73 protein-coding genes and 4 pseudogenes (1 of these 77 cut by a window edge) are annotated in these 86,635 nt (G+C 70.7%); 30 read left to right on the forward strand and 47 right to left on the reverse strand.

Going from position 1 to position 86,635, the window contains the following annotated elements:
• The 4 genes from J5X86_RS35560 to J5X86_RS35575 form a co-directional block, all read right to left on the reverse strand.
• Positions 1–377 carry the 5' end (the start) of an SDR family NAD(P)-dependent oxidoreductase gene (locus tag J5X86_RS35560; protein WP_208520792.1) on the reverse strand. 394 nt of this gene lie to the left of the window's left edge, so the window shows 377 of its 771 coding nt (coding positions 1–377); its start codon is at positions 375–377; the stop codon falls past the left edge of the window.
• Positions 378–606: 229 nt separating this feature from the next.
• Positions 607–744, reverse strand: coding sequence for an SDR family oxidoreductase (locus J5X86_RS35565; RefSeq protein WP_208520793.1), 138 nt, complete (start codon positions 742–744; stop codon positions 607–609).
• Entirely contained in the window at positions 731–1,642 is a 912-nt protein-coding gene (locus J5X86_RS35570; RefSeq protein ID WP_208520794.1) for an SDR family oxidoreductase, read from the reverse strand. Before J5X86_RS35570 ends, J5X86_RS35565 begins: the two co-directional genes overlap by 14 nt.
• Positions 1,643–1,644: 2 nt before the next feature.
• On the reverse strand, positions 1,645–2,430 hold the full coding sequence (locus tag J5X86_RS35575; RefSeq protein ID WP_243982305.1) for an SDR family oxidoreductase: 786 nt from the start codon (positions 2,428–2,430) through the stop codon (positions 1,645–1,647).
• 73 nt (positions 2,431–2,503) lie between these two features.
• On the opposite strand from J5X86_RS35575, the gene J5X86_RS35580 reads away from it, so the two are divergent.
• The 4 genes from J5X86_RS35580 to J5X86_RS35595 are packed head-to-tail and all read left to right on the forward strand — an operon-like array spanning position 2,504 to position 5,959.
• The gene (locus J5X86_RS35580) at positions 2,504–3,271 is read left to right on the forward strand and encodes an enoyl-CoA hydratase family protein (RefSeq protein WP_208520795.1); all 768 of its coding nucleotides are present in this window, start codon (positions 2,504–2,506) and stop codon (positions 3,269–3,271) included.
• A complete protein-coding gene (locus J5X86_RS35585) occupies positions 3,268–4,134 on the forward strand; it encodes a CoA transferase subunit A (protein ID WP_208520796.1) in 867 nt (288 codons plus the stop codon). The genes J5X86_RS35580 and J5X86_RS35585 overlap by 4 nt, the downstream gene beginning before the upstream one ends.
• Positions 4,131–4,898 (forward strand): CoA-transferase subunit beta, encoded by a 768-nt coding sequence (locus J5X86_RS35590; RefSeq protein WP_208520797.1) that lies wholly within the window; start codon positions 4,131–4,133, stop codon positions 4,896–4,898. The genes J5X86_RS35585 and J5X86_RS35590 overlap by 4 nt, the downstream gene beginning before the upstream one ends.
• Positions 4,895–5,959, forward strand: a complete 1,065-nt coding sequence (locus tag J5X86_RS35595; protein ID WP_208520798.1) for a nitronate monooxygenase family protein — start codon at positions 4,895–4,897, stop codon at positions 5,957–5,959. Before J5X86_RS35590 ends, J5X86_RS35595 begins: the two co-directional genes overlap by 4 nt.
• A 79-nt stretch (positions 5,960–6,038) precedes the next feature.
• Here the strand turns inward: J5X86_RS35595 and J5X86_RS35600 are convergent, their stop codons facing one another.
• The 3 genes from J5X86_RS35600 to J5X86_RS35610 form a co-directional block, all read right to left on the reverse strand.
• Complete coding sequence (locus J5X86_RS35600) at positions 6,039–7,196, reverse strand: acetyl-CoA C-acetyltransferase (RefSeq protein WP_208520799.1); 1,158 nt, start codon at positions 7,194–7,196, stop codon at positions 6,039–6,041.
• A gap of 24 nt (positions 7,197–7,220) precedes the next feature.
• Positions 7,221–7,808 (reverse strand): TetR/AcrR family transcriptional regulator, encoded by a 588-nt coding sequence (locus J5X86_RS35605; RefSeq protein WP_078647886.1) that lies wholly within the window; start codon positions 7,806–7,808, stop codon positions 7,221–7,223.
• 69 nt (positions 7,809–7,877) lie between these two features.
• Complete coding sequence (locus tag J5X86_RS35610) at positions 7,878–8,669, reverse strand: SDR family oxidoreductase (RefSeq protein ID WP_208520800.1); 792 nt, start codon at positions 8,667–8,669, stop codon at positions 7,878–7,880.
• A gap of 70 nt (positions 8,670–8,739) precedes the next feature.
• On the opposite strand from J5X86_RS35610, the pseudogene J5X86_RS35615 reads away from it, so the two are divergent.
• The 3 genes and pseudogenes from J5X86_RS35615 to J5X86_RS35625 form a co-directional block, all read left to right on the forward strand.
• Positions 8,740–8,949, forward strand: a pseudogene (locus J5X86_RS35615) (enoyl-CoA hydratase); the annotation flags it as partial.
• Entirely contained in the window at positions 8,949–10,118 is a 1,170-nt protein-coding gene (locus tag J5X86_RS35620; protein ID WP_208520801.1) for an acyl-CoA dehydrogenase family protein, read from the forward strand. The pseudogene J5X86_RS35615 and the gene J5X86_RS35620, both read left to right, overlap by 1 nt.
• On the forward strand, positions 10,118–11,107 hold the full coding sequence (locus J5X86_RS35625) for an acyl-CoA dehydrogenase family protein (RefSeq protein WP_208520802.1): 990 nt from the start codon (positions 10,118–10,120) through the stop codon (positions 11,105–11,107). Before J5X86_RS35620 ends, J5X86_RS35625 begins: the two co-directional genes overlap by 1 nt.
• 97 nt (positions 11,108–11,204) lie before the next feature.
• On the opposite strand, the gene J5X86_RS35630 is transcribed toward J5X86_RS35625, so the two are convergent.
• From J5X86_RS35630 to J5X86_RS35655, 6 genes are all read right to left on the reverse strand, one after another.
• Positions 11,205–13,688 carry a CoA transferase gene (locus J5X86_RS35630; protein WP_308124817.1) on the reverse strand — a complete coding sequence of 828 codons (2,484 nt, stop codon included), beginning with the start codon at positions 13,686–13,688 and terminating at the stop codon, positions 11,205–11,207.
• Complete coding sequence (locus J5X86_RS35635; RefSeq protein ID WP_208520804.1) at positions 13,612–14,445, reverse strand: enoyl-CoA hydratase/isomerase family protein; 834 nt, start codon at positions 14,443–14,445, stop codon at positions 13,612–13,614. Before J5X86_RS35635 ends, J5X86_RS35630 begins: the two co-directional genes overlap by 77 nt.
• Positions 14,442–15,899 carry a sodium:solute symporter family protein gene (locus J5X86_RS35640; RefSeq protein ID WP_208520805.1) on the reverse strand — a complete coding sequence of 486 codons (1,458 nt, stop codon included), beginning with the start codon at positions 15,897–15,899 and terminating at the stop codon, positions 14,442–14,444. Before J5X86_RS35640 ends, J5X86_RS35635 begins: the two co-directional genes overlap by 4 nt.
• A gap of 15 nt (positions 15,900–15,914) precedes the next feature.
• Positions 15,915–17,042: an acyl-CoA dehydrogenase family protein gene (locus J5X86_RS35645; protein WP_208520806.1), complete on the reverse strand. Its 1,128-nt coding sequence runs from the start codon at positions 17,040–17,042 to the stop codon at positions 15,915–15,917.
• A 25-nt stretch (positions 17,043–17,067) separates the two neighbouring features.
• Positions 17,068–18,498, reverse strand: coding sequence for an aldehyde dehydrogenase family protein (locus tag J5X86_RS35650; protein ID WP_208520807.1), 1,431 nt, complete (start codon positions 18,496–18,498; stop codon positions 17,068–17,070).
• A 354-nt stretch (positions 18,499–18,852) separates the two neighbouring features.
• Positions 18,853–19,473, reverse strand: a complete 621-nt coding sequence (locus tag J5X86_RS35655; RefSeq protein ID WP_208520808.1) for a TetR family transcriptional regulator — start codon at positions 19,471–19,473, stop codon at positions 18,853–18,855.
• 69 nt (positions 19,474–19,542) lie between these two features.
• Between J5X86_RS35655 and J5X86_RS35660 the strand changes: the two genes are divergently transcribed.
• Positions 19,543–19,947, forward strand: coding sequence for an AbgT family transporter (locus J5X86_RS35660; RefSeq protein WP_208520809.1), 405 nt, complete (start codon positions 19,543–19,545; stop codon positions 19,945–19,947).
• A gap of 294 nt (positions 19,948–20,241) precedes the next feature.
• Here the strand turns inward: J5X86_RS35660 and J5X86_RS35665 are convergent, their stop codons facing one another.
• Positions 20,242–20,667 (reverse strand): MarR family winged helix-turn-helix transcriptional regulator, encoded by a 426-nt coding sequence (locus J5X86_RS35665; RefSeq protein WP_208520810.1) that lies wholly within the window; start codon positions 20,665–20,667, stop codon positions 20,242–20,244.
• 246 nt (positions 20,668–20,913) lie between these two features.
• On the opposite strand from J5X86_RS35665, the gene J5X86_RS35670 reads away from it, so the two are divergent.
• The 4 genes from J5X86_RS35670 to J5X86_RS35685 are packed head-to-tail and all read left to right on the forward strand — an operon-like array spanning position 20,914 to position 24,704.
• A complete protein-coding gene (locus tag J5X86_RS35670; protein ID WP_208520811.1) occupies positions 20,914–21,831 on the forward strand; it encodes an SDR family NAD(P)-dependent oxidoreductase in 918 nt (305 codons plus the stop codon).
• Positions 21,831–22,706 (forward strand): amidohydrolase family protein, encoded by an 876-nt coding sequence (locus J5X86_RS35675; protein ID WP_208520812.1) that lies wholly within the window; start codon positions 21,831–21,833, stop codon positions 22,704–22,706. Before J5X86_RS35670 ends, J5X86_RS35675 begins: the two co-directional genes overlap by 1 nt.
• A gap of 10 nt (positions 22,707–22,716) precedes the next feature.
• Positions 22,717–24,252, forward strand: coding sequence for an o-succinylbenzoate--CoA ligase (gene menE / locus J5X86_RS35680; RefSeq protein ID WP_208520813.1), 1,536 nt, complete (start codon positions 22,717–22,719; stop codon positions 24,250–24,252).
• Positions 24,249–24,704 carry a MaoC family dehydratase gene (locus J5X86_RS35685; RefSeq protein WP_208520814.1) on the forward strand — a complete coding sequence of 152 codons (456 nt, stop codon included), beginning with the start codon at positions 24,249–24,251 and terminating at the stop codon, positions 24,702–24,704. The genes menE and J5X86_RS35685 overlap by 4 nt, the downstream gene beginning before the upstream one ends.
• A gap of 113 nt (positions 24,705–24,817) precedes the next feature.
• Here the strand turns inward: J5X86_RS35685 and J5X86_RS35690 are convergent, their stop codons facing one another.
• On the reverse strand, positions 24,818–25,471 hold the full coding sequence (locus J5X86_RS35690) for a response regulator transcription factor (RefSeq protein ID WP_208520815.1): 654 nt from the start codon (positions 25,469–25,471) through the stop codon (positions 24,818–24,820).
• A 4-nt stretch (positions 25,472–25,475) separates the two neighbouring features.
• Positions 25,476–26,684 (reverse strand): sensor histidine kinase, encoded by a 1,209-nt coding sequence (locus J5X86_RS35695; RefSeq protein WP_208520816.1) that lies wholly within the window; start codon positions 26,682–26,684, stop codon positions 25,476–25,478.
• 256 nt (positions 26,685–26,940) lie between these two features.
• On the opposite strand from J5X86_RS35695, the gene J5X86_RS35700 reads away from it, so the two are divergent.
• Positions 26,941–28,158 carry an abortive phage infection protein gene (locus J5X86_RS35700; protein ID WP_243982340.1) on the forward strand — a complete coding sequence of 406 codons (1,218 nt, stop codon included), beginning with the start codon at positions 26,941–26,943 and terminating at the stop codon, positions 28,156–28,158.
• Positions 28,159–28,200: 42 nt separating this feature from the next.
• Entirely contained in the window at positions 28,201–29,169 is a 969-nt protein-coding gene (locus J5X86_RS35705; protein ID WP_208520817.1) for a zinc-binding dehydrogenase, read from the forward strand.
• A gap of 57 nt (positions 29,170–29,226) precedes the next feature.
• Here J5X86_RS35705 and J5X86_RS35710 read toward each other — a convergent pair whose 3' ends face one another.
• The 4 genes from J5X86_RS35710 to J5X86_RS35725 all read right to left on the reverse strand — a co-directional run bounded on the left by J5X86_RS35710 (position 29,227) and on the right by J5X86_RS35725 (position 33,792).
• The gene (locus J5X86_RS35710; protein WP_208520818.1) at positions 29,227–29,823 is read right to left on the reverse strand and encodes a hypothetical protein; all 597 of its coding nucleotides are present in this window, start codon (positions 29,821–29,823) and stop codon (positions 29,227–29,229) included.
• A 204-nt stretch (positions 29,824–30,027) separates the two neighbouring features.
• The gene (locus tag J5X86_RS35715) at positions 30,028–31,911 is read right to left on the reverse strand and encodes an ATP-binding cassette domain-containing protein (protein ID WP_208520868.1); all 1,884 of its coding nucleotides are present in this window, start codon (positions 31,909–31,911) and stop codon (positions 30,028–30,030) included.
• Positions 31,912–32,214: 303 nt separating this feature from the next.
• Entirely contained in the window at positions 32,215–33,243 is a 1,029-nt protein-coding gene (locus J5X86_RS35720) for a phosphotransferase family protein (RefSeq protein ID WP_208520819.1), read from the reverse strand.
• 246 nt (positions 33,244–33,489) lie between these two features.
• Positions 33,490–33,792, reverse strand: coding sequence for a hypothetical protein (locus J5X86_RS35725; protein WP_208520820.1), 303 nt, complete (start codon positions 33,790–33,792; stop codon positions 33,490–33,492).
• Positions 33,793–33,832: 40 nt separating this feature from the next.
• Between J5X86_RS35725 and J5X86_RS35730 the strand changes: the two are divergent.
• A pseudogene (locus tag J5X86_RS35730) lies at positions 33,833–34,129 on the forward strand (zinc-binding dehydrogenase); the annotation flags it as partial.
• A 12-nt stretch (positions 34,130–34,141) separates the two neighbouring features.
• Here J5X86_RS35730 and J5X86_RS35735 read toward each other — a convergent pair.
• The 4 genes from J5X86_RS35735 to J5X86_RS35750 are packed head-to-tail and all read right to left on the reverse strand — an operon-like array spanning position 34,142 to position 40,674.
• Positions 34,142–35,410: an alpha-L-fucosidase gene (locus J5X86_RS35735; RefSeq protein ID WP_208520821.1), complete on the reverse strand. Its 1,269-nt coding sequence runs from the start codon at positions 35,408–35,410 to the stop codon at positions 34,142–34,144.
• A 4-nt stretch (positions 35,411–35,414) separates the two neighbouring features.
• On the reverse strand, positions 35,415–38,543 hold the full coding sequence (locus J5X86_RS35740; protein ID WP_208520822.1) for a glycoside hydrolase family 38 C-terminal domain-containing protein: 3,129 nt from the start codon (positions 38,541–38,543) through the stop codon (positions 35,415–35,417).
• 11 nt (positions 38,544–38,554) lie between these two features.
• Complete coding sequence (locus J5X86_RS35745) at positions 38,555–39,928, reverse strand: 6-phospho-beta-glucosidase (protein WP_078646378.1); 1,374 nt, start codon at positions 39,926–39,928, stop codon at positions 38,555–38,557.
• Entirely contained in the window at positions 39,925–40,674 is a 750-nt protein-coding gene (locus tag J5X86_RS35750) for a DeoR/GlpR family DNA-binding transcription regulator (RefSeq protein ID WP_208520823.1), read from the reverse strand. Before J5X86_RS35750 ends, J5X86_RS35745 begins: the two co-directional genes overlap by 4 nt.
• Positions 40,675–40,809: 135 nt before the next feature.
• Between J5X86_RS35750 and J5X86_RS35755 the strand changes: the two genes are divergently transcribed.
• Genes J5X86_RS35755 through J5X86_RS35765 form a run of 3 tightly spaced genes read left to right on the forward strand, consistent with a single transcriptional unit; the run spans position 40,810 to position 44,149 of the window.
• Positions 40,810–41,862 (forward strand): PfkB family carbohydrate kinase, encoded by a 1,053-nt coding sequence (locus tag J5X86_RS35755; protein ID WP_208520824.1) that lies wholly within the window; start codon positions 40,810–40,812, stop codon positions 41,860–41,862.
• Between the two features lie 35 nt (positions 41,863–41,897).
• The gene (locus tag J5X86_RS35760; protein WP_208520869.1) at positions 41,898–43,181 is read left to right on the forward strand and encodes an extracellular solute-binding protein; all 1,284 of its coding nucleotides are present in this window, start codon (positions 41,898–41,900) and stop codon (positions 43,179–43,181) included.
• Positions 43,178–44,149, forward strand: a complete 972-nt coding sequence (locus tag J5X86_RS35765) for a carbohydrate ABC transporter permease (protein ID WP_208520825.1) — start codon at positions 43,178–43,180, stop codon at positions 44,147–44,149. The genes J5X86_RS35760 and J5X86_RS35765 overlap by 4 nt, the downstream gene beginning before the upstream one ends.
• Before the next feature lie 38 nt (positions 44,150–44,187).
• On the opposite strand, the pseudogene J5X86_RS35770 reads toward J5X86_RS35765, so the two are convergent.
• Positions 44,188–45,402, reverse strand: a pseudogene (locus J5X86_RS35770) (RNA-guided endonuclease InsQ/TnpB family protein).
• Between the two features lie 146 nt (positions 45,403–45,548).
• On the opposite strand from J5X86_RS35770, the gene J5X86_RS35775 reads away from it, so the two are divergent.
• Complete coding sequence (locus J5X86_RS35775; protein ID WP_078646375.1) at positions 45,549–46,376, forward strand: carbohydrate ABC transporter permease; 828 nt, start codon at positions 45,549–45,551, stop codon at positions 46,374–46,376.
• A gap of 74 nt (positions 46,377–46,450) precedes the next feature.
• Positions 46,451–49,420 (forward strand): glycoside hydrolase family 2 TIM barrel-domain containing protein, encoded by a 2,970-nt coding sequence (locus J5X86_RS35780; RefSeq protein ID WP_243982307.1) that lies wholly within the window; start codon positions 46,451–46,453, stop codon positions 49,418–49,420.
• 35 nt (positions 49,421–49,455) lie between these two features.
• On the opposite strand, the gene J5X86_RS35785 is transcribed toward J5X86_RS35780, so the two are convergent.
• The 5 genes from J5X86_RS35785 to J5X86_RS35805 form a co-directional block, all read right to left on the reverse strand.
• Positions 49,456–50,475 (reverse strand): LLM class flavin-dependent oxidoreductase, encoded by a 1,020-nt coding sequence (locus J5X86_RS35785; protein ID WP_208520827.1) that lies wholly within the window; start codon positions 50,473–50,475, stop codon positions 49,456–49,458.
• Positions 50,476–50,489: 14 nt separating this feature from the next.
• Positions 50,490–51,029, reverse strand: coding sequence for a flavin reductase family protein (locus J5X86_RS35790; protein ID WP_208520828.1), 540 nt, complete (start codon positions 51,027–51,029; stop codon positions 50,490–50,492).
• Positions 51,030–51,063: 34 nt separating this feature from the next.
• Complete coding sequence (locus J5X86_RS35795) at positions 51,064–51,867, reverse strand: alpha/beta hydrolase (RefSeq protein ID WP_243982308.1); 804 nt, start codon at positions 51,865–51,867, stop codon at positions 51,064–51,066.
• A 74-nt stretch (positions 51,868–51,941) separates the two neighbouring features.
• Complete coding sequence (locus J5X86_RS35800) at positions 51,942–53,177, reverse strand: acyl-CoA dehydrogenase family protein (protein ID WP_208520829.1); 1,236 nt, start codon at positions 53,175–53,177, stop codon at positions 51,942–51,944.
• Positions 53,178–53,604: 427 nt separating this feature from the next.
• Entirely contained in the window at positions 53,605–53,901 is a 297-nt protein-coding gene (locus J5X86_RS35805) for a hypothetical protein (protein ID WP_208520830.1), read from the reverse strand.
• 207 nt (positions 53,902–54,108) lie between these two features.
• On the opposite strand from J5X86_RS35805, the gene J5X86_RS35810 reads away from it, so the two are divergent.
• Both J5X86_RS35810 and J5X86_RS35815 read left to right on the forward strand, forming a co-directional pair.
• Positions 54,109–55,110 (forward strand): helix-turn-helix domain-containing protein, encoded by a 1,002-nt coding sequence (locus tag J5X86_RS35810; RefSeq protein WP_208520831.1) that lies wholly within the window; start codon positions 54,109–54,111, stop codon positions 55,108–55,110.
• A gap of 313 nt (positions 55,111–55,423) precedes the next feature.
• Positions 55,424–55,726 carry a peptidase inhibitor family I36 protein gene (locus J5X86_RS35815; protein WP_208520832.1) on the forward strand — a complete coding sequence of 101 codons (303 nt, stop codon included), beginning with the start codon at positions 55,424–55,426 and terminating at the stop codon, positions 55,724–55,726.
• Between the two features lie 67 nt (positions 55,727–55,793).
• On the opposite strand, the gene J5X86_RS35820 is transcribed toward J5X86_RS35815, so the two are convergent.
• The 3 genes from J5X86_RS35820 to J5X86_RS35830 all read right to left on the reverse strand — a co-directional run bounded on the left by J5X86_RS35820 (position 55,794) and on the right by J5X86_RS35830 (position 58,481).
• The gene (locus J5X86_RS35820) at positions 55,794–56,018 is read right to left on the reverse strand and encodes a hypothetical protein (protein ID WP_208520833.1); all 225 of its coding nucleotides are present in this window, start codon (positions 56,016–56,018) and stop codon (positions 55,794–55,796) included.
• Between the two features lie 132 nt (positions 56,019–56,150).
• Positions 56,151–57,260 (reverse strand): hypothetical protein, encoded by a 1,110-nt coding sequence (locus tag J5X86_RS35825; RefSeq protein WP_308124818.1) that lies wholly within the window; start codon positions 57,258–57,260, stop codon positions 56,151–56,153.
• A gap of 648 nt (positions 57,261–57,908) precedes the next feature.
• Positions 57,909–58,481, reverse strand: coding sequence for a TetR-like C-terminal domain-containing protein (locus J5X86_RS35830; RefSeq protein ID WP_208520835.1), 573 nt, complete (start codon positions 58,479–58,481; stop codon positions 57,909–57,911).
• A gap of 98 nt (positions 58,482–58,579) precedes the next feature.
• Between J5X86_RS35830 and J5X86_RS35835 the strand changes: the two genes are divergently transcribed.
• Together J5X86_RS35835 and J5X86_RS35840 are read left to right on the forward strand one after the other, a co-directional pair.
• A complete protein-coding gene (locus J5X86_RS35835) occupies positions 58,580–59,881 on the forward strand; it encodes an MFS transporter (RefSeq protein WP_208520836.1) in 1,302 nt (433 codons plus the stop codon).
• A 43-nt stretch (positions 59,882–59,924) separates the two neighbouring features.
• Positions 59,925–60,725: an alpha/beta fold hydrolase gene (locus tag J5X86_RS35840; protein ID WP_208520837.1), complete on the forward strand. Its 801-nt coding sequence runs from the start codon at positions 59,925–59,927 to the stop codon at positions 60,723–60,725.
• A gap of 334 nt (positions 60,726–61,059) precedes the next feature.
• Here J5X86_RS35840 and J5X86_RS35845 read toward each other — a convergent pair whose 3' ends face one another.
• A complete protein-coding gene (locus tag J5X86_RS35845; protein ID WP_208520838.1) occupies positions 61,060–61,659 on the reverse strand; it encodes a TetR/AcrR family transcriptional regulator in 600 nt (199 codons plus the stop codon).
• A gap of 116 nt (positions 61,660–61,775) precedes the next feature.
• On the opposite strand from J5X86_RS35845, the gene J5X86_RS35850 reads away from it, so the two are divergent.
• Both J5X86_RS35850 and J5X86_RS35855 read left to right on the forward strand, forming a co-directional pair.
• Positions 61,776–62,597 (forward strand): SDR family NAD(P)-dependent oxidoreductase, encoded by an 822-nt coding sequence (locus tag J5X86_RS35850; protein WP_208520839.1) that lies wholly within the window; start codon positions 61,776–61,778, stop codon positions 62,595–62,597.
• 209 nt (positions 62,598–62,806) lie between these two features.
• Positions 62,807–62,983 carry a hypothetical protein gene (locus J5X86_RS35855; RefSeq protein WP_208520874.1) on the forward strand — a complete coding sequence of 59 codons (177 nt, stop codon included), beginning with the start codon at positions 62,807–62,809 and terminating at the stop codon, positions 62,981–62,983.
• On the opposite strand, the gene J5X86_RS35860 is transcribed toward J5X86_RS35855, so the two are convergent.
• From J5X86_RS35860 to J5X86_RS35905, 10 genes are all read right to left on the reverse strand, one after another.
• Positions 62,954–66,085 (reverse strand): discoidin domain-containing protein, encoded by a 3,132-nt coding sequence (locus J5X86_RS35860; protein WP_208520840.1) that lies wholly within the window; start codon positions 66,083–66,085, stop codon positions 62,954–62,956. The two genes, J5X86_RS35855 and J5X86_RS35860, sit on opposite strands and share 30 nt — an antisense overlap.
• A 226-nt stretch (positions 66,086–66,311) precedes the next feature.
• A complete protein-coding gene (locus J5X86_RS35865) occupies positions 66,312–67,280 on the reverse strand; it encodes an acetylxylan esterase (RefSeq protein ID WP_208520841.1) in 969 nt (322 codons plus the stop codon).
• A 68-nt stretch (positions 67,281–67,348) separates the two neighbouring features.
• The gene (locus tag J5X86_RS35870; RefSeq protein WP_208520842.1) at positions 67,349–68,353 is read right to left on the reverse strand and encodes a hypothetical protein; all 1,005 of its coding nucleotides are present in this window, start codon (positions 68,351–68,353) and stop codon (positions 67,349–67,351) included.
• Between the two features lie 108 nt (positions 68,354–68,461).
• Positions 68,462–69,748 carry a TRAP transporter large permease subunit gene (locus tag J5X86_RS35875; protein WP_208520843.1) on the reverse strand — a complete coding sequence of 429 codons (1,287 nt, stop codon included), beginning with the start codon at positions 69,746–69,748 and terminating at the stop codon, positions 68,462–68,464.
• Between the two features lie 3 nt (positions 69,749–69,751).
• A complete protein-coding gene (locus tag J5X86_RS35880; RefSeq protein ID WP_208520844.1) occupies positions 69,752–70,303 on the reverse strand; it encodes a hypothetical protein in 552 nt (183 codons plus the stop codon).
• Complete coding sequence (locus J5X86_RS35885; protein WP_208520845.1) at positions 70,300–72,432, reverse strand: hydantoinase/oxoprolinase family protein; 2,133 nt, start codon at positions 72,430–72,432, stop codon at positions 70,300–70,302. Before J5X86_RS35885 ends, J5X86_RS35880 begins: the two co-directional genes overlap by 4 nt.
• A 75-nt stretch (positions 72,433–72,507) precedes the next feature.
• Complete coding sequence (locus J5X86_RS35890; RefSeq protein ID WP_208520846.1) at positions 72,508–74,106, reverse strand: FAD-dependent oxidoreductase; 1,599 nt, start codon at positions 74,104–74,106, stop codon at positions 72,508–72,510.
• 61 nt (positions 74,107–74,167) lie between these two features.
• The gene (locus tag J5X86_RS35895) at positions 74,168–75,259 is read right to left on the reverse strand and encodes a LacI family DNA-binding transcriptional regulator (RefSeq protein ID WP_208520847.1); all 1,092 of its coding nucleotides are present in this window, start codon (positions 75,257–75,259) and stop codon (positions 74,168–74,170) included.
• 148 nt (positions 75,260–75,407) lie between these two features.
• Entirely contained in the window at positions 75,408–76,415 is a 1,008-nt protein-coding gene (locus J5X86_RS35900) for a TDT family transporter (RefSeq protein WP_208520848.1), read from the reverse strand.
• A 402-nt stretch (positions 76,416–76,817) separates the two neighbouring features.
• Positions 76,818–77,885: a GlxA family transcriptional regulator gene (locus tag J5X86_RS35905; RefSeq protein ID WP_208520849.1), complete on the reverse strand. Its 1,068-nt coding sequence runs from the start codon at positions 77,883–77,885 to the stop codon at positions 76,818–76,820.
• Between the two features lie 75 nt (positions 77,886–77,960).
• On the opposite strand from J5X86_RS35905, the gene J5X86_RS35910 reads away from it, so the two are divergent.
• The 3 genes from J5X86_RS35910 to J5X86_RS35920 all read left to right on the forward strand — a co-directional run bounded on the left by J5X86_RS35910 (position 77,961) and on the right by J5X86_RS35920 (position 79,565).
• A complete protein-coding gene (locus tag J5X86_RS35910; protein WP_208520850.1) occupies positions 77,961–78,434 on the forward strand; it encodes a helix-turn-helix domain-containing protein in 474 nt (157 codons plus the stop codon).
• Between the two features lie 133 nt (positions 78,435–78,567).
• Entirely contained in the window at positions 78,568–79,191 is a 624-nt protein-coding gene (locus J5X86_RS35915; RefSeq protein WP_208520851.1) for a hypothetical protein, read from the forward strand.
• 221 nt (positions 79,192–79,412) lie between these two features.
• Positions 79,413–79,565 carry a hypothetical protein gene (locus J5X86_RS35920; RefSeq protein WP_014057504.1) on the forward strand — a complete coding sequence of 51 codons (153 nt, stop codon included), beginning with the start codon at positions 79,413–79,415 and terminating at the stop codon, positions 79,563–79,565.
• A gap of 137 nt (positions 79,566–79,702) precedes the next feature.
• On the opposite strand, the gene J5X86_RS35925 is transcribed toward J5X86_RS35920, so the two are convergent.
• Entirely contained in the window at positions 79,703–81,997 is a 2,295-nt protein-coding gene (locus tag J5X86_RS35925; RefSeq protein ID WP_374229322.1) for a glycoside hydrolase family 95-like protein, read from the reverse strand.
• 345 nt (positions 81,998–82,342) lie between these two features.
• Between J5X86_RS35925 and J5X86_RS35930 the strand changes: the two genes are divergently transcribed.
• The gene (locus tag J5X86_RS35930; RefSeq protein WP_208520853.1) at positions 82,343–83,500 is read left to right on the forward strand and encodes an alkaline phosphatase PhoX; all 1,158 of its coding nucleotides are present in this window, start codon (positions 82,343–82,345) and stop codon (positions 83,498–83,500) included.
• Positions 83,501–83,542: 42 nt separating this feature from the next.
• Here J5X86_RS35930 and J5X86_RS35935 read toward each other — a convergent pair whose 3' ends face one another.
• Both J5X86_RS35935 and J5X86_RS35940 read right to left on the reverse strand, forming a co-directional pair.
• Positions 83,543–84,988 carry a tannase/feruloyl esterase family alpha/beta hydrolase gene (locus tag J5X86_RS35935; RefSeq protein ID WP_208520854.1) on the reverse strand — a complete coding sequence of 482 codons (1,446 nt, stop codon included), beginning with the start codon at positions 84,986–84,988 and terminating at the stop codon, positions 83,543–83,545.
• Between the two features lie 196 nt (positions 84,989–85,184).
• Positions 85,185–86,201 (reverse strand): annotated as a pseudogene (locus J5X86_RS35940) (PHB depolymerase family esterase); the annotation flags it as partial.
• Positions 86,202–86,635: the final 434 nt, after the last annotated feature.

The following is an 86,635-nucleotide window of genomic DNA, read 5'->3' on the forward strand; positions in this document are numbered from 1 at the left end:
ACCAGGTTGAAGAAGGCGATCGCGTCCGCCTCGATCTGCTGCCGGAACCGGTCCGGCGTCACCCGGCTCAGATGCACCATGGGCACATGCGGACCAGCCGCGTAGACGAGCGTGTGGATGCCGTCGAAGCGGTCCGCGACCTCGTCCAGAAAGCGCGCCGTCGCGTCGGCGTCCGACAGGTCCAGCGGCCGGGCGGCCGCTCGGACGCCCGTCGCCTCGGCCTCCGCGGCCAGGGCAGCCCCGGCCTCGGCGTTCTTCCGGTACGTCAGTGCCACATGGCTGCCGCGCCCGGCCAGCATGCGGGTGATGGCGGCTCCGATGCCCCCAGTGGCACCAGCGATCACGGCCGCACCCGGTCGGCCGTCGAAGTCCCGCATCCGAATCTCCTGTCTCTTGTCGCCCTGCACGGCCTGCACGGCCTGCTCGACAGCGACACGGAAAGCGCACCCGCAAAGCCGAAGCGCGCCACCGCGAAGCGCACGGGCACGGCCAAGGCCAAGGAGACGACGGCCAAGGCGAAGAAGACGACGGCCACGCCCCGGACTCGCACATCGCGCACATCCAGGGCAGACGGCTGACCCGTGCGCGTGCGGCCGGAGGTCTCAGTCACCCACCCTGGCCCGCGACGGTCCATCCGTCCACGACGAACTCGCCTCCGTTGATGTACGAGGAACGGTCGGAGGCCAGAAAGAGCACCAGCTCCGCCACTTCCCGCGGTTCCCCGGACCGGTCATCGCGTGCCATAGACCGGCTGTGATATTTCCGAGGCGGCGAGCAGTCCCAGCGCCGCCTCGCCCGCCTCCGCCGGACTCCACCGGTCCCCTTTGTCGGCGGTCGGTCCGGGCCGCCAGCCCTCCATGACGGTGATCCGGCCGCCCTCCACCTCGAAGACGCGTCCGGTGACCCCTGTGGAGGCGGCTGAGCCCAGCCAGACGACCAGCGGGGAGACGTTCTCCGGGGCCATCGCGTCGAATCCGCCCTCGCCCGGCGCCGCCATCGTCTCGGCGAAGGTGTGCTCGGTCATGCGGGTGCGCGCGGCCGGGGCGATGGCGTTGATCTGGACGCCGTACCGGCCCATCTCGGCGGCGGCGACGAGCGTGAGGCCGATGATTCCGGCCTTCGCGGCGGAGTAGTTGCCCTGACCGACACTGCCGAGCAGCCCGGCGCCCGAGCTGGTGTTGACGACCCGCGCCTGGGGCGTCCGGTTGCCCTTCGCCTCGGCGCGCCAGTGTGCGGCGGCGTGTTTGAGCGGCAGGAAGTGGCCCTTGAGGTGGACCCGCATGACGGCATCCCAGTCGTCCTCGTCCAGATTGACGAGCATCCGGTCGCGGAGGAACCCGGCGTTGTTGACCAGGGTGTCGAACCGCCCGAATGCCTCCAGGGCTGTCGTGATCAACGAGGCGGCGCCGTCGGTGGTCGCGATGTCGCCGCCATGCGCGACCGCCTCGCCGCCCAGGGCCCTGATCTCGTCCACGACCCGCTGGGCCGGACCGTCCGTTTCCGCGGCCCCGTCCAGTCCCACCCCGAGATCGTTGACCACCACCTTCGCTCCCTCGGCGGCGAGGGCGAGCGCGTGCGCCCGGCCCAGTCCGCGGCCGGCCCCGGTGACGACGGCGACGCGTCCGGAGCAGATTCCGGTCATCTTCAAGTCTCCTTGTTGGCAGTGGCGGCGTCGAGGAAGGCGGGGCGTTCCCCGCCGCCGTGGACGAGCAGGCTCGCGCCGGAGATGTACGCGGCGCGGTCCGAGGCGAGGAAGACGCAGGCGTCACCGACCTCGGAGGGCTCCGCGAGCCGCCCGAGCGGCACGGTGCGGCCGACGGCGGCCACTCCCGCCTCGTCTCCGTAGTGCAGAGGGGAGAGTTCGGTGCGGACCATGCCGAGGACGAGCGTGTTGATCCGTATCGTCGGTGCCCACTCCACGGCCATGGAGCGGGCGAGGCTCTCCAGTCCCGCTTTGGCGGCGCCGTAGGCGGCGGTGCCCGGGGAGGGGCGGGTGCCGCTGACGCTGCCGATCATGGTGATCGAACCGCCTGCCGCCTGGCGGCTCATCACCTCGTACGCGGCGAGGGAAGCGGTCAGCGGGGCGAGCAGGTTCAGCTCGATCACCCGAGCGTGCCGCTTCGGCCCGCCGTTGCCCAGTGTCCGGAACGGCGTGCCCCCGGCGTTGTTGACGAGGCTGTCCAGCCGTCCGTGATCGGCGGCCACCCGGGCGAGGAGTTCTCTCACGGCTTCCGGATCGCGCAGGTCGACGGGGAGGAATCGGGCCGTGCGGCCATCCGCCTCCACCGTCGTCTCCGGGGTTCTGCGCGCGCAGACCACGACCTCGGCGCCCGCTTCGAGGAAGGCCCGCGCGATCCCCGCACCCACACCCCGGGTGCCGCCGGTCACCACGGCGACCCGGCCCGACAGGTCGCAAGCCACGCTCACCATGAACCTCCCGCTGGATGCGATCCACTGCTACCGTACCTAACAAATGCTTGGTAGAAAGGTAGCTGATGCGCTCATGGGTGTCTCCACCTCCGAGACGGAAAAGGGCGTCGCCGTTATCACCGTCGACTTTCCGCCCGTCAACGCGCTGCCCGTGCGGGGCTGGTACGACCTGGCCGACGCGATACGCGTGACGGGCCAGGACCCTGACGTGCGGTGCGTCGTCCTCACCGCCGCCGGACGCGGTTTCAACGCGGGCGTCGACATCAAGGAAATGCAGCGCGACGACGGCCACGGTGCCCTGATCGGAGCGAACCGCGGCTGCTTCGAGGCGTTCGCCGCGGTGTACGAATGCGAAGTCCCGGTCGTCGCGGCCGTACAGGGCTTCTGCCTCGGTGGCGGCATCGGACTGGCGGGCAACTCCGACGCGATCGTGGCGAGCGAGGACGCGGTCTTCGGGTTGCCGGAACTGGACCGGGGCGCGCTGGGGGCCGCGACCCATCTGGCCCGGCTGGTCCCCCAGCATCTGATGCGCGCCCTCTACTACACCTCGCGCACCGCCACCGCCGAGGAGCTTCATCGGCACGGCTCGGTGTGGAAGGTCGTCCCGCGCGCGGAATTGCAGGGCGCGGCCATGGGGCTGGCCCGCGAGATCGCCGCCAAGGACGGATCTCTGCTGCGGCTGGCCAAAGCCGCCATCAACGGCATCGACCCCGTGGACGTCCGGCGCAGCTACCGCTTCGAGCAGGGGTTCACCTTCGAGGCGAACCTCAGCGGGGTCGCCGACCGGGTCCGCGCCGCCTTCGGCACGGACAAGGACAGAGGCGAGGAGGGGCAGCCATGAGCAGGAACAAGACCATGACCGCCGATGAGGTCGTCGCCCGTTTGGAGAGCGGCATGACGATCGGCATCGGCGGCTGGGGATCGCGGCGCAAACCCATGGCCCTCATACGGGCCCTCCTGCGCTCGGACATCACCGATCTGACCGTCGTCTCCTACGGCGGCCCGGACGTCGGCCTCTTGGCCGCGGCCGGGAAAATCCGCAAGCTGGTCGCGGCGTTCGTCACCCTCGACTCCATACCCCTCGAACCGCACTTCCGCGCCGCCCGGGAGCGCGGCGCGTTCGAGATGACGGAGCTGGACGAGGCGATGTTCATGTGGGGGCTGACCGCGGCCGGGCACCGTCTGCCGTTCATGCCGATCCGGGCGGGCCTCGGCTCGGACGTGATGAAGGTCAACCCGCAGTTGCGCACGGTGCGCTCCCCATACGACGACGGCGAGGAACTCGTCGCCGTCCCGGCACTGCGCCTGGATGCCGCGCTCGTGCACCTCAACCGGGCCGACGCACACGGCAACGGCCAGTACCTCGGGCCCGATCCCTACTTCGACGACCTGTTCTGCGAGGCCGCGGACCAGGCGTACCTCTCCTGCGAACGCATCGTGGACAGCGCGGAGTTGCGAGCGGAACACGGCCCGCAGACCCTGCTGGTAAGCCGGGCGTTCGTCAACGGAGTGGTCGAGGCCCCGGGCGGTGCGCACTTCACCTCATGCGTCCCCGACTACGACCGCGACGAGGTCTTCCAGCGCGCGTACGCGCAGGCCGCCGCCGATCCCGAGGCGTGGCGACGGTTCACCGAGCAGTTCCTCTCGGGAGACGAAAACGCCTATCAGGCCGCCGTCGCGGCGTTCGCCAGGGAGACCACATGAGCGAGAGCGCGACTCGGGCCGAATGCTGTGTGGTGGCCTGTGCCGAGGCGTGGCGCGGCGATGGGGAGATCCTGGCGAGCCCGATGGGCACCGTGCCCACGATCGGCGCGCGGCTGGCGAAGCTCACCTTCTCCCCCGACCTGCTGCTGACCGATGGTGAGGCGCTGCTGATCGGCGACGTCCCGGCGGTGGGGAGCGGTTCCCAGGTGACCGAGGGCTGGCTGCCGTACCGCCGGCACCTGGCGATGGTCGCCGGTGGGCGGCGCCACGTCATGATGGGCGCCAGCCAGCTCGACGCCTACGGCAACCAGAACATCTCGTGCGTCGGCGACTGGGCAAAGCCACGACGGCAGCTCCTCGGCGTACGCGGGGCCCCCGTCAACACGCTCAACAACCCGACGAGTTACTGGGTTCCCCGGCACTCGCCACGCGTCTTCGTCGAGCGAGTGGACATGGTCTCGGGGGTCGGCTACGACCGGGCGGCGGCCGCCGAGCCCGTGACGACGCGCTTCCACGAGATCCGCCGTGTCATCACCGATCTGGCGGTCCTGGACTTCGCCACGCCCGACCGCTCCCTGCGGCTGTGCTCCGTGCATCCCGGAGTCACGGTGGACCAGGTGCGGGAGGCCACCGGTTTCCCGCTGACCGTCCCGGGGGAGCCGGAGGAGGTGCCGCACACCCGTATGCCGTCGGCGGAGGAACTGCGCCTGATCCGGGAGGTCCTCGACCCGAAGGGGCTGCGCGACCGCGAGGTGAGGGCATGAACGGTGTCACGATCGCGACGCCGCTGACGAAGCTGGTCGGGGTCCGCCATCCCATCGTCCAGACGGGCATGGGCTGGGTGGCCGGGCCCCGACTCGTCTCGGCCACGGCGAACGCCGGAGCGCTGGGCATCCTCGCCTCGGCGACGATGACACCGGATCAGCTGCGGGCGGCGGTCCGCGAGGTCAGATCTCGCACGAACGCGCCTTTCGGGGTCAATCTGCGGGCGGACGCGGGGGACGCGGCCGAGCGGGTACGGATCATCGTGGAGGAGGGCGTGCGGGTCGCCTCGTTCGCCCTCGCCCCCTCCCGCGAGCTGATCGCCCGGCTCAAGGACGCCGGAGTCATCGTGATCCCATCCATCGGCGCGCGCCGGCACGCGGAGAAGGTCGCCGCCTGGGGCGCGGACGCGGTGGTCGTCCAGGGCGGCGAGGGCGGCGGCCACACCGGCAACGTCGCCACCACCGTGCTGCTGCCCCAGGTCGTGGACGCCGTGGACATCCCCGTCATCGCCGCGGGAGGCTTCTTCGACGGCCGTGGCCTGGTCGCGGCGCTCGCCTACGGGGCGGCGGGGGTGGCGATGGGCACCCGATTCCTGCTGACGTCGGACAGCACCGTCCCGCGCGTGGTGCAGGCCCGCTATCTCCAAGCCTCGGTCCAGGACGTCACGGTCACCACGAAAGTGGACGGGCTCCCCCACCGGATGCTGCGCAGCGAACTGGTCGACACCCTGGAACGTTCCGGCCGGACGGCCGCGCTGCTGCGCGCCGTACGCCACGCCGCGTCCTTCAGGAAGCTGTCCGGCCTGAGCTGGGCACGGATGGTCCGTGACGGTCTGGCCATGAAGCATGGCAAGGAGCTCACCTGGAGTCAGGTCCTGCTGGCCGCCAACACTCCGATGCTGCTGCGGGCCTCCATGGTCGACGGCCGCACGGACCTCGGAGTGATGGCGTCGGGACAGGTCGCGGGCCTCATCGAGGACCTGCCGTCGTGCGCCGAGTTGGTCGAGGGGATCATGGCTGAGGCGCGTACCGCCCTCGAGCGTCTGCCCCAGGTCACCTGAGCGCCCTCCGTACCAGCCGATCCGCGCGCCGCCGCCGACCCGGGTGATCGGGTCCGCGGCGGCAGGTGGGTGGTGTGCGTCAGAGCCGTTCGATGATGGTGACGTTGGCCTGGCCACCGCCCTCGCACATGGTCTGCAGACCGAACCGGCCTCCGGTGCGCTCCAGTTCGTGCAGCAGCGTCGTCGTCAGCTTGGTGCCGGTCGCGCCGAGCGGGTGGCCGAGGGCGATGGCGCCGCCGTTGGCGTTGACCTTCTCCGGGTCCGCGCCGGTTTCCTTCAGCCACGCCAGCACGACGGGTGCGAACGCCTCGTTGATCTCCACCAGGTCGATGTCGTCGAGTGACATCCCGGACTTCTTCAGGGCGTAGGCCGTGGCCGGGATGGGGGCGGACAGCATCCGGATCGGGTCCTCGCCGCGCACCGACAGATGGTGGACGCGGGCGCGCGGTGTCAGGCCGTGCTCGGCGACCGCCCGCTCGGAGGCGACGAGCAGCGCGGAGGCGCCGTCGGAGACCTGCGAGGAGACAGCGGCGGTCAGCCGGCCGCCCTCGACGACCGGTGCCAGAGAAGCCATCTTCTCCAGTGAGGTGCCCCGGCGCGGCCCCTCATCGGTCGTCACCTCCCCGTACGGGACGAGCTCGCGGTCGAAGCGGCCCTCGTCGATGGCCCGTATCGCGCGCTGGTGGGAGCGCAGCGCGAACTCCTCCATCGCCTCCCGGCTGATGCCCCACTTCTCGGCGATCAGTTCCGCTCCGTAGAACTGGTTGACGGGCCGGTCGCCGTAGCGGGCCCGCCACCCCTCGGAGCCCGCGTACGGGCCGTCGTCGAGGCCGAGCGGTTCGGTGGCCCGGCGGCTGGCGAAGGCGATGGGGATCATCGACATGTTCTGCACCCCGCCCGCGACCACCAGGTCCTGAGTACCGGAGAGCACGCCCTGCGCGGCGAAGTGCAGGGCCTGCTGGGAGGAGCCGCACTGGCGGTCCACCGTGGTCCCGGGTACTTCTTCCGGCAGCCCGGCGGCCAGCCAGCAGGTGCGCGCGATGTCCCCGGCCTGCGGGCCCACGGTGTCCAGGCAGCCGAAGACGACGTCCTCGACGGCGGCGGGATCGGCGCCGGAGCGCTCCATCAGCGCCTTCAGCACATGGGCGCCGAGGTCGGCGGGGTGCACGGCGGACAGAGCGCCGTCGCGTTTGCCGACCGGGGTGCGTACTGCTTCGACGATGAATGCCTCGGGCATGGCTGCTGCTCCTTCGCGAGGTCTCTATGTCTGTACGGCGATCCCGTCCAGCACCATCGACAGGTACTGGCGGGCGATTTCCTCGGGGCTGTGCTGTCCGCCGGGCCGGTACCAGGACGCGGCGACCCAGACGGTGTCCCTTACGAAGCGGTAGGTGAGCCGGGCGTCCAGGTCGGCACGGAAGGCGTGGGCCGCGACGCCGCGTTCCAACGTCCCCAGCCACGCCTTCTCGAATTTCTCCTGCGCTGCGGCGAGGTAGGTGAAGCGGGGTTGCGCGGACAGTTGTCGGGATTCCTTCTGGTAGATCGCCACGGCGGCGCGATGCCGGTCGATCTCCCGGAAGGACTCGGTGACCAGGGCCTCGATGGTCGCCCGGGGGGCGAGATCCGCTTCAAGCACGGCGTCGTATCCGGCCCACAGCTCGTCCAGGAAGCCGGACAGGATCTCGTCGAGCATCGACTCCTTGGAGTCGAAGTGGTAGTAGAGGCTGCCCGCGAGCATTCCCGCGGCGTCCGCGATCTGCCGCACGGTTGTCGCGCTGTAGCCCTGCTCGGCGAAGACCTCCGCCGCGACCGCGAGCAGCTCGGCACGCCGCGCGGGCGACGGGCTCATCGCGGGCTTCTTCTTGCCGGTCCCCGGCACGCTGGTTTTCCTTGTGTTCGGCACCCTGCCATTGTCGTCTCACGCCCGCTGGCTGCTGACCGAGACGATCTCGCCGGTCATGTACGAGGAGTAGTCGCCGGCCAGGAAAACGATCACGTTGGCGACCTCCCAGGGCTCGGCATAGCGGCCGAACGCCTCGCGCTCGGTGAGCTCCGCCAGCAATTCGGCCGTGGTCACCTTCACCAGATGCGGGTGCATCGCCAGGCTCGGGGCGACCGCGTTGACCCGCACGCCGTAGTCGGCCGCCTCCACGGCGGCGCAGCGGGTCAGCGCCATGACTCCGGCTTTGGCGGCGGCGTAGTGGGCCTGCCCGGCCTGCGCGCGCCAGCCGACCACCGAGGCGTTGTTGACGATCACACCCCCGGCGCCCGCCGCCTTCATGCGGCGCAGTGCGGCGCGGGTGCAGCGGAAGGTGCCGTTCAGGGTGACGTCGAGGACCGTGTCCCACTGCTCGTCGGTCATCTCGGTGAGCTGGGCAGTGCCGCCGAGCCCGGCGTTGTTGACCACGATGTCGAGGCGCCCGTGCCGCTCCTCGGCGAGGTCGAGCAGGTCCGTGATCTGCCGCTCGTCGGTGACATCGCAGGGCAGGCCCGCGACCCGGTCGACGCCGAACTCCTCGGACAACGCGTCGCACGTCTCCTTCAGCCGGCGCGCGTGGGCGTCACCGATGACGATGCGGGCGCCCTCGTCGAGAAATCTCCGTGCGGTGGCCCCACCGATCCCGGCGCCCGCGGCCGCGGTGATCACGGCGGTACGGCCGTCGAGGAGGGCATGGCCGGGGACATACGGGGGCGGGCCGACTGCAGTCATACATGGGCCTCCTCGAACCTCGACGGCGCTTATGGCCGTACGGTAATCTACCAAACACTTGTTAGAAATGGAGTGGGCGACGCGCATCGCCGGCATGCCACGCCTGGGGCCGGCGCTGACCAAACGCGCCGTCAACCAGGCCGAGGACCTTCAGGGCCTGCACACCGGGCTGGACCCGGTCTTCGGACTGCACCATCTCGCCCACGCGCACAACGCGCAGACCGCCCCCGACGCGCCGGGCGGCATGGACATCCGCGCGATGAAGGAGGCCGGCACCTGATGGATCTCGACTTCAGCGCCGCCGAGAACGCCTTCCGGGCCGAGGCCCGCGCCTGGCTCACCGCACATGTGCCCACCTCTCGCCCGCCCTCCCTGGAGACCGCGGAGGGGTTCGCCGCCCACCGGGAGTGGGAGCGCGCCCTCTTCGCGGACCGGTGGTCGGTCGTCTCCTGGCCCGAGGAATACGGCGGCCGGGGTGCCTCACTCCTCCAATGGCTGATCTTCGAGGAGGAGTACTACGCGGCGGACGCACCCGGCCGGGTCAGCCAGAACGGCATCAACCTCCTCGCCCCCACCCTCTTCGAGCACGGCACACCGGAGCAGCGCGCCCGTGTCCTGCCGCCCATGGCGAGTGGCGAGGTCATCTGGGCTCAGGCCTGGTCCGAGCCGGAGGCGGGCTCCGACCTCGCTCGCCTGCGCTCCACGGCACAGCGCACCGAGGGCGGCTGGCGCCTGAGCGGTCAGAAGACCTGGTCATCCCGGGCCGCCTTCGCCGACCGCGCCTTTGGCCTCTTCCGCAGTGATCCGGCGGCGGACAAGCCGCACCGGGGGCTGACGTATCTGATGTTCCCCCTGGACGCGCCGGGCGTGACGGTGCGGCCCATAGGACGCCTCGACGGCAAGCCCGCCTTCGCCGAACTCTTCCTGGACGATGTCTTCGTGCCCGACGAGGACGTCATCGGAGCGCCGGGTGAGGGCTGGCGCGTGGCGATGAGCACCGCGGGCAGCGAGCGCGGGCTGACCCTGCGCAGCCCCGGCCGCTTCACGGCCGCCGCGGACCGGTTGGTGCGGCTGTGGCGCGATGAGGCCGATCCGGCGGACACGGCCCTGCGCGACCGGGTGGCCGACGCGATGATCGGTGCCCGCGCGTATGAACTCTTCGCCTACGCGAGCGTCTCGCGGATCGCGGCCGGAGAGTCGATCGGCGCGGAGTCCAGTCTCAACAAGATCTTCTGGTCGGAGCTGGACATCGCGCTCCACGAGACCGCCCTCGACCTGCTCGGCCCCTACGGGGAACTCGCCGATGACGCCGCGGACGCGCCGGCACACGGTGGCTGGGCAGAGGGCTATACCTTCTCCCTCGCGGGCCCCATCTACGCCGGCACCAACGAGATCCAGCGCGACATCATCGCCGAGCGGCTGCTCGGCCTGCCGAAAGGACGCCGGTAATGCGGTTCCTCCTCGACACCGAGCAGCGTGCGTTCGCGAAGACCCTGGACGGCATGCTCGGCTCGTCGGACACACCGAGCACGATACGGTCCTGGGCGGCCGGGGACCCGGGCCCCGGCCGCACCCTGTGGAGCCGGCTCGCCGAGGCGGGAGTCTTCGGCCTCGCCGTACCGGAGCGGCACGAGGGCCTGGGCCTGCTGCCTGTCGAACTGAGCGTCGCCTTCACCGAACTGGGCCGCCACGCCGTACCGGGCCCGCTGGTCGAAACCGTCGCGGCGGCGGCCCTCCTCGACCGGCTCGGCGACCGCGCCCCTGCCGAGACGTGGCTGCCGCGGATCGCCGCCGGCGCGGCGCTCGTATCCCTGTGCGCGCCCGATGCCGGGAGCCCTTACGCCCTCGACGCGGACACGGCCGACGCCGTGTTCGTCGTCGAGGACGACACCGTATGGCTGGCAGCGGGGTGCGGCCCGCTACAGCGTTCCTCCGATCCGGCCCGCCGATTGTTCCGCCCGACGGGCGCAACGGTCCTCGTCGAGGGGCCCACGGTGCGGGCAGCGACCTCGTACGCCACGGATGTGGCGGCCCTGACAACGGCCGCCCAGGCCCTGGGGCTCGGCCGCGCGCTGCTGGACCATACCGTCGCGTACGCCGCACAGCGCACTCAGTTCGGAGTCGCCATCGGCTCGTTCCAGGCCGTGAAGCACCGTCTGGCGGACGTTCTCCTCGCGCTGGAGTTCGCCCAGCCTCTGGTCCACTCCGCCGCCCTGGCCCTGGGCTCGGACGCCCCGTCCGCCCGCCGGGAGTGCGCGGCGGCGAAAGTGACCGCGGGCGAGGCGGCCTACGCCGCCTCGCGCACAGCCCTTCAGGTGCACGGCGCGCTCGGCTACACCGAGGAGCTGGATCTGTCCCTGTGGATCCGCAAAGCCCGCGCCCTCCGTGATGCCTGGGGGACTCCGGCGGCGTGCCGATCCCTCGTCCTGGCTCCATGAGCCCCGATGGATCGATGACGTCCGGCTCGATCCCCTCGGACGCGAGAATCCCGGCCGTCTCGAGGGCGCGGGATGGGCCCGTCTTCCGGGCTCCGGGTCATGCCGAATGTACGGACCCCAGGACGTCGGCCGTGTGCTGGCCCAGCAGTGGCGCGGCGGCCGACGGCTGGAGGAGGCGTCCTGCCGCTTCCAGGGGCAGGCCCGCGTACTCGTGTGTCCCTGCCTCCGGATGTGTCAGGGCGGCGAACCACCCGCGATGCCTGAGCTGTGGGTCCTCGAACAGGTCCCGGCCGTTTTGCACGGGCGCGGCGGGGACACCGGCCCGCTGGAGACGCGTGGCCAGGCGCGTCTTGTCGTGTTCGCGCGTCGCCTCCGACAGGCGCCGCTCTATCTCCTCCGCCTTGGCCTTCCGCGCCGTCGTTTCCGCCAGCGACGGGTCGCGGGCCCAGTCGGTCCAGCCCAGTTCCGAGCACAGCGCGGACCACTGGTCCGCCGTGTGCACAGCGATAGCGATCCACTGGTCCTCGCCCTCGCAACGGAACGCGTCGTGAGGGAAGGCGGTGGGGATCGCGTTGCCCCGCAGCACCGGGTCAGCCCCCGTGGAGAGGGAATCCAGGATGATGTCGCCGATCCAGGACATGGCCGCTTCGCGCTGAGCGACCTCGACGTACTGCGCTTGCTGTGTGCGGTCCCGGTGCGCCAACGCGGTGACGGCGGCCGCCGCGCCCGCCAACCCGCCCATGGGATCGAGATACGCGGAGCCTGACCCCAGCGGTCCGGATTCCTCGTCGTATCCGATCAGTGCGGTGATACCGGCCATCGCCTCCATCGTCTGTCCGTAGGCACGGTGGTGCCGGAGCGGCCCTGTGGTGCCGAAGCCCGACATCTCGACCATGACGACGGAGGGGTTGATCTCGCGGAGTGTGTCGAAGCCGAGCCCCAGGCGTCTCATGGTGTCCGGGGTGAAGTTGGTGACCACCAGATCACTCTCCCGGCACAGGTCATGGGCCTGTCGGCGGCCGATGTCCGTCTTCAGGTCCAGCAGCACCGACTTCTTGTCCAGGTTCTGGGCGTTGAACCACGCGTTGCGGTTGTACGGGCGGTCACCGGGCTCGCCGTTCGGGTAGAACTCGGTGGCGGTGGGGGCGTCGGCGGGGCCTCGCCAGGCGTCCATCCTGGAGGCGCTTTCCACCTTGAGAACCTCCGCGCCCAGCAGGGCGAGAATACGGGTGGCGAGTGGCCCCGACCAGGCCGTGGTGAAGTCCACTACGCGCGTACCCCGCAAAGGCCGCTCGTCGGGTTCCGCCGTCCCGCCCGGATGCCGGTCGAGCGTGGGGAGGGCGGCCGGTACGCCGCCGCTGGTGCCGTGTGCGGTTCCCGGCTCATAGCTCGCGGGCCGCCACAGCGGGCCCAGCACGAGGTGCTTTCGGCCCTGGAATTCGGCGTGCCGCCAGAAGTCCCTGCTCAACAGCTGCGGGTCGGTTCTGAGCTCGGTCGGGGTGCGGACCGGGGACATGACCAGCCGGTGGTCCAGTGCTGCTTGGAGGAGGGCTTCTCGGCTACGGCCTCGTGCCCGCTCCTGGATCCGCGCGAAAGCTGACGGGATGTCTCGCATGAAGTCGGGCCATGAGGAGAACAGCGGTGAATCCACCAGATCGTCGGCGCCCACGGCGGTGAGCAACTCGCTCAGCCGACCCTCCATGGCGAAGGCGGTCATCCAACCGTCCGCACAGCGGATGCGGCCCTTGGGCCGGTTCAGCTCGCCTCGCTGTGCGATCGTCGCGCTGTAAGCCCATTGGATGGCGAAGTTCTGCTCCATCGCCGCCGCCGCCTCATGCACCGCGACCCGCACGATCTCCCCCGCGGCTCCGACGGCCGGACGAGCGAGCAGCCTCGCCGCGAGTGACACATAGAGGAAGAGACCGGCCGCGATGTACGCGCGGTTGCCCGTGCCGTAGAGCGGTGGGCGCCCGGCCAGGCCCGTGTAGTGCATGGATCCGGACAATGCCTGGTGGATGAGTTCCGATCCGTGCCAGTCGCGGTAGGGACCCTGGTCGGCGAAGTCGGTGGCGACCGCGACCAGTGCGTGCGGGGCCAGGCCGGCGGCGATCGCGGCTTCGCCGTGGTCGGACACCACCACGACGTCGACGTCCCGCGCGCACTGTCCCAGGGCGCTCTCCCAGCCGTCCGTGGGACAGGGCTGGACCGACTTGGTGTGGTTGAGATGCACATCCATGGCCGAGGACGCGCCGACGAGTGTCGACGGGCGGCGCAGCAGGGTGACGGCTGCCCCGTGGTCGGCGAGCAGTCGGGCGGCGAATTGACCTGCGATGGTGTCCGACACGTCCATGACGCGCACTCCCCGGAAGGGAAGGCGGTCTGCCGGCCCGCGCCGGCCTGCGTCGGCTGGACCATCCGTGGGAAAGTCGACCTTCACGGTCGGTGTCTCCGTTCTGGTGGGCGGCGGGTGGGGGCACCGTGCCGCCGGCTTGGCGCCTGTCGTCCTACTTGCCGACGAACACAGCGGGCCGCTTCTCCAGGAATGCCCGTGCGGCTTCGGCGGCGTCCTGGGTCTCGGCACAGCGGGAGTGCCTGACCGCCTCGTTGTCCAACGCCTGCGCAAAGCCGACGTACTCGCTCTCAACGAGGTTCTGCTTCATCAGGCGCAGGGCCACCGGTGCGGAGGCCGCCAGTTCCTCGGCTACGGCGCGGACGCGTTCCAGGAGCTGTTCAGCCGGCCAGACCTTCGAGACCAGCCCGATACGAAGCGCCTCCTGGGCGTCGAACGGCTCGGACAGCAGGTACTTCTCCCGCGCCCGTCCGATCCCGATGATCCGCGGCAGGGTCCAGGTCCCGCCGAAGTCGCCGGACAGCCCGGCGCCCCGGAAGGCGGCGTTGAAGCGGGCTCGGTCCGCGGCGAACCGCAGGTCGGTCGCGCAGGCCCAGGACAGTCCGGCCCCCGCGCAGGCACCGTTGATCGCGGAGATGGTCACCGCCGGCATCGAGTGCAGGAGCGCGGCCGTCTCCATGTAGCCGCGCAGTTGGGCGGCGGCGGAGGCGCCACGAAGGGATCCGGTGACCGCGCCCCCCGGGCCCTCGGCGAGGTCTCCGCCCGCGCAGAAACCCCGGCCCGCTCCGGTGAGGATCACGACCTTGACTGCCGGGTTCTCCGCGAGTGCGGAGAACACCTTGTGGGCCTGTTCCAGCAGGTCACCCGTCATCGTGTTCAGCTTCTCGGGACGGTTGAGCGTCACCAGGGCGACCCCGGTGCTGTCGATGTCGCTGGTCACCAAAGTGGGCACCATCATCTCCTCGTCGGTCTTCGTCAGGGTTCTCACCGTGTCCGTGCGCGCCCTTCCCGGAACGAGCCGGCGGCCGATACGGAGGCCGCCGCCGCGGGGGTGTGGGCGATGGGTGTGCTCGCTTTGGTGCCTCGTCCGCTGAGCTGGGCGATCGTCATGACCAACAGAGGGGTCAGGATGGCGATGTAGGCGTTGTCGATGCCGAAGGGGTCGCCCGCCAGATACCAGCCGACGACGGCGGGCAAGGACAGGCAGAGGGAGACCAGGGCACCCTGCCGGGAGCCGTACGACGGTCGGAAGAACATCAGGACGACGAAGACGGCCAGGGAGGCCCGGAGTGCCTTGGCGAGGAACGTCACGCCGAGCACATCCGACGCGAACAGCGCCGCCGCCACCGGGATCAGCCCGCAGCCGAGGGTGGCGAGCCGGGCGAATCGCACGGCCTTCTTCTCGTCGCCCGAGGTATTGAAGTACGGCTGGTAGAAGTCCTTCAGCAGCAGCGTGGAGGAGCCGATCGTCAGGGCGGATATGAGGCCGAACACTGACGCGATCAGTCCGGTGACCGCAACGCCCTGAAGAAACGGGCTGAGGTCGACGACCATGGACGGAAGTGCCTGGAGGCTGTCGATGTCGGGGTGCACCACGGCCGCGCAGACACCGATGAACGCCGCGAGGACGCCGTAAGGGATCAGGACGAGGCTGGTGTACAGGCCGGCGTTCCTCGCCTTGCCCTCGTCGTCGACCGCGGTCATCGCCTGCACCACGTATTGGGTCGCGAACATGGCGCCGCCGCCGGCGACGAGCCAGGCGCCCATCTGATTCCAGCCGACTCCGTCCCAGTCGAGCATCCGCGACGGCAAAGAGACCTGGATGCCTTCGTAGCCCCCCGCGGCGAAGTACGCGGACACCGCGACGACAACGATCCCTACCACTTTGACGATGACGTTGATCAGGTTGGTGTAGATGACGGAGCGCATACCGCCGATCACCACGTAGACGCTCGACAGCACACCAACGATCACGACGGCCCAGCCGGCGTCGATCCCGAGCAGCGTCGAGATCATCGCTCCGCCGCTCACATAGGCCGCGGTGGCCACCAGCAGGAGTGACGCGATCATGGTCACCGAAGCCGCTCGCCGCACGCCCGCTCCGTATGCCCGTTCCAGGGCGCCGGAGATGGTCACCTCGTCGAGTTGCTTGAATCGCTTCGCGAACAGCACGGCGAAGACGATGAACCCGATTCCCAGAGCGCCGAGGTTCCAGGCAGCGGAGATACCGTCAGCGTAGGCTCCCTGGGCCGTCCCGATACTGGCCGAGGTGCCCACGACTTCGGAGGCCATGAACAGACCGATCACCGCTGCGGGGAAGACCCGGCCACCGCGGACGAAGCCTTCCGACGTCGCGCCGGCCTTACGGGCGATGACGCTCACCGCTGCGATGACGATGATGTAGGCCACCACCATCAGGGCGACTATCTGGAAAGACGACACTGTTTCTCCTTCTGTTCAGCGGGACCCGGCGAGGTGGTCCTTGACATGAGCCCCCCACAGGACGCTGTTGACCAGTCCGGTTCCGTCGGCGGTGGCGAGCATCTCCGCGTCGTCGCGGAAGGCGGCGACTCCGGTGCTGGTGTCCAGTCCATGTCCGGCGCACATGGACAGCAGTTCCGTACACGCCCGCACAGCGGTGGTGCAGGCATGTGCCTTGGCTCCACTGGCCAGTGCGGCGGCAGAGGGGTGCCCGGTCTCGAGGGCGGTGGCGGCGTGGTAGGCGAGCAACCGCGCGCCCAGCAGCTCAGCCGCGATACCCCCCACTCGATGGGTGGTCAGGTCCAGGTCGGCGACCCGTGAGCCGCGAGCGGTGCGGGTCGTCAGATGCTGTGTCGTCCTGGCCAGTGCCTCGAAGGCCACTGCCACGGCTTGGACGGCGACCAATACGCGCGCCACCCCGAAGCCCGCTTTCGCTCCTGCCGCGCCGTCTTCGGCGAGAATCCGCCAGCGCTCCACCTCCACCCCGTGGAACTCGAGCGAGCCGAAGGTGAGATGGCACAAGCCGTGGGTCCGGAGAGGACGCCGCTCCACACCCGGGGCCGCCAGGTCGACGAGCACCCGTACGGAACGGCCCTGCTCGTCCGCCGCCAGGACGACGGCGGTGTCCGCCGTCATCGCATGGGTGACCCAGTCCTTGCGCCCGGTGAGGACGAGCCCCCCTCGGCCCGGAGCCACCGTGGTGGCGGGGTTCTTGATGCTGCTGCCACCGCGCGGCTCGGTAACCGCCACAGCCCCGATGCTGGTCCCCTCGAGCAGGCCGGGCAGCACTCGTTGTTTCGCCTCAGGGCTGCCGGCGGCGGTGATGAACCGCTGGACGCTGTGGTTGGAGAGGAAAGGCACGGCACTCGCGATTCCCTCGGTCAGCGACGCGAACTGACCGAGGGCGAGGCCGGCTCCATTCGCTTCCTTCGGGATCGTCGACCCCAGGTACCCCGTCGACCTCAGCTTGCCGAAGATCTCCAGCAACTGATCGCGCGACCATGGTGTGGTGTCCGGATACGTCCTGCGGATCGTGGTGGCGACGGCCCGTCCCGTATCCACCCACTGGCTGTCCCGGCCCGGGACGTCAGGCTCAAGCTCCATTGCGCGGCTCCGTTCTTCCGGCTTCTCAGAACTGCAGGGACTGCCGGTGGAGGAACTCCTCAATGCCCGCGGGACCCAGTTCGCGCCCGTACCCGGAGTTCTTCACTCCGCCGAAGGGTGCGGCGGGGTTGAAGGCGCCACCGTTGATGTCGACTTGTCCGGTGTGGATACGGCGCGCGACGGCGCGGGCACGTTCGGCGTCGGCCGACCACACCGCGCCGCCGAGCCCGAAACGGGAATTGTTGGCGATGGCGACCGCCTCTTCCTCCTCGCCGTAGCCGATGATGGCGAGCACGGGGCCGAAGATCTCCTCCTGGGCGAGGAAGGAGTCGGGGTCCACGTCGGTGAAGATCGTGGGCCGCACGTAGTAACCCGACGTCAGCGCGTCGCCGGCCGGCCGCTCGGGTCCCCCGGCGATGAGCTTCGCGCCGTCGGCCAGGCCGGTCTCGATCGCGCGGATCACACTGTCGCGCTGTCGCGCACTGGCCAGCGGGCCGATCCTGGTCCGCTCATCCGCCGGGTCGCCCGGGGCATAACGCGTGGCCGCGGCAGTGGCGATCTCCTCTGCCGAGGAGAGCAGCTCGTGGGGCACCAGCATGCGGGTCAGGGCGTTGCAGCTCTGCCCCGAGTTGAGGAAGCAGTTGGCGACGCCGACCTTGACGGCCGTAGCGAGGTCGGCGTCGTCGAGGATGACGTTGGCCGATTTGCCACCGAGCTCCAGTGTGACGCGCTTCAGGGTCAGCGCGGCCTGCTGGGCGACAGCGCGCCCGGTCGCCTCTGAACCGGTGAACGACACCGCATCGATCCCAGGGTGCTCCACGATGGCCTGGCCCACCTCGGGTCCGGCTCCGTTGACGACGTTGAGTACCCCGTCGGGAAGACCTGCCTCTTGCATGATCCGCGCCAGGAGCAATGCGCTCAGGGGAGCGACCTCGCTCGGCTTGAGGACCACCGTGCATCCGGCGGCGATCGCCGGAACGATTTTGCTGACCACCTGGTGGACGGGATAGTTCCAGGGCGTGATGGCCCCCACGACACCAACCGGCACCGCGTAGACACGAGAGTTGCCGAGCTCGGTCTCGAATTCCATCGACCGCAGCGCACGAGCGGTCTCCCGGACGTCGTGCACCGGCAGTGTCGCGTGCAGTTGGCGGGCCAGCTTGATGGGGGCACCCAGTTCCTCGGCCACCGTCCGCGCGATCAGCTCCCGCCGGTCCTCCAGGAGATCGGCCAGGTCGTCCAGCACCTGGGCGCGCTCCTCGATGGTCCGGGTCGACCACGAGGAGAACGCGCCGCGGGCAGCGACGGCGGCCCGGTGGACGTGCGCCGCGTCTCCCGCGGGAACCGAGGCGATCACCTGCTCGGTGGCCGGGTTCTCCACGAGGATCGGCGGTCGTTCACCCTCCTCGTGCTCCCACTCCCCGGCGATGAAGTGTGCGGTCCACTGATGATCCATGCATCCCTCCGGTTGCCACATGACGCGTCGCTTTGAACGCCCGCCGCACAGTAGGGCCTATACGAGCGTTTAGGCAATAGCTTCTCGCCAAAAGCCCTAAACGATCGTTCAGGAGGTAGGTGCGCAACCGCTTCGAGAGTGGCAGGGGATGCCCCGCATCGCCCCCTCCCCCGGGCAAACCACGAGGGATCAGGAGCCCGCACTGCCGGGGGGAGGCCCGGCAATGCGTCTGCTACTGTGTCGGCACGCCTGAGTGCCCCGTCCGGTGGACCGGGAAAATCACCGGTCGCAGGGGTACGGGTCGGCTATCACGCGGAAAGGCGGACGCCCCTCGGCGTCAGCGGGAAAAGTCTTTCAGGAGGAGACCGAATCAGCCTGGCCGCCCGCCAGCGACAAGGCCAGGAATCCATAACGGTCTGCGATCTCTTCCGGCGAAAGTTCCCCGGCGCTCTTGTACCAGTTGGCAACAGCAGTACACATCGTGACCACGGCTCGACTGGCTTCCCTGGGCCACGGGGTCAGAAAGGCACCGGCTGCGACGCCTTGGGCCACCACGGAGTCGAACATGCGCTGCAGCTTGTCACGCTGAGCGATGTTGAGGCGTCGGTTGTCCGGTTCGAGGCTGCGAATCTCGCTGTTCACGAGGAAGCTCGACATCACGTCTGACGCATTCCACAGCACATGGGAGCGCGCAGCCGCGAACAGCTGCGCGGCAGGATCGTCTCCGGCCGCCTCGATGGCCGCCCGGGTAACCTCGATCGACTGCTCCATGAAGCGGCCGATGATGTCCATCAGCAGCTCTTGCTTGGAAGCGTAGTAGTGATACATGGCCGCAGGCGTAGTGCCGGACGCCTTGGCGATGTCACGCACAGAGGTGCCATCGTATCCGTGACGATAAAAACAGGTCAAAGCCGCTTGAAATATAACTTCCTGACCAACGCTGTAACGCGGTGCGGAACTCTGACCTTGGGGCACTAATTTTACTCCTCAAATATCCTGGGCAGGTCAGCCATATAAATCTCCGGACAATTCCACTGCGAGAATATGACGGCATTCTACCGTGCCGGAGTCTCGTTCCCTCCAGAGGCCAGGGTGTGGTGGCTGACGTTCTCCATCGCGTTCGGCTCCATGATCGCGCACATCATGAGCGACTCGGCCTGCATCGTGATGATCCCGCTGGGCGCGCGGGCCTGCCGGGCCGTGGGCCGCAGCCCGGTGCTCGGCCTGATGGTCGCCTACGCGTCGACGGCCATCAGCTGGACACCCGAGGACGACGCGGCCGCCGACCGGCTCTTCGACACCACCGCCCAGGGCGAGGCGTCCCAGCACAGCGGGCCGACCGGCGAGGCCCCCTCCTCATTCACCTTGAGCACCGTCGAGAAACGCGCCATGAGGCTGTCCGGCGCGATGCTCGCGCTCTACATCAACGCAATGCACCATTTCGTTTGAGAGCCGCGCCGTGGTGTGACCCACATGAAAGCGGCTACGCCGGAACCGTTTCGACGAGCCGGCGCGCCGCGTCCCGGGCGGGCGCCTCCAACAGGGCGTGACCCGCGCGGAATGTCTCCTCCGCCCGGGCCGCGGGCCAGTCCGTCGGCAGGTGCCGTACGGGCAACCGATGCGCCGCTCGCCGTCACGGAGGATCGCCTCCGAGCGCTCGGTGAGTCCGACCTAGGTCCGCCGGCCCTCACGTCGTCGGCGGGCCGGGCGGCGGTCGTGGCCCGACGCCCGGCGGGCGAAGCATCAGGCGAGCCTGTTCCCGGCGACGCGCAGCAGGAGCGTGTGCAGCGTCTCCCGCTCGGCGGGGGCGAGCGGGGCGAGCAGTTCGTCGGTCACATCCTGACCCGCCTGATCCGTGTCCTGGAGGAACGCGCGGCCGTCCTCGGTGAGGACGACGATGCGACTGCGGCGGTCGTCGGGGGCGGGGCGGCGCTCGGCGAAGCCGAGCTTCTCCAGGTCGTCCACCAGGCCGACGATCGCGCTCGGGTCATAGCCGAGCCGGGTGCTGAGCTCTCGCTGCAAGGCGCCTTCGCAGGTGGCGAGGAAGCGCAGCACGGCGTAGTGCCGCAGCCGCAGCCCCGACTCCTGGAGGAAGGTGTTGAAGAGCTGACCGGAGCGCAGACCCAGGCGGTAGAGCAGATAGCCCGTGTCCGCGTGGAGTGCCCGCATCCATGGTTCGTCCGCGTCGATGGGGTGCGGGTCGTCGGTGTGCCGGCGGGTGATGGCGGGCTCCCTGGTCTCGGCCCCGGGGCGCCGGTCTCGGCTCCCCGGAAGGGTTGGTCTCGTGTGCAGAGTCCAGCATGACGCACCCGAGGCAAACAACAACTGTTGACGTCAACAATTATTGTGCTTAGCTTCGATCTCGATGCCGCACCCCGCGCCGGACCGGCGCACCCCATGCGAAGGGACTCGCTCGTGCCCACCATCGATCTGACCGGCAAGGTCGCCGTCGTCACCGGTAGCGGCCGGGGCCTCGGCCTCGCCTACGCACAGGCCCTCGCCGCCCACGGCGCGTCCGTGGTCGTGAACGACGTCGACGAGGACGCGGCCGGACAGGCAGTCAAGTCCATCACCGAGGCCGGCGGTACCGCCGTGGCCGAGGTGGTCCCCGTCGGTACCGCCGAGGCCGCCGACCGGCTGGTGGGCCGTGCCGTCGAGGAGTTCGGCCGACTCGACGTCCTGGTCACCAACGCGGGCATCCTGCGCGACAAGGTGCTGTGGAAGATGACCGACGAGGACTTCGACGCGGTCATCACCACCCACCTGAGGGCCACCTTCACCTGCGCCCGCGCCGCCGCCGTACGCCTGCGCGAACAGGGCGAAGGCGGCACGGTCGTCCTCGTCGGCTCCCCGGCCGGGCAGCGGGGCAACTTCGGCCAGACCAACTACTCCGCCGCCAAGGCCGGAATCGCCGCCATGGCCCGCACCTGGTCCATGGAACTGTCCCGCGCGAGCATCACCGTCAACGCGATCGTGCCGGTCGCCGCCACCGCGATGACCGAGACCATCCCTGCCCTCGCCCCGTATGCGGAGGCCCTCAGGAACGGCCAACCACTGCCGGACTTCCTGCGCAAGGGAGAGGGATTCGGCACACCGGAGGACTGCGCCGCCCTCGTCCCCTTCCTGGCCTCCGACGCCGCCCGCGGCATCACCGGCCAGTGCATCGGCATCGGCGGCGACAAAGTGGCGCTCTGGTCGCATCTGCAGGAGATCCGGGTCGCCTACGCCGACGGTGGCTGGACCTCCGACGCCCTGGCCGATGCCTGGCCCACGTCGGTCGGCGCCGAACCGCAGACGGTGGGTATCCCCGCGCCGAAGATTCCGGAGGCGTGATGCACCTTCAGGATCTGGTCGCCATCGACGTCCACACCCACGCGGAGGTGTCCGCCAAGGGCCACTCCTCCCTGGACGACGACCTGCACGACGCCTCCTCCGCCTACTTCAAGGTCGAGGGCAACCGGAAGCCCACACTCGAGGAGACGGCCGCCTACTACCGGGAGCGGCGGATGGCCGCCGTCATCTTCACGGTGGACGCGGAGTCCGCGACCGGCACCGAGCCCGTCCCGAACGAGGAGGTCGCCGAGGCCGCCGCCGCCAACGCGGACGCCCTCATTCCGTTCGCCTCCATCGACCCCTTCCGGGGCAAGGCCGGCGTGCGGCAGGCCCGGCGGCTGGTCGAGGAGTACGGCGTGAAGGGCTTCAAGTTCCATCCCAGCGTCCAGGGCTTCTTTCCCAACGACCGCTCGGTGGCGTACGGCCTGTACGAGGTGATCGAGGAGACCGGCACCATCGCGCTCTTCCACACCGGCCAGACCGGCATCGGCGCCGGTGTTCCCGGCGGGGGCGGCATCCGCCTCAAATACTCCAACCCGCTCCATGTGGACGATGTGGCCGCCGACTTCCCGCAACTGAAGATCATCCTGGCGCACCCGTCGTTCCCCTGGCAGGACGAGGCCCTGGCGGTGGCGACCCACAAGCCCGGCGTGCACATCGACCTGTCGGGCTGGTCCCCGAAGTACTTCCCGCCGCAGCTCGTGCAGTACGCCAACACGCTGCTGCAGGACAAGGTCCTCTTCGGTTCGGACTTCCCGGTGCTCACCCCTGACCGATGGCTGGCCGACTTCGAGAGGCTCTCCATCAAGGACGCGGTCAAGCCGAAAATCCTCAAGGAGAACGCGGCCCGCCTGCTCGGGCTGACGCAACCATGAGAGGTGCCAGATGCGCAACGAGGGACTGGGGTCGTGGCCCGCACGCCGGGCCCGCAAAACCCCGCACCGCACGGCCCTGATCCACGGCGAGCGGTCGACCGACTACCGCACCCTGCACACACGCACCACCCGCCTCGCCCACGCCCTGCGCGCCCGAGGCATCGGACGCGGCGACCGCATCGCCCACCTCGGCCCCAACCACCCCGCCTATCTGGAGACCTTGTTCGCCGCCGGCCTCCTCGGCGCCGTCTTCGTCCCCCTCAACACCCGCCTCGCCGCCCCCGAGATCGCCTACCAGCTCGCCGACTCCGGCGCCAAGGCCCTCATCCACGGCCCCGCACACGCCGGGCTCGTCGCCGCACTGCCCACCGGCACCGAGATACGGACCTACCTCGAGATCGGCGACGCATACGAACAGGCCCTGGCAGCCGCGTCGGCCGAGCCGATCGACGAACCGGTCACCCCCGACGACGCCTGCGTCATCATGTACACCTCGGGGACGACCGGCCGCCCCAAAGGCGCGATGCTCACCCACGCCAACGTCACCTGGAACGCCGTCAATGTCCTGGTCGACCACGACCTGTTCGCCGACGAACGCGCCCTGGTATCCGCCCCGTTGTTCCACACCGCCGGCCTGAACATGATCACCTTGCCGGTACTGCTCAAGGGCGGCACCTGCGTCCTGGTGGAGGCCTTCGACCCGGAGACGACCCTCGACCTGATCGGACGGCACCGCATCACCTTCATGTTCGGAGTGCCGACGATGTTCGACCAGATGGCCCGGCATCCCCGCTGGGCCGACGCCGACCTGTCCTCGCTCCGCATCCTCACCTGCGGCGGATCACCGGTGCCGACCCCGCTCATCGCCGCCTACCAGAAGCGCGGGCTCACCTTCCTCCAGGGCTACGGCATGACCGAGGCCGCGCCCGGCGCACTCTTCCTGGACGCCGAGCACGCCGCCGGCAAGGCGGGCTCGGCGGGCGTACCGCACTTCTTCAGCGACGTACGGGTCGTACGGCCCGACCTCACCCCGGTCGACACCGGCGAGACCGGCGAGACCGGCGAAGTGGTGGTGCGCGGACCACATGTGATGTCCGGCTACTGGGAACTGCCCGAGGAGACGGAGGCCGCCTTCGCGGACGGCTGGTTCCGCAGCGGGGACGCGGCCCGGGTCGACGAAGACGGATACGTGTACATCGTCGACCGGATCAAGGACATGATCATCTCTGGTGGGGAGAACATCTATCCCGCCGAGATCGAGGACCTTCTCCTCACCCACCCGGGCATCGCCGAGTGTGCGGTGATCGGTGTACCGGACGACACATGGGGCGAGGTGCCCCGCGCGGTCGTCGTCCCGGCAGCGGGCACCGAACTCGATCCGGGCGAGGTGCTGGCATCACTGTCCGGGCGGCTCGCCAAGTACAAGATCCCCAAGTCCGTGGTCATCGCGGACGAACTACCGCGCACCGCCTCCGGGAAACTCCTCAAGTCCCGGGTCCGCCACCACTACGGCACCCCAAGCCCTCAACAGAAAGCCGACTCATGAGCATCACCGTCAACGGCCTGGACGAACTGAAGAAGCTCGCCGGCAGCGACCTCGGCACCAGCGAGTGGATCGAGGTCGCACAGGACCGCATCGACACCTTCGCCGAGGCCACCGGCGATCACCAGTGGATCCACACCGACCCGGAGCGAGCGGCTCAGGGCCCTTTCGGCGCGCCGATCGCGCACGGCTACCTCACCTTGTCCCTGTTCATCCCCCTCTTCACCCAACTGCTGGACGTGCGGGGCGTGACCACCAAGGTCAACTACGGCCTGAACAAGGTGCGTTTCCCCGCGCCGGTGCGGGCCGGATCCCGCCTGCGGCTCGCCGCCCGGCTCACCTCGGTCGAGGACGTACCCGGCGGCGTCCAGATCACCGTCGACGGCACGATCGAGGTGGACGGCGGCACGAAGCCCGCGGCCGTGGTGCAGAGCCTGTCCCGCTTCTACGTCTGACCCGCCGCAATCTGCAGATGACGCGGTCCGGGCGTGCGGGCAACAGGTCCTTGGCGTGCGTGATGTCGAGGCAGTGCGCGGCGAGCGCCGCGCCCACGATCCGCTCGCCCCGGTCAGGGCCGCGGATGAGCGTCGTGGGTGAGGAGCGCGAGCTGGACGCGGTTGTCCAGGTCCAGTTTGGCCAGGGCGCTCGAGAGGTGGGCCTTGACCGTGCCGAGGGACAGGTGCAGGCGGGTGCCGATGTCGGTGTTGGACAATCCCTCGGCAACCGCCTCGGCAACCTCGCGCTCCCGTGCGGTGAGCAACGCCAACCGCTGCCGGGCGTGTTCGGCCCGGTCGTCCGGTCCGGCCGCCGCATGCTCGATCAGAGCGCGCGCGGCGGACGGCGACAGTGCGGGCTCACCGCGAGCGGCCCGGCGTACCGCGGCGACGATCTCCTCGGGCGCGGTGTGTTTGGCGAGGAACCCGGCGGCGCCCGCGCGCATCGCCTCCAGGACCAGGCGGTGTTCGTCGAAGGTGGTCAGCACGATCACCTGCGGGGCCTTCGTGCCGTCGCGGGTGAGTGCGCGAGTGGCCTCGAGGCCGTCCATGACGGGCATCCGGATGTCCATGAGGATCACATCGGGCTCGTGTTCGCCGACGGCGGCGGCTGCCTGGGCACCGTCGGCCGCCTCCGCCACGACCTCGATGCCGTCCGCCCCGCGCAGCATCATCTTCAGCCCGGTCCGTACCAGGGGGTCGTCGTCGGCCAGCAGCACTCGGATCATGGCGTCACCTCGCGGACCACGGTAGCCGGGCGCACAGGGTGAAGGTGCCGTCGGCAGCCGTGTGGTCGAGGGTGCCGCCGTCGAGACGGACGCGTTCGGCGAGCCCGGTCAGACCGGCGCCGGTGCCCGGGATCACCTCGTCGGCGCCGGGAGAGGCGGGCAGCTCATTGCGGACCTCCACGGTGAGGCCGCGGCCCGGACCACCGGCCAGGCACACGCTGACCGGTGCGCCGGGCGCGTGCTTGCGGGCGTTGGTCAGGCCCTCCTGGGCCACGCGGTAGACGGTGCGGTGCAGTTGCCACCGCAGCTCGTGGACGGCGTCGGCGGTCAGCTCGGGGCGGAAGTCCACCGGCTGCCCCGTGGCGCGGGCATCCGCGACGAGAGAGCCGATGTCCTCGATCCGTGGCAGCAGCGACACCGGCTCGCCACCGCCCTCCGCCCGCAGCAGGTGCAGCACCTCCTGCAGTTCCTCCACGGCCTCGTGCGCGTTCCCCCGGATCACCTCGACGCTCTCGGCGACCTCGACGCTGTTGAGCGCGGGTCCGGCACCGACTTGCGCCTGCCGGGTGCGGTAGGCCAGCGCGCCCGCGTGCACGGAGAGCAGGGAGATGCGGTGCGCCAGCACATCGTGCATCTCACGTGCGATGGCCTGGCGTTCGCCGCGGCGGACGTCGGCGAGCCGGCGCTCGTGTTCGGCCCGGGCCCGCTCGGCGTCCACCCGCAGCCGCTGGAGGAGCAGCCGCCGGGAACGCAGGGCATGGCCCCAGGCGAAGGTGGCCAGGAGGTAGGCCAGGCAGAACACGGCATCGACGAACAGGTCCGCCCCCCGCCCGTACAGCAGCAGGCCGGAGGGCACCATGCACACCACGTACGCACCGAGCGTCAGCAGTGCCTGCCGCCAGCGGAGGCGAAGCGTGAAGTTGGTGACGATCACCGCGCCCGCGGGCAGCGCGCTGGTCGACAGCGCCACCGCGGGCAGCCCGATCAGGGCCACGGCGAGCGGGAAACGGCGCCGCCACCACAGCGCGAGGCAGGCCACAAGCCCCAGCAGCGGGTCCAGTTCCGCCGCCCGGCCCGACAGCTCGCCCTGTTCCTTCACCACGCCGAGGACGACCATGCCGAGGAAGACGGCCGCGCAGAAGAGCACCGCGTCCACCGCCCAGTCGCGCCAGGTGCGCCCGGCCGGGAGGACGGGGTCGAGGCCGTTGGTCATAGGGGTGAGGGTATGCGGACCACGGAGGGCGGCAGTATCGGCCCATCGGCCGGATTGGCCTTGGCCATGTGGCAGAGGCGGGTGGCGCCGCCTGTCACTTCGGCGCCCGGGTCCTGGCCCGGAAGGGCAGGTCAGGCTCGTTCCTTCGGCGATGGCGGCCGGTCTTTCGTTCTGTCTCCTGGTAGACCATCGGCGCATGGTGCCCGCTCCGGTGGTCCTGCAGGCTGCTTCCATCCGGAAGACGGGAGAGAACGAGATGGGTGCAACCCAGGTCAGCAGGGCGAGGTTTCTGCGGTTGGCGGGGGCCGTCGCAGTCGGCGCGGCACTGCCCGCCGGGCAGGCGGCCGCGACGGGGTGGCGAGACAGGCCGCATGCCACGGCCGATCGGGGGCGGGCTGGGGACTCAAGGGTGGGCGGCGTGCGCTATCGCGGAGTCGTCTACGAAGTGGGGCAGGGCGAGACACCGGCGACGGGATGGAGCGCGGCTCGTACCCGGGCCGATCTGCGGTCCATCCGCCGCGAGCTGCATGCCGACACGGTGAAAGTCACCGGCGATGGCGTCGAACGCCTCACGCGCACCGCGGCCGAGGCGGCCGAGAACGGTCTGCACGTCTGGCTGGAGCCGACGCTGGGGGACGTGCCTGCCCACGACATCCTCGACCACCTCGCGGAGACCGGACGGTTCGCAGAACGGCTGCGCAGGCAGGGCGTGCGGGTGCACCTGAACGTCGGCTGTGAGTTCATGCTGTTCGTTCCCGGAATCGTGCCCGGCGCCACCGCGGTCGAACGGATCGACAACTTGGTCAAGGGCAACTACGACCCGGTGAAAACGGCCCAGCGACTGCGCCGCTTCACCGCACGGGCCGCCGCCGTCGGCCGCTCGGTCTTCCACGGCCCCCTGTCCTATGGCGCCGCGCAGGACGAGGACGTGGACTGGGACTTGTTCGACCTGGTGTGCATCGATTACTACGGCTGGTATCCGAACCGCTCCGGGCACGTCCGCGAGCTGCGCACGTACCAGCGTCACGGCAAGCCGCTCGCGATCACCGAGTTCGGCTCCTGCACCTTCGAGGGTGCACCGCGCCTGGGCGGCATGGCCTGGGACGTCGTCGATTACGCCACGACGCCACCGCAGGTGAAGAAGGGACTGGTGCGCAGCGAGCACACCCAGGCCGCATACCTCACCGACGTGCTCGGCGTGTTCGAGTCGATGAACCTCTACGCGGCCATGGCCTATACCTTCCTCACGCCCGACGCCCCACACCGCCGCGAGCAGCAACTCGACCTGGACATGGCCGGCTACAGCCTGGTGAAAGTGATCCGGGACCGCCCGGCGGATCCGAATTCTCCCTGGCACTGGGAACCCAAGGAATCATTCGGAGCCCTGGCCGACGCGTATGCCCGCAACCAATGGCATCTCCGCCCAGGCCAAGGCCAACCGCCCGCCCATCAGAGGGAACTGACACAGCGGTAGGCTGCGGCGGCGGTTCGTCCCAGCTGAACTTTGGAGTAGTCGATGAAGGCCTTCCGGTACGTGGCGAAGGGCGCCCCGCTGCAGGGTGCCGAACTGGCGGACCCGGTAGCCGGCCCGGGCTGGGTCGTGGTGGACGTCGAGGCCGCCGGACTGTGCCACTCCGACGTCCATGTGATCGACGGCATGATCGAGCCCATCGTCCGACCGCCCTTCACGCTCGGCCACGAGGTCGCGGGCACCGTCTCCGCCCTCGGCGAGGGGGTGGAGGGCTATGCGACAGGCGACCGCGTGGCCGTCGCGATCATCGCGCACCCGGAGGTCAAGGCGTCCTACGCGCCGGGCATCGGCGTCGACGGCGGCTACGCCGAACGCCTGGTGGCCCATGCCTCCACCCTCGTCCCCCTGCCCGACAACGTCTCCACGGTCGATGCGGCCGTCGCCACGGACTCGGTCGTCACCGCCTACCATGCGGTCCGCACCGAGGCTCGGGCCAAACCGGGGGATGTGATCGCTGTCGTCGGCCTGGGCGGCCTCGGCCTCAATGGCGTCCGTACGGGAGTGATCGCGGGGGCCACGGTCTACGGCGTGGACATCAACCCCGACACCTTCGAGGCAGCCCGCGCGGCGGGCGCCCGCGAGTGCTTCACCGACGTCACCGCGCTGGCGGACCTGCGACCCGACGCCATCGTCGACTTCGCGGGCGTCGGCTCCACCACGTCCGACGCGATCGATGCCGTACGCCGCCTCGGCCGCGTGGTCGTCGTCGGGCTCGGCACGAGGACCACGACCTTCTCCAACGGCAGCCTCGTCCGCAAAAGCGTGGAACTCCGCGGCTCCTACGGCGCCAGCAAGGACGAATACCGCCAGGTCCTCGGCTTCATCGCGGAGGGCCGGATCACCCCGATCGTGGAAGAGATCCCCTTCGCCGACCTCAACGAGGGCCTGGACCGACTCCGCCACGGCAAGGTCCGGGGCCGCCTGGTCACCCGCCCGGGGGCTGACCCGGCCTGACAGTGTGCGGTTGCGGGGGGGAGCTGTCCCGCCTGCTCAGTCCCGACGACGAGGGCGTCAGGTGGCCAGGTCCGATTCCCTCCGCGCCCTGGCGTGGCCGAAGGACCATGCGCCCAGGCCCGCCAGCACGGCCGCCCCGAGTCCGTACAGCGGCAGCCACCGGGTCGTGGTGGATGCCAGGCAGTCGGCGATGGCCTCATGGCTTTGGCTGTCCCGCGCGTAAGCCAGGGCGGCACGGTCGCGACCGGCGAGGTTCGCCAGCGAGGCCTCCGTCCGCAGGCTCGCGTACTGGCCCAGCCGCTGACACCCGCTGCGGGTGCCTGACATCGGAAAGAGCCATGCCGAGCGCTGCAGCACCGGGGCCAGCGCGATCGCGGCGCACAGGCCCACCACCAGGGAGTATGCGACCAGATTCGATACGTACGTGGAGCGAAGGCCGGGCGTCCACGGTGGCAGGCGATGGAAGGTGAGGATCACCGCGAGAAGCGTCACTCCGATGTATGCCGCGAACCACTCCCAGGAGCCCTCCGCGAGTGCGAACGTCAGCACGGCGGCGAGCCCGATGCCAATGACCCCTGACTGGGCGGGGGCGCCATGGACGCCTTTGCCGACCGATGTGGCCTTCCGGGCCTCCTGAGCGTGGAGGTCGTCCACGGTCTCTCCTCCTCGTCCGAGGTTCACCAGTGTTCGCGCAGATCGCACCTTCGTGCCTGACGCCATGCCGGACCGGACCGGGAGCCCGCCCGGTTGGCGGGTCTGCTTGAGGAGGCCCACCAGCTCTGCCGGGGATCTCGCCAGCCCTGCCTCCGATGGGCCCCCGGCGCGCCGTACACGCCGGCGCGCCGGGGGTTCCTCACCTCATCGGTCCTTGGCCAGGGCGACGAGCTCGGCGAACAGGCCCCCCGCGCCGGACAGCTCCTCGTATCCGCCCTGCTCGATCACGCGCCCCTCGCGCATGACCAGGATGCGGTCGGCCAGGCGGGTGTTCTCGAGCTGGTGCGTGACGACGATGGTCATGCGCTCGGCGGCAATGCGCTTGATCTCCAGGAAGATCTGGTGCTCGCCTCGCGGGTCCATCTGCGAGGTGGGTTCATCAAGGATGAGCAGCGGTGTCCGCCGGTACAGGGCGCGGCCGCACACGAGCCGTTGCCACTGGCCGCCGGACAACTCGGCCCCGCCGAAGAGTTCACGTGCCAGGAGCGTGTCGAGCTGCCGGGGAAGTTTCTCGACCGCCTCCCGCATGCCGACGGCGTCGACGGCTTGCCACACCGGTTCGTCGTCGAAGGTCTTCGGCTGTCCCAGGGTGATGTTCTCGCGGGCGCGCAGGGGCCAGCAGGCGAAGTTCTGCGGGACCAGCGCGGTGCGCTTCCACACCGCGTCGGGGTCCGCCTGGGCCAGGTCGGTGCCGTCCCACAGGACGCGGCCCTTGTCGGCGAGCAGGATGCCGGTGATGAGTTTGGCCAGGGTGGACTTCCCCGAGCCGTTCTCCCCCACGATGGCCAGGATCTCGCCGCGGCGCAGGGTGAGCGAGACGCCGTCGACGGCGGGTTCCTCCTTGCCGGGGTACTGGTAGACCACCTCGTCGAGCCTGATCTCGTCGACGCGCTCCGGAATCGTCAACTCGCCTCGTTTCGGGGCACGTTCGTCGGCCATGTCGAGGAAGGACCGCATATCGGCGAGGTACAGGGAGGTGTGAAACATCGCCGCGCCGTGGATCACGAACTGCGAGAGGGCGGCCAGCGTGGTCTGGACGGCGACCACCGCGGTGGCCGCGACCGGGAGCGCGACCCGGCCGGTGGTGGCCAGCCACGCGAGGGTGGCCCAGGTGCACAGCAGGAAGAATCCGCCCAGGGTGCTGGTCGCCAGGGTGATGCGCAGCATGCGGGGTGCGGCGGTGAGGACGCGCTGGTCGATGCGGTCGGACAGGGCGCGGTACCAATAGATGAGGTAGCCGGTCATCCCGTTGGCGCGGACCTCGTCGCCGTAGCGGGAGTAGGTGGCCCACCAGCGCATCATGGAGCGCACATTGCGGTCGCCGACGTTGAGGTAGTGGGTCTCGTAGTCGACGCGCGCGGACAGCACGGCGCCGACGCCGGCCGGGAGCACGGCGAGCAGGAGCAGCGGGAGCATCAGCCAGTGGAGCGCGGTGATGACGCCGCTCGCGGCGATCATGCGGACCAGGGCGGCCATCAACCGCTGTGCGTCCTGGACCATCATCCGGGTGCGGGTGACGCCGACCTCGGCGGCCTCGTGCCGGTCGGCGAATCCGTCCTCGCCGTACGCGGAGGCTTCGACGCGGCATACGGCGGAGACGAGCGCGACGTCCGCCTCGGTCATCAGCAGGGGGGTGATGCGCCCGTCGGCGTAGGAGGACAGTGCGCCGCTGATTCGGCCAAGGCCCGCGGCGGCGGTCACGACGATCAGGGCGGGCAGGGCGGCGTGCAGGCGTTCGGACACGGTGCCGGTGCCGAGGATGTGGGTCATGGCCTGCGCGGTGAAGGTGAGGACGATGGCGGCCGCGGCGCCGGTGAGGAACTGGCAGACGAGCAGGAGCACGACGCCGGGTTTGTCGACGGCCCAGGCCATCCGCGCGGTGTGCCCGAGCACGGCGGGCAGGCGCCGGCACATCGCCCTGAAATTGGCCTCGGCCAGCGGATTCTTGCCGTGCTGGCCTTCGAAGGTGATGGTGGCCGGGGGTGGAGGAGGTGGCGTCTTCGCGTGTGCGGTCGAGGTGTCGGTCATCGTCACCTGCATCCCTCCTGGGGGTTGGTGCCGCGCCTGGATGGCTCGGCAGTGCACGGCATAACGACGCGGAGAGGGAATCGAACGCGCTCGATTCCGGACGTGCTGGAGCCCTTGAGCCGCAAGGGGGCGAGTGTGCGGTCGCCGTGGCAGCGCCGCCGTGCGGTACCGATGGTTGGCCGAAACGCCGATCTCCGAGACGCATGGGACGTACGAGGTTTCGGCGCTTCCACCGGGCCCGGTCCGGGAAGTCCCGGCCCCGACCTCGCCGACCGGGGCGCCGACCGGGGCGCCGACCGGGCTCTACGGTCGCTTTGTCGGGACCGGCTGAAGTGCCGGCCAGCGAGTGAGCATGTGTTGGCGCATGCCGGTGGTGAGGCGGCCCACGCCGCTCAGAGAGGTGTGATCGGCGGTCAACTTGCTGACGACACCGAGCCGGTGGACGAGCCGTTGCCGGGCTGTCGCCGTGCCCCACTTCCAGTCCCGTTGCGGAATCCGGGCCAGATGGTCATCGCTTTCGCGGCGTGCCCGCTCGACCAGCGCGTCGCCGCGGAGCAGCCAACCGGCGCACGCGTCGGCAAGACCGTCCTGGGTCTCGGTACCGGTCGCGGTGCGCCACGCCGTGCGGTAGGCGCGCTCGGCCCGCTCCAGCAGCGACTCGGACGCCGAAGTGACACACCAGCAGGTCGGGAAGCCGATACGCAGATAGGCCAGCTCCATCAGACCGCTGCCCAGTGACGCCTGCTCGAAGTCGATGAATCTGATCCCCGTGGCGGTGTGGAGGTCATTCCCGGGACAGGGATCCCCGTGGAGCAGGGCATGGCCGGGTGCCTGGTCGAGTCGGTTCACGAGGTCATCGAGTTCATCGGAAACACCGGGGGTAACAGGAACCTGGAGCGCCACGGCCAGCCCGAGGAAGGAGTCGATGTCGGCCCGGTTCGGGCCTTGCCATCGCGGAAGTTTCCCGGAATCCTCCGGACGGGCGGTGGCGTGCAGCCGCGCCAGAGCGGCCGCGTAGCCGACGATCCAGTCGCCGGCCGGGCGTCGGTGATCCAGATGCTCCAGCACCAGCACCCGCTCGCCGGAATCGGTGGCAAGCAGCGCGGGCACGATGGGCGTTTCGGCTCGGGCGGCGAGCCGCAGGGCGGCCACCTCGCGGGCGTATCGCTCGTCGGCATCGGGGCCGTCGACGATCTGCTTCACCACCGCCGATGTCCCCGGCAACTCAACGCGCCACACCCGCGAGCGCGGGCTGCTGCCCAGCCTGCGAGAGCTCCTGGGTGATCCCAGCTCGGCCCGTAACTCGTCCCCGAACGCCAGTCGTGACCGCATGGGCTGATCCTTCCACGCGGCCGAAACAAGCGTGTGGCTACGGCGGGCAACGGGCCGTCCTGCGTCAAGCGCCGTGTGGAGCAGGCGCCCCGAGACGAGGAACGCGACGACCTCGGCCACTTCCTCGGAAGCGAGGGCCGGCCCAGCGGAATGACTCCCGGGAACTACCGGCGACAGCGCGGAAGCGCGCGTGGCGACCTCGCCGTGGGGCCTTCGAGCGCCACGTAGGAGCCGCCTCCGGTCGGGTCAGGCCGCCCCGACGAGGAACCGCGCATGATCCACCGCGATGCGCTGCGCGGCCCGGACGAAGGCGGTGATCTCCGGCCGGGCTGTGTGCTCCAGCCAGCCCAGGGCCAGCGTCGTAACGGGCAGGTCCGTCACGGGGACAGCGCACACCTCTCGCGTCAGGCGCTCGCCGGCCGCGGATCCCACGACGGTGATGAGACGCCCCACCGTCACCCGGTCGAGAATCTCGTCAAGCCCCATCGGCGGGCACTGCTCCTGGTAGGCAGGGTTCTGACGGCGCACGCTCGGGGCCGAACCGGTCACCTACGGCCACGGTGCCGCCGAACACGTCCGCGAACTCGCACCCGATGGCGTGGACGCGGTCCTGGACACCGTCGGCGGCGGCCTGCTCACGGCGACAGCACACGCCGCGGCACCCGGCGCACGCGTGGCGTCCATCGCCGACATCGGTGCACCGGGCGTCACTCCGGTCTTCTGCCGCATGGACCGCGCGGACCTCACGGCGCTGGTGGAGCTCGCCGAGGCCGGAAAGCTCCACATCCGGATCGGCGCCACCTACCCGCTGGAACACGCGGCTGAGGCGCAGCGTGCCCTGGCCGCCGGTGGAACCCCGGGCAAGATCGTCATCACCGTCGGCTGACGTACCTCCCCTTCAGGACCTGCCGTGCCCCCGGTACAGCTCCAGCTCGGAGTCGAGCTCGACGGCGAGGACCGTGGCGTGGTCGTCGAGGTCGGCGGCCTCGGGCGGGTCGATCCACAGCACGCCGGGGACTTCGTGAAGGCCTCCGATCACCTGGTGGCCGAGCTCGGTGCCGGTGCCGAGGACGGTCACCCGGCGTACGGGGGTCTTAAGGCCCCGTACGCCGATGGGCGAGCGCGGGATGTCGAAGACCGTCAGATAGAGGGTGCGGCGGTCGGCCGCGAGGGTGCTGGGGCCGTAGTGGTGCCCGGCGGGCAGGCCCGCGGCGGTGCCGTACACCGCGTCCGCGTGGCGGCCGATCCAGGCGCCCATTCCTTCGAGGCGCTCGACCTGCTCGTCCGGGATCGTACCGTCCTCCTTCGGGCCCACGGAGAGCAGCAGATTGCCGCCCGCGCCGATGGTCTCGGTGAAGTAGCGGATCAGCTGGGTCGTCGTCTTGTAGTTGTGGTCGTGGTGCTGGAAGCCCCATGAGTCGTTGAAGGTCAGGCACAGCTCCCAGGGCCCGGGGGGCGGCTCGATCGGCACGCCCTGCTCGGGGGTGGCGTAGTCGCCCTCGCTCAGCATGCGCGCGTTCAGCACGCAATCCGGGACCTCGGCGCGGATGAGCCGGGCCAGCTCGCGGATCCCCCACTGCTCCTCGGTGCGCTCCCACTCGCCGTCGAACCACAGGAGGTCGGGGCGGAAACGGGTGGTGAGCTCGTTCACCTGGCCGTCGCGGTAGGCGAGGTAGCGCGCCCAGGCGTCGAGGTCCTCCTCTTCCTTCGGGACCTCGGCGTACGGGTTGTTCTCCTGCTCGGGCGGCCGTCCCTCGTAGCGGGTGGAGGCGTAGTCGGGGTGGTTCCAGTCGCTGTGCGAGTAGTAGAGGCCGACCTTCAGGCCCTGTTCGCGCAGGGCTTTGGCATACGGGGCGATGAGGTCGCGGCCGGCCGGGGTGTGCCGGACCACGTTCAGATCGCCGAGGGCGGTGTCCCACAGGGCGACGCCGTCGTGATGGCGGCTGGTCAGCACGGCGTAGCGGGCTCCGGCGCGGGCGAAGAGGGCGGCCCATGCGCGGGGGTCGTACCGCGCCGCGGTGAACCCGTCGAGCTGCGCCATGTACGTCTCGTGCGGGACGTCGCCCTCGAAGAAGGACCAGGATTCCTGCACGCCGTCCACGGCGTAGATGCCCCAGTGGATGAAGATCCCGAACTTCGCGTCGGGGAACCACGGTCGCATGGCCATGGCGTCAGCTCCGCTTCAGCCGCAGGGTCAGGATCTGGAACGGGCGCAGACTCACCGTGACGTTGCCGTCCGCATCGGTCCTCGGCGCGTCCTGGACCTCGGTGAGCGGGCGTTCCAGCAGGTCGGTGACGGTGGCGCCGGTGTGGGAGAAGCCGGGGCGGAGGGTGGTGCGGGTACGGCCGCCGAGCGATTCGTAGAGCCGCACCACGACATCGCCCGAACGGTCGTCGGCGAGCTTGACCGCCTCGACGACGGCGGCCGGGCCGTCCGTGGTGACCAGCGGCGCCACGGCCGCGCCGGAGTCGGCGACGCGCAGCGGAAGGTTGAGCGCGTAGCCCTCGGCGATCGCGTCCTCGATGGTCGCGCCGGGCAGGAGGGCGTAGGTGAAGCGGTGGATGCCCTGGTCGGCCTCGGGGTCGGGCACCCGCGGGGCGCGCACCAGGCTGAGCCGGACGGTGGTCGTCGTACCGCCGGTGCCCTCGCCCCTCTCGTGGGTGGTGCGGGCCACGTCGTGCCCGTAGGTCGAGTCGTTGAGGACCGCCACGCCGTAGCCCGGCTCGGCGACATGCACCCAGCGGTGGCCGTACACCTCGAAGCGGGCCGCCTCCCAGCTGGTGTTGGTGTGGGTCGGGCGGTGGACATGGCCGAACTGGATCTCGGCGGTCGACCGGTCCGCGTGGATGTCGATGGGGAAGGCGGCCTTGAGGATCTTCTCGGCCTCGTGCCAGTCGATCTCGGTCGCGAAGTCGATACGGCGGCTGCCCGCGCGGACGGTGATGGTCTGGACGATGCGCGAGCGGCGGTCCTTGCCGAAGGCGCGCTCCACGCGCAGGGCGCCGAGCAGCGGGCCCTCCTCGGCGACGGTGACCGCGTCGGCGTCGAGCAGATCGGTCCAGCGCTGCCGGTAGTGCTTGTCGATGTCCCAGGCGTCCCAGTAGTTGGGCAGGTCGCTGTGGAGTCGCAGGAGGTTGCCCGCGGCGCCCGGGGCCAGGACCTCGCGGCCGGCCACCAGGTCCCGTACGGAGGCGAGCGTGCCGTCCTCGGCGAACTCGACCCTGACCAGGCCGTTGTCCAGGACGCGGCCGCCGGTGACGGTGACGGGCTCCGGGGTCTGGGCCGCGGTCAGCGGGGCGGCGCCGGACGCCGGCACCCGCGTGTAGACGGCGACGGTGCCGTCCGCCAGCGGCTGGCCTTCGGCCGTGCCCGCGGGGACGGCGACGACCTCGGCGCGCGGGCGGGGGCTCGTGTTGAACACCCGCGCACCGGATCCGGGCGCGGCGGCACCGCCCAGTGCCGCCACCGCCTGGGCCGTGAGTTCGGTCAGCTCCGCCGCCACCCGCGCGTACTCCGCCTCCGCCTCGCGGTGCACCCAGGCGATCGACGAGCCCGGCAGGATGTCGTGGAACTGGTGGAGCAGCACCGTCTTCCACAGCCGGTCGAGACGCTCGTACGGGTAGGGGCGGTCGGCGTGCAGCGCGGCGGCCGTCGACCACAGCTCCGCCTCGCGCAGCAGGTGCTCGCTGCGCCGGTTGCCCTGCTTGGTGCGGGCCTGCGAGGTGTAGGTGGCGCGGTGCAGCTCCAGATAGAGCTCGCCGGTCCACACCGGGGCGTCGGGGTATTCGGCCCGGGCGGCGGCGAAGAAGTCGTCGGGGTGCTCGATGACGACCTTCGCGGAGCCCTCCAGGTTGGCCAGCCGGCGCGCCCGCTCCATCATCTCGCGGGTGGGCCCGCCGCCCCCGTCGCCGTGCCCGAAGGGTGCCAGGGAGCGGGTGCCGCGCCCCTTGTCCTGGTAGTTGCGTACGGCGTGGGCCATCTCCTGGCCGGAGAACTCGGCGTTGTAGGTGTCCACCGGCGGGAAGTGGGTGAAGACCCGGGAGCCGTCGATGCCTTCCCACCAGAAGGTGTGGTGGGGCAGCTTGTTGGTCTGGTTCCAGGAGAGCTTCTGGGTCAGGAACCACTCGTTCCCCGCCAGCCTGGCCAGTTGCGGGAAGCACGCGTTGTAGCCGAAGGAGTCGGGCAGCCACACGCCCTTGGTCTCGATGCCGAACTCGTCCAGGAAGAAGCGCTTGCCGTGGATGAGCTGGCGGGCCAGGGCCTCGCCGCCGGGCAGGTTGCCGTCGGCCTCCACCCACATGCCGCCGACCGGCGCCCACTGCCCGTTGCGCACGGCCTCGTGGATGCGGTCCCAGACCTGGGGGTAGTGCTCCTTGACCCAGGCGTACTGCTGCGCCTGCGAGCAGGCGAAGATGAACTCCGGGTACTCCTTGGCGAGCGCCGTGACGTTGGAGAAGGTGCGCGACGTCTTGCGCTTGGTCTCGCGTATGGGCCACAGCCAGGCGGAGTCGATATGCGCGTGGCCGACGGCCGAGAGGGTGTGGGCGCTGGCGTTCGCGGGGCGCTCCAGGACACCGCGCAGGGCGTCGCGTACGTCGGTGGCGGTGCCGGAGATGTCGTCCAGGTCCAGCCGGTCCAGGGCGCGGTCGAGGGCGTGGGCGATCTCGTGGCGGCGGGGGTCGTGCTCGCTCAGCTCCAGCATCAGCTCGCGCAGCACGGTGAGGTCCAGGCCCAGGTGCCATACCTGTTCGTCCAGTACGGCCAGGTCGGCGCGGCCGAAGGTGTAGAGGGGGGCGCGGCCCGCGGTGAGCTTGTCGCCGAGCGGGGTGGGGCGGCTGAAGTCGTTCGCGAGGATGTCGGGGTTGGAGGCGGCCTCGATGAGGTACGAGATGTGCTCGCCGCCCTCGGCGGGGTGCGCCACCGGCACGTACTGGTTCTGCGGGTTGACCGCCTTGAGCGGGGCGCCGTCGGGGGTGTGGACCAGTGCCTCGGCCTGGTTGCCCGGCCAGTCGCCGACGAAGCCGAGGTCGAAGACGGCCTCGACGCGCTTGCCCGCCCACGCGGCGGGGACCTCGCCGTGCACCCTGAACCAGGTGGTGCCCCAGGGCGGGCCCCATGGGGTCCCGGTGGTGAAGGGCTCGTACGGCGCGCCTGCCGCCTCGGCGAAGGGCACCGGTTCGTCGGGCGCCTGCCATGCCTCGATCGTGAAGGGCACGGAGGCCGAGTGGGCGGCGGGCTGGATGCGCTGGGTGAGGACGCGCTGGACGCGGTCCTCGATGCGGCGGCGTTCGTCATGCATGGCGAGGGCTCCTACGGGCGGTTCAGGTAGGCGAGGCCGGGGTGTGCCGTGGTGTAGCCGTCGACGAGGCGGTGGGCGACGGCGACCGAGTCGACGAGGGGGTGGAGGGCGAACGCCTTGGCTGCGGTGGCGCGCGAGCCGCTGTCGGCGGCGTTCATGACCTCGCGCTCGACGGCCTTGACGGCGCACACCAGGCCGGTGGCGTGGCCGGGCAGCGGGTCGACGGAGACGGGGTGCGCGCCGCTCGCGTCCACCAGGCAGGGGACCTCGATGACGGCGTCCTCGTCGAGCGCGCCCAGCGTGGTGCGGTTGCGGACGTTGAGGATGAGGGTGGTGCGCTCGTCGCGGGCGATGGCGCGCATGAGGGCGAGGGCGACCTGTTCGTAGCCGCCGGACTCCAGGTCCGACTCGTCGCGCTCGCCGGCGCCCGCCGCCTCGCGGTTGGCCGCCATGTAGGTGGCCTCGCGCTCGGCGCGGGTGCGGTCCCAGGTCGCGAGCGCGGGGGCGTGGCCCTGCTCCATCACCTCGTAGAACCGCGCCTGCTGGTCGCGGAGGAAGGCGCCGCGGGTCTGCTCGGCCTCGCGGTAGGCGCGTACCGCTTCCCGGTTGAAGTAGTAGTAGTGCAGGTACTCGTTGGGGATCGCGCCGAGGGAGGCGAGCCACTCGGGGCCGAAGAGCTTGCCCTCCTCGAACGAGCCGAGAGCCTCGGGGTCGGCGAGCAGACGCGGGAGTTCGTCGCGCCCGGCGACGCGCAGGCCGCGCAGCCAGCCGAGGTGGTTCAAGCCGACGTAGTCGATCCAGGCGCGGTCCGGGTCGGCGCCGAGCGCGCGGGCGACGCGGCGGCCGAGGCCCACCGGCGAGTCGCAGATGCCGATGACCCGGTCGCCGAGGTGGCGGGACATGGCCTCGGTGACCAGGCCCGCGGGGTTGGTGAAGTTGATGACCCAGGCGTCGGGGGCCAGCCGGGCGACCCGCCGGGCGATGTCGACGGCGACGGGGACGGTGCGCAGCCCGTAGGCGATGCCGCCCGCGCCCACCGTCTCCTGGCCGAGGACACCGTGGTCCAGGGCGACGCGCTCGTCGGCGGCGCGGCCTTCGAGGCCGCCGACGCGGATCGCGGAGAAGACGAAGTCGGCGCCGCGCAGCGCCTCGTCGAGGTCGGTGGTGTGGGAGACCGTGGGCGCTCCCCCGGCCTCCGGCCGGGCGGTGCCTCCCGGGCCGGCCGCGGCCTGTTCGGCCAGGACCCGGGCGACGGCGCCCAGCCGGGCGGCGTCCAGGTCGTGGAGGGTGACATGGGTGACGCGGCCCGGGGAGCGGTCGGCGAGCAGCGCTCCGTACACGAGCGGCACCCGGAACCCGCCGCCGCCGAGAATGGTCAGCTTCACACCCGCACCACCTTTACTCCTGCCTGCTCGAACACCGAGCACGTGGCCGAGTCCGAGGGGGCGTTGGTCACTACTGCGTCGAGATCCTCGGGGCCGCAGACCTTGGTCATGCCGGTGCCGGGGAACTTGCCCGCGTCGGCGAGGAGCACCACCTGGTCACTGGCCGCTATCATCGCCCGTTTCACCGGGACCTCGATGACCGTGGTGTCCATGATCTGCCCGCTGGGACGGACGCCGCTGGTCCCCAGGAAGAGCCAGTCGGCGTGGAGCTGGCGGAGGTTGTCCTCGGTGAGGAATCCGACCAGGGAGCGGTATTCGCGCCGGAGCACTCCGCCGAGCAGCACCAGCTCCACGGCGGTGTCGTCGGCCAGCTCCTCGAACACCACCAGATTGCTGGTGATCACGGTCAGCCGTCGGCCGTGCAGTTGCCGGGCGAGCCGGTAGGCGGTGGTGCCGATGTCCAGCAGCACGGACTGTCCGTCCTCGATCATGTCCGCGGCCGCCACCGCCAGGGCGTCCTTCTCGGCCACGCGCACCCCGGCGACCTCCGCGAAGGGCTGGTCGCCCTCCTCTGCGACCGCGCCGCCGTGGACGCGGGTGAGCAGTCCCTCCTCCTCCAGCTTCAGCAGGTCGCGCCGGACGGTCGCGGCGGAGACGCCGAGCTGTTCGGATAGGTCGGTCACGGCCGCCGGGCCCCCGGACCGCAGGGCGCGGAGGATCATCTGATGTCGTCGTTCAGCCAGCACGGCGAGCAGCCTACTCGTCAATCTCAATCATTTCTATGCATCTGCGTGCACCCCTCTTGCCATTTTTGCGCAGAGCCCGCACGATCCTCTGCAATGCGCTGCACTTCTGCACACTTTTGACGAGAGGAGGAGCTCGTGGCCGAACCTCCCCCGCCCGGGGAACGGGCTCCCGACGCTGCGGGACCCGATGTCCTGGTGACCGGTCTGCTCTTCTACGACCTCGTGATGACCGGTCTCGGCCGCCCGCCGGCACCAGGTGAGGAGATCTGGACCAAGGGCATGGGCTGCGGCCCCGGCGGCATCGCCAACCTCGCGGTGGCCGCTGCCCGCTTCGGCCTCGCCACCTCGCTGGCCACCGTCTTCGGGGACGACTTCTACGGGGCGTACTGCCGCGACATCCTCGCCCGGCAGGAGGGCGTCGACCTCGCGCTCTCGCGCACGGCACCCGGCTGGAACACGCCCGTGACCGTCTCGCTCGCGCAGGGAGACGACCGCGCACTGATCACGCACGGCGAGGAACCCCCGTATCCGCAGGACGAGTTGATGGCGAGCGCCCCGGGGGCACGGGCGGCCATCGCGCACCTCGGCACCGAGCCCCAGACGTGGATCGCGAAGGCCGCCGCCGCGGGCACCAAGATCTTCGCGGATGTCGGCTGGGACCCCACGGGGGCCTGGTCCGGCGAGCTGCTCGACCAGCTCTCCCGCTGCCACGCCTTCCTGCCCAACGAGGGCGAGGCGATGGGCTACACACGCACCGACAGCGCGCGGGCCGCACTCGGCAAGCTCGCCGATATCGTGCCGGTCGCCGTCGTCACGCGCGGCCCGCACGGCGCCCTCGCCGTCGACCAGACGACGGGCGAGGCCGCCGAGGTCGCCGCGCTCGACATCGATGTCGTGGACGCGACGGGAGCCGGGGACGTCTTCGGCGCGAGCTTCACCGCCGCGACCCTCGCCGGCTGGCCGCTCGCCGACCGGCTGCGCTTCGCGGGACTGGCCGCGGGCCTGTCCGTCACGCGGCACGGCGGCGCGCTCGCCGCACCGGGCTGGCACGGCGTCGACCAGTGGTGGCGGACCACCGGCAGCCGCGACCCCGCGCTGCGGCGCACCTACGGATTCCTGGCGGACCGCATCCCCGAGGACCCCGGCCCCGCCCCGCACACCACACCCGTCACCCCCCACACCCTGTAATCGCAGTGCGTACTACCCGAAAGGCGGTGGGAGCGGTGCACCTCTCGCGAAGAGCACTGCTGTACGCGGGCCTCGCCACCACGGCGACCGCGGCGCTCGGCGGCACCACGGCAGGCTGCTCGGTACCGAACGGATCGACCGGCCGGAACATGACCCTCTGGTACTGGACCGGCGGGCTGAGCGACAAGGTCGTGGCGGACGCCAAAAAGCGCTTCACCGATGTCTCGCTCAAACCCGCCCAGATCGGCGGCTACTTCAAATCCAAGCTGCTGACCACGATGACCGGGCGTGCCTACATACCCGACATCACCGGTCTCAAGGGCGAGGACATGGCCTCGTACCTTCCCAACGCGGAGCAGTTCATCGATCTGCGCACGCTCGGCGCGGAGAAGCTGAAGGACCAGTACCTGCCCTGGAAGTGGGCCGAGGGCATCGCTCCCGACGGGAGCATGATCGGCTTTCCCATCGACACCGGCCCGGTCGCCCACTACTTCATGCCCGAGGTGTTCGACCGGGCGGGGCTGCCGACCGATCCGGCGGACGTCGGCAAGGAGATGGACACCTGGGAGAAGTACCTGGCGGCCGGTGAGCGGCTGAAGAAGAAGGTCCGCGGCGCGCATATGGTCATCGACGCGCTCACGATCTACCAGTACATGATCGCGCAGGGCACCCTGCGGTACGTCGACAAGGAACGGCGCTTCATCGGCGACCACGAGCATGTGCGGCGGGCCTGGAACATGGCGATCGACGCGTACGAGCGCGGCCTGTGCTCCCGGTACCAGTCCGGCACCCCGGACGCCAACGCGGCCATCGAGAACGGCCTGCTGCCCAGCCAGATCGGCGCCTCCTGGGTGGCCGGCGACCTCAAGCTGAACGTGCCCAAGACCAAGGGGAAGTGGCGGGTGGCCGCCCTGCCCGGCGGCCCGGCCAACAACGGCGGCTCCTTCCTGGCGATCACCAAGTCCTGCCGGAAGCCCGAGCTGGCCTTCGAGATCGTCACCTGGCTGCTGAACGCGGACAACCAGACCCGCGGTTTCACCGACGCCACGCTCTTCCCGTCCACCCCCGCCTCGTACCAGCACAAGGCGATGCGCGCCCCGGACCCGTTCTTCGGCGGCCAGGCCACCATCGATGTCTTCGGCCCCACGGCCGAGAAGATTCCGATCGCCTACCACAGCCCGTACGACTACCCCCTGGACCAAGCGGTCTCCGACGAACTGCGCAATGTGAACGCCCTGGGCAAGGATCCCCGCCGGGCGTGGAAGGACGCCATGGCCAAGTGCCGGCGCATAGCGGACCACCTGGGAGTGCTGACATGACCGGAGTAGGTGCCGCCCCCACGCTCGGCGCGCCCGCCGACGACGGTGTCAGATCCGCCGCCGCGCGCCCGAAGCCCCGCTCCGTGCTCGGGTACTGGCGGCTGTATCTGGCGATCTCGCCCTTCTATCTGCTCTTCCTGTGCTTCGGCCTGATCCCGGTGGGCTTCTCGCTCTATCTGTCCTTCCACCGGTGGGACGGCCTCGGCTCGATGGAGTACGCGGGCCTGTCGCAGTACCGCTATCTCCTCAGCGATTCACAGTTCTGGAACTCCCTCACCAATACTCTGATCATCTGGGCGATCGCCACCTTGCCGATGCTGTTCATCGCGCTGGTGACCGCGGTGATGCTCAACTCCGCGGTGCGGTTCAAGAACTTCTACCGCTTCGCGTACTTCCTTCCGAACGTCACCTCGGTCGTCGCCGTGGCGATCATCTTCACCTCGATCTTCTCCACCAACTTCGGCCTCGCGAACGCCGTGTTGCAGGGACTCGGACTCGATCAAGTGGCCTGGCTGAACACGGACTGGGGCATCAAGATCTCCATTGCCGTGCTGATGACCTGGCAGTGGACCGGCTACAACGCGCTGATCTTCCTCGCCGGGCTCCAGACCATTCCGAGCGAGCTCTACGAGGCCGCCCGCGTCGACGGCGCCGGGCCCGTGCAGACCTTCTTCCGGATCACCGTCCCTATGATGCGGCCGATCATCCTCTTCGCGCTGGTCGTCTCGACCGTCACCGGACTCCAGAGCTTCACCGAGCCGCAGGTGCTGCTGGCCAACACCAACAACACCTCCACCTTCGCGGGCGGCCCCGGCAACTCCGGCCAGACGATGGTCCTCTATTTCTTCCAGCAGAGCTTCGACAACAACGACTTCGGCTACGGCGCGGCCATCGCCTGGGGCATCTTCCTGGTCGTCGCCATCTTCTCGATCGTCAACTGGCGCCTGGTACAGCGCGGGAAAAAGTAGAGGGAGAGACCATCGTGAAAGGCTTGACGCTCTCCCGCCTAGAGGCGGGAGATTCCACCGGTCGCCCCATGGATTTCCTGCTTCGTCGCCGACCGCCCGCCCGGAGTTCTCCGTTGAGGACTTACACCGGCTCCACAGGCCGACACTGCCCGTCCGGCAGCCAGAAGGTTCTTCGCGGCGTTCACGTCACGGTCATGGGTGGCGCCGCAGCCACACGTCCAGGTGCGGACGTGCAACGGCATCGCCTCGGCGAGGGCGCCGCAGACGGAGCACCGCCTGGAGGAGGGGAAGAAGCGGTCGACCACGATCACTTCCCGCCCGTACCAGGCGCCTTTGTACTCCAGCATGCTCCGGAAGTCCGACCATGCCGCATCGCTGATGGCGCGGGCCAGACTCCAATTCTTGACCATGTTCCGCACGGTCAGGTCCTCGATCACGAGCGTTTGGTTTTCACGCACGAGACGAGTGGTCAGCTTGTGCAGCCCGTCACGCCGACGGTCGGCGATCCGGGCGTGGACCCTGGCGACCTTGCTCCGGGCCTTCGCCCGGTTCGCGGACCCCTTGGCCTTCTTCGCAAGGCGCCGCTGGGCCAGGGCAAGCCGGGCACGGTCACGGCGCTCGTGCCGGGGGTTGGCGATCTTCTCCCCGGTGGACAGGGTCAGCAAGTGGTCCAGGCCGACGTCGATACCGACCGCCGCACTCGTGGCGGCCAGTTGCTGGACGCCAGGGCCCTCGCACAGCACCGAGACGAACCAGCGGCCCGCCGCGTCCTGGGACACGGTCACCGTGGACGGCTTCGCTCCCTCGGGCAGGGGGCGGGACCACACGATGTCCAGTGGTTCGGCCATCTTCGCCAGCGTCAGCTTCCCGGCACGGAAGCGGAAGCCGCTGGTGGTGTACTCGGCGGACTTCCGGGACGTCTTCCGCGACTTGAAGCGCGGGTACTTCGCCCGCTTGGCGAAGAAGTTGGTGAACGCCGTCTGAAGGTGCCGCAGCGTCTGCTGGAGCGGGACCGAGGAGACCTCGTTGAGATAGGCCAGTTCCTCGGTCCTCTTCCACGCCGTCAGCATCGCCGACGTGGCGCTGTAGTTGACGCGCTCCTACCGGGCCCACACCTCGGTCCGGGCAGCGAGCGCCAGGTTGTAGACCTTCCGGACACACCCGAACGTGCGCGACAGCTCGGCTGCCTGCGCATCGGTCGGATAGAAGCGGTACCGATACGCCCGCTTCACACATGCCGTGGTCACACTCACAAGCTAGCGGGACTGCAAGTGAAGATCAAAGCTGCGGGTCAGGGCACGGTCTTTCGCCCTGGCGGCGAAATCCCGCTCCTCACCCTGCTCCGCAGGAGTCCGTTTCCTTACCGCCGTGAACGGCGGAGTATCCACGGAGGAACCTGATGAAGGGTACCCGCGCCAGAGGGCTGACCCTGCACATCTCGCTGATCGCCGGTGTGCTCGTCTCGCTCTTCCCGTTCTACTGGACCATCGTGATGTCGACCCATTCGTCGACGGAGATCTTCCAGTACCCGCCGAAGCTGCTGCCTGGGTCGCACTTCGACGAGAACGTCCACCATCTCTTCCAGAAGATCGACTTCTTCGGGTCGATGTTCAACACCCTGGTCGTCGCCGTCTCGGTGACCTTCCTCGTGCTGTTCTTCGACTCGCTCGCGGCCTTCGTCTTCGCGAAGTTCCACTTCCCGGGCCGCCGGGCGCTGTTCGTCATCATGATGGGCATCTTCATGGTGCCCGCCCAGCTCCAGGCCATCCCGCAGTTCGTGATCATGGCGAAGCTCGGCTGGATCGGCTCCCTCACCTCGCTCGTCATCCCGGCGGCCGCCAACGCCTTCGGGATCTTCTGGATGCGGCAGTACATGAAGGGCTCCATCCACGACGAACTCATGGACTCCTCCCGGCTGGACGGCTGCGGTTTCCTCCGCCAGTACTGGCACGTGGCGCTGCCCGTGGTCCGGCCCGGCCTCGCCTTCCTCGGCATCTTCACCTTCATGGCCCAGTGGAACGACTACGCCTGGCCGCTGATCGCCCTGATCAACCCGGACCATGTGACGCTCCAGGTCGCCCTCTCGCAGCTCAACAGCGTGAACGGCACCACCGACTACGGCATGGTGATGGCCGGCGCGCTGCTCGCCCTGATCCCGCTGCTCGTCGTGTTCTTCATCGGCGCCCGCCAGATCATGGCGGACCTCGCCAAGGGGGCCATCCGCTGATGGATCCGCGTCCGCCGAACACGCCTCCGATGGACCCGCCTCCGTTGGACCCGCCTCCTTCGTATCCGCGCCCGATGGGCCTGCGTCCCTGGGAGTCGCCCGAACTCACCTCCTGGCGACGGCTGCCGATGCATGCCGTGGACCGCGGGGCGGGCGCCATCTCGCTGGACGACGACCACTGGCGCTTCCAGCTACTGCCCGCGCCGGAGGTGCCCCCGTCCGAGGACTGGCGGCATCTGAAGGTGCCCGGCGCCTGGACCACTCAGGACACCGGCGACCTGCCGCAGTACACCAACTGGCGGATGCCCTGGCCCGACATCCCGCCGCACTCCCCCGCCGCCAACCCCACCGGCGTACACGAGCGCGACGTCGACATCCCGGCCGACTGGGCCGGGCGCCGCGTCATCCTGCACGTCGGCGCCGCGACCAGCGTGCTGATCGCCGAGGTGAACGGCCGGGCCGTGGGCATCGGCAAGGACTCGCATCTCGCGTCCGAGTTCGACATCACCGACGCGGTACGGACCGGGGCGGCCAACACCGTACGGCTGACCGTGGTCAAGTGGTCCGACGCCTCGCATATCGAGGACCAGGACCACTGGTGGCACGGCGGCATCACCCGCCCCGTCCTCCTCTACGCCACCGATCCGCTGCATCTGGCCGACGTGAAGATCAGCGCCCCCGCCGACGGACGGCTGCGCGTGGAGGTCCAGGTGCGCCACGCGGACGGGCCACTGCCCGCGGGCTGGCGCGTGTCCGGACACCTCGACGGGGTCGGCGAACTCACCCCCGACGAGGAGTACGCCGCCTGGTGCGTCCGGGAGGACCGGGTCTCGGACTTCCTCGGCGAGGCGCGCCTCCTCGCGACCGTGCCCGACGTCCGCCGCTGGTCCGCCGAGACGCCCGAGCTGTACGGGCTCGACATCCGGCTGCACCGCCCCGACGGATCCATCGCCGACACCTCCCGCCACCGCGTGGGCTTCCGCACCGTCGAGATCGTGGGCAACGACCTGCTGGTCAACGGCGAACGCGTCTTCATCCGTGGCGTCAACCGGCACGACTTCCACCCGCTCACCGGCCGCACCGTCACCCCGGGCGACATGCGCGCCGACCTGGAGACCATCAAGCGCTTCGGCTTCAACGCCGTCCGCACCGCGCACTACCCGAACGACCCCGCGCTGCTGGACCTCGCCGACGAGCTGGGCCTCTACCTTGTCGACGAGGCCGACATCGAAAGCCACGACCACGCCCACGAGATCGCCGACGACCCCCGCTATCTGGGCGCGTTCGTGGACCGGGTCTCGCGCATGGTGCTGCGGGACAAGAACCACGCGTGCATCATCGTGTGGTCGCTGGGCAACGAGAGCGACTACGGCGCGAACCACGACGCGGCGGCGGGCTGGCTGCGCCGCTACGACCCGACCCGTCCGCTGCAGTACGAGGGGGCGGCCAAGACCGACTGGTCCGGGGCGGACATCGCCTCCGACATCCTGTGCCCGATGTACGCGTCACTGGACGAGATCACCGCGCACGCCGCCTCCGGCGAGCAGACCAAGCCGCTCATCCTGTGCGAGTACTCGCACGCCATGGGCAACAGCAACGGCACCCTCGCCGACCACTGGGCGGCCATCGAGACCACCCCGGGTCTCCAGGGCGGCTTCATCTGGGAGTTCTGGGACCACGGCATCCTCCAGCGCCGGGCCACGGGCCGCCCCGCCGGCCCTGCCGCGTCCGGCGCCTACGCCCACGGGGTGGCCGCCGACGGCTACCGCTGGGCGTACGGCGGGGACTTCGGCGATCTGCCGAACGACGGCGCGTTCTGCGCGGACGGTCTGGTCTTCCCCGACCGCACCCCGAAACCCGCCATGTACGAGCATCGCGAGATCGCCGCCCCGCTGCGGCTGGCACGGAGCGATCCTGGCCGCCCGCCGCGCGTCACCAACGCCCAGCACTTCCGCGATGTGTCCTGGCTGACGGCCGAGTGGCGGCTGTCCGTCGAGGACGGCGGCACCCGCACCGCCCCGGCCGCACTGCCCGACCTCCCGCCCGGGGCCTCGGCGGACCTGCCCCTGCCCCACGGGCTGCTGGCCGAACTGCCCGCCGCGGGCGCCGCCGGCGGCGGCGAGGCATGGCTGACGCTGCAGGTGACCACGCGCCACGACGAGCCCTGGGCGCCGCGCGGCACCGAGGTGTGCGCACCCCAGATCCAGGTGCGCGAACGCCCCGCCCCGGCGCCACTGGCGGGGGTGTCCGTGGCGACGTCCGTGGCGGTGTCCGCCCACTCCCCCGACGTCGACGCGGAAGGGCTGTTGCGCCATCCGCTGCTGACCTGCCCGCCCGCCTTGAGCCTGTGGCGGGCGCCCACCGACAATGATCTGCTGGGCGGCGCCGCGGACCACTGGCGCGCGCTGGGCCTCGACCGGCTCGTCCGCGAACCCGTCTCGGTCGACCGGACGGACGGCCGCGTCCGCGTGCGCTCCGTCTACCCGACCGGCGCCGGGCCCGTCGAGCACCAGCAGGTCTTCGGCCTCCTCAATGACGACGGCCTGCTGATCGAGGAGACCGCCGTCCTCCCCGAGGGGCTGACCGACGTCGCGCGCGTGGGCACGGTCTTCGAGACGGTGGCCGGGCTGAACCACCTTCAGTGGTACGGCCAGGGCCCCTGGGAGACCTACCCGGACCGGCGGACGGGCGGCCCAGTGGGCCACCACCGGGCCCGCGTGGACAGCCTGTTCACCCCTTATCTGCGCCCCCAGGAGAGCGGCGGCCGGTCCGGCGTACGCCGCTTCGCACTGCTGTCGGACACCGGCACCGGTCTCGGCGTACGGCTGGACGCGCCCCGTCAGGTCTCGGTCACCCGGTACCGCGCGGCCGACCTCGCGGCCGCCTCCCACCACGACGAGCTGGTCCCCAGGCCGCGGTGCGTGGTCCAGCTCGACGCCGCCCACCGCGGCCTGGGCACCGCGTCCTGCGGCCCGGACACCCTCCCGCGCTACCGGCTGGCCCCCGGCACATACCACTGGTCATGGGTGCTGCGCCCGCTGTGACGCGCCCGCGTCGGGCGGCGTGGAGGTGATGCGCGCTACGGGGCCGCCTGCCAGCCCAGTGCCGGTCCGAGCCGGGTGGCGATGTCCGTGAGGATCTGGACGTAGTCCTCGTGGTCGAAGGTGAAGGGCAGGGCGAACGCCACCTCGTCGACCTCCCGGAAAGCGGCGTGCGAGGCGAGCCGTTCGGCGATCTCCTCGGAGGTGCCGACGAGATCGGGCGCGAACATCATGCGCGCCGGTCCCTGGGGCGTGGCGGTGCGCGGCATGCGTCGCAGGGCGTACTGCTCATACTTCGCGCGCTGGTCCGGCGAGGCGGTGTCGGTGGGGATGACGACAAGCCCTTGGGAGACACGGGCACAGTCGCCGTCGGGGTGGTGGGCGCGGAAGGTCTGTATGTGCGAGAGCTGGATCTCGGCGAAGTCCTCGGACTCCTCCGCCTTCACGACACTGCTGGTGAGCAGGTTCATTCCGTGTTCACCGGCCCACTGGGCCGACCGCAGGCTGCCACCGCCGTACCACATGCGGCGACCGAGCCCCGGGGAGTGCGGCTGCACGCGGTCGGAGAAGACCTCGAAGCCCTCGACACCGCTGAAGTCGGTGACCGGTTCGCCGCGTACGAAGTCCAGCAGCCGTCGCACCCGCTCGTGGCCGAAGTCCTCGAGGTCGGCGGTGTCGGGGTAGAGCGCGCCCTTGACCTGGTCGTAGTGGTTCGGCGGACCGACACTGACCCCCGGGTTGAGGCGGCCCCGGGACAGGATGTCGACTGTCGCCAGGTCTTCGGCCAGCCGCAGCGGGTTCTCCCATCCCACGGGTATGACCGCGGTGCCCAGCTCGATGCGGCTGGTGCGCTGCGAAGCCGCCGCCAGCACGGCCATCGGGGAGGAGATGCCGTATTGCAGATGCCGGTGGCGCACCCAGGCGCTGTCGAAGCCCAGCCGTTCGCCCATCTCGATGATCTGCAGTGTCGACTCATGGCCCCGGTGAGGGTCGGCCTCGTCGAACAGCCCTATGGTCAGGAAGCCCAGCTTCCGTAGGGGCTTCGAGGTCAACGGCATGGTGCGGCTCCCTGTCACATGGCGGTCAACGACGTGAGGCTGACGGCGGTGGCGAACGCGCCGTCGTGGTGGACGAGGGCGGGCCCCTCGGCAGGACCGCCTCCGGACTGCACCTCGCCGATCACGAGAAGATGGTCGCCGACTTGTTCACACCGGGTCACGCGGGCGGCGAGCCATGCCGGTACTCCGTCCAGCACGGGGAGACCGTCGCCCGCGTCCTGCCAGGAGACACCCGAGAAGCGGTCGGTGCCACTGCGGGCGAACTGCCCCGCGAGCGCGGCGTTGTGGGCGCCCAGCACATGGACGGCGAAGCGGTCCGCGCGCTGGACGGCGCCGGCGGTCGAGGCGGCGGCGCCGAGGTAGAACGAGACCAGGGGCGGGTCGAGTGAGACCGAGGTGAACGAGGTCGCGGTGAACCCGGCGGGCCCCGGCACGGTGATGACCGTGACGCCGGCCGCGTGCCTGCGCAGGGTGCGGCGCAGTATGTCGCCGTTGTCGGCTCCGGTGGGGGCGGTCGCCGGTTCGGTGGCGGGGCGGCCAGTGGACACGGTCATGCTGATTACCTTCCCAGGGGGCGGTGCCGGACGGTCAGGAATGTGCGGGGTGGGCGCCGGTTTCGAGGGTGAGGAGCGGGCTCATCTCCCGGTCGGCGCGCAGGCGTTCCAGCCACAGCACGATGGTGGCCGCCGTGGTGCGGTGAGTGGCGTCGTTCAGCACGTCGTGCACGCCCTCGTGCAGTACGCCGAGGGTCGCGTGGGGCAGTCGTTCGGCCAGGCCGCGGGCCTGCTCCAGCGGAGAGATCGGGTCCGCCTCGCCGTGCAGGACCAGGACGGGGAGGTCGGGCCGGGTGTCGGGGAGCAGATGCGCCGGTACGGGGCCGAAGAGGCGCCCTCGGACGAACTCCCGGTCGTCGGTGATCTTCTCGCGGTGGGTCGGGCAAGCGGTGCGCGCCGCCAACTCGGCTTCCCAGTCGACGATTTGGTCGTCGCCGGTGGCGCCGGTGGCGCCGGTGGCCGGTGCGGGTCCATCCGTCGTCGGCGCGGTTCCGGCGAGGATCAGGCCCGCCGGCGCGAGCGGCGCATCGGTGTCGGCGGCCGCGTGGAGGGCCTGGAGGGCGCCGGTGTCGCTGCCGATGAGGACGATCGGCGCGGCCGGGCGTTCACCCGCGGCCGCCGCCACCTTGGTCAGCACCTCCCGCGCCGTGTGCTCCGGCACTGTATCGAGGGCGTGCACGACATACCCGTCCGCCGCGAGTCTGCGGCCGAAGCGCTCGTATGTGCCGCCGTGTTCGCCGCGGCCGGGCAGGACGAGGAGGGTGCCCCGCGGCAGGACTCCGGTGGGTGGCTGCCAGCTGTGCACCGTGGCGGCGGGCACGGTGGGTGCGGTGGTCATCGGGCCTCCTCGGTCTCGATCATGCCGATGAACTCGACCGACGACGCGGGCGATGGGGAGCGTGGGGTCATGGGTCAATTGCCTTTCGGGGCAGGTGGGTTGGACGCGGTGGCGGTGAACCGGCGGGCCAGTGCCGCGCGGCCGGTGGCAGTGAGGACGGAGTCGTCCTGCGGGGTGTGCACACGGCTGCACAGCACGTCCCGGTAATGCCGCTGGAGCGGGTTGGCACGCGTGAGGCCGTGATTTCCGGTGAGCGTGAGCGCCTGGTCGACGGCGGTGATGGCGGCGCGGGTGCCGAGGACCTTGGCGACGCCCGCCCGTTCGGCGGCCTCCGGGTCGCCCGCGTCGACGCGGGCGGCGAGCGCGTCCACGAGCGTGTCGGCGCCGATGAGGGCCGTCTCGATCTCGCCGACGGCGCTCTGGAAGCGGGGCAGGGTCGCAAGCGGCGCACCGAGGGCGGTGGGCACGCGCTCGTGGAGGAAGCCGGTCAGCCAGTCGCGGGCGGCGCCCGCGACGCCGAGGTACAGCGCGGTCAGGCCGAGGGCGTTCCAGGCCCCGGTCACCGGGTCCGGGCGGGCGCCCGGCGTGTCGCCGGGCTCGGTGAGGCCGATGACGTCGTCGGCGGGGACCGGTACGGAATCCAGGACGACGTCGTCGCTGCGGCTGGCCCGCAGACCGACGTGATCCCAGGTCGGCTCCACGGTCAGCCCGGGGCTGCCCGAGCGGACGATGAAGGTGCCGACGCGCACAGGCTCCCCGTCGCCGGGTTCGGTGCGCGCGAAGACCAGCATGCGGCTGAGCCCGATCGCCCCCGTGGAGTAGATCTTCCGGCCCGTCAGCAGCCAGTGGCGACCGTCGCGCCGCGCGGTGGTGGCGGGCAGCCCGCCGCGGATCGGACTGCCGAGTTCCGGCTCGACGCGCAGGGTGTTGACCAGGGCCGGGCCCGCGGCCGACGCGGCGAGCAAGTCGGCGTAGACGGTGGCCGGCCAGGCGGGCGTACGGGCCTCGGCGGCGTGGACGAACAGAGTCATGGCCGCCACCAGGGCCACGGCCGGGTCGCCGGCGCCGAGGGCACGCAGGATGCGGACGGTGTCGGCGAGCCCGGCCCCGGGCCCGCCGTGCCGCGTGGCGACGGTGGCGGTGAGCAGCCCGGCTTCGTGGACCAGGGCGACCCCTTCGGTGGGGAAGGAGGCGTCGCGGTCGTGTGCGGGAGCGCGGACGGCCAGCGCCGCGGTGAGCTCGGGAAGCCGGTCGAAGTCCAGGGGCGGCAGGGCTGTGGAGCGGTGGGTCCGGTCGGTGGTGGAGGTCACGGGGTCTCCGGAGTGGCTGTCGCGTCGGCGGTCGTGGTCGTACGGGGTGCGGCGCCCGCGGTGGTCCGATCCCCGGGAGCGTGGTGATCGGCGCGGCGGACGCGGACCGTCACCGGCGGGGCCGCGGCCCGTCGCTGAACACCGCGCCTACGAACACCGCGCACGGCTCCGGGGACGGCCGGAGCAAGGTCTGTCGATCCGGGGGCGGCTGATCACGCCCGGGCTCACGGGAGTTGAGGAGGAATTCCGGGCCGAGCCGGTGGCGGGAAGCGGTCACCTACAAGGTGCCGAGCGCTCCCAGGGACGGTGAAAATCGCCGCTCAGCGACAAAGAGCGCTGGAGGTGCGCAGGTAGTCCACGTAGCGGCAGAGCACGCCCGGATGCGTCGAGTGCATACCCCTTATGGTCGCGACCGCAGAAGCCGCTGTCAATGGACACCTTTAGGTGTCTCATCGTGCGGAACCCCGGCGACCTGCGCCTTCGTCAGCGCATCAGCGCTGACGAGGCGGCTACCACCCGGCTCCCGGACGATCCCCTGCTGCCCGGAGGGCACCTCGACACCCAGCCGGGCAAGCAGTCGTTCGCACAGCATGACGGACTCGGGGGTGCCGTGCCGGCGCGGCGCCGGAAACTCCACGGCGAGGTCGGCGGCTATCCGGCTCCCGTCCAGGCCCACCTCGGCGAGCGCCGTGCGCGCCCGCTCCCATCGCCACCGGCTCGGCACACCGCAGCGCCTCGCACTCTCGCCAGGACAGACCACGGGCTGATGGGAATCCTGGCCATCAGGCCGGGCAGCCTCCCGGTCGCCACGACCGCGACCCGATCGAGACGACAGCCTCAGTAGGTACACCATCGGGTACATCGTGGGGCCGCCTGGTCCGCGGCGGCGACGCGGTCGTCGGTACGGTGATTCCGGGGGTGCGGAATGTGGTTGAACGTATCGAACAAGGATCTGCCCGCGCAGGACCGGTTCCCCTTCTGGGCCGATCTGCTCTCCCACGAGCTGGCCCCTCTCACTCTCAGCAGCACGAAGGCCGCTGTCGATTTTCCCGCGAGGGCCTCCGTACTGGATCTCGGCTCCGTACGGGTGGTCGCGTTCCATAGCCCGCCCGCGCACCTGAGACGCACCTGGGCGGACATCCGGCGGGCCGACCCGGGCACGTACCAGCTGACCTTCGTCTCCGGCGCCCCACTGTGGGTCAGCCAGCGGCGCCAGGACTCCGGGCTGGTGCTCGGTGACATGGTGCTCTGGGATGTCTCGCACCCGTTCGAGGGCGCGGTGCCCGACCAGGGCCGTCACGTCCAGTCGGTCATCATGCAGCTGCCGCGCGAGGAGCTGCCGCTGCCACCGGACAAGGTCCACCGGCTCCTCGCCCAGCCCTTGTCGGCCCGCACCGGTATGGGAGCGATTCTCGCCCGGTTCATGACCACACTGGACGCCTACGGCCGCGACTGCGACCCGTGCGATCTGAGCCGATTAGGGGCGATGGCACTCGACCTGACGGGCGCCTGTCTGGCCCAGCACCTCGGAGCCTACGACGACCTTCCCGCCGAGACCCGCCAACAGGCCCTGCTGGCCCGCGTCAACGCCTTCATCGACCACAACCTCGGCGATCCGGACCTGGGACCGGCGGATATCGCGGCACACCATCACCTCTCCGTGCGCTCCCTGCACACGCTCTTCCGGCAGCAAGGGGAGACCGTGGCGGCCTCGATACGCCGGCGCCGCCTGGAACGCTGCCACGCCGACCTCACCGACCCCCGGCTGCGACGACGGTCGATCAGCGCCATCGCCGCCCGGTGGGGGTTTCTGCGCCCAGCGGACTTCAGCCGAGCGTTCCGCGCCGCGTACGGCGTGGCGCCCAGAGAGCTCCGGCAGGTGGCGCCGCGCGGTCTGCCGGATACGCGGCGGGCCGCGCTGAGCGACAAGTAACCCCGCACGCATCGCCAACTCGCGGCCGACGGCGCGCGCCACGATGTGTGTGAGGGAACCGGGGGAAGGCAGGGGGACGCCGGCACCCTACCGCGGCCCCCGCGCCTTCCGCCCCTCGTTCAACTGAACACAGCTGGATTGCTGCGCCACATCAGCACCACACTCCTAGCCAAAAGGGGGAACATCCATGCGGAAATTGCTAGCTTTGTCCGCCGGTGTCGCCGCGCTCGCAGCGACACTTGCCGGACCGAGCGCCGCAAGCGCATCCGAGACCCGCTTCACCGAAGTCGCCGGGGTCGAAGGACTGTACAGGGTGACCGGAACCAGCAGCGACGCCATCGCGCAGGACGCGTACGACCGTTGTGGGGCGGGCACGTGCTTCTTCCAGCACTTCCAGGGCGAAGGGCTGTTCTGGACCGTCCCCAGCTGCGGACGACACCATCTCCCCGACTACCTCGACGGCAAGGCGACGTCGGCCTGGAACAGGACACCGACCCCCATCGTCCTCTACGACGGCACCTACACCGGGCGGCTGGGAACCATGCCGGGTGGATTCAAGGGCAACCTCAACCCTGCCCACGACAACAAGCTGAGCTCCGTCGACGCGGCCTGCTGAGCCTGCCCGAGACCAGCGAAGGTGCGCACCCGCTCACTCACCACGGCCCCGCTCGTGCCGCACCCCGTCACAGCCGGCACCGGACCGCCGTGTCCGGCTCGGCCTCGACCGTGCCCGGGTGGGCGGCGCAGGAGCGGTGGGTGTCAGCGCCCCGTTGACACCTGGGCGTGCCGACGCCGGTGTTCTCCGGTCCGGACGCCTCGGCATCCGGACCGTCGGCGGCCCACCCGATCGCGGTGTGCACACCGTATCGGCCGGGCAGTTCCTTCGCCGACAGCAGCCACTCCGGCAAGGTGGCGCCACCGGTGCGGGCCTGGGATCTGTTCGTCGGGCGAGGTCAGTGTCATCCCGGCTGGGGCGGCGGCTCGTGCGCCGGGGTGGCGGTTGGGAAGCTTGCGGATGCGTGCACGCGCTCGTTGCGCCGCTACCCGCGCTGCTCGTAGCGCCGCCACTCGCGTCCACCGTCGCGAGAGATCCATAGCCCCTCGCCCTTCACCAGGTCGTACGTCGCCGTCGTCGCGTCCGCGATGCCGTAGAGGGTCGTGCCGTCGACGGTCATCGACGTGAATTTCGCCGGCGTCTTCAGTTCGTGGAAGGCGCTGTTGATGCGGTCATCGGCGAGCCAGTAACGGCCGCCTTCCTCGCCGACGAGCAGCCGTCCGTCCGCAAGCACCTCCAGGACCAGCGCCTCCGGGCCACGCTTCAGGTCTCTCCAGGGGATGCCGCCGGTGAGGACCGTCTGCCAGCGCTCGCCGCCGTCCGTCGTCACCAACAGGCCGCGTACGCCCCCGCCCCGGGTGAGGGACAGTGCCACGGTGCCGCCCCGCGCGGCGAGGATGCCCCCCGTGAACGGCTTCGGGACGGCCGTGGAGCCAAGGATGCGACCGTCGTGCTGCCATACGACGCGGTTGGGGTCTTCGGTCAGGGGCTGGTCCAGGCTCCAGGCCGTGCCTCGCTCGTCGATGTCGAAGCGGATGGCGTCGTCCAGCACTCCGGCCGGGGGCGCCACGGTGCGCGTGGCGGGGCGGTAGATGAGGGTCGGCTCCAGTTCGGCGAGCAGGACGTCGCCGGGGCGGGTGCGCAACGGGGTCTCGGTGCTGATGACCTTGTGCGGTTTGCCGCGTACATCGAGGGCGTACGCTCCCTCGGCTCCCTCCCCCGGCACCCGCACGAAGCCCCCGCGCACCCCCTTGAACGCGGTCGGCGCTGCCTCCGCGTCCGCGTGTTCCGCGTGCTCGGCGACCGTATGGCCGTCGGGGCCGACGATGCGCCAGGCGGTGGCGGCCGGTCCCTCGTCGTCCTCGACGTTGCCGGCGTTGTACGTCAGGAGCAGCGAGCCGTCGTCCGCGCGGACGACGCCGGTGGGTGCGCCGGCCGCTTCGATGACATTGGCGGGGCGCGGGTGAGCGTCTTCGATGACGCGCTTGTACTTCGCCTCGCGGTCCCCGTAGTCCCCGTGGTCCCCGTGGTCCCCGTCGTCGGAGCCGCCCGGGCCGCAGGCGGTCAGCGCCAGCGCCGCACTCGCCGCGGCCACGAGCCCGCCCCTCCGCCTCCCGCGCTTCCTCAGCAATGCCATTGACACATCCTCACATGAGGCGGCGGCCGCCTTGCACGACGGCTGGTTGATTCCGCGAAGCTCTGCGGGAACGGCTGCGTCCCGCCACCACCTCGCGACCTGCCCCCGAGCGTGGCCCAAGCGCAGGCGGGTGCGGGGCGCCGGAACGCCACCCGCATGTCCGGCGCCAACTCGGGATCGCCGCGCTCCTACTCAGCCTCGCGCCGCGAACGCAGCGGCCGCTTGCTCGAAGGATGCTGGTTCACGGCCGAGTAGCATCCGCAGGACGTTGCGGTTGCCGCGCAGGCCATGCCGGTCGTAGCCCTCCCACATGGCGCGCATGTCCGAGGCCCGGGACGGAGAGTCGGCGACCCACCTGCCGGGCCGGAGCCCTCCCCCATATCGACAGGACGATCTGGGCGAACATCGAGGGCTGGAGGATCGTCCAGTCCAGGTCCGAGGCCCGCACAGCGGCCTCGGCATGCGCCTTGCGCATAGGGAGGCGCAGCCCGGGGGTCTGCTGCGGCTGAACCCTCTGCCTGGCCCGGGGCCGGCCGTCGGCCACCTTCGACCAGAACATGCTGAGGCGCCTCGTTGGGCTGATCGGATGAGGGGGTGTGGGTGTTGTCAGTCCGGCAGCAGGTGTGACACCAGGCCGCGTGTCCATTCGGGGGTGAGGGCCTGGTCGGTGAAGACCGCCCGGTAGTAGAGAGGGGCGATCACGGCGTCCGTGACGCGTTCGACGGTGGGGGTCTGATTGCCCCGGGCCTGTTCCCGTTCGAGCATGGCTTGGAGCTGTTGCTGGCGTTCGCCCGTGCATGCGCTGGCGCCTTGATCTCCGGCTGTGCCGATGGTGGCGCGCACCAGAGGGAGCGTGTCCGGGTCGTTGAGGTCCTTGGCGAGGTCGGACGCATAGCGCTCCAGATCCTCGCGGAGGCTTCCGGTGTCCGGCACCACGATATCGCCGGAGAAACGGCTGGTCGCGACGTCGGTGAGCAGTTCGCCGACGGAGCCCCAGCGGCGGTAGACCGTGGTGGCGTGCACGCCCGCGCGGGCCGCTACGACCGGGATCGTCAGCAGTTCGTCGGCCTCGTCGGTGAGCAGCTCCTCGACGGCCCGGTGGACGGCCGCGCGGATTCGGGCGGAGCGGCCGCCGGGCCGGCTGCCGGTGTGGGGCGGAGGGGCGACGCGAGTGGACATATGACCAGTATGGCATCGATCACTGCGTTTGAATGCAGCGATCAATGCGTTTACGGTAGCGTGAAGCCACTAACGCATCGATCACTGCGAGAATCCATATGCCTGCTCCACCTGCAGTCACCGCCGGACCGCCCGCCGGGGATCCGCACCGCGCACCGCGGAAGGGTGCCTTCCCCTACGTGGGCGCCATCCTCGTCCTCTTCCTGGCCGCTTCCAGCGCACCGTCCCCGCTCTACGCGGTCTACCGGCAGCAATGGCATTTCACGGCGTGGGTGCTGGCCGTCGTCTTCGCCCTCTACGTGGTCGGCCTGCTGGGCTCGTTGCTCGTCGTGGGAGCGCTGTCGGACCATCTCGGCCGCCGGCCGGTGCTCGCCGCGGCGATCGGGCTGGAGATGGTCGCACTCGTCCTGTTCTACGTCGCCGGGGACGTGTTCGTCCTGTCCGCCGCCCGGGTGCTGCAGGGCATCGCGACCGGGGCGGCGACGACCACCCTGAGCGCCACCCTTGTCGATCTCGAGCCGTCGCATGCCCGCGGGCGCGCAGGCGTCATCACCTCGGTGTCTCCCCTGACCGGGCTCGCTCTGGGTGCCCTCGGCAGCGGTGTGCTGGTGGAGTTCGGCCCCGCCCCGACCCGGCTGGTCTACACACTGCTGTTCGGCGCAATGGCGCTGGCGGCGGTGGTCGTCGCCCTCATGCCGGAGACGTCGCTCCGCCGGCCGGGGGCCGTCGCCTCCCTGCGCCCGCGGGTCGCGATGCCCGCGCACCTGCGCGCCGACATCGTCCCGGTGGTGCCTGCGATGATCGCCGGCTGGGCCTTGGCCGGGATGTACCTCTCGCTCGGCCCGTCCGTCGCGGCCGAGTTGCTGGGGCTGCGCAGCCATCTGATCGGCGGCGTCGTGGTGACGCTCCTGACGGGCACCGGAGCGCTCGCGGTCTTCCTGCTCCGCTCCCGTCCCGCGCCCTCGCTGCTGGCCCCCTCGTCCGCACTGCTCGGACTCGGCACCCTGATATCGCTTGCCGGGGTCGCCGATGACCTCGCCTGGCTTGCCGCTGTCGGCACCGTCGTTTCGGGTCTCGGCATGGGCGCTTCGGTGCTGGCGACGTTCGGCACCTTCGCCCGGATCGCCAAGCCGCACGAGCGCAGCGAGGTCTTCGCCCTGGCGAACATCATCGCCTATCTGGGAAACAGTGTGCCCTCCGTCCTCGGCGGAATCGCGGTCACCGCCCTGGGAGTGAGGACCGCCACCGGGATCTACGCGCTGGCGATCGCGGTGATCGCTGCCACTGCCCTCATCCTGCGCCTGAACCAGATACGGGCGGAGCGCCGTGCCGCCATGGCCCCTGCGGCTGAGGCTCCCGTCGCCGCGGCGGATCCCGCGACCGCCGTTTCATGCCACTGAACCGATACCCCGTTTACCATCCGGAACAGCACAAGGAGACACCGTGACGAACGCAAGCAGGACCAGGAAGAACCTCGAGGTTCAGCGATCGGACCACACGACGATCCGGTACACGGCCAGCGGTCCGGCCGGAGGGCCGACTCTGGCTCTCATCCACGGCTGGGCGTGCAACCGCGGCGACTACGACGCGGTGACCGACCATCTGCCCGAGGACTACCGCGTTCTCGCGATCGACCTCGCCGAGCATGGCGAGTCGCGGTCGACGCGGGACGTCTGGACCATGGAAGAGTTCGCTCGCGACGTGGCGGCGGTACTGGAAGCCGAGTCGGTGGACACGTGCGTCGTGGCCGGGCACTCCCTCGGCGGGGCCGTCGCCGTCGAGGTCGGGCGACTACTCCCCGACCCGGTCTCGCGTGTGGTCGCACTCGACGCGCTGCACTACTTGTCCCTGTTCCCCGCGCTGAGCGAAGAGCAGACCGATGCGATGCTGAGCATGTTCCGTGAGGACTTCGCCGGAGGGGTGCACGGTCTCGTCGAGGCCGGTTCGCCGGCAGGGACCGACACAGCCCTCAAGGCTTCGTACTTCAAGAAGATGGTCGCGGTCCGGCAGCCCGCGGGTCTGCGTTCCATCGAGGGTCTGATGCGCTGGGACATGGACGCGGCGCTGCGCGCGACAAAGCAGCCGATCACCGTGTTCGCGATACGTGACCTGGTGACGCGGGAAGCGATCGACCGCTATGGGGACCGCTTCGACATCGTGCCCGTCGACCTGGGCAGCCACCACTTCCCGGTGGAGGCGCCCGAAGGCACGGCGGAGCTTCTGGCCGGCGTGGCAACCGAATAGGCCCTCGGGGAGCATCCGAACGGAAATCAGCGGTAGCGGAGCGATCTTGATTCCGGTTCGGTGACGTGCCCGTTTTGCCTGGTCAGCGGGGTCTACGGTCCTCGGCATGCCTGTTGAATACCTGTCTGCTGAGCAAGAGGCCCGCTACGGCCGGTTCGCCACGGAGCCGTCGCCCGGGGAGCTGGACAGTTCACGGATAGCCGCAGGCCCGTGCGATCAAAAGGTCCGGTCCCGGAGTCACCACCTACGTCTCCGGGCTGGAACGCTTGGAGACGGGCGCTCAGGGGGCAGGAGCCGACCGGGCCGAGCTCTGCGGGTGTGGATCCACTCCTTTTCAGGGGCCGAAAGCTCTGAGGGTCGCGTCGACAAGTGAGTCGGCGTATACGGCGGTCAGCGGACCGCTCCGGTGCAGCCACCGCTGGAAGAGGGGGGCGTAGAGCACTTCGAGGACCAGGTCGAGGTCGGCGTCGGCGTCGAGCTGGCCGACTTCCTGGGCGCTGCGCAAGCGTGCTTTCTTCGCTTCTTCCAGCGGCTGGGCCAGCTTCTCGCGGTACTCGGCCGCCAGCACGGCATCATTGGCGATCTCGGTATTGAGGGCCCGGATCAGCCTGTCGAAGGACGGGTCGGCGAACTCCTCCGCCGTGGCACGCATGACAAGCTTGAGGTCTGCCTGAAGGTCGCCCGTGTCCGGCAGCGCGACCGACTGCCCGTCCGCATCCTCACTCAGAGCCAGAACGGCGGCGAAGACGACCGCGCTCTTCGACGGCCACCGCCGATAGATCGTCTGCTTGCCGACGCCGGCACGGGCAGCGATGGCTTCGACAGTGACCTTCTCGTACGCCTCCTCTGCGACCAGGGCGCGGGTAGCCGCGAGGATTGCCCGCCGCGACCGTTCCTTGCGCCGGGAGTGGTCCGGCCCCTTCTCGTCAGGCATGCGTCCACCCTACCCCTAAAACAAAACGAGACGATCCGTATTGCTGGACTTCGAGTGATGCCCTAGACTCAAAACGAATCGAGACGAACCGTTTCCTTTACTGAGAGTGAGGCGCCGTGGCGAATGCAAGAGTCTGGCTCATCACCGGTGCATCCCGCGGCCTGGGCAGAGCCTTCACCGAGGCCGCCTTGGCAGGCGGCGACCGAGTAGTGGCTGCCGCCCGCAACGTCGGGCCCCTGGAGGAACTGACCGAGAAGTACCCCGGCCACCTGGTCCCGCTTTCGCTGGATGTCGCCGACCGTCAGGGTGTGTTCGACGGGGTGGAGCGTGCGGCAGCCGCGTTCGGCAGACTGGACGTTGTCGTCAACAACGCAGGCGGAATGCTCTACGGCATGGTGGAGGAAGCCACGGAGGAACAGATCCGGGCGAATCTGGATGTGAACTTCTTCGGCGCTGTGTGGGTGGCTCAGGCGGTCCTTCCTCACTTGCGCGCCCAAGGCGGGGGACGGCTCCTCCAGGTCACCTCGATGGGCAGTGGCGGCGGCATGGCCACCGTCGGCTTCTACGGCGCAGGCAAGGCCGCGCTGGACTCGGTCAGCGAGGCACTGGCGATGGAGGTCGAAGGGTTCGGCGTCAAGGTCACCAACGTGCAGATGGGCGGCTACAACACCGGCCTGTTCACCACCGGCACCACGACCACCGAACCCCTGGCGCAGTATCAGCCCCTGCGAACCGAGATGGAGGCGATGTGGGGCGACGCCGTCGGCCCGGAGCCGGAAACCGCTGCCCCGGTCATCATGGAGCTGGCCGCACTGCCGGACCCGCCCCGACGGCTGATAGTCGGCAGCCAGTCCTTTGATCACGTCTTGGAGATGGGCCAGGCCCGAGCGGATCTGTACCGGTCCTGGGAGCACCTCAGCCGTATCGCCCCTGGCTGACCGGGTCCCGCGCCACGACATGCCCGTCCCCGCCCCGCTGCGCAGTCGCCGGGACGGGCATCTACCGGCAAGCACGCTGCACCGCCAGGAACCGCCGGAGTCGACCGCGGTGCGGGCTGCCCGCCGGTCTGGGAGGCGCTGTTCGGCCACGCAGGATTCGAACACGCTTGAGCTCGCCAACGAATGACGACAGGTGCCGTGCGCATCCAATGAACCCGGATATTCCGGGGCGCCGGAGCGGCGCCGTCCTCCACCGCGACCGGCTCGATCTGCGCATCCACGACGGCGCGTTCTCCTCGATGAACCTCACCGCCCGCCACCCGCGCACCGTCGAGCTGCCGGCGGGCACGGAGCGGTCAGCGCACCGTCAGGCGTCGCAGGCGTGAGACCGCCGCAGGCGCCGCCCCGTCGACCTCGAGGCTGACGTAGCGGGCCGTCGTGGAGGCGGTCAGCCGGCGCACGCGGCCCCGGCCGGTGAGGGTCCCGGCGTCCCGGTAGGTGATGCCGTCCGTACTGAAGGCGATCTTCGCGCCCGGCGCCCCGCCCGCCGTCCACTCGGTCTCCACCAGGCGGACCGGGCGGGCCGCGCCGAGGTCCACGACCATGCGGCCGCGCGTGCCCGGCGTCCACGCCGTGTGGGTGTCGCCGTCCACCGCCGCCGCGGGGTCGGACATGCCCTCCGGCAGCGGGCTCGTGGGGAAGATGGTCCTGCCAAGGGCCAGGTCGTCGTGCGGATGGGCGGCCGCGCCGGCCAGGACGACGGTGATCGTCCGGCCCGCTCTGACGACGGCGACCTGGCTGCGCCCCTGGGCCCGGACGCGCAGGGTGCAGGAGGCCCCGGACAGGCGCACGGTCGCGCCGTCGACGACCTGGACCCGCAGCCCCGACGGGAGGCGTCGGCTCGTGAGGGGGGTGAGCGTGAAGCGCGGAGGCAGCACGACCGCCGTGGCGGCGGGCAGCGCGGCCTCGAAGGACGTGCCGTCGGCGGTCAGCCGCTGCGTGCCCTCGAAGACCACCGTGTCGGTGCCGGTGCGCGGGATCGTGATCCGCGTCCTGACGGACTCGCCGGAGAGGTTGAACAGGGTCAGGTGGCCGTCCGTCAGCGTCGTGCGCACCTCGGTGTGCTCCGCCGTGGGTGCGGTCCCCCGGGCAATCTCGCGCAGCTTCCCGGCCGACGTGCCGGGGAAGCCCTCGACAAGGAGAGGTGCCGCCGGGCCGTCGCCGAGGACGATCTTGTCGTCGTAGACGCCGATCGGGTTCCGGCCGTCCCGCACCACGAGCCCGGCGCGTCCCTCGACGTCCAGCCAGCCACCGCGGCTGCTCACCGCCGGCCTCGGCCCGGTCGCCAGGTCCTTCCACTCCCGGCCGTCCGTGGAGCCCTGGATGCGGTAGGCGCGTCCGGCCGCCGATTCCCAGCGCAGGGTGACCCGGTCGACCCGGCGCTCGGCGCCGAGGTCGACGGCCAGCCAGCTGTCGGCGCGCGGACGGTCGGCCCTCGACACCGCCCAGCGGGTGGCCGCGTCGCCGTCGACCGCGAGCGGCGCGCCCTTCCCGGCGTCGGCCGACGAGGCGGTGGCGGACCCGCCGCGCGCGAGGTCCGCGCCCTGGGCTCCGTCGCGTACCTCGAAGGCGTACAGGGAGTACCCGTAGGCCGGGTCGGGCCGCACGCCGAGCATGCGGACGTGGCGCACCGTCGTGGGGGTGAAGCCGAGGTCGTCGACCCGTCCGGCGGGTGTGCCGGTGGAGGCGTCGCGGGCGCGGACGGTCGCCTCGCCCTCCTCGAAGCGGTAGGTGCGCGCGCCGTCGAGCCCCGGCATGCCGGGCATCGTCAGGTTGTGCACCTCGAGGTGGCCCTCCGCGTCGGCGGTGCCGCTGCTCGCGTAGACGACGGCGCCCGTCGGGAGCGTCGCGAATCCGGCCCAGCCACCGTCGAGGCGCAGGAGCGTCGCGCTGCCGTCGAAGCCGTCGCGCAGGGACTCGTATACGCGCACGGTACGGCCCTGGACCCGCGCGTCGGTGGCGGGCAGGAACATCGGGGTGGCGCCGCTGAGCCGGAACAGCCAGTCGTCGTGCCCCGGCTGCCAGGCGAACTTCACGAACCCGGGCTTCGTCACGGCACCGGCCCACGCGGTGCGCGACTGGTGCGACACCAGTCCGGGGCCGGTCCCGAAGTCCGTGACACCGCAGGCCCGCGCGAACAGTTCCTCGCGCGAGAGCGCCTCCACGGGCCGCCCGGACGCCGCCGCCCACACATGCAGCAGGTAGCTGATCGCGATCTCGGCGCGTGCCTCCGGCTCGTACTTCGGCTCCCCCGAGAACTTCGCCAACCGGTGCTCGGGCGGGTACTGCTGGTACGCCTCCAGCCGCGACGCCAGCTCCCGCTCCGCGCGCGCCGCGGCCCGGTCGCGCATCACCTGGGAAAGGAAGGCGAGCGGGATGACGTCCCTGCCGTAGAGGTGCTCGCGGTCATTGACCATCGGCATCAGCGGTTCGCCCGCGTCGCTCATGACGCCCAGCAGGGTGCGCCACAGCGGCTGGGCGTTCGGCTGCCGGGCGAGGACCTGCGGGAGGGGGCGTCCGGCGGCCAGGAAGTGCGCGGCGTTGCGGCCGGAGGTGCGCCACAGCTCCTCTTGGTAGTGCGGGCCGAAGGAGCCGTGGTTCTCGACGATGAAGGTGTCGTACAGGTTGCGGGCGGTGTTCTCGGAGACGGCGACGCCGTCCACGCGGGCGGGGTTGGCGAGGTCGGCGGGCGGCAGCCCCGCCTCGTTGCGCGACCAGACGCCGTACCAGGTGGCCCAGTCGGCCGCGCGGCGGTCGTCGTGGGCCCACGCGAGCGCCGGTGCGAGAGTCTGCGCGTACAGGCCCATCTCTTCCAGCTTGGTGTCGCCGACGTGTCCGCCACTCAGGCCGTTCGGCGTCCAGTCGCCCGAGGCCGGGTCGTCGCCGCTGCCCAACGACACGGTGTAGGCGGCCTGTTCGCGGACGATGGTCTCGACGTTCTGCTGTGTCTCGGTGTCGAGGTCCTTCCACAGCAGCCGGGCGGCGAGGACGAAGTACGACTGGAAGGTGGTGTCGAAGAAGAGCGTGCGGCCCCACTCGTCGCCGCCGGTGAGCCGGTTCGACGCGGCGAAGTGACGGATGGTGGCGAGCGTGCGCCGCTCGAGGGTCTCCCGGTCGGTGCCCGCGCGCGCCGCGTCGTAGGTGCCGTGGGTGAGCAGGACCGCGTTGCCGAGGACCACGGCGAACCCGAAGTCCTTGGCCCGGTAGTGGCCCTGGGCCTGGTCCCACTGCGTCTCGGACCACCGGGTGTGGTCCAGGAGGACCCGCAGGTAGGTGGCCGCGACGGTGTCGGGCGGCGGATCCGTGCGGCCGTGCTCCGCGTGGGCGCTCGCGGCTGAGGTGAGCGGGGGCAGGGCGGCCAGCGCGCCCGTGAGACCGGCGAGGTGCAGGAAGCGGCGGCGGTCGAAGGGCAGGGTTTGATACGACACGGGGCGATACCTCACAGGCTGGACAACGTTGTCAGAGCAGGGGTGCCGCACATTCTTCGGCGGTCCCGGTCCGCGCGTCAACGGGTGTGACGTCAGCCGTTCACCGGTTTTCGCGGGGGCCGTCCGTGCGGCCGGGGTGTTTCCGGGCAGGGCTCATCGACCGGTGGGGCAGGGCCGCCCACCAGCCGTTTCGGGGGTCGTGCGGCGGTCCGGGCCGCCGCCCGTGTCACATCCGGGGCCCGAGCCACCTCAGCTTCGCCGCCGCCTGGTACGGCCCGCCGCCCTCATGGCCGTTGAAGTCGTACACCTCGATGGACTTCTCCTCGTGGGCCCAGGCGTTGAAGGCCGCGAACACGGTGGAGGGCGGGCACGTCTGGTCCTCGAGGGCGGTGGAGAAGAGCGCGGGGGCCCGGCCGCGAGCGGCGAAGTGGACGCCGTCGAAGTAGGAGAGGGTACGGAGCGCTTCCTCGGTGCGACCGCGATGCGTGCGCAGGAACAGCCCGATCTCCCGGTACGGGGCCGAGTCCGTCAGGGTGATAGCGCGCGGGAAGTCGCACAGGAACGGCACGTCCGGGGCGACCGCCAGCAGGTCGGGGACCAGCCCTCCCACCGCGATGGAGATCCCTCCGCCCTGGCTCTCCCCGATGACCGCCGTACGGGAGGCATCGGTGAGCGGATGCGTGCGGGCGGCCTCCACCGCCCGCACGGCATCCGTGAACACCCGCCGGTAGTAGTAGTTCTCGGGCGCGTCGATCCCGCGGGTCATGAATCCCGGATAGGCGGGGGCGGCGCCCACCGGGTCCGCAGTGCCTCCCCCGCCGCCCCAGCCGCTGCCCTGGCCGCGGGTGTCCATCACGAAGTGCGCCCGGCCGGTGGACGCCCAGAGCAGGTGCTCGTGGGGCAGTCCCCGCCCGCCTCCGTATCCCACGAACTCCACGACGAGGGGCACCGGCTCGGCGACCTGCGCGGGCAGCGTCAGCCAGCCCTTCACCGGGTGGCCGCCGAAGCCGGCGAACGTGGCGTCGTACACCCGCACGGTGACAAGGCCCGTGTCGACGGGCTCGAAGCGGGCGTCGAGGTCGTGCTGCCGGGCCTCCGTCAGTGTGGCGGACCAGAACGCGTCGAAGTCGTCCGGTTCGGCGGAGGCGCTGCGGTAGCGGTGCAACTGTTCGCGTGGAAGGTCGAAGAGCGCCATGCGGGACTGTCTTCCTCAGGAGGGCGGATGGTCGTGCGGTGCGTACCCGGTTCCGGCGGGGACCGTGTCTATCCGCGGGCCATGGCGATGGATCCGGCGAGGCGTTCGCCCGCTTCGTAGATCATGTACGGGACGCCGCCGTCGGTGCCGAAGGAGGGGGCGGCGGCCCGGCCGTTCTCGGGCGCCGATGAGCGGGAGTTGTAGAAGACGCCGAGGTGCTTGCGGAGCGAGAAGTCCGCCCCCACTTCAGTGATCATGAGGTCTCCGCCGCTGGCCTTGTCCTTGTTGTAGACGACGAACGCGGAGCCGCCGCGGGTCAGCAGGTGCGGACCGCCGACGTTGACCGCGCCGACGTCCGAGTGGCGCACCAGCGGCGTCTGGGCGAAGGTCCAGTTGCGGCCGTCCGCGGACCAGCCCCAGCCGATGTCCCGGTGGTCGGTGGTGTTGTTGGTCATGAACAGCATGACGTAGTGGGCGCCGCGGGAGGGCAGGTCGTACTGGAACACCCGGGCGTAGGACGTCTCGGTGGTGCCGGCGGGCATCATGGACGTGCTCAGGACCACCTTGTCGTAGGTGAAGTGGATCCCGTCCTTCGAGCGGGCGAGGCGGGTGGTGGTGTTCTCGCCGTGGAAGTACAGCCAGAACTCCTTGACGTCCTCCTTCCACAGCACATGCGGCGAGGAGACGTGGCTGACCGAGTAGTGCGGGTCCCATCTGTTGGACACGATCGGGTTCGACGGGTACTCGGTGAACGGGCCCTCCAGGGAGTTCCCGTAGGCCAGGCAGATGCCGCCCGGCGCGTCGTGCGGCGCGTAGTAGAGGTAGTACCGGCCCAGGGGGTTGGCCAGCTTGTCGTAGACCCCGCGGATCGTGGGGAAGATGATCTCGCCCGTCGGGTTGTACTTCAGCTTCGACGGGGTGAGCAGCGTGCGGACGTAGGTGTAGTTCGGGAATCCTCCGGGCGCGGCCGAGGCGGACGGCGTGGCCAGCCCGCCGACGGTGAGCGCCGCGCCGGACACGGCGGTGGCGCGCAGGAACATACGGCGGTCGAGGCCGGATTGCGGCTCGGGCATGATCGGCTCCTTGGGTCGGATACTGCGGGTTCGATGGCCGGGGGTTCGGTGGCTACGGGGTGGGGTGGCCGCGCGGGTCGGTCGAGGCGTGGGGCGGGCCGGCTTCGGTCACAGCTCGGTGAAGGCGGTGACGCACAGGCCGCCGAAGGCCACGGCCCACACGTACGGCAGGGTGCGCAGCATCACCTGGTGCGGGGAGACGCCCGCGTACTGGGCGCTCCACACGGTCTGGGTGCTGGTCGGGTCGGACACGCCGAAGACCTGGTTGTACGAGGCGGTCATGCCGAGGACGGCGACGGCCGGGTAGATGCCGGTGGCGACGAGGACGCCCGCGATGCCGGCGCCGAGGCCGAAGACGTTCAGGGGGCCGCGGAACAGGCACAGCGGCACCAGCAGGGTGAAGACGAGGATGAACAGGACGGTGTTCTGCGGGCTGACGGACTTGACGAGGGGCTGCAGGGCATCGACGGCGCCGGGCAGCTTGACCGCGGCGAGCAGGATGCCGATCGCCACGAAGAGGGTGATGGGCGGGGCGGCCACCTCGAATCCGCCGTAGAGGGTGCGCAGCAGGCGGCGGTTCATCTCCCGCGGCCGGGTCGTCGTCACCAGCGCGTACAGCACTCCGCCGAGGAGCGAGGGGATGATGGCCACGTCCAGGCCGAGGGCGAGGGTGAGCGGGACCGCCGGGGTGAGCAGGGCGTACCAGGGGGCGTCGCCGAGCCGCCGGCGGCGGTCGGCGCGCGAGGGCCGGGCCTGCGCCGACTTCAGGGACCAGGTGTGCTCGACACCGCGGCGCCGGGACTCCACGAGGACGTAGGCGACGGCGGCCACCAGCGCGAACGGGAACAGCTTCACCATGAAGCCGCGCACTGTGTCGACGGGCAGGTCCAGGGCGGTGGAGAAGAACTGCCACACCGGCAGTTCGAAGGGCACGCCCACGGCGATCCCCATGAGGACCGTGCCCGCCGCGGTCACCTTGGGGATGCCGACCGCGATCATCGCGGGGATGCCGATCAGACCGGCGAGCATCGCCGCGGGCGCCGATCCGGTCACGGTGCCGACCACCGCGGACACGGCGAGCACACCGAGCGCCACGAACACCGGCCGGTCGCCGCCGAATTCGACGATCTTACGGACCAGGGTGCCCGCGATACCGGTCTCCTCCAGGAGCTTGCCGAGCCACGAGCCGAGCAGGATCGCGATCATCGTGGCGGCGAGCGCGGGCGCCCCCTCCTGGAGCACCGTGTCGAGCACGCTGCCCTTGCCGGTGAGCGGCGCGTCCGCCAAGAACGCGATCACCACGGCGAGCAGCACCAGGGCGAAGGCCGTGGGCAGCTTGCGGGTGAGCATGGCGGCGACTCCCGCCGCCATGACGAGCAGAATGACGACACCCATCGATCAGTTCTCGCTTTCCCAGGACACGGCGGCGGCCAGCGCCTCCGTGAGCAGCAGAGGGCTGCGGCCCAGGCCGCAGGCGGCGTGGGCGTAGGCGTGCGCGGCGACCTCGTCCGCGCCCGCGACGTACGCGTACAGGCGGCGCCGTCCGAACCGCAGTGCGGTGTGGCCCAGCGCCCGCTTGAACTCGGCGCGCACCGCGGTGTGGTGGAGCCAGGCGTGCGCCTGCTCGTGGGCGAGGGCGGCGGCGCGCACCGACCCTTCCGGGAACCAGTGGCGCCAGCCGCGCTCGGCGACCAGCCGCTCGGCGCGCTCGACGGTGTCGGTGTACACCTCGACCACCGGCGGCCGGGACCGGTAGCGGGCCAGCAGCCCCGCGGCCAGCCCGCCGTCCCGCTCGACGACCCGCACGGTCTCGGCCCGCGGGGTCATCCGGCGGCCGAACTCCGTCGCCGCCACCGCCCAGTGGCGCAGCAGCACGGGGTCGCGGTTCTCGTGCGTGGGTGTCCCGCCGAGCAGGCGTACCGCGAGGTCCACGTCAAGGTCACCGCTCATGTCCGCGACTCCACGACGGCGACGACCGGCTCCCCGGCGCCGCGCGGACGCAGTTCGGCGCGGGCCAGGGCGAGCAGCGCCTCGGGCTCCAGGACACCGGAGAGGTCCGCGATCCGGCCGCCCACCAGGAGCCGTACGGCCGGGGCCCGTACGCCTCCGTCACCGTAGGAGGTCGCGTCGCGGACCAGTGCGGCGAGCGCCTCGCCGGAGCCCTCCACGGTCATGGTCTCCACCCGCGCGTCCGCCGCGCCGAGCCGCACCACACCGTCCGCGTCCACCACCCGCACCGGATGGCGGTCCGCCCGCAACCGGCGCCGCACCTCGGTGCCGTAGACCGTGTACGCGTCCGTCCCCGCCAGCGTCCGCACACGGGTCTCGGGTGTCTTGAGGCTGGTGGCGGCGGCGCGCAGCCGCTCGTCGGCATCGGCGCGATGTGCTCGGTCCTGGGTGCGCAGCTCGGTGGCGCCCGTCGCGACCGCCCGCACGGTGTTGGTCTGCGGGTCGACGGTCACCTCCACCTCGACGCCGTCGGCGGCGGCGCCCTGGGCGACGACGGCCCGCTCGGCCTCGGCGCGTACCGCGAGGATCTGTTCCTGGGTGGCGCCGGGCACGATGCGCTCGACCTGCTCGCGCACCAGCGCCAGCGCCACCCCGATGGGGCTGATGACCTCGCTGTGGCGGGCGATGCGCCCTTCGAGCCCGGCGGAGGCGGCCAGATGCGGGGTCACCGCCGCCGCTCCCCCGCCGCCGCCCACGAGGAGGGCGGTGTCGCGGTCCAGGCGGTAGTCGCGGATCATGGCGTCCACCACCGACCTGACCTGCTCCGTCCCCGCGTCGAGCACCGACCGCGCCGCACCGGCCACATCCGTGCCGAGCGTGGCGGCCAGCGGGGCGAGGGCGGCCCGCGCGACCTCCTGGTCGCTGCGTGCGAAGTCCTCCTCCCCGACCCGTCCGAGCGCGTTCGCCGCACACGTCATGGTCACCGCGAACCGGCCGCCCGCCGCGTCGAGGACCACGTAGTCGTCCGGGTCACCGGCCATCGGCCGCACCATCGCCACCCGGGCGTCCCGCAGTTGCTCGAGCGAGGCGAAGCAGGCGTAGGGCAGGCCCGCGATGTGCGCGCTGCGCGGCCCGACGCCGGCCACCTGCCCGCGGGAGACCCGCACCATGGAACCGCCGCCGACCCCGACCGTGCGGACGTCGAGGGCGCTCAGATAGGAGGTCTTGCCGAGGATCGTCGCGTGGCGCACCGCCACCTTCCCCCGCCGCACCACGCTGATGTCGGTCGAGGTGCCGCCCGTCTCCAGGAACACGCCCTCGCTGACCCGCTCCTGCATCAGCGCCCCGGCGACGCCTGCCGCCGGGCCCGACAGGATCGTCAGCAGCGGACGCCGGCGCATCTCGTCCAGCGACATCACGCCGCCGTCGCAGCGCATCACCATCAGCGGCGCGGTCACCCCGGCCTTCGTGATGGACGCGTCCACCAGATCGGCCGTCGCCAGCATCCGCGGCAGGATCGCGGCGTTCACCACCGCCGTCCGGGTCCGCTTGTGCAGCCCGTACATCGAGGTGATCTCGTGGGCCGCGGCCAGCGGCAGCCCCGTGGGCCGCGCCACGTCGAGCACGGCCTGCTCGCCCTCGGGCCGGTCCACCCCGAACGGCTCCGTGGCGACGAGGACCTCGGCCCCCTCGGCGCGCACCCGCTCCACGGCCGCGCGCACCTCGGCCTGCGCGGACGGATCGGCCACATGCGCGTACACCAGCGGAAGGCGCTTGCCGGGGGTGAGTTCGAGCTTGCCGAAGGCGGCGAGCCGCCGGGTGATCACCGCGCCGGGCCCGCCGCCGATCCCGATCAGCCCGACCGTGGCCACATCGCCCTCCAGCAGGGCGTTGGTGGCCTGGGTCGTGCCGTGCGCCAGGAACACGACGTCCCCGGCCGTCCGGTCGACCTTCGCCAGGAGCTGTTCGAGCGCCTCGACGATGCCATGGGCGACACCGTCCTCGTGATGGTGGCTGGTGGGCACCTTCACCTGGCCCACCAGCGTGAGCGCGGCGGCGTCGACCGCCACGGCATCGGTGAACGTGCCACCCACGTCGATGCCGACGCGGATGCGGCGGTCTGGAGTCATGGCGGGGCACCTCCTTGTGTGTTGACGTGCTTCGCGTGGTACGGGACGGGGGGCCGGAAGAGCTGTCGGACGGGGTCAGTAACCGCGGACGTCGGGCCAGCGGCGCTGCACACCCGCCCGGTCCAGGAGGCGGCCGAACTCCTCGAACCGCTTGTCCTCAGCCTGCACCTGGTGGGGCTCCACGCCCTCGTCCAGGCAGTGCGCGGCGAGCGCGCCCGCGACCTCGCCGACGTTCCACTCGACCGGGTGCAGCCGGTAGCAGCCGTTGGTGATGTGGGTGGTGCCGATGTTCTTGCCGGCGGGCAGCAGGTTCCGCACCCGGCGCGGCACCAGCGCGCCGAGCGGGATCTCGAACGGCACGGAACCGACGTCGATGTACGTATCGCCGCCCGTGGAGGGGTGCAGGTCGATGCGGTAGCCGCCCACCCCGACCGAGTCGCGGTAGCGGGTCCTGCCATGGGGACCGACCACGTCGATCGCGACGTCCTGTTCGACGACGGTGGTCACCGCCTTGATGCGCCGCGACTCGCGTACGTAGGCCGCCTTGGCCAGACCGTCCGCGGTGCCGGTGACGTCCGGGCGGATGCGCAGCCCCGGGAAGCCGGTACCGCCGTCCGCCCGCGGTGCCTCCGTCTGCAGCCAGTACAGCACCGACAGCGACAACTGGCGCGCCTCGTGCAGGGCTTCGGCCTCCTGGCCGATGTAAGGCTTGAGCCAGTAGTCGTTGAGCGGCCAGTTGACGAGGGTGATGTCCGAGCCGAAGGCGCCCGGCCGGTGCAGTCCGCGGGCGAGGATCCGGCGGAATCCCCACAGCTCCTTGTCCCCGGCGTCGGCGCTCTGGTCGGCGCTGACCGCGAGCGGGTCGAGGTCCGGGTTGGGCACGAAGGTGCGGGGCACGGACTCCAGGGTGCGCGGGTCGGGCGCCTCGAATCCGAGCAGCGGACCCGGCCAGAAGCCGGGCCGGTAGGAACGCCAGAAGTCGTAGTCCTCGGGCCGCTCCACGGTGTGGTCCTCGCCCTCGTGGTGCGAGAGCGCGAAGCACACGGTGATGCCCTGCTGGTTCTCGGGCCGCGCTTCGGCGGGGGCGTGCGGCTCGCCGAACTCGTCCTGTGCCTCGGCCCCGTTGGCGTGCTCCACACCGGCGAGGTCGAGCAGTTCGCCGGTCTCCGTGGCGTCGACGACGTACCGGGCGGTGAACGTGGTCCGTCCACCGGAGCGCAGGTCGCGCACGGTCACCGCGCGGATCATGTCGCCGTCCGTCTCGGCGGCCACGGCGCGGTGCTCGGTCAGGACGGTCAGCAGGCCCGCGGCCCGGTACGGGGCGAGCATGCCCTCGAGGACGGCGAGCGCCACCCGCGGCTCATGGCACAGCTTGCTGACCCGGCCGGCTCCCGGGTTCAGCTCCGCGAGCCCCAGCGCCTCGGCGCGCAGCGGGTACCACTGCCGGTAGTAGGCGCGGATTCCCTCGCGCAGTGCCCGGTACGACGCCGTCGTACCGAACTGCTCCACCCAGGGGTGCTCGTCCGGCGGCACCGCCTGCGCGGTGAGCTGACCGCCGATCCAGTCCGTCTCCTCGGTCATCACCACACGTCGGCCCGCCCGGCAGGCGCCGAGCGCGGCGGCGACTCCGCCGAGGCCGCCACCGACGATCAGGATGTCCGGTTCCGCTATCACGCTGCTCCTTGGGGTCGTGCCCGAACTGTGGTGTCCGAACTGCGGTGTGCGTCAGGGGGCGTCATGGCCGTCGGCCGGGCGGACCCGCCGTCTCGCCGGTACGGAACGCGCAGGCCACCAGCGGTTCGTGGGTCTCCTCGCCGGCCACGAGGGCAGCGAGGAGCCGGACGGCGGCCGCGCCGAGCTGGTGCCGGGGCACGTCGAACCCCATGGGCACGGGTGCCGCGGCCACGTCCGGCGGCGGGCCGCCGAGCAGCCCGAGCGAGACGTCCCCGGGGCAGCCGAGCCCCGCCTCCCGGACGGCGGCGTCCAGCGCGCGCCAGGCCGCTCCGGTGTCCGTCTCCTCCGCGACGAACGCCGTCACCCCGTCCTCGACCAGCGCGCGCACCCGCTCCGCCGTCACCTCGCCCGCCGGGTCGGCGCAGCGCAGCACCGCCTCCGGGCCCGCGTCGGCGCCGACGGCCGCCAGCCCCTCCAGAAAGCCGCGCTGACGGTCCGTGGACGCCGGGGCGTCGTCGTCCTCGCGCACCAGGACGATGCGCCGGTGACCCAGCGCCGCCAGATGCTCCACGACGGCGCGGCTGGCACTGACGTAGTCGGCGCCGACCCAGGCCAGCCCCTCCAGTTCCTCGCGGCGGCCCAGGTGGACCACCGGGAAGCCGTCGGCCACGAGCCGCTTGAGCTCGGCGCCCGGCGCGTGGCGGCCGAGGAAGAGGCAGCCGTCGGCCAGCCGCACCCGGCTCAGCGCGTCCGGCCCGCCCGCGCTCGACCCGGTGAAGAGCACCAGGTCGTAGCCGCGGGCGGCCGCCTCCTGCTCGACGCCGACGAGGAAGGGGTAGTACGAGTGCTGCACGTCCGTCGGGAACGTCGCGGTGAAGCTGAAGACGCCGAGGAGGTTGTTGCGGGCGGCGGCCAGCCGTCGCGCGGCCGGGTCGTGCACGTAGCCGAGGCTGCGGGCGGCGTCGAGGACGCGCTCCCGGGTCTCCTCGGAGATCGTCGCCGCCTTGCCGTCCGTGCGGGCCGACAGCACCAGCGAGACCGTGGCCTGCGAGACTCCGGCGAGCTGGGCCACCTCCGCCTGCCGCGGGCGTGACGTACGGCCGACCGAGCCCGGATTCCGCCCCGGCTTCGCCCGCTTCCTCGACTGCTCCACGCTTGATTCCTTCTCCCCACCGAGTGGTAATGCGCATTACCTATGCGCATTACCGAGCACTCTGCGGGTGGCGCGCGGAGTAGGTCAAGACCTGTGCGGCGGCTTTCCGTTGAGCGGCACCGCAACCGGCACCGCGACCGGCACCGGGTTACGCCCGGCTCTTCGGCCTGCCCACGCGCGCGGCGGCGTGGCCCAGTGAGCGGCAGGCGACCACGGCCCAGGAGGCGACGAGCAGCGCGTAGAGGACGACGGCAGGCCAGGTGAACAGGGGCGAGCCGGTACGGGCGGCGAGGGCGCCGGTACCGGTGACGAAGGCGCCGAGCGGGAAGATGAAAGACCACCAGGTGGGCGCGAAGGGCAGCCCCGCACGGAACTCCCGTAGGGTCAGCGCCGCGGCGAGTACCAGCCACAGCACGGCGAAGCCCCAGACCGCGACTCCGCCCAGCAGCGCGACGACTGCCGCGCCCCGCACATACGGCGCGGGCAGCGCGCCCGGCGCCGCCGTGGCCAGCGCACCCAGCCCGGTCACGACCTGGCCCAGCGCCCCCAGGCCGATCCACACCGTGGGCACCATCGCACCAGTGGGCGCGTCATGGTGCACCAGGCGGCTGTAGACCATGGCCAACACCAGGAGCGCCGCCACCAGGCCGAGCCCGAACATCGCGTAACAGCCCAGCAGCAGGGCCAGCCGCGGCTGCCCCGCAGGCATGTGCGGGACCAGCAGCGCGCCCGTCGTGGCGGAGACCAATGGCGGCACCACCGGCATCAGCCAGCCACCGAACGCCGCGTCCGGTGCGAAGCGATGCCGGGTGACCATCAGATACGGCACCGCACAGGCCGTGGCAAGACCGAGTGCGGTACCGAGCGACCACAGCACGCAGCCCACGTCCAGTGCGGCCCGCGCCCCGATCACCCGCGGGCCCAGTTGCAGCGCCCCGGCGCCCACCGTGAGCAGCGCCACGGCCGGCGCGCCGAAGAATTGCATGTGCATCGGATCGGCGGCGTGCGACCGCAGTGCCCGCTGCCGTACGTAGCCGGCCGTCAGGACGACGAGCAGCAGACCGGCTCCCAACCAGACCACCGTGGCGGCGCCCCGCAGTCCGGGGAAGCTCCGGGGCAGGGTGACCGCCGCGTTGGCGACAATGCCGGTGCCCATGACGGCCGCGAACCAACTGGGGCCGAGCAGCCGACGGTCTGTTACGTTCGCCGTGGGCGCGGGGGACCCGAGGACGGGGAGCCCTGGGTCCCCCGCACGCTCGGTCGGGACGGCTCGGGCACTGCTGGGGTGGGGTGTCACGGCGTGAAACGCCTCTTTCCTCGTCTTGGGGATCACCGTCGTGAACCGGCCGACCGGGTGGCCCGAGCCCGACAGATCCGGGTCGCGGCCAAGTCCGTCGACCCGTTGGCCTCACGAGGCTATGGCGGCCCCTCGTTCCTGCCGCATACCAGCACGTGCCACAACACCCTCACATCGGGACCCACCGGGGAGGGCCCTCGCCCGGCGGGGGGGATCCCGTACCCGGCCGTGACATCCCCGCGCCGCTGGGAGCGCCTGAGCTCACGCGCCCCGAGGGCCGGTCACGGCGCCGGCTGTGTCCGCTCCGAGTGCCGGCCCGGTCAGCACCGCAGGTGCCTCGGCGTCCGCCACTCCGGTGGTGTGGAACCGCGCCCGGAACGCGCCCGGAGTCACCTTGAGATTCCGTACGAACGCTCTGCGCAGCGACTCGGGGGAGCCGAATCCGGTGCGGCGGGCGATCACAGCCATGGGATCGTCGCCGGTCTCCAGCATCGCCTGCGCCGCTTCCAGCCGGATCTGCTCCACGTACCGGGCCGGTGTCGTGCCCACCTCGTCGCAGAAGAGCCGGGTCACATGGCGGGGACTGACGCCGGCCCGGCGAGCCATGGCGGACAGTGTGTGGTTGGCGCCGGGGTCCTCCGAGACGGCGTCCAGCACCCGGCGCAGCATCTCCTGGCGCGTGTGCGGAGCACGGGCACGAACGCTGAACTGGGACTGTCCGCCGGGCCGTTGCATGAAGACCACCATGTCCTTGGCCACGGCGCGGGCCACTTCGGCCCCCCAGTGCTCTTCCACGAGAGCCAGTGAGAGGTCGATGCCCGCGCTGACGCCGGCCGAGGTCATCATCCTGCCGTCCTGGACGAAGATCGCGTCGGGCTTGACGTGGACGGTGGGGAACCGCAGGGCGAGCTGCCGTGCGTGGCGCCAGTGGGTGGCGGCGCGGCGGCCGTCCAGAAGGCCGGCGGCGGCCAGCAGGAACGTGCCGGTGCAGACGGAAGCCGTGCGACGAGAGTGCGCGTCGAGCCTGCGCACGATGTCCAGCAGCGCGTCGTCCATGATCGCCTTGTCCCAGCCCGGACCCCCTGGGATCACCAGAACATCGCTGGTCTCGTGCACGTCCTCGACGGCCATATCGGCGCCGAGGCGGGTGCCCGCCGAGGTCGTCACCTCGTTGCCGTCGGCCGACACCATGTTCAGCCGGTAGCGGCCGCCGAATTCGTTCGCCGAAGCGAACACCTCGATCGGACCGGTCACATCCAGCAGCCGGACCCCGGGAAAGACGAAGATCGTCACGAGGAGTGGGCCGGTTCCGGCGTGCTTGTGGTTCATCGAGGGCCTCCGCGCGTGGACAGCGTCGATGCTAAACGTAGTGAGTTTGGAAAACAAACCGACTAGGATCGCGGCATGACCGATGTCCAGCCACGCGCCTGCCCCATCGCCGGGACCCTCGACCTCGTAGGAGAGCGCTGGTCGCTTCTGGTGCTGCGCGAGGCGTTCATGGGCGTCCGGCGCTACGCCGACATCCGCGCCAACACCGGAGCACCGCGGGACGTCCTCACCAAGCGGCTGAGGTCCCTGGAGGCCGCGGGGATCCTGGAGCGCCGCCGGTACCAGGACCGCCCTCCCCGCTTCGAGTACCACCTGACGGCTGCGGGACAGGCGCTGGAACCGGTGCTGATCGGGCTCCGGGAATGGGGTATCCGGCACCTGCAGGACCCGCCGCCCGCACCGCGGTTCTTGCACACGTGCGGCGCCGATGTGGAGACGCGGGTCGTCTGCGCCGCGTGCGGCGAACCCCTTGAGGGAGGCGGACTGGTGACCGTACTGGAGGAGGCGGACCACTCCAGGTCCGATGGAGACCGTCCACGGTCCGGCTGACGGCCGCACCGGCGCCCCGGGCCCCTTTGATGCCGTTCGGTTACACGACCGGCACTCCACGTACGCCGTTGTGTACCAGGATTCCAGTCGTCGCCGAACCGATCCGGTTCAACGGGATGTACGGGGGAATTCCATGCACCGTTCCATCGCGGCCGCCGCGGCGGTCGTCACACTCACCGCCACCCTTGTGGCATGCGGCGGTTCGGACGGGGGCAACGGCGAGGCCGGACCCACGAAGAACACCGGCCCCAGCGGCCCGGCCGAACCCGGCGGGGAGCAGGCGCCGGATGCCGCGCCCAGCAGCGCGGGGCCGCCGGTCGGCAAGCTCGGCGACACTCTCGCGCTGGAGGGACTGGCCGGCAATCTGGACACCACGGGCACGGTCCGGGCCGACTTCACGTTGAAGAGGTACGTGGACCGCGCCCAGGCGGAGATCTCCTACTTCAAGGCTCCCCCCGGGGAGCGCCTGGTCGCGGCGGAGTTCTCGATCGTCGGCACGGGCACGGGCACCTACCACGACGCCGGGTACAACGGGGCGAAGGTCATCGACTCGACGGGGAAGAAGTACTTCGGCAAGCCCGGGTCCCCCACCGTCGGCGAGTCCCTGGACCTCTCCCTGATCCTCCAGCCGGGCGAGCGGGCCGCCGGGTGGGTGATCTTCGAAGTACCGGAGGGCGCGAAGATCACGGCCGTGACGTACCAGATGGACGCGACAGGGCTCGACGAGGAGCGCGTGGGCAGGTGGAACCTCGGTTAGCACTCCGGCCCGGTCGCGCGATCGCGCAGCCGCTCGGGTCTCGCTCGCGGCCTCCCCGCCGACGCCGGTACCCGTACCGGCGTCGGCGGGTTTGTCGGGTTCGAGGACGAGGCTGATGATCCGGGATGCCGCCGGTCGATTCGGGCTCCGATCACTTCGCCTTGTCAGGGTCCTCAACAAGCTGCCACACACACCCACTTCTTGCCATATATGGTGGACGGGTGAGTTCACATGACCTGGAGCCCCGGCGTCCGTCCCCGCGGGTGGAAAAGATAGACAGCACGCTGGCGGTACTGATCATCATCGGGATCGCCTCCGGATCGTTCTGGCTGGCCTCGGGCCTCACCTCGTCCTACATGTGGCTGCTCACCTGACACCTCCCTGCGCAGGCTGTACCGCACCGGCCACAAGGGCGCGCCGGGGCACGACCGCCATGTCCGGGCCGGGCACGAGGGTCAGCGGGCCCGGGGCGTGAGGCGTCGCCCCGGGCCGCTGGGAGGGGAACCCCGGTTCAGTCCGGCAGTCCCCACGGCTTCGCGTCGCCGACGGCCGGTACGTCACGCGGTCGCAGATCCGGGTGGGCGCCGCGCGGGGCGATGACGGCCGTCCCGTCCCGGCCGAGCGGGATCTCGATACGGCCGGGTCCGGTCTCCCGGTACCGCAGCCGGCGGCCGCGCTCGTCCCGTACGTCGATGGCGCCGGCGATGCCGTGTTGCAGCACCAGTGGCGCGCCCGCCTCGCTGTGCACCCGCACCCACCGGGTCCTGCCGCCGGAGCGGTCCGCGTCGACGAGGAACGCGCCCTGGGCGCGCAGTGCCTGGAACGAGACGTCCGGCCAGCGCCGTGACACTGAGGGGAAGACCCGAACGACGCCGCCATGGCTCTGTATACCCATGTCGAGGACCGACTGGGCCGTGCTCAGAGGGCTTTCGATGCCCAGGTTGGTGTCCTCCGCGTACATGGTGTTCGCGGTCATGTAGCAGTCCATGTAGGACTCGTCGAAGAGGTTCCCGGTGAAGGTGGTGAGGAAGTCGAGGGCGTCCTCGGGCCGCCCCATCCGCGACGCCATCGAGGAGGCCGCCGCGTAGCTGTACCCCGCCCAGAGGCTGCGGTCCTCGGTCCAGTGGTCGAAGGTGGTCCGCATGATGTGCCGGTCGGCCGGCCGGTCCCAGGTGAGCTCGTGCAGCGGGTACAGCCACAGCATGTGGGAGAAGTGGCGGTGGGAGTCGGCCAGTGGTGTGCCGGCGCCGATCGTGACGCCGGTCGCGTCGCGCGGGTAGTCGACCAGACGCCGCAGGATCTCCCGCCAGCGCCCGGCGCGCGGGTTGTCGGTGCGGAGGATGCGCAGGCAGTCCAGGAGCGTGGCGCAGCCCCAGCGGAGCAGGGAGAGGTCGTAGGTGCAGTCCACCGCGTCCGCGTACTCCGGGGACCGGGTGAGCGGCAGGTGCAGCTTGCCGTCACCGCCCTCGTAGAGGAAGTGGTCGTAGTAGTTCACCGCTTTGACGAGGATCGGGTAGAGGACGTCGCGCACGATGCGGATGTCCATGGTGTGGCGGTAGCTGAGCCAGACGTTGTGCATGGCCCAGGAGAGGTTGCCGTTGTTGTCGGTCTTGGTGGAGGTGCCGGGGACGCCGACGGTGTGGGCGCCGGGGCGCAGCGTCCAGTCGGAGGGGTGGGACAGGGCGTAGATCTGCTCGTTCGGGATCTCGGGCGGGAGGGACAGCGGCAGATTCTTCTCGAACTCCTTGAAGGTGGAGGTGACGGAGTCGAGTTCGAGGTGGTTGGAGCCCTGGATGAGCCAGGTGGCGATCTGGACGTTGAGGTTCCACCAGACCGCGGTCCAGCTCCCTCCGGTCTCCGGGTACCAGGGTCCCCACTCGGACATCGAGGGTCCTCCGGCGCGGGTGGCGCAGGCGGCCTTGTAGAGCTGGATCCAGTAGAAGTCCTGAATCCGCTTGTCGGGCACGGAGAGCAGGCTGCGCTGGTAGAAGCGGTTCCACCAGCCGCGGTGCGCGCGCACCAGCTCGTCCGGGTCCTCGGCCAGGGTGCGCGCCACCTCGGCCACGGCGAGTTCGGTGGTCTTCGCGAGGTCGTCGGGATAGCGGTAGACGATGTGCGCGGCGAGCAGCCTGCCGGTGCCCACGCGCCGTTCCCGCCAGGCGGTGGCCCAGCCGCCGCCGGCGATCAGCGGCTGTTCGACGTAGTGGGTGTCGCCCGTGGAGCCGGTGCGGGGGTCGGGGTTGCCCGTGTAGTCGGCGGGCTTGCCCTTCGTCCGGGGCGAGGCGGCGGGCATCCAGGTGAACGACCAGGCCGCGCTCTCCTCGCCCGCGCTCGGCCGGGTGGAGATCAGCAGAGCGGTACGGGCGTTGTGGACCAGCATCGAGAAGCGGACGCTGCCCCGGGTGGTGGTGATGGTGCCGGTCAGCTCGGCGTCCCAGATGTCGAGCGTCCAGTCGACACCGGTCACCTCGCCGGCGAGGGTGAGGTCGAAATGTCCGATGGGCAGCCGTGAGTAGCCGTATGTGGCGGCCCACTGGGGTCGCTGGTCCTGTACTTGATTGTGGCTGACCATCACTTTCACGGAGTTGGCCGTGGCGCCCCGGTAGACGTTCACCCCGAGCAGGCCGTTGGCCAGGAAGGGACCGTCCTTCCAGTCGTCGGGCATCCGCCGCCACCGCAGGGCGGCGGCTCTGGCCAGCCGTTCGGACAGGCTTCCCGCCTCGCCGGCCCCCCGGGGCGCGGCCCAGGCGGTGCCGGATCCGCCCAGCGGGCCTGCGGCCCCGAGCGCCACCGCCGAGCCGATCACACCTCTTCGAGAGATCCCGTTCCCTGTTGTTGGGGTCACGTATGTGCCTCCCATCTGTGGTGGTGAACTACTCGGCATGGTGCAGGCCGTATGAACGCCAGGGGAAGACCTCCGACGTATCAGAATTCAGAAGGCCCCATATCCGCAGGTGAGTTGGACTCGTCCAACGACTTCGAGGTGATGAAGGGCATCAGCCAACCGATGTATAGACCCCTCCACGTCCGCGTCATATGTTGTCCAAATCCCGTCAGTTCCAGCTACTGGCTGCCTGTCTAGAGTCCATGACCGTGGGACCCCGCCGTCGGCCGGCGGCGTGGAATGGTCACGCCACTCATTGGAGCGAGAGTGAAACGTCGCACCCTCCTGCGTGCCACCGTCATCGGCGGCTCCTCGGCAGCTTTCGGCGGAACCTTGTGGCGCGGCGCCGCGTACGCCGCACCGGCGCAGCCGGGCGCCGGCCCGTACGGGGCGCTCGGCTCGCCGGACGCCAACGGCGTACGGCTTCCCGCCGGGTTCACCAGCCGGGTCATCGCCCGTTCCCGGCAGACGGTCGCCGGCACCTCGTACACCTGGCACGACGCCCCGGACGGCGGGGCCTGTTACGCCGACGGCAGCGGCTGGATCTATGTCTCCAACTCGGAGATCAACCCGTCGGGCGGGGCGAGCGCGGTGACGTTCTCCTCGACCGGGACGGTCACGGGCGCCTACCGCGTCCTCTCCGGTACCCGGCAGAACTGCGCGGGAGGCAAGACCCCGTGGAACACCTGGCTGTCCTGTGAGGAGGTCGACCGCGGCTACGTGTACGAGACCGACCCATGGGGCGTGAAGGCCGCGGTGCGGCGCGACGCGATGGGGCGCTTCAAGCACGAGGCGGCGGCGGCCGATCCCGTCCGCCGGACCCTCTACCTGACCGAGGACGTCACGGACGGCTGCTTCTACCGTTTCACGCCGGCGACGTGGGGTGACCTGTCCTCCGGCAGGCTGGAGGTCATGGTCGCCGGTTCCGGAACCACTGGCCCCGTCACCTGGGCGGCCGTACCGGATCCGACCGGCGCCACCGCCACCCGCAACCAGGTGGCCGGGGCCAAGCGGTTCAACGGTGGCGAAGGGTGCTACTACGCGAACGACATCTGCTGGTTCACCACCAAGGGCGACAACCGGGTGTGGCAGTACGACGCGGCTGCCCAGACGATCGAACTGGCCTATGACGATTCGCTGGTGACCGGCGGCACGGCCCCGCTGACCGGTGTGGACAACGTGACCGGGACCTCCTCCGGCGATCTGTTCGTGGCCGAGGACGGCGGGAACATGGAGATCTGTGTCATCACCCCGGACGACGTGGTGGCCCCGTTCCTGCGCGTCGATGGCCAGTCGGGCTCGGAGATCACCGGACCGGCGTTCTCGCCGGACGGCAGGCGGCTGTACTTCTCCAGCCAGCGCGGCACCAGCGGCAGCTCGTCCGGCGGTATCACCTATGAGGTGACGGGGCCGTTCCGCAACTGACGGGGCCCGGGTGAACCCGCGCCTGCTCCGCCGGCGACTCCGCTAGTCCAGGGGGCAGCTCGTGAGCAGTGTCGCGGGATCCGCGTCGGCCGGGCGCTGAACGGTGTGGTCCGCCGGGGGGCGGCCCTTTCCGGTCAGCCACTGTTCCAGTACCGCGAAGGCGGAGCGGTGGCAGGGGACTATCGGGCGGAGCTTGTCGGGGTAGGCGTCGACGAGGGAGTCGACGTGCGTGCCGTCCTCGATACGGTAGTAGCGCAGCAGCGCTCCCCGGCCGGCCTGGTGCACCATACGGGCGTAGACGTCCGAGTCCTTGCTGATGGGCAGCAGCGCGTCGAGCGTGCCGTGCAGGGTGATCAGCGGTTTGCCGATGCGTCCGGTCAGTGCGATGCGGTCGACAGCGCGGTGGACCGCGGGCGGCCGGGTGGCGTAGTCGTAGTCGGCGTCACAGCCGGGGGTGCCCGGGGCGCAGTAGGGGGTGCCCGCCTCGGTCGCTCCGTCGAAGTCCGGGTCGGCTTCCTCGCGGTAGATGCGCTGTGTCAGGTCCCAGTAGACCTTGTGGTGGTACGGCCACAGAAACTCCGAGCCCGCCGGGTAGCCGGCCTTGCGCATGGTCTTCCAGGCGTCCTCGGCTCCGGCCCCGCCGGCGGCGTACGCCGGGTATGCGCGCAGCGCGGGCGGCAGGAAGGTGAGCAGGTTGGGGCCGCCGGAGCGCCACAGAGTGCCCTCCCAGTCCACTCCCCCGTCGTACAGCTCGGGGTGGTTCTCCAGCTGCCAGCGCACCAGGTAGCCGCCGTTGGACATACCGGTGGCGAGGGTGCGGACGGGAGGCCGGTGGTACCGCTGAGTGACAACGGCTCGGGCGGCGCGCGTGAGCTGGGTGACGCGCTTGTTCCACTCGGCGACGGCGTCAGCGGGCCTGCGGCCGTCGCGGTAGAAGGTGGGGCCGGTGTTGCCCTTGTCGGTGGCGGCGAAGGCGTAGCCGCGGGAGAGCACCCAGTCGGAGATCGCGCGGTCGTTGGCGTACTGCTCGCGGTTGGCCGGGGTACCGGATACCACCAGACCGCCGTTCCAGTGGTCGGGCAGCCGGATGACGAACTGCGTGTCGTGGTTCCAGCCGTGGTTGGTGTTGGTGGCCGATGTGTCGGGGAAGTAGCCGTCGATCTGGATCCCGGGAACGCCGCTCGGTGTGGGCAGGTCCTTGGGGGTGAGTCCCGCGAAGTCGGCCGGATCGGTGTGGCCCGAGGCCACCGTTCCGGCTGTGGTCAACTCGTCCAGGCAGTCGGCCTGTTGGCGGGCCGCACCCGGTACGTGCGGCAGGGCGTATCCGGAGCAGCGGCCGCCCGGTGTCCCCTCCGCGCCGGCCGCGGGCACCGCCGCGACCGATGCGACTGCGAGCGAACAGGCGCCCACGAGCGACCGTACTCCGAGAGCGGCACGCCGTCCGGGCCGTCCGCGGGGTGGGGCGGAGGCTGTGCGGGGTGGAGACATCCGATTCTCCTCCGAGTCGAGTGGTGAACGAGCCGGAGGCTAGAGGCACGGTCACCAGACGGGACATGTGTGGGCCCGCCATGGCGGCGGCCCGGACGGGGGTGCCGGACACCATGACGGGCCGTTTCACCTCGCCGAGTACGACAGCCGCGGGGTGTGCGAGCGGGAGCAGCCGCTGTCGGCGACAGTGCCCCTAGCCGCCGAGACCGAAGAACTTGGTGATCCAGTAGCTGGAGCAGATCGAGTCCAGGAAGTACGGGGCGCCGGTGCTGCCGCATTGTTCAGCGCCGGTGCCGGGGTCGACCGGCGTGCCGTGGTTGATGCCGGGGACCTTGTTGACCTCGACGGCCACCGTGCCGTCGGATGTCACGTACTCGTCGTGCTGGGTGGCATTGGGGCCGATGCTGGAGGTGCGGGTGGGCGTCTGGGACAGTCCGTGCAACGCCGTCCACTGATCGCGCAGTTCGGTGGCGTTGCGCGGCACGACCGTCGTGTCGCGGTCGCCGTACCAGATGGCGGTGCGCGGCCACGGTCCCTCGTACGACGGGTACGCCTCGCGCACCCGCTGGGCCCACTCGCCCGGACCGAGGTCGAGCCCGGGGTTCATGCACTGGTAAGGGCTGTTGTTCTTCGTGCAGTTGTAGGGCAGGCCCGCGACGACCGCGCCGGCGGAGAAGACATCGGGGTAGGTGGCGAGCATGACCGAGGTCATGGCACCGCCGGCGGACAGTCCGGTGATGTAGACCCGCTTGGAGTCCCCGCCGTATGCCGAGACGGCGTGGTCGGCCATCTGCCGGATCGACAGGGCCTCGCCCTGGTCACGCCGATTGTCACCGGCCTGGAACCAGTTGAAGCACTTGGTGAGGTTGTTCGACGAGGTGGTCTCCGCGAGCACCAGGACGAACTTGTCGCGGTCCGCGAGCTCGGGCAGCCCAGAGTTGTCGGCGTAGACCTGGGCGCTCTGTGTGCACCCGTGGAGCGCGACGACCACGGGCGCGTTCGCGGGCAGCGACGCCGGCTTGTACACGTACATGTTCAACGCGCCTGGATTGGAGTCGAAGTTGCCCACCTTGGTGAGGGTGACCGCGGCGTTCGCGGCGGGCGCGGGCCCGGTGAGAACGGCTCCGAGCACGAGGGCGGCGATGGGGAGGAGCCGGGCCGCGATACGGCTCCATCGACTCCGTGGCAGTGCCTGGCGTGGGGGGACTGGCATGGAAGTGCTCCTTCGGTTGATGCGCTCCCGGTGTTCCTGTGGCCACCGACGCGTCGCTGTGCGCCGGAAGCACCAGACGTGGCCGGAACGGTAGAGTCGGCCGTGACCCGTCACCATGGACCTGGGCACCACAAGCGAATTCGCCGCCGTCGGCGTCACACGGATTGCGCGGTCGACAACCGATCTGCTACGCAGCGGGCAGTTTGTTCGATAGGTCTGGTATCCCGGGTGCCGATGCGCTTGATCGATATCAGTTGCCTTCCGGGGCGATCGACCAGCCGACTAGGGTCTGTTGCGAAAGTTGATCTTGTTCGTTGATGATCATGTCTTGTGGGACGTGGGGATCTGACGAGCGGCCAGTGGGCCCGGCTTGAGCCGCTGCTGCCGCGGGGCATCAAGCCGGGTCGTCCGCAGGTGTGGACGCGACGACAACT

This window comes from Streptomyces sp. NEAU-YJ-81, from assembly GCF_017592595.1.
In the GTDB taxonomy this organism is placed as follows: domain Bacteria; phylum Actinomycetota; class Actinomycetes; order Streptomycetales; family Streptomycetaceae; genus Streptomyces; species Streptomyces hygroscopicus_B.

What these genes read in the sequence shown, in the direction of transcription:
- J5X86_RS35565 (WP_208520793.1), bottom strand. Translation starts at nt 744, where the DNA reads ATGGCACGCGATGACCGGTCCGGGGAACCGCGGGAAGTGGCGGAGCTG.
- J5X86_RS35570 (WP_208520794.1), bottom strand. Translation starts at nt 1,642, where the DNA reads ATGACCGGAATCTGCTCCGGACGCGTCGCCGTCGTCACCGGGGCCGGC.
- J5X86_RS35575 (WP_243982305.1), bottom strand. Translation starts at nt 2,430, where the DNA reads ATGGTGAGCGTGGCTTGCGACCTGTCGGGCCGGGTCGCCGTGGTGACC.
- J5X86_RS35580 (WP_208520795.1), top strand. Translation starts at nt 2,504, where the DNA reads ATGGGTGTCTCCACCTCCGAGACGGAAAAGGGCGTCGCCGTTATCACC.
- J5X86_RS35585 (WP_208520796.1), top strand. Translation starts at nt 3,268, where the DNA reads ATGAGCAGGAACAAGACCATGACCGCCGATGAGGTCGTCGCCCGTTTG.
- J5X86_RS35590 (WP_208520797.1), top strand. Translation starts at nt 4,131, where the DNA reads ATGAGCGAGAGCGCGACTCGGGCCGAATGCTGTGTGGTGGCCTGTGCC.
- J5X86_RS35595 (WP_208520798.1), top strand. Translation starts at nt 4,895, where the DNA reads ATGAACGGTGTCACGATCGCGACGCCGCTGACGAAGCTGGTCGGGGTC.
- J5X86_RS35600 (WP_208520799.1), bottom strand. Translation starts at nt 7,196, where the DNA reads ATGCCCGAGGCATTCATCGTCGAAGCAGTACGCACCCCGGTCGGCAAA.
- J5X86_RS35605 (WP_078647886.1), bottom strand. Translation starts at nt 7,808, where the DNA reads ATGAGCCCGTCGCCCGCGCGGCGTGCCGAGCTGCTCGCGGTCGCGGCG.
- J5X86_RS35610 (WP_208520800.1), bottom strand. Translation starts at nt 8,669, where the DNA reads ATGACTGCAGTCGGCCCGCCCCCGTATGTCCCCGGCCATGCCCTCCTC.
- J5X86_RS35620 (WP_208520801.1), top strand. Translation starts at nt 8,949, where the DNA reads ATGGATCTCGACTTCAGCGCCGCCGAGAACGCCTTCCGGGCCGAGGCC.
- J5X86_RS35625 (WP_208520802.1), top strand. Translation starts at nt 10,118, where the DNA reads ATGCGGTTCCTCCTCGACACCGAGCAGCGTGCGTTCGCGAAGACCCTG.
- J5X86_RS35645 (WP_208520806.1), bottom strand. Translation starts at nt 17,042, where the DNA reads ATGGAGCTTGAGCCTGACGTCCCGGGCCGGGACAGCCAGTGGGTGGAT.
- J5X86_RS35650 (WP_208520807.1), bottom strand. Translation starts at nt 18,498, where the DNA reads ATGGATCATCAGTGGACCGCACACTTCATCGCCGGGGAGTGGGAGCAC.
- J5X86_RS35660 (WP_208520809.1), top strand. Translation starts at nt 19,543, where the DNA reads ATGACGGCATTCTACCGTGCCGGAGTCTCGTTCCCTCCAGAGGCCAGG.
- J5X86_RS35665 (WP_208520810.1), bottom strand. Translation starts at nt 20,667, where the DNA reads ATGCGGGCACTCCACGCGGACACGGGCTATCTGCTCTACCGCCTGGGT.
- J5X86_RS35675 (WP_208520812.1), top strand. Translation starts at nt 21,831, where the DNA reads ATGCACCTTCAGGATCTGGTCGCCATCGACGTCCACACCCACGCGGAG.
- menE (WP_208520813.1), top strand. Translation starts at nt 22,717, where the DNA reads ATGCGCAACGAGGGACTGGGGTCGTGGCCCGCACGCCGGGCCCGCAAA.
- J5X86_RS35685 (WP_208520814.1), top strand. Translation starts at nt 24,249, where the DNA reads ATGAGCATCACCGTCAACGGCCTGGACGAACTGAAGAAGCTCGCCGGC.
- J5X86_RS35690 (WP_208520815.1), bottom strand. Translation starts at nt 25,471, where the DNA reads ATGATCCGAGTGCTGCTGGCCGACGACGACCCCCTGGTACGGACCGGG.
- J5X86_RS35695 (WP_208520816.1), bottom strand. Translation starts at nt 26,684, where the DNA reads ATGACCAACGGCCTCGACCCCGTCCTCCCGGCCGGGCGCACCTGGCGC.
- J5X86_RS35700 (WP_243982340.1), top strand. Translation starts at nt 26,941, where the DNA reads ATGGGTGCAACCCAGGTCAGCAGGGCGAGGTTTCTGCGGTTGGCGGGG.
- J5X86_RS35705 (WP_208520817.1), top strand. Translation starts at nt 28,201, where the DNA reads ATGAAGGCCTTCCGGTACGTGGCGAAGGGCGCCCCGCTGCAGGGTGCC.
- J5X86_RS35715 (WP_208520868.1), bottom strand. Translation starts at nt 31,911, where the DNA reads ATGACCGACACCTCGACCGCACACGCGAAGACGCCACCTCCTCCACCC.
- J5X86_RS35720 (WP_208520819.1), bottom strand. Translation starts at nt 33,243, where the DNA reads ATGCGGTCACGACTGGCGTTCGGGGACGAGTTACGGGCCGAGCTGGGA.
- J5X86_RS35735 (WP_208520821.1), bottom strand. Translation starts at nt 35,410, where the DNA reads ATGGCCATGCGACCGTGGTTCCCCGACGCGAAGTTCGGGATCTTCATC.
- J5X86_RS35740 (WP_208520822.1), bottom strand. Translation starts at nt 38,543, where the DNA reads ATGCATGACGAACGCCGCCGCATCGAGGACCGCGTCCAGCGCGTCCTC.
- J5X86_RS35765 (WP_208520825.1), top strand. Translation starts at nt 43,178, where the DNA reads ATGACCGGAGTAGGTGCCGCCCCCACGCTCGGCGCGCCCGCCGACGAC.
- J5X86_RS35775 (WP_078646375.1), top strand. Translation starts at nt 45,549, where the DNA reads ATGAAGGGTACCCGCGCCAGAGGGCTGACCCTGCACATCTCGCTGATC.
- J5X86_RS35780 (WP_243982307.1), top strand. Translation starts at nt 46,451, where the DNA reads ATGGGCCTGCGTCCCTGGGAGTCGCCCGAACTCACCTCCTGGCGACGG.
- J5X86_RS35785 (WP_208520827.1), bottom strand. Translation starts at nt 50,475, where the DNA reads ATGCCGTTGACCTCGAAGCCCCTACGGAAGCTGGGCTTCCTGACCATA.
- J5X86_RS35790 (WP_208520828.1), bottom strand. Translation starts at nt 51,029, where the DNA reads ATGACCGTGTCCACTGGCCGCCCCGCCACCGAACCGGCGACCGCCCCC.
- J5X86_RS35795 (WP_243982308.1), bottom strand. Translation starts at nt 51,867, where the DNA reads ATGACCACCGCACCCACCGTGCCCGCCGCCACGGTGCACAGCTGGCAG.
- J5X86_RS35830 (WP_208520835.1), bottom strand. Translation starts at nt 58,481, where the DNA reads ATGTCCACTCGCGTCGCCCCTCCGCCCCACACCGGCAGCCGGCCCGGC.
- J5X86_RS35835 (WP_208520836.1), top strand. Translation starts at nt 58,580, where the DNA reads ATGCCTGCTCCACCTGCAGTCACCGCCGGACCGCCCGCCGGGGATCCG.
- J5X86_RS35845 (WP_208520838.1), bottom strand. Translation starts at nt 61,659, where the DNA reads ATGCCTGACGAGAAGGGGCCGGACCACTCCCGGCGCAAGGAACGGTCG.
- J5X86_RS35855 (WP_208520874.1), top strand. Translation starts at nt 62,807, where the DNA reads ATGAACCCGGATATTCCGGGGCGCCGGAGCGGCGCCGTCCTCCACCGC.
- J5X86_RS35865 (WP_208520841.1), bottom strand. Translation starts at nt 67,280, where the DNA reads ATGGCGCTCTTCGACCTTCCACGCGAACAGTTGCACCGCTACCGCAGC.
- J5X86_RS35870 (WP_208520842.1), bottom strand. Translation starts at nt 68,353, where the DNA reads ATGCCCGAGCCGCAATCCGGCCTCGACCGCCGTATGTTCCTGCGCGCC.
- J5X86_RS35875 (WP_208520843.1), bottom strand. Translation starts at nt 69,748, where the DNA reads ATGGGTGTCGTCATTCTGCTCGTCATGGCGGCGGGAGTCGCCGCCATG.
- J5X86_RS35880 (WP_208520844.1), bottom strand. Translation starts at nt 70,303, where the DNA reads ATGAGCGGTGACCTTGACGTGGACCTCGCGGTACGCCTGCTCGGCGGG.
- J5X86_RS35885 (WP_208520845.1), bottom strand. Translation starts at nt 72,432, where the DNA reads ATGACTCCAGACCGCCGCATCCGCGTCGGCATCGACGTGGGTGGCACG.
- J5X86_RS35900 (WP_208520848.1), bottom strand. Translation starts at nt 76,415, where the DNA reads ATGGGCACCGGCATTGTCGCCAACGCGGCGGTCACCCTGCCCCGGAGC.
- J5X86_RS35905 (WP_208520849.1), bottom strand. Translation starts at nt 77,885, where the DNA reads ATGAACCACAAGCACGCCGGAACCGGCCCACTCCTCGTGACGATCTTC.
- J5X86_RS35910 (WP_208520850.1), top strand. Translation starts at nt 77,961, where the DNA reads ATGACCGATGTCCAGCCACGCGCCTGCCCCATCGCCGGGACCCTCGAC.
- J5X86_RS35915 (WP_208520851.1), top strand. Translation starts at nt 78,568, where the DNA reads ATGCACCGTTCCATCGCGGCCGCCGCGGCGGTCGTCACACTCACCGCC.
- J5X86_RS35935 (WP_208520854.1), bottom strand. Translation starts at nt 84,988, where the DNA reads ATGTCTCCACCCCGCACAGCCTCCGCCCCACCCCGCGGACGGCCCGGA.